Origin of the sequence: Nonomuraea sp. NPDC049655, from assembly GCF_044465465.1 — a bacterium.
Lineage (GTDB): Bacteria > Actinomycetota > Actinomycetes > Streptosporangiales > Streptosporangiaceae > Nonomuraea.
Genome location: NZ_JBITLS010000001.1, coordinates 1,044,722 through 1,145,071, shown reverse-complemented (window position 1 = coordinate 1,145,071; position 100,350 = coordinate 1,044,722). Strand labels below are relative to the sequence as shown.

The 100,350-nt window shown below is 73.4% G+C and carries 96 protein-coding genes (1 of these 96 running past the window's edge); 48 read left to right on the top strand and 48 right to left on the bottom strand.

The genetic code is table 11. The features are described from left to right. Both ACIBQ6_RS05285 and ACIBQ6_RS05280 read left to right on the top strand, forming a co-directional pair. Nucleotides 1-2,858: response regulator (locus ACIBQ6_RS05285; RefSeq protein ID WP_397210354.1), on the top strand; the 2,858-nt coding region annotated here is incomplete at its 5' end. A gap of 19 nt (nt 2,859-2,877) precedes the next feature. After that, nucleotides 2,878-5,139, top strand: coding sequence for a SpoIIE family protein phosphatase (locus tag ACIBQ6_RS05280; protein ID WP_397210353.1), 2,262 nt, complete (start codon nt 2,878-2,880; stop codon nt 5,137-5,139). 42 nt (nt 5,140-5,181) lie between these two features. On the opposite strand, the gene ACIBQ6_RS05275 is transcribed toward ACIBQ6_RS05280, so the two are convergent. Further along, entirely contained in the window at nt 5,182-5,775 is a 594-nt protein-coding gene (locus ACIBQ6_RS05275) for a TetR/AcrR family transcriptional regulator (protein WP_397210352.1), read from the bottom strand. Nucleotides 5,776-5,853: 78 nt separating this feature from the next. Here ACIBQ6_RS05275 and ACIBQ6_RS05270 point away from each other — a divergent pair, with 78 nt between their 5' ends. Then, on the top strand, nt 5,854-6,807 hold the full coding sequence (locus ACIBQ6_RS05270; RefSeq protein ID WP_397210351.1) for a zinc-binding alcohol dehydrogenase family protein: 954 nt from the start codon (nt 5,854-5,856) through the stop codon (nt 6,805-6,807). Between the two features lie 6 nt (nt 6,808-6,813). On the opposite strand, the gene ACIBQ6_RS05265 is transcribed toward ACIBQ6_RS05270, so the two are convergent. Together ACIBQ6_RS05265 and ACIBQ6_RS05260 are read right to left on the bottom strand one after the other, a co-directional pair. Next, nucleotides 6,814-7,989 (bottom strand): acyltransferase, encoded by a 1,176-nt coding sequence (locus ACIBQ6_RS05265; protein WP_358301352.1) that lies wholly within the window; start codon nt 7,987-7,989, stop codon nt 6,814-6,816. Continuing rightward, entirely contained in the window at nt 7,986-8,858 is an 873-nt protein-coding gene (locus tag ACIBQ6_RS05260) for a class I SAM-dependent methyltransferase (protein ID WP_397210349.1), read from the bottom strand. Before ACIBQ6_RS05260 ends, ACIBQ6_RS05265 begins: the two co-directional genes overlap by 4 nt. A gap of 47 nt (nt 8,859-8,905) precedes the next feature. Here ACIBQ6_RS05260 and ACIBQ6_RS05255 point away from each other — a divergent pair, with 47 nt between their 5' ends. From ACIBQ6_RS05255 to ACIBQ6_RS05245, 3 genes are all read left to right on the top strand, one after another. Beyond that, nucleotides 8,906-9,475, top strand: a complete 570-nt coding sequence (locus ACIBQ6_RS05255; RefSeq protein WP_387669628.1) for a cupin domain-containing protein — start codon at nt 8,906-8,908, stop codon at nt 9,473-9,475. 141 nt (nt 9,476-9,616) lie between these two features. Beyond that, nucleotides 9,617-10,048: a hypothetical protein gene (locus ACIBQ6_RS05250; protein ID WP_397210348.1), complete on the top strand. Its 432-nt coding sequence runs from the start codon at nt 9,617-9,619 to the stop codon at nt 10,046-10,048. Beyond that, a complete protein-coding gene (locus ACIBQ6_RS05245) occupies nt 10,038-10,355 on the top strand; it encodes a transcriptional regulator (RefSeq protein ID WP_358301360.1) in 318 nt (105 codons plus the stop codon). Before ACIBQ6_RS05250 ends, ACIBQ6_RS05245 begins: the two co-directional genes overlap by 11 nt. Nucleotides 10,356-10,423: 68 nt before the next feature. On the opposite strand, the gene ACIBQ6_RS05240 is transcribed toward ACIBQ6_RS05245, so the two are convergent. Beyond that, nucleotides 10,424-10,765, bottom strand: coding sequence for a hypothetical protein (locus ACIBQ6_RS05240; RefSeq protein ID WP_397210347.1), 342 nt, complete (start codon nt 10,763-10,765; stop codon nt 10,424-10,426). A 188-nt stretch (nt 10,766-10,953) separates the two neighbouring features. Here ACIBQ6_RS05240 and ACIBQ6_RS05235 point away from each other — a divergent pair, with 188 nt between their 5' ends. From ACIBQ6_RS05235 to ACIBQ6_RS05225, 3 genes are all read left to right on the top strand, one after another. Next, entirely contained in the window at nt 10,954-11,382 is a 429-nt protein-coding gene (locus ACIBQ6_RS05235) for an ATP-binding protein (RefSeq protein ID WP_397210346.1), read from the top strand. A 99-nt stretch (nt 11,383-11,481) separates the two neighbouring features. After that, nucleotides 11,482-11,817, top strand: coding sequence for a YciI family protein (locus tag ACIBQ6_RS05230; RefSeq protein WP_358301365.1), 336 nt, complete (start codon nt 11,482-11,484; stop codon nt 11,815-11,817). Beyond that, nucleotides 11,814-13,028 carry an RNA polymerase sigma factor gene (locus ACIBQ6_RS05225; protein ID WP_397210345.1) on the top strand — a complete coding sequence of 405 codons (1,215 nt, stop codon included), beginning with the start codon at nt 11,814-11,816 and terminating at the stop codon, nt 13,026-13,028. Before ACIBQ6_RS05230 ends, ACIBQ6_RS05225 begins: the two co-directional genes overlap by 4 nt. Before the next feature lie 42 nt (nt 13,029-13,070). Here the strand turns inward: ACIBQ6_RS05225 and ACIBQ6_RS05220 are convergent, their stop codons facing one another. Continuing rightward, nucleotides 13,071-13,802 (bottom strand): ankyrin repeat domain-containing protein, encoded by a 732-nt coding sequence (locus ACIBQ6_RS05220; protein WP_397210344.1) that lies wholly within the window; start codon nt 13,800-13,802, stop codon nt 13,071-13,073. Nucleotides 13,803-13,886: 84 nt separating this feature from the next. On the opposite strand from ACIBQ6_RS05220, the gene ACIBQ6_RS05215 reads away from it, so the two are divergent. Both ACIBQ6_RS05215 and ACIBQ6_RS05210 read left to right on the top strand, forming a co-directional pair. Next, nucleotides 13,887-14,747 carry a hypothetical protein gene (locus ACIBQ6_RS05215; RefSeq protein ID WP_397210343.1) on the top strand — a complete coding sequence of 287 codons (861 nt, stop codon included), beginning with the start codon at nt 13,887-13,889 and terminating at the stop codon, nt 14,745-14,747. Nucleotides 14,748-15,278: 531 nt separating this feature from the next. Next, nucleotides 15,279-15,620 carry an Lsr2 family protein gene (locus ACIBQ6_RS05210; RefSeq protein ID WP_352330153.1) on the top strand — a complete coding sequence of 114 codons (342 nt, stop codon included), beginning with the start codon at nt 15,279-15,281 and terminating at the stop codon, nt 15,618-15,620. Nucleotides 15,621-15,639: 19 nt separating this feature from the next. Here ACIBQ6_RS05210 and ACIBQ6_RS05205 read toward each other — a convergent pair whose 3' ends face one another. Together ACIBQ6_RS05205 and ACIBQ6_RS05200 are read right to left on the bottom strand one after the other, a co-directional pair. After that, nucleotides 15,640-15,918 (bottom strand): hypothetical protein, encoded by a 279-nt coding sequence (locus ACIBQ6_RS05205; RefSeq protein WP_397210342.1) that lies wholly within the window; start codon nt 15,916-15,918, stop codon nt 15,640-15,642. Between the two features lie 172 nt (nt 15,919-16,090). Further along, nucleotides 16,091-19,384 (bottom strand): S8 family serine peptidase, encoded by a 3,294-nt coding sequence (locus ACIBQ6_RS05200; protein WP_397210341.1) that lies wholly within the window; start codon nt 19,382-19,384, stop codon nt 16,091-16,093. Nucleotides 19,385-19,807: 423 nt separating this feature from the next. Between ACIBQ6_RS05200 and ACIBQ6_RS05195 the strand changes: the two genes are divergently transcribed. Next, entirely contained in the window at nt 19,808-21,931 is a 2,124-nt protein-coding gene (locus ACIBQ6_RS05195; protein WP_397210340.1) for a SpoIIE family protein phosphatase, read from the top strand. 7 nt (nt 21,932-21,938) lie between these two features. Here the strand turns inward: ACIBQ6_RS05195 and ACIBQ6_RS05190 are convergent, their stop codons facing one another. After that, nucleotides 21,939-22,088 (bottom strand): hypothetical protein, encoded by a 150-nt coding sequence (locus ACIBQ6_RS05190; RefSeq protein ID WP_358301381.1) that lies wholly within the window; start codon nt 22,086-22,088, stop codon nt 21,939-21,941. 76 nt (nt 22,089-22,164) lie between these two features. On the opposite strand from ACIBQ6_RS05190, the gene ACIBQ6_RS05185 reads away from it, so the two are divergent. The 3 genes from ACIBQ6_RS05185 (at nt 22,165) to ACIBQ6_RS05175 (ending at nt 24,505) form a co-directional block, all read left to right on the top strand. Further along, complete coding sequence (locus ACIBQ6_RS05185; protein ID WP_397210339.1) at nt 22,165-23,034, top strand: LysR family transcriptional regulator; 870 nt, start codon at nt 22,165-22,167, stop codon at nt 23,032-23,034. An 89-nt stretch (nt 23,035-23,123) separates the two neighbouring features. Next, nucleotides 23,124-23,873 (top strand): methyltransferase domain-containing protein, encoded by a 750-nt coding sequence (locus ACIBQ6_RS05180; RefSeq protein ID WP_358301387.1) that lies wholly within the window; start codon nt 23,124-23,126, stop codon nt 23,871-23,873. A 131-nt stretch (nt 23,874-24,004) separates the two neighbouring features. After that, nucleotides 24,005-24,505 carry an anthrone oxygenase family protein gene (locus ACIBQ6_RS05175; RefSeq protein ID WP_358301390.1) on the top strand — a complete coding sequence of 167 codons (501 nt, stop codon included), beginning with the start codon at nt 24,005-24,007 and terminating at the stop codon, nt 24,503-24,505. Here the strand turns inward: ACIBQ6_RS05175 and ACIBQ6_RS05170 are convergent. Beyond that, the gene (locus tag ACIBQ6_RS05170) at nt 24,483-25,034 is read right to left on the bottom strand and encodes an AAA family ATPase (RefSeq protein ID WP_397210338.1); all 552 of its coding nucleotides are present in this window, start codon (nt 25,032-25,034) and stop codon (nt 24,483-24,485) included. The genes ACIBQ6_RS05175 and ACIBQ6_RS05170 overlap by 23 nt on opposite strands. Nucleotides 25,035-25,206: 172 nt before the next feature. Here ACIBQ6_RS05170 and ACIBQ6_RS05165 point away from each other — a divergent pair, with 172 nt between their 5' ends. From ACIBQ6_RS05165 to ACIBQ6_RS05135, 7 genes are all read left to right on the top strand, one after another. Further along, entirely contained in the window at nt 25,207-26,004 is a 798-nt protein-coding gene (locus ACIBQ6_RS05165) for a hypothetical protein (protein ID WP_397210337.1), read from the top strand. Continuing rightward, the gene (locus ACIBQ6_RS05160) at nt 26,004-27,767 is read left to right on the top strand and encodes a peptidoglycan-binding protein (protein WP_397210336.1); all 1,764 of its coding nucleotides are present in this window, start codon (nt 26,004-26,006) and stop codon (nt 27,765-27,767) included. The genes ACIBQ6_RS05165 and ACIBQ6_RS05160 overlap by 1 nt, the downstream gene beginning before the upstream one ends. Beyond that, the gene (locus ACIBQ6_RS05155) at nt 27,760-28,434 is read left to right on the top strand and encodes an ABC transporter ATP-binding protein (RefSeq protein ID WP_358301402.1); all 675 of its coding nucleotides are present in this window, start codon (nt 27,760-27,762) and stop codon (nt 28,432-28,434) included. Before ACIBQ6_RS05160 ends, ACIBQ6_RS05155 begins: the two co-directional genes overlap by 8 nt. A 2-nt stretch (nt 28,435-28,436) precedes the next feature. After that, nucleotides 28,437-29,612 carry an ABC transporter permease gene (locus tag ACIBQ6_RS05150; protein ID WP_358301406.1) on the top strand — a complete coding sequence of 392 codons (1,176 nt, stop codon included), beginning with the start codon at nt 28,437-28,439 and terminating at the stop codon, nt 29,610-29,612. A 15-nt stretch (nt 29,613-29,627) separates the two neighbouring features. Beyond that, entirely contained in the window at nt 29,628-30,314 is a 687-nt protein-coding gene (cseB, locus tag ACIBQ6_RS05145; RefSeq protein ID WP_358301409.1) for a two-component system response regulator CseB, read from the top strand. Beyond that, the gene (locus ACIBQ6_RS05140; RefSeq protein ID WP_358301412.1) at nt 30,311-31,504 is read left to right on the top strand and encodes a HAMP domain-containing sensor histidine kinase; all 1,194 of its coding nucleotides are present in this window, start codon (nt 30,311-30,313) and stop codon (nt 31,502-31,504) included. The genes cseB and ACIBQ6_RS05140 overlap by 4 nt, the downstream gene beginning before the upstream one ends. Nucleotides 31,505-31,585: 81 nt before the next feature. Next, nucleotides 31,586-32,449, top strand: coding sequence for a serine hydrolase (locus ACIBQ6_RS05135; protein ID WP_364342611.1), 864 nt, complete (start codon nt 31,586-31,588; stop codon nt 32,447-32,449). 16 nt (nt 32,450-32,465) lie between these two features. Here ACIBQ6_RS05135 and ACIBQ6_RS05130 read toward each other — a convergent pair whose 3' ends face one another. From ACIBQ6_RS05130 to ACIBQ6_RS05120, 3 genes are all read right to left on the bottom strand, one after another. Beyond that, a complete protein-coding gene (locus tag ACIBQ6_RS05130; RefSeq protein ID WP_358301418.1) occupies nt 32,466-32,741 on the bottom strand; it encodes a hypothetical protein in 276 nt (91 codons plus the stop codon). 102 nt (nt 32,742-32,843) lie between these two features. After that, the gene (locus ACIBQ6_RS05125) at nt 32,844-34,256 is read right to left on the bottom strand and encodes an MFS transporter (protein ID WP_397210335.1); all 1,413 of its coding nucleotides are present in this window, start codon (nt 34,254-34,256) and stop codon (nt 32,844-32,846) included. A 32-nt stretch (nt 34,257-34,288) separates the two neighbouring features. Continuing rightward, the gene (locus tag ACIBQ6_RS05120; protein WP_358301424.1) at nt 34,289-34,678 is read right to left on the bottom strand and encodes a RidA family protein; all 390 of its coding nucleotides are present in this window, start codon (nt 34,676-34,678) and stop codon (nt 34,289-34,291) included. A 67-nt stretch (nt 34,679-34,745) separates the two neighbouring features. Here ACIBQ6_RS05120 and ACIBQ6_RS05115 point away from each other — a divergent pair, with 67 nt between their 5' ends. Then, on the top strand, nt 34,746-35,348 hold the full coding sequence (locus ACIBQ6_RS05115) for a CGNR zinc finger domain-containing protein (RefSeq protein WP_397210334.1): 603 nt from the start codon (nt 34,746-34,748) through the stop codon (nt 35,346-35,348). 4 nt (nt 35,349-35,352) lie between these two features. Here ACIBQ6_RS05115 and ACIBQ6_RS05110 read toward each other — a convergent pair whose 3' ends face one another. Beyond that, entirely contained in the window at nt 35,353-35,961 is a 609-nt protein-coding gene (locus tag ACIBQ6_RS05110; protein ID WP_358301429.1) for a TetR/AcrR family transcriptional regulator, read from the bottom strand. 73 nt (nt 35,962-36,034) lie between these two features. Between ACIBQ6_RS05110 and ACIBQ6_RS05105 the strand changes: the two genes are divergently transcribed. Together ACIBQ6_RS05105 and ACIBQ6_RS05100 are read left to right on the top strand one after the other, a co-directional pair. Beyond that, a complete protein-coding gene (locus ACIBQ6_RS05105) occupies nt 36,035-37,222 on the top strand; it encodes a cytochrome P450 (protein WP_358301432.1) in 1,188 nt (395 codons plus the stop codon). A gap of 73 nt (nt 37,223-37,295) precedes the next feature. Continuing rightward, nucleotides 37,296-37,733, top strand: coding sequence for a VOC family protein (locus ACIBQ6_RS05100; RefSeq protein WP_397210333.1), 438 nt, complete (start codon nt 37,296-37,298; stop codon nt 37,731-37,733). Nucleotides 37,734-37,750: 17 nt separating this feature from the next. Here ACIBQ6_RS05100 and ACIBQ6_RS05095 read toward each other — a convergent pair whose 3' ends face one another. The 5 genes from ACIBQ6_RS05095 to ACIBQ6_RS05075 all read right to left on the bottom strand — a co-directional run bounded on the left by ACIBQ6_RS05095 (nt 37,751) and on the right by ACIBQ6_RS05075 (nt 43,512). Further along, complete coding sequence (locus tag ACIBQ6_RS05095; RefSeq protein WP_358301437.1) at nt 37,751-38,974, bottom strand: beta-ketoacyl-[acyl-carrier-protein] synthase family protein; 1,224 nt, start codon at nt 38,972-38,974, stop codon at nt 37,751-37,753. Then, nucleotides 38,974-39,225, bottom strand: a complete 252-nt coding sequence (locus tag ACIBQ6_RS05090) for an acyl carrier protein (protein ID WP_352351457.1) — start codon at nt 39,223-39,225, stop codon at nt 38,974-38,976. The genes ACIBQ6_RS05095 and ACIBQ6_RS05090 overlap by 1 nt, the downstream gene beginning before the upstream one ends. A 90-nt stretch (nt 39,226-39,315) precedes the next feature. Next, a complete protein-coding gene (locus ACIBQ6_RS05085) occupies nt 39,316-40,173 on the bottom strand; it encodes a lysophospholipid acyltransferase family protein (RefSeq protein ID WP_397210332.1) in 858 nt (285 codons plus the stop codon). Continuing rightward, nucleotides 40,170-42,404 (bottom strand): MMPL family transporter, encoded by a 2,235-nt coding sequence (locus ACIBQ6_RS05080; protein ID WP_397210331.1) that lies wholly within the window; start codon nt 42,402-42,404, stop codon nt 40,170-40,172. Before ACIBQ6_RS05080 ends, ACIBQ6_RS05085 begins: the two co-directional genes overlap by 4 nt. Nucleotides 42,405-42,561: 157 nt before the next feature. Then, nucleotides 42,562-43,512, bottom strand: coding sequence for a lysophospholipid acyltransferase family protein (locus ACIBQ6_RS05075; protein WP_397210330.1), 951 nt, complete (start codon nt 43,510-43,512; stop codon nt 42,562-42,564). A gap of 508 nt (nt 43,513-44,020) precedes the next feature. Between ACIBQ6_RS05075 and ACIBQ6_RS05070 the strand changes: the two genes are divergently transcribed. After that, complete coding sequence (locus tag ACIBQ6_RS05070) at nt 44,021-44,905, top strand: phosphotransferase (protein WP_358301449.1); 885 nt, start codon at nt 44,021-44,023, stop codon at nt 44,903-44,905. 15 nt (nt 44,906-44,920) lie between these two features. Here the strand turns inward: ACIBQ6_RS05070 and ACIBQ6_RS05065 are convergent, their stop codons facing one another. Beyond that, the gene (locus ACIBQ6_RS05065) at nt 44,921-46,204 is read right to left on the bottom strand and encodes an SLC13 family permease (protein WP_397210329.1); all 1,284 of its coding nucleotides are present in this window, start codon (nt 46,202-46,204) and stop codon (nt 44,921-44,923) included. Between the two features lie 5 nt (nt 46,205-46,209). Beyond that, nucleotides 46,210-46,668: a CBS domain-containing protein gene (locus tag ACIBQ6_RS05060; protein WP_358301452.1), complete on the bottom strand. Its 459-nt coding sequence runs from the start codon at nt 46,666-46,668 to the stop codon at nt 46,210-46,212. Between the two features lie 446 nt (nt 46,669-47,114). On the opposite strand from ACIBQ6_RS05060, the gene ACIBQ6_RS05055 reads away from it, so the two are divergent. From ACIBQ6_RS05055 to ACIBQ6_RS05045, 3 genes are all read left to right on the top strand, one after another. Next, nucleotides 47,115-48,119 carry a histidine kinase gene (locus ACIBQ6_RS05055; RefSeq protein WP_397210328.1) on the top strand — a complete coding sequence of 335 codons (1,005 nt, stop codon included), beginning with the start codon at nt 47,115-47,117 and terminating at the stop codon, nt 48,117-48,119. Continuing rightward, nucleotides 48,116-48,760: a response regulator transcription factor gene (locus ACIBQ6_RS05050; protein ID WP_352351471.1), complete on the top strand. Its 645-nt coding sequence runs from the start codon at nt 48,116-48,118 to the stop codon at nt 48,758-48,760. Before ACIBQ6_RS05055 ends, ACIBQ6_RS05050 begins: the two co-directional genes overlap by 4 nt. 217 nt (nt 48,761-48,977) lie before the next feature. After that, the gene (locus ACIBQ6_RS05045; protein WP_358301459.1) at nt 48,978-49,889 is read left to right on the top strand and encodes a hypothetical protein; all 912 of its coding nucleotides are present in this window, start codon (nt 48,978-48,980) and stop codon (nt 49,887-49,889) included. Nucleotides 49,890-49,949: 60 nt separating this feature from the next. Here ACIBQ6_RS05045 and ACIBQ6_RS05040 read toward each other — a convergent pair whose 3' ends face one another. From ACIBQ6_RS05040 to ACIBQ6_RS05015, 6 genes are all read right to left on the bottom strand, one after another. Then, nucleotides 49,950-51,485: a family 20 glycosylhydrolase gene (locus tag ACIBQ6_RS05040; protein WP_397210327.1), complete on the bottom strand. Its 1,536-nt coding sequence runs from the start codon at nt 51,483-51,485 to the stop codon at nt 49,950-49,952. Nucleotides 51,486-51,543: 58 nt separating this feature from the next. Continuing rightward, nucleotides 51,544-52,749, bottom strand: a complete 1,206-nt coding sequence (locus ACIBQ6_RS05035) for a glycoside hydrolase family 1 protein (RefSeq protein WP_397210326.1) — start codon at nt 52,747-52,749, stop codon at nt 51,544-51,546. A 32-nt stretch (nt 52,750-52,781) separates the two neighbouring features. Beyond that, complete coding sequence (locus ACIBQ6_RS05030) at nt 52,782-53,612, bottom strand: carbohydrate ABC transporter permease (protein WP_352351481.1); 831 nt, start codon at nt 53,610-53,612, stop codon at nt 52,782-52,784. Further along, nucleotides 53,609-54,571, bottom strand: coding sequence for a carbohydrate ABC transporter permease (locus tag ACIBQ6_RS05025; protein ID WP_397210325.1), 963 nt, complete (start codon nt 54,569-54,571; stop codon nt 53,609-53,611). Before ACIBQ6_RS05025 ends, ACIBQ6_RS05030 begins: the two co-directional genes overlap by 4 nt. A gap of 3 nt (nt 54,572-54,574) precedes the next feature. After that, nucleotides 54,575-55,837 carry an extracellular solute-binding protein gene (locus ACIBQ6_RS05020; protein ID WP_397210324.1) on the bottom strand — a complete coding sequence of 421 codons (1,263 nt, stop codon included), beginning with the start codon at nt 55,835-55,837 and terminating at the stop codon, nt 54,575-54,577. A 107-nt stretch (nt 55,838-55,944) separates the two neighbouring features. After that, nucleotides 55,945-57,012, bottom strand: coding sequence for a LacI family DNA-binding transcriptional regulator (locus tag ACIBQ6_RS05015; protein WP_397210323.1), 1,068 nt, complete (start codon nt 57,010-57,012; stop codon nt 55,945-55,947). 267 nt (nt 57,013-57,279) lie between these two features. Between ACIBQ6_RS05015 and ACIBQ6_RS05010 the strand changes: the two genes are divergently transcribed. Next, nucleotides 57,280-58,155 (top strand): SGNH/GDSL hydrolase family protein, encoded by an 876-nt coding sequence (locus tag ACIBQ6_RS05010; protein ID WP_358301475.1) that lies wholly within the window; start codon nt 57,280-57,282, stop codon nt 58,153-58,155. Between the two features lie 30 nt (nt 58,156-58,185). Here ACIBQ6_RS05010 and cydB read toward each other — a convergent pair whose 3' ends face one another. Both cydB and ACIBQ6_RS05000 read right to left on the bottom strand, forming a co-directional pair. Further along, on the bottom strand, nt 58,186-59,154 hold the full coding sequence (gene cydB, locus ACIBQ6_RS05005) for a cytochrome d ubiquinol oxidase subunit II (protein ID WP_358301477.1): 969 nt from the start codon (nt 59,152-59,154) through the stop codon (nt 58,186-58,188). A 7-nt stretch (nt 59,155-59,161) separates the two neighbouring features. Next, nucleotides 59,162-60,535, bottom strand: a complete 1,374-nt coding sequence (locus ACIBQ6_RS05000; RefSeq protein ID WP_397210322.1) for a cytochrome ubiquinol oxidase subunit I — start codon at nt 60,533-60,535, stop codon at nt 59,162-59,164. A 156-nt stretch (nt 60,536-60,691) separates the two neighbouring features. Here ACIBQ6_RS05000 and ACIBQ6_RS04995 point away from each other — a divergent pair, with 156 nt between their 5' ends. Then, nucleotides 60,692-61,339 (top strand): pyridoxamine 5'-phosphate oxidase family protein, encoded by a 648-nt coding sequence (locus tag ACIBQ6_RS04995; RefSeq protein WP_397210321.1) that lies wholly within the window; start codon nt 60,692-60,694, stop codon nt 61,337-61,339. A 95-nt stretch (nt 61,340-61,434) separates the two neighbouring features. Here ACIBQ6_RS04995 and narI read toward each other — a convergent pair whose 3' ends face one another. The 4 genes from narI to ACIBQ6_RS04975 are packed head-to-tail and all read right to left on the bottom strand — an operon-like array spanning nt 61,435 to nt 67,968. Further along, entirely contained in the window at nt 61,435-62,121 is a 687-nt protein-coding gene (gene narI, locus ACIBQ6_RS04990; RefSeq protein WP_397210320.1) for a respiratory nitrate reductase subunit gamma, read from the bottom strand. Next, nucleotides 62,118-62,780, bottom strand: coding sequence for a nitrate reductase molybdenum cofactor assembly chaperone (gene narJ / locus ACIBQ6_RS04985; RefSeq protein WP_397210319.1), 663 nt, complete (start codon nt 62,778-62,780; stop codon nt 62,118-62,120). The genes narI and narJ overlap by 4 nt, the downstream gene beginning before the upstream one ends. Continuing rightward, the gene (gene narH / locus ACIBQ6_RS04980) at nt 62,777-64,327 is read right to left on the bottom strand and encodes a nitrate reductase subunit beta (protein WP_397210318.1); all 1,551 of its coding nucleotides are present in this window, start codon (nt 64,325-64,327) and stop codon (nt 62,777-62,779) included. Before narH ends, narJ begins: the two co-directional genes overlap by 4 nt. After that, nucleotides 64,327-67,968 carry a nitrate reductase subunit alpha gene (locus ACIBQ6_RS04975; protein WP_397210363.1) on the bottom strand — a complete coding sequence of 1,214 codons (3,642 nt, stop codon included), beginning with the start codon at nt 67,966-67,968 and terminating at the stop codon, nt 64,327-64,329. The genes narH and ACIBQ6_RS04975 overlap by 1 nt, the downstream gene beginning before the upstream one ends. A 187-nt stretch (nt 67,969-68,155) precedes the next feature. Between ACIBQ6_RS04975 and ACIBQ6_RS04970 the strand changes: the two genes are divergently transcribed. Together ACIBQ6_RS04970 and ACIBQ6_RS04965 are read left to right on the top strand one after the other, a co-directional pair. Beyond that, nucleotides 68,156-68,797, top strand: coding sequence for a response regulator transcription factor (locus ACIBQ6_RS04970; RefSeq protein WP_352351499.1), 642 nt, complete (start codon nt 68,156-68,158; stop codon nt 68,795-68,797). Between the two features lie 76 nt (nt 68,798-68,873). Then, entirely contained in the window at nt 68,874-69,281 is a 408-nt protein-coding gene (locus ACIBQ6_RS04965) for a pyridoxamine 5'-phosphate oxidase family protein (RefSeq protein ID WP_387669698.1), read from the top strand. Between the two features lie 109 nt (nt 69,282-69,390). On the opposite strand, the gene ACIBQ6_RS04960 is transcribed toward ACIBQ6_RS04965, so the two are convergent. The 5 genes from ACIBQ6_RS04960 to ACIBQ6_RS04940 all read right to left on the bottom strand — a co-directional run bounded on the left by ACIBQ6_RS04960 (nt 69,391) and on the right by ACIBQ6_RS04940 (nt 74,314). After that, the gene (locus tag ACIBQ6_RS04960; protein ID WP_397210317.1) at nt 69,391-70,614 is read right to left on the bottom strand and encodes an MFS transporter; all 1,224 of its coding nucleotides are present in this window, start codon (nt 70,612-70,614) and stop codon (nt 69,391-69,393) included. Between the two features lie 155 nt (nt 70,615-70,769). After that, nucleotides 70,770-72,440 (bottom strand): GAF domain-containing protein, encoded by a 1,671-nt coding sequence (locus ACIBQ6_RS04955; protein WP_397210316.1) that lies wholly within the window; start codon nt 72,438-72,440, stop codon nt 70,770-70,772. A gap of 89 nt (nt 72,441-72,529) precedes the next feature. Then, nucleotides 72,530-73,186: a CBS domain-containing protein gene (locus tag ACIBQ6_RS04950; protein WP_358301493.1), complete on the bottom strand. Its 657-nt coding sequence runs from the start codon at nt 73,184-73,186 to the stop codon at nt 72,530-72,532. Nucleotides 73,187-73,295: 109 nt separating this feature from the next. Then, nucleotides 73,296-73,700 carry a nuclear transport factor 2 family protein gene (locus ACIBQ6_RS04945; RefSeq protein ID WP_387669705.1) on the bottom strand — a complete coding sequence of 135 codons (405 nt, stop codon included), beginning with the start codon at nt 73,698-73,700 and terminating at the stop codon, nt 73,296-73,298. Nucleotides 73,701-73,792: 92 nt separating this feature from the next. Next, nucleotides 73,793-74,314, bottom strand: a complete 522-nt coding sequence (locus ACIBQ6_RS04940; protein WP_397210315.1) for a carboxymuconolactone decarboxylase family protein — start codon at nt 74,312-74,314, stop codon at nt 73,793-73,795. A gap of 88 nt (nt 74,315-74,402) precedes the next feature. Between ACIBQ6_RS04940 and ACIBQ6_RS04935 the strand changes: the two genes are divergently transcribed. The 4 genes from ACIBQ6_RS04935 to ACIBQ6_RS04920 all read left to right on the top strand — a co-directional run bounded on the left by ACIBQ6_RS04935 (nt 74,403) and on the right by ACIBQ6_RS04920 (nt 77,214). Further along, nucleotides 74,403-75,020 carry a DUF4142 domain-containing protein gene (locus ACIBQ6_RS04935; RefSeq protein ID WP_358301501.1) on the top strand — a complete coding sequence of 206 codons (618 nt, stop codon included), beginning with the start codon at nt 74,403-74,405 and terminating at the stop codon, nt 75,018-75,020. A gap of 73 nt (nt 75,021-75,093) precedes the next feature. Beyond that, the gene (locus tag ACIBQ6_RS04930) at nt 75,094-75,561 is read left to right on the top strand and encodes a hypothetical protein (RefSeq protein ID WP_397210314.1); all 468 of its coding nucleotides are present in this window, start codon (nt 75,094-75,096) and stop codon (nt 75,559-75,561) included. Nucleotides 75,562-75,738: 177 nt separating this feature from the next. Further along, entirely contained in the window at nt 75,739-76,410 is a 672-nt protein-coding gene (locus tag ACIBQ6_RS04925) for a hypothetical protein (protein WP_397210313.1), read from the top strand. 150 nt (nt 76,411-76,560) lie between these two features. Beyond that, nucleotides 76,561-77,214 (top strand): copper resistance protein CopC, encoded by a 654-nt coding sequence (locus ACIBQ6_RS04920; RefSeq protein WP_397210312.1) that lies wholly within the window; start codon nt 76,561-76,563, stop codon nt 77,212-77,214. A 16-nt stretch (nt 77,215-77,230) separates the two neighbouring features. Here ACIBQ6_RS04920 and ACIBQ6_RS04915 read toward each other — a convergent pair whose 3' ends face one another. From ACIBQ6_RS04915 to ACIBQ6_RS04905, 3 genes are all read right to left on the bottom strand, one after another. Then, complete coding sequence (locus tag ACIBQ6_RS04915; protein WP_397210311.1) at nt 77,231-78,478, bottom strand: MFS transporter; 1,248 nt, start codon at nt 78,476-78,478, stop codon at nt 77,231-77,233. Further along, complete coding sequence (locus ACIBQ6_RS04910) at nt 78,475-79,566, bottom strand: PLP-dependent cysteine synthase family protein (RefSeq protein WP_397210309.1); 1,092 nt, start codon at nt 79,564-79,566, stop codon at nt 78,475-78,477. Before ACIBQ6_RS04910 ends, ACIBQ6_RS04915 begins: the two co-directional genes overlap by 4 nt. Before the next feature lie 91 nt (nt 79,567-79,657). Continuing rightward, the gene (locus tag ACIBQ6_RS04905; protein WP_397210307.1) at nt 79,658-80,116 is read right to left on the bottom strand and encodes a hypothetical protein; all 459 of its coding nucleotides are present in this window, start codon (nt 80,114-80,116) and stop codon (nt 79,658-79,660) included. A 260-nt stretch (nt 80,117-80,376) separates the two neighbouring features. Between ACIBQ6_RS04905 and ACIBQ6_RS04900 the strand changes: the two genes are divergently transcribed. From ACIBQ6_RS04900 to atpE, 5 genes are all read left to right on the top strand, one after another. Next, nucleotides 80,377-81,675, top strand: coding sequence for an aminotransferase class V-fold PLP-dependent enzyme (locus ACIBQ6_RS04900; protein ID WP_397210305.1), 1,299 nt, complete (start codon nt 80,377-80,379; stop codon nt 81,673-81,675). Between the two features lie 67 nt (nt 81,676-81,742). Continuing rightward, nucleotides 81,743-82,132: an ArsR/SmtB family transcription factor gene (locus ACIBQ6_RS04895; protein ID WP_387669719.1), complete on the top strand. Its 390-nt coding sequence runs from the start codon at nt 81,743-81,745 to the stop codon at nt 82,130-82,132. Next, nucleotides 82,129-83,049 (top strand): cation diffusion facilitator family transporter, encoded by a 921-nt coding sequence (locus tag ACIBQ6_RS04890; protein WP_397210304.1) that lies wholly within the window; start codon nt 82,129-82,131, stop codon nt 83,047-83,049. Before ACIBQ6_RS04895 ends, ACIBQ6_RS04890 begins: the two co-directional genes overlap by 4 nt. A gap of 153 nt (nt 83,050-83,202) precedes the next feature. Further along, the gene (locus tag ACIBQ6_RS04885) at nt 83,203-84,774 is read left to right on the top strand and encodes a M28 family metallopeptidase (RefSeq protein ID WP_397210302.1); all 1,572 of its coding nucleotides are present in this window, start codon (nt 83,203-83,205) and stop codon (nt 84,772-84,774) included. 206 nt (nt 84,775-84,980) lie between these two features. Beyond that, the gene (atpE, locus tag ACIBQ6_RS04880; RefSeq protein ID WP_352329951.1) at nt 84,981-85,214 is read left to right on the top strand and encodes an ATP synthase F0 subunit C; all 234 of its coding nucleotides are present in this window, start codon (nt 84,981-84,983) and stop codon (nt 85,212-85,214) included. Nucleotides 85,215-85,346: 132 nt separating this feature from the next. Here atpE and ACIBQ6_RS04875 read toward each other — a convergent pair whose 3' ends face one another. Next, the gene (locus tag ACIBQ6_RS04875) at nt 85,347-86,555 is read right to left on the bottom strand and encodes an acyl-CoA dehydrogenase family protein (RefSeq protein WP_358292788.1); all 1,209 of its coding nucleotides are present in this window, start codon (nt 86,553-86,555) and stop codon (nt 85,347-85,349) included. Nucleotides 86,556-86,695: 140 nt separating this feature from the next. Here ACIBQ6_RS04875 and ACIBQ6_RS04870 point away from each other — a divergent pair, with 140 nt between their 5' ends. Then, nucleotides 86,696-87,982, top strand: coding sequence for an MlaD family protein (locus ACIBQ6_RS04870; protein WP_397210301.1), 1,287 nt, complete (start codon nt 86,696-86,698; stop codon nt 87,980-87,982). A gap of 75 nt (nt 87,983-88,057) precedes the next feature. Here ACIBQ6_RS04870 and ACIBQ6_RS04865 read toward each other — a convergent pair whose 3' ends face one another. Beyond that, nucleotides 88,058-89,260 carry an MFS transporter gene (locus ACIBQ6_RS04865; protein WP_397210299.1) on the bottom strand — a complete coding sequence of 401 codons (1,203 nt, stop codon included), beginning with the start codon at nt 89,258-89,260 and terminating at the stop codon, nt 88,058-88,060. 87 nt (nt 89,261-89,347) lie between these two features. Here ACIBQ6_RS04865 and ACIBQ6_RS04860 point away from each other — a divergent pair, with 87 nt between their 5' ends. Continuing rightward, nucleotides 89,348-89,920, top strand: a complete 573-nt coding sequence (locus ACIBQ6_RS04860) for a TetR/AcrR family transcriptional regulator (RefSeq protein ID WP_397210297.1) — start codon at nt 89,348-89,350, stop codon at nt 89,918-89,920. A 203-nt stretch (nt 89,921-90,123) separates the two neighbouring features. Here the strand turns inward: ACIBQ6_RS04860 and ACIBQ6_RS04855 are convergent, their stop codons facing one another. Continuing rightward, nucleotides 90,124-91,068, bottom strand: a complete 945-nt coding sequence (locus ACIBQ6_RS04855; RefSeq protein WP_397210296.1) for a glucosyl-3-phosphoglycerate synthase — start codon at nt 91,066-91,068, stop codon at nt 90,124-90,126. 34 nt (nt 91,069-91,102) lie between these two features. Beyond that, the gene (locus ACIBQ6_RS04850) at nt 91,103-92,575 is read right to left on the bottom strand and encodes a helix-turn-helix domain-containing protein (protein WP_352351541.1); all 1,473 of its coding nucleotides are present in this window, start codon (nt 92,573-92,575) and stop codon (nt 91,103-91,105) included. Between the two features lie 267 nt (nt 92,576-92,842). Between ACIBQ6_RS04850 and aceA the strand changes: the two genes are divergently transcribed. Next, nucleotides 92,843-94,129, top strand: a complete 1,287-nt coding sequence (gene aceA / locus ACIBQ6_RS04845; RefSeq protein ID WP_352351543.1) for an isocitrate lyase — start codon at nt 92,843-92,845, stop codon at nt 94,127-94,129. 122 nt (nt 94,130-94,251) lie between these two features. Here aceA and ACIBQ6_RS04840 read toward each other — a convergent pair whose 3' ends face one another. The 4 genes from ACIBQ6_RS04840 to ACIBQ6_RS04825 all read right to left on the bottom strand — a co-directional run bounded on the left by ACIBQ6_RS04840 (nt 94,252) and on the right by ACIBQ6_RS04825 (nt 98,414). Then, nucleotides 94,252-94,605, bottom strand: a complete 354-nt coding sequence (locus ACIBQ6_RS04840) for a hypothetical protein (protein ID WP_352351545.1) — start codon at nt 94,603-94,605, stop codon at nt 94,252-94,254. 73 nt (nt 94,606-94,678) lie between these two features. Beyond that, entirely contained in the window at nt 94,679-96,247 is a 1,569-nt protein-coding gene (locus ACIBQ6_RS04835) for a serine/threonine-protein kinase (RefSeq protein WP_397210295.1), read from the bottom strand. Between the two features lie 213 nt (nt 96,248-96,460). Further along, complete coding sequence (locus ACIBQ6_RS04830) at nt 96,461-97,297, bottom strand: siderophore-interacting protein (protein ID WP_358292808.1); 837 nt, start codon at nt 97,295-97,297, stop codon at nt 96,461-96,463. Between the two features lie 148 nt (nt 97,298-97,445). Continuing rightward, nucleotides 97,446-98,414 carry an alpha/beta hydrolase gene (locus tag ACIBQ6_RS04825; protein ID WP_358292811.1) on the bottom strand — a complete coding sequence of 323 codons (969 nt, stop codon included), beginning with the start codon at nt 98,412-98,414 and terminating at the stop codon, nt 97,446-97,448. Between the two features lie 103 nt (nt 98,415-98,517). On the opposite strand from ACIBQ6_RS04825, the gene ACIBQ6_RS04820 reads away from it, so the two are divergent. The 3 genes from ACIBQ6_RS04820 to ACIBQ6_RS04810 all read left to right on the top strand — a co-directional run. Beyond that, a complete protein-coding gene (locus ACIBQ6_RS04820) occupies nt 98,518-98,928 on the top strand; it encodes a hypothetical protein (protein WP_397210293.1) in 411 nt (136 codons plus the stop codon). A gap of 189 nt (nt 98,929-99,117) precedes the next feature. Further along, the gene (locus tag ACIBQ6_RS04815) at nt 99,118-99,813 is read left to right on the top strand and encodes an ABC transporter permease (protein WP_397210291.1); all 696 of its coding nucleotides are present in this window, start codon (nt 99,118-99,120) and stop codon (nt 99,811-99,813) included. Further along, a protein-coding gene (locus ACIBQ6_RS04810; protein ID WP_397210290.1) for an ABC transporter permease crosses the window boundary here: on the top strand, nt 99,806-100,350 show its 5' portion. The gene runs 244 nt beyond the window's last position; only the first 545 of its 789 coding nucleotides appear in the window; the start codon lies at nt 99,806-99,808; its stop codon lies off the right edge, out of view. Before ACIBQ6_RS04815 ends, ACIBQ6_RS04810 begins: the two co-directional genes overlap by 8 nt.

Below are 100,350 nucleotides of genomic sequence, written 5' to 3'. Positions count from 1 at the left end.
TGGCGCGTGAGGTGGGCACCGAGGGCAATCTGGGCGGCCAGGCCACGGTCCGGGGCGTGTCGGGCACCTGGAAGGACCTCACCGACAACGTCAACTCGATGGCCGACAACCTGACCAACCAGGTGCGCAGCATCGCCCAGGTCACCACGGCGGTGGCCAAGGGCGACCTGACCAGGAAGATCGACGTGGATGCCCGCGGCGAGATCCTGGAGCTGAAGACCACCATCAACACGATGGTGGACCAGCTGTCCTCGTTCGCCGCCGAGGTCACCCGCGTGGCCCGCGAGGTCGGCCGGGAGGGCAGGCTGGGCGGCCAGGCCGAGGTCGAGGGCGTCTCCGGCACCTGGAAGCGGCTGACGGAGAACGTCAACGAGCTGGCCGCCAACCTGACCCGGCAGGTGCGCGCCATCGCCGAGGTCACCAGCGCGGTCACCTCCGGCGACCTGACCCGGTCGATCACGGTCGACGCCGAGGGCGAGCTGGCCGACCTGAAGGACAACATCAACTCGATGGTCAAGTCGCTGCGCGAGACGACCAGCGCCAACGAGGAGAAGGACTGGCTCAAGTCCAACCTGGCCCGCATGTCGGGGCTGATGCAGGGCCACCGTGACCTGGCGGCCGTCGCCGAGCTGGTGATGAACGAGCTGGCCCCGCTCGTCGGCGCCCAGTACGGCGCGTTCTTCTCGGCCGAGGAGAACGAGCTCCAGCTCATCAGCGCCTACGGCTACCCGGCCGACCCGGGCAGGCCCACGAGGTTCCGGCTCGGCGAGGCGCTGGTCGGCCAGGCCGCCCGCAGCCGCAGGACGATCACGATGGCCGACGTCCCGCCCGGCTACATCACGATCTCCTCGGGGCTCGGCAGGACCGATCCGAGCTCGGTGATCGTGCTGCCGATCGTGGTCGAGGAGCAGGTTCTCGGCGTGATCGAGCTGGCCTCGGTGCAGGCGTTCACGCCGGTCCACCGGGCCTTCCTCGACCAGCTCATGGAGACCATCGGGGTCAACCTCAACACGATCGTGGCCAACGCCCGCACCGACGAGCTGCTCAAGGAGTCCCAGCGACTGGCCGTCGAGCTGCAGGCCCGGTCGGAGGAGCTGCAGCAGCAGCAGGAGGAGCTCCAGCGCTCCAACGCCGAGCTGGAGGAGAAGGCCACGCTGCTGGCCCGCCAGAACCAGGACATCGAGACCAAGAACCTGGAGATCGAGCAGGCCAGGCAGGAGCTGGAGGACCGCGCCCACCAGCTGACGCTGGCCTCGACGTACAAGAGCGAGTTCCTGGCGAACATGAGCCACGAGCTGCGCACCCCGCTCAACTCGCTGCTCATCCTGGCCCAGCTGCTGGCTCAGAACCACACGCGCAACCTGACGCCCAAGCAGGTCGAGTACGCCGGGATCATCCATTCCGCCGGCTCGGACCTGCTCCAGCTGATCAACGACATCCTCGACCTGTCCAAGGTCGAGGCGGGCAAGATGGACATCAACCCCGAATGGGTGCCGTTGCGGCAGCTGCTGGACTATGTCGAGGCCACGTTCCGGCCGATGACGTCGCAGAAGAGCCTCGACTTCCGGATCACCACCGGGCCGGGCGTGCCCGCCGACCTGCTCACCGACGACTCGCGGCTGCGTCAGGTGCTGCGCAACCTGCTGTCGAACGCGGTCAAGTTCACCGAGACCGGCGGCGTCGAGCTGCGCATCGAACCGGCCGCGCACGGCGAGCTGCCCGCCGCGGTGCGCCCGCACGCCCCCGCCATCGCGCTGCGCGTCATGGACACCGGCATCGGCATCCCCGAGCAGCAGCTCGAAGCCATCTTCGGCGCGTTCCAGCAGGCCGACGGCACCACCAGCCGCAAGTACGGCGGCACCGGCCTCGGCCTGTCCATCAGCCGCGAGATCGCCTACCTGCTCGGCGGTGCGATCACCGTCCGCAGCACGCCGGGCCAGGGCAGCGTGTTCACCCTGTACCTGCCGGTCGCCCAGCCCGGCGCCGAAGGGCACGCGCTGCCGGCGGCCGGTCAGCCGCGGCGGCTGCTGGTGATCGAGGAACGCCCGCACGGGCTGCTGTCGCTGGTGACCGAGAGCGTGGTGAGCGGCCTGGCCGGGGCGCCCGACCCGCTCGGCGGGACCGTCCAGGTGGTCGAGGCGAGGGGCGCGGAGGAGGCGGCGAACCTGCTGGCCGCCGAGCCGTGCCACTGCGTCGTGCTCGACCTCGACCTGCCCGACCGGACCGCCCACGGCCTGCTGGAGGCCATGGACGGCGACCCGCGGCTGCGCGGCGTGCCGGTGCTGGCCTACGACAACTGGCGCTCCGGCCCGTCGCGGGACGCGCGCGTCGGCGACCGGCCGCTGGAGCTGCTGTCCAGCCTCGACGAGCTGCGCGAGCGCATCGCCCTGCACCTGACCGCCGACCAGCCCGGCGACGTGCTGCCGCTGGTCAGGTCCCGGACGGTGGGGGCGGCGTCGGGCCGGGAGATCGACGACACGCTGTCCGGGCGCACGGTCCTGGTCGTGGACGACGACGCGCGCAACCTGTTCGCGCTGACCAGCATGCTGGAGATCCACGGCATCGACGTGCTGCACGCCGAGAACGGCCGCAAGGGCATCGACACCCTCACGGCCCACCCCGAGACGGACCTGATCCTGATGGACGTGATGATGCCCGAGATGGATGGCTACACGGCGATCGAGACGATCCGCGGCATGCCCGGCTACGCCGACCTGCCGATCATCGCGGTCACGGCCAAGGCCATGCCGGGCGACCAGGAGAAGTCGCTGGCGGCCGGGGCCAGCGACCACGTGACCAAACCGGTCGACGCCGACCAGCTGATCGAACGCATCCAGCACTGGATGGATCCGGCCTGACCCGGTGAGGAGTCGCGCCATGGGGAGTTCAGCCGAGGAGACGGGCCTGGCCAAGCTGGCCGCGACCGTCGAACGCCTGCGCGCCGAGCTGCACGAGGTCCGCCGCGCCGCCGACGACCGCGCGCTGGTCGAGCTGGCGAAGGGCATCCTTGTCGAACGCCTGCGCTGCGCCCCTGCGCAGGCCGCCGACCAGCTCGCCACGCTCGCGGCCAGGACCGGGCGGCCGCTGGCCGAGCTGGCGGCCGACGTCGTCAACCGGGCCGCCGACGACCCCATCGCCGACGCGTCCCTGACCGGCGCCGCCGGGCTCGACGGCGGTCCGGAGCCGTCCGCCGGGCACGCGGCGGCCGCGGTGCGGCTGCGCACGGCCGAGAGCGCCGCGCTCGGCGCCACGGACGTGCAGGCGGCGGCCCACGCCGTGCTGGAGACGGCCCTGCTGCCGATCGGCGCGACGGCGGTCGCGGTGTGGGCGGCCGGCCCGGACACGTCGCTGACGCTGGCCGGGTACGCGGGCTTCAGCGCCGAGGAGGCCGGGCTCTGGCGGCAGGTCCCGCCGGGCCTGGTCACGCCGGCCACCAGCACGCTGATCGAACGCCGCACCCTGTGGCACACCACGCAGGGGCCGCCCTCGATCGGCCGCCACCAGCTGACCGGCGGCCGCGTCACCGCGCTGGCCCGGCTGGGCGGACGGGTGCTCGGCGTCCTGGAGATCTGCTGGCCGGGCGACTGTCCCGAGCCCACGCCCAGGATGGAACGGCAGATCGAGGCGCTGGCCGACCTGTGCGCCCTGACCCTGAACTCCCCCGGGCCGCCCGCGCGCGCCGGCGCCGCCCTGGCCGAGCTGGCCGCCCTGGCCGACTCCATGTCCGACCCGGCGCTCGTCCTGGTGCCGCACCTCGACTCGCAGGGGCACATCGCCGACTTCCGCGTCCACCACGCCAACGGGTCGTCGGCGGTGCGGGCGGGCGGGCTGCTGCTGGAGGCGTACCCGTTCGCGGCCGGGGAGCTGCTGGCCAGGATCGAGCACGTGCACGCCACCGGCGAGCCGTTCCGCGCCGCCGACATGCCCTTCACCGCCGCCTCCACGGCCGAGGTGAGCATCACCCGCCACGGCGGGAGCGTGCTGCTCGTCCGGCGCGACCACGACGACCAGGCCCGCCTGCTTGAGCACGCCCAGCGTCTGGGCCGGATCGGCGGCTTCGAGGAGAACGCGCTCACCGGCGAGATCATGTGGAACGCCCAGATGTTCTCCCTGTACGGCCTGCCGCCGGACGCCCGGCCGGTCCCGCTGGAGCGCCTGCGCGACCACGTGCACCGCGACGACGAGGTGGCCGTGGGCCTCTTCCTGCGCACGGTGCTGCATCACCGGCGGCCGGCCGCGACGGCGTTCCGGCTCGAACGTCCCGACGGGGTGGCCCGCCATCTGCGCGTGGTGGCCGAGCCGGTGTTCGCCCCCGACGGCCGGCTGGCCGGGCTGCGGGGGGCCTACCAGGACGTCTCGCCCCAGCACTGGACGGAGGTCGCGCTGGCCGTGACCCGCGACCGGCTGGCCCACACCGAACGGCAGTCCGCCGCCCGTAACCGCCTGGCCCTCCAGCTCCAGCACGCCATCATGCCGCCCGCGCACGGCCGCATGGACTCCTTCGGGCTGCGCATCTCGGTCCGCTATCGTCCGGCGCAGAAGGAGGACCTGGTCGGCGGCGACTGGTACGACGCGGTCGTGCTGCCGTCGGAGTGCATCCTGCTGTCGGTGGGCGACGTGGCCGGGCACGGCGTCGAGGCCGCCACGGGCATGGTGGTGCTGCGCAACGCGCTGCGCGGCCTGGCCGCCACCGGGGCGGGCCCGGCCCGGCTGCTGAGCTGGCTCAACCTGGTCGCCCGGCACCTGGCCGACCGCATGACGGCGACCGCGATCTGCGGCCTGTACGACCCCGCCACCCGCGTCCTGCGCTGGGCCAGGGCCGGGCACCTGCCGCCGATCCTGCTGCGCGGCGCCCAGGGCACGGAGCTGCCGATGGTCAAGGGGCCGCTGCTCGGCGCGTTCGCCGACGCCGTCTACGAGGAAGGGCGCCTGCAGCTGGAGGCCGACGACACGCTGCTGCTCTACACCGACGGCCTGATCGAGCGGCGCGACCACAACCTGCGCCACGCCCAGGACCGGCTGCTGGCCGTCGCCTCGCGGACCGCCGCGACCCTCGACCACCGGCTCGACGACCTGCTCACCCACTGCAACTCCGACACCGACGACGACACCTGCCTGATCGGCGTGCACGTGCGCTGAGCCGGGCGTGCGAAGGGGCCGGGCGCCGGGTCAGGCGGCGGGTCAGGCGGCGGGCGGGAGGAGGCCGAGCCGGTCGAAGGCCGCGGCCACGCTCGGGGCCAGCGCCGCCGGGTCGTCGCCGGCGACGGCGCGGCCGGCGGTGTAGCAGGCCAGCGCGAGCTGCGGGGCCAGGGCCGCCGTCTCGGGGGTGGCGCCGTGCTCGCGCAGGACCTCGGTCATCGTCTCGGCGAAGCGGCGCTGCTTGCGCGCCGTGCGGTCGCCGAGCTCGGGATGATCGGCGATCAGCCGTTCGCGCAGGACGTAGCGGCCGGGGTCGAGGGTGGCCCTGGCGCACAGGGCGAGGGTGAGCTCGCGCACCTGGGCGAGCGCCTCGGGCAGGCCGGGCGGACGGTCGCCGCGCAGCTCGCGGTGGTGGGCGGCCAGGCCGTCGAGCCAGTCGTGCTCCCCCGCGAAGACGACCTCCTGCTTGTCGCCGAAGTAGCGGAAGAACGTGGTGCGGCCCACCTCGGCGCGCTCGGCGATGTCGGCGACCGTCACCTCGTCGTAGCCGCGCTCGGCGAAGAGCCGGTAGGCGGCCTCGATGATCTCGTCGCGGGCTCGCTGTCGCTTGCGGGCGCGCAGGGAGGGCTCGGTCACGGGCCCAGTCTAGCGGTCATGGACGGCGTCCCTTATGGTACTCAGTACCATTTGAAACTGGATTTCATTGGAGTTGTCATGCGAGCCGTGCAGATCACCGAGTTCGGCGGTCCCGAGGTCGTGCGGGTGCGGGAGGTGGACGAGCCGCGGCCCGGCCCCGGCCAGGTCGTCGTGGACGTCTCGCGCTGCGGCGTGAACTTCGCCGACACGCTGATGCGCGAGAACGCCTACCTGGCCGCGACCACGCTGCCGGTCGTCCCGGGCGGCGAGGTGGTCGGCAGGACCGCCGACGGCCGCCGCCTGGCCGCCATGCTGGAGCGCGGCGGGTACGCCGAGAAGGCCGCGATCCCGGAGGCGTCCGCCTTCCCGGTGCCCGAGGAGCTCGACGACGTCGCGGCGGTGGCCCTGCTGGCCCAGGGGCTGACCGCGTGGTGGCTGGTCCGCCACACCGGCCGGGTCCAGGCCGGGGAGAGCGTGGTCGTGCACGCGGCGGCGGGCGGCGTCGGCTCGCTGGCGGTGCAGCTCGCCAAGGCGGCGGGCGCGGGCCGGGTGATCGCCTCGGCGAGCACGCCCGCCAAGCGGGAGCTCGCCCTGTCGCTGGGCGCGGACGCCGCCGTCGACCCGGCCGCCGACGACCTCACCGCGGCGCTGCGCGCGGCCAACGGCGGCGAGCCCGTGGACGTGGTCCTGGAGATGACCGGCGGCCGGGTCACCGACCAGAGCCTGGCCGCGCTGGCGCCGTTCGGCCGGCTGGCCTTCTACGGGATGGCGGGCGGGGTGGAGCCGCAGCCGGTCTCGCCGCGCGCGCTCCAGCCCCGCTCGGCCACCGTCAGCGGCTTCTGGCTGCTCAACGCCTTCCAGCGGCCCGCCGTCCTGGCCGGGGCGTACGCGGAGATGGCGGCGCAGGTGATCGCGGGCGAGCTGCGGGTGGTCGTGGGCGGGGACCGTCCGATGTCGGAGGTGCGGCAGGTGCACGCGGAGCTCAGGGAACGGCGTACGACCGGCAAGCTCGTGCTCGACCCGCGCCGGTAGGAGCTCCTAGGAGGCGGTCAGGCGGCGGCCGAGCCGCTGCATCGGACGTTCGAGGAAACGGTAGGTCAGCCGGCTGCCCGGCAGCACGAGAGCCAGGAAGAGCACGCTGACGCCGATCTGCAGAGGCAGCGGCGACCAGCGCATCTCCCCCGCCACCTCCATCACCACGAGGAGCACCGGCAGGTGCACCAGGTAGAGGGAGTAGCTCATCAGCCCGAGCCAGGTGAGCACGGCGGGCACCCGGCGGGCCCGCCAGGCCAGACCGGCCGCGAACGTGAGCCCGGCCAGGACGACGGTCGTGCCCCACACGTCCGGCTGCACCCACCACCACCCGGCGCTGAGCGCCCAGACGGGGGCGACCGTCACCAGCGAGGCGGCCAGGGCCACCGGCCACAGGGAGCCCTGGCCGCTCTCCCACCGGCGGATCGCCGTGCCGGTGAACATGACCGCGAGGATCGCCGCGCCGAACCACGGGACGCGGCTGCTCAGCAGCAGCAGGGCCAGGGCCATGACGCCGAGCGCGCACGCCGCCACGGTGCGCAGCCGGCCGGAGACGACGCCGGCCAACCCGGCGGCGAACACCGCGAACGACATCCACGACAACCAGCCGCCGGTCAGCGGCGCCGCGCTCAGCGCGAGGCCCGCCACGACCGCGGTCACCCCGAACGCGACGGCGACCAGGCCGCGCCGGTCCCGGACGCCGGTCACGAACAGGGCGGTGACCATCAGGTAGAAGACCATCTCGTAGGAGAGCGTCCACATCGTGTTCATCACCCCGGCGACGCCGACGACGTCCAGCAGCATCGTGGCGTGCGCCGCGGCCGAGGAGGCGTCCCTGGGCACCTCGGCGCGTACCGGGATCCACCAGGACAGGGCCAGGACCACGGCGATGACGGCCAGGTAGAGCGGGTAGAGGCGGAAGGCGCGGCCGATCCAGAAGGCCCGCACGTCGCCGTGCCGTTCCAGTGACGACGGGATGATGTAGCCGCTGACCAGGAAGAACACCAGGACGCCGTACACGCCCAGGTTGAAGAAGGTCGGGCGCAGCCAGGGCATGGCCCAGGTGGTCAGGTGCTCGCCGACGACGGCGAGCGCGCCGATGCCGCGCAGGGCGTCCAGCCAGGCGAGCCTGGACGCCTCCGGACGAACGACCTGGGGGGTGCCAAAGGGAGCAGTCGTCACGCATCCCAACGTATCGGTCCCGCCGGCAACACCCGGGCTCCCCCAGGGGCAGGACGGCGGGCCGCCCAGGCGGTCCGGGTGCCGCGCACGACGAGCTCGCGGTGGCGGAGGGACTCCGGCGAGTCGGCGGAGAGCAGCCGGTCGAGGGCGGCCAGGTCGGCGGCGGCCAGGTGCCCGGCGAGCCGCGACCGGTAGCCGCTCAGCACCGCCCGCGCGTAGCGGACGGCCCCCGGCGGCGCCGGACGCACCTCGACCGGGAAGTCGCGCCGCGCGGCCACCTCGAACCCGGCCGCCGCCAGGACCGGCCCCCAGTCCGGGTACGGGTCAGGACCGCTGCCCGCCAGCGCCTCCCGGCAGCGCGCCTCCAGCGCCGCCCCGGCCTCGTCGGACAGCAGGCGCGGCATGCCGTCCATCTCGACGACCGCCAGCAGCCCGCCGGGGGGCAGCGCGGCGTGCACCTCGCGGAGCAGGCGCGCCGGGTCCTCGACGTGGTGCAGCGACGCCGCCGCCCACACCAGGTCCGGCGCGCCGAGCGGCGGCAGGGCCGCGTCCAGGTCGGTCTGGAGCAGGCGCACCCGCTCCCCCAGCCCCTGGCCGCGCGCCGCCGCGCGCAGGCGGTCGAGCATGAGCGGCGAGCGGTCGACCGCGACGATGTCGGCGGCGGGGAACCGCCGGGCCAGGGCCAGCGTGCCGGTTCCGGTGCCGGCGCCCAGGTCGGCGACCGTGCGCGGGGTGCGGTCGGCCTGCTCGCCGACCCAGGCGGTCAGCTCGTCCAGGAACGGCCCGAGCACTTCGGCGTCCAGGTCGAGCAGGTCCGCCAGGGCCGATTCGTCGCCATGGTGATGTTCGTGGTGGTGATGTCCTTCCATGGCTTCACCGTAGGGGGCTCCTGCGCGTGCGGCATACACTCTTGCCTATGACGCAAGAAGTCGACCTGGACGCCGTGGTCCGGCGGCGCATCCGCGGCCTGCGGCTGGCCCGAGGGTGGTCGCTCGACGCCCTGGCCGCGCGATGCCGGCTGAGCCCGTCCAACCTGAGCCGCATCGAGACCGGCCACCGCCGGATCGCCCTCGACCAGCTCGTCCCCATCGCGCGGGCCCTCGGCACGACGCTCGACCAGCTCGTCGAGTCCACCGAGGACGACGACGTGGTGATCCGGCCGCTGCCCTGCGACCACCCGGGGATGACCGTGTGGCTGCTGTCCCGGGAACGTTCGCTGCACGGCGTCACGGTGGCCAAGATGCGCATCACCCCCGACCGGCCGCTCGAACCGCAGGCGCATCCCGGGCGCGAGTGGTTCACCGTCCTGTCCGGGACGGCCCGCCTGGTGCTGGGCGAGCGGACCGTCCTGGTGCCGGCGGGCGACGCCGCCGAGTTCTCGACCATGACCCCGCACGCCGTCGGCGCCCACGACGGGCCCGTGGAGCTGCTCACCATCTTCGACCACGACGGCGAGCGCTCCCACCTGCACGCGGGCCAGGCGTAGGCGCGGCGGCCGTCAGGCGCAGACGCACTCACCGTGCGAACGTCGCACATACCGGCGTCCGACCGTCGGGGAACCGGCTGATTTACTTTTGCGAGGCAAAAGTAGATGCTACGGTGAAAGTACTTCTGCCGAGGAGGTCCCATGCGCGATCACGGTGACGCCCACGCCGCCCGTCAGGCGTTGCAGGCGGCCGAGGCGGCGCGGGCGGCGGCCCGTTCGCGGCCGGCCGCCCCCGGCTGGTTCGCCCCGGCGCGCGGGCTGCTGTTCGCGGTCGGTGTCGGGCTGGTGAGCGGGCCCTGGCCGGAGCACGGCGCGGTGCTGGTGGCGGGCATGGCGGTTCTGCTGGCCTTCCTGGCCGTGCACGCGGCGGTGATCAGCCGCGGCGGGGTCATCACCATGCCGGGCGGCCCGCTCCCCCGTCGGTTGATGAACCAGCTCGGCCCCGCCACCGTCTACGCTCTGGGCTGGCTCGCCGCCATCCCGTTCGGGCAGGGCGTGGGCGCGCTGTGCGCCGCCGTGCTCGGCGGGGCGGCGCTGTGGACCGTCACGGCACTGGACGGCCATGCCCGCTGACCCCCGGCTGGACGAGGTCATCCAGCATCCCACCCGGCTGACCGTCATGGCGTTCCTGTCGGGCGCGCTGGAGGCGGAGTTCGCCGCGGTCCGCGACTACGCCGAGATCTCCGACGCCAGCGTCAGCCGGATCGTCTCCGCCCTGCAGGAGGCCGGCTACGTGCACGTGCGCAAGGGTTACGTCGGCAAGCGCCCCCGCACGTGGCTCTCGCTGACCCAGGAGGGCCGCCGCGCACTGGCCGGGCACCTCGACGCGCTCCAGGCGATCGCCGAGACGGCCCGCCGGAGCGCCGCCGACCCCACCTGACCCAGGCTCGCGCAGACCTACGGGGCCCGGCTGTTCTGGGCGCCCGCAGATTCTTGACGGGAGCCCGGTCAGCCGCCGCCGGTCCCGGCCGGGCCCATGCGGCCGGTGGGCCACGGGGTCTCCGGGTGGGCCTGGCGCCAGGTCAGCAACTGGCGGTCCAGCCGCTCCCGGTCGGTGAGGCGCGGCCTGGCCGGCCGCACACCCGTACGTTCGAGCAGCTCGCTCGCGGCCTCCGCCAGCCGCAGCCGGGCTGGCGCGAGCCGGCGCCGCAGCAGGTCGGCGGTCACCGCCGCGGTCAGCACCGAGGCCGGCCACAGCGCGGCCCTGCCCAGCCCGCCGCTTCCCGCGATCTGGCCGCTCCCCTTGCGATGGTCGATGCCCGTGCTCTGGTCGCCGTCGCCATGCCGCATTCGTCAGCCTCCGGGTTCGTCTGGGGACCGTGGGCGTGCCGGAAGTTTCTGCACTCATGGCGCTACCCGGTCCTGCGTCCCTCATGCCGCCGACTTGCGAACGGCGGCGGTACACGTTTGAGTGGCCGCCGGCGGGAAAGCTGGAGACTGGCCCGCCACCCCATCCGACCCCGCCACGCGAGACGATCATGACCCTTCAGTTCGAGCTCCAGTGCCCCATCAGCACTGACCTTGCCCTCATCAGGGACCTGATCCGCGTCCACGGCCGCCACTGCGGGCTGCCCGCCGACCGGCTGGAGGACCTGGTGGTGGCGGTCAACGAGGCGGTCACCAACGTGCTGGACCACGGCGGCCGGACGGGCATGGTGACCTCCCGCGGCGGCGCCGACGGCGTGGTCGTCGAGATCCTCGACGTCGCCGGCCGGCTCACCCACGAGCACCTGGCCTCGGCCCGCCTCGACCCGACCGCCTCCCACGGGTACGGCCTGTGGGTCATCCAGCAGCTCTGCGACGAGGTCGTCCTGGAGCAGACCGGGCTCGGCTCGCTGCTGACCCTCGACCTGCGGGCCCGTCGCGGGGCCGGCCGCCTGGACGCGCGCCGCGCCGTGCCGGCCTGACCCTTCTCTCTCCGCGAAAGAAATCTCGGCGGACGACGTCCGGTTCCGTCGGTCCCGTTCGTCACCATGGTGAGACGCCGTCCGACCGAGGAGCACGAGATGAAGTACATGATGTTCGTCTGCACCGACACCGAGCCCGACACCGACCAGGAGAACCTGCCCGACGTCGAGGCGTGGGTGGCCGAGAACGACGCCCGCGGGCGGCGGGTGCGCGGCGCGGTGCTGGCGCCGGAGTCGGCCGCGACCACCGTGCGGGTGCGCCGCGGCGAGCTGGTCCTGTCCGACGGGCCGTTCGCCGAGACCAAAGAGGTGATCGTGGGCTTCGACCTGCTCGAATGCGCCGACCTCGACGAGGCGGTCGAGGTCGCCCGCAGCCACCCGATGGCCAGGCACGGACGGCTGGAGCTGCGGCCGTTCGCCGACTTCGAGCAGTGAGACGGCACCTGGAGGAGGCGGCGGCGGAGGCGTACCCGCGGATCGTCGCCGCCCTCATCCGGGTCACCGGCGACTGGACCCTCGCCGAGGACTGCGCCCAGGAGGCGCTGGCGCTGGCCGTGCGGCGGTGGCCGGAGGAGGGCGTGCCGTCCAACCCGGGCGGCTGGCTCATGACGGTGGCGCGCAACCGCGCGATCGACGCGCTGCGCCGCGTCTCGATCGAGCGCCGCAAGCTGGCCGAGGTGGCGGCGCTGGCCCTGACCGTCCAGGACGGGCCCGGGGACGGGCGGGAGGAGGAGGTCGTGGACGACCGGCTGCGGCTCGTCTTCACGTGCTGCCATCCGGCGCTGGCCCTGGAGTCGCGGGTGGCGCTGACGTTGCGGACGATCTGCGGCGTGCCCACGGCCGACCTCGCCCGCGCCTTCCTCGTCACCGAGTCGGCGATGACCCGGCGGCTGACCAGGGCGAAGCGGAAGATCGCCGAGGCGGGCATCCCGTACCGGGTGCCGCAGGGGACGGCGCTGGCCGAGCGGCTGCCCGGGGTGCTGGCCGTCCTCTATCTGCTGTTCACGCAGGGGTACGACGCCGGCGGCGAGCCCGCGTTCGCCGAGGAGGCGATCCGGCTGGCGCGGCTGCTGCGGCGGCTCATGCCGGAGCAGGAGGAGGTGACGGCGCTGCTGGCGCTGTTCCTCCTGCAGCACTCCCGCCGGGACGCCCGCCGCGACGCCGCCGGCGACCTGGTGCCCCTCGACCGGCAGGACCGCTCCCGCTGGGACCGGGCCGCGATCGGCGAGGCGCTCGCCCTGCTGGCCGCGGTCGAGGGCGGCGGCCCGTACGGGCTCCAGGCCCGCATCGCCGCCTGCCACGCCACGGCGTCCTCGCTGCCCGGCACCGACTGGTCGCGGATCGCCCGCTGCTACGACGAGCTGGCCCTGCTCCACCCCACGCCCGTGGTGGAGCTGAACCGGGCCGTCGCGCACGGGTACGCCCACGGGCCGCGGGCCGGGCTCGCGCTGCTGGAGCGCTCCCGCGCCGAGCTCGACGGCCATCCGCTGGCCATCGCCGCCGAGGCCGACCTCACCGCCCGCGACGGCGACCCGGCCCGCGCGGCGGCGCTGTTCCGGCGGGCCGCCGCCGTCGCCCACAGCGACCAGGAGCGCCGTGCCCTCCTCACCCGCGCCACCGAGACCGCGCGCGGCACGGGAGCCTGAGCGGGGACCCGCCGGCGGGGTGCCGGGGCGTGCCGGCGGGGGTCAGTCGGCGGAGTGCCGGGGGCCGGGGCGGGCGCCGCGTGCCGTGAGCCAGGTCGCCAGGTCGTCGGCGCCGGCGCGGCGGGCGGCGTCCAGCGGGGTCAGCTCGTCGTAGCCCACCCAGCCGAGGTCGCCGCCGCGCTCCAGGAGGAACGCCGCCGCCTGCGACTGCCCGCCGTGGCAGGCCGCCCACAACCCCTGCGTCACCTCCGCCCGCGACGGCGTCCCGGCCTCGAACGCCGCCGCGATCCGGTCCATGAGCCCGAGGGCCGCGGCCTCCCACAACCGGGCGGACGCGCCGCGCTCGACGAGGCGGCGGGCGGCGTCCCACTGGGCGAAGGCGCACGCGTCCGACAGCGCCGTGCCGCCGCCGATCACCGCGCCGGTGGCCTCGACGTCGGCCCCGGCGTCCAGCAGTGCGTCGAGCACGGGGACGTCGTCGCAGCTCGCAGCCCACATCAGCGGCGTCTCGGCGTGCGGGCCGGCGAAGCGGGCGTCCACCTCGGCCCCGGCCGCCACCAGCTCCCGTACCAGGGCGGGGCCGCCCGGCACGTGGCCCGGCCAGTCGGTGAGGACGTGCAGGAGGGTCCGGGACACCCCGCCCGCCTCGCCCAGCCGGACGCGGGCCAGCCCGGCATGTCCGGACAGCAGACGCCGTACGCCGTCGAGGTCGCCGAGCCGCACGGCCGCCGCCGCCGACACCGCCAGCGGGTCCGCCGCATCCAGGTAGCGCATGCACCCATTGTCACGAGCCCCGGCCCGTCCCGCCACGGATCAGCCGGAGACCGTCCCGGCCGGGCGCGGGCTAGGTTGGGCGGCATGGGCACCGAGCACGCGCACTACGTGATCGTCGACGCGGGCGGCCATCGGGTCTGGTCACGCCGGGGCGGCGCGGGCACCTTCTACGGCGACCTGCTGCGCGGCCCCGACCGGCTGGCCGCCTTCGTGCGGGAGCAGGAGCACGGCCACGCCCTCGGCTGGGGCGACGCGGTGCGCTGGCAGGCCGTGGCCGTGCTGGACGTGTCCCGCCGCCTGCTGCTGGTCCACTGCTCCCTGGAGATCCGCGGGCCCGTGTGGCGCACGTCCGTGCCGGAGATCCGGGCGTGGCTGGGCCTGCTCGCCGCGCGGTGGCCCGGCTGGACGGTGAAGTGGGCGGCCCGCGGCCTCCACGAGGTCATGGAGCACCTCGGGCTCGGCTACGACACCGTCGCCGGCCTCGACGACCCACCGGCGCCGCTGCCGCCGCAATGGGGTCAGGGCCCGGCGGAGGACGACGACCTGTCGGTGGTCGCCGACACCCTCGTGGCCGTACGGGACACCACCGGGAGGCTGTCGTTCGCCGGCTGGTGGGGCACCGGCCTGGCCCGCGTGCTGCTCGCCGGCCCCGCCGCCCTGCTGAGCCCCCAGGAGCTGGCGACGCCCTTCGCGGCGCTGGAGGCCGTCCCCTGGAACGGCGTGCACCTCGACGCCGCCGCCCGCACGCTCGACTGGTGGTCGCTGGACTGCTCGCTGCCCCCGTCGCGGCCGGCCGAGCGCTGGCCCGGCTGGCGGCTGACCTGTCATCAGGACGCCTTCGAGGAGGTGGCCGCGCTCGCCGCCCCCGAGCTCCTGCTCGACCTCGACGGCCCGGACGCCGCCCTCCGCCGCGTCACGGAGTGGTTCGGCCGCCCCGCCCGATAAATCGGTCAGAAACAAAAGGGCGGAAGACGGCCGGGCCCGTCGCATTCGCACTTGCACTTCTACGCCTTGCCCGGAGTTGACGCCATAGGGCCCCGCCGGCGCACAGCTCGCGGGGCGCCGGAAAACCGTGTGCCGAAGCCGGGAAGCGACGGCGGCGCGCACGCGGGAGCGGCGCGGACACATTGAAGCACACCTTTGAATTCATCTTCGATAAGATGCGCGCCGCCGTGGCCGCCGCCTTCCCGCGGCTGCGCCGTCCGCGTGCGCGCGCCGGGCGGCCCCGCGTCCGCCGCGACCGCCCGCCCGCCCCGCGACCTGGAACATGACCCGGGCATTCCCAGGTGAGATACGCGAGGCGGCCGCCGTGACACCCCGGGCACGCGCGGTTCCGGCCGCGTTTGAAATGCGTTTGACAGGCGGTGTGCCCGGCGAGTTCTCCGCGTTCACCGGCGCCGGGCCGAGCTAAGTTGCCCGCACGCTACTGAAGGGCGCTACAGTACGCAACAACCGTATCGAGCATGGAGTGCCACCATGGCTAAGCAGATTCAAGAGATTCTCATCGACGATGTAGACGGTGGGGAGGCTCATGAGACCGTCGTCTTTGCACTCGATGGCAGCAGCTACGAGATTGACCTTCATGAGGAGAAGGCGGACGCGCTGCGGAAAGCACTGGCGCCCTTCATCGTGAAGGCCCGTCCTGTTCGCGTGGATCGCGGTGGGCGCGGGCGCCGGGCGGCCGTCACCGGCAGCCGCGCGTTGAGCCGGGAGAAGTCTTCGGAGATCCGGCAGTGGGCCAAGGCCAACGGCCTGCCCGTCAGCGAGCGCGGCCGCATCGCCGCCTCGGTGGTCGAGAAGTACGAGGCCGCCCACTAGGACGCCCACCAGGACGACGTCAGGAGCGCGCGGGCCGGCGGAGCAGTCCGGCCAGCCTGAGCGCCGCCACGACGGCCACCGCGAGGTGCGCCGAGACCAGGGCGATCTGGTAGACCCGCTGCCCGGCTGTGAGCTCGGCGGCGTAACCGCCGTCGTAGAACCCCGACACGAAGGCCAGCACCCCGGCGACCGCCATGAGGGCGCCGATCACGTCCATGGCGAGCAGGACGCCGACCCCGCCGAGCAGTACCGGGCCGAGCGCCCGTCCGGCGGGGACAGCGGTGGTGGAAGTCGGCATGTCCGTCTCCTGTCAGAGCGGTCCGGGTGACGGCTTCCATGCTCGGCGAACGCCCTCGGCGGAGAGACCTGGGAACGACCTGTGACGGACTTGGCGCCGGCCTGTACTGCCCCGGCCGGAAGCCGTGCCGCGGTGACCGCGGGCGGGTGCGCCGCCCGCGGCCACCGGCGGGTCACTGGACGGTGATCTTGTCCACCTCGACGGTGATGCCCTTGACCTGCGGGGTCGAGGTGGCGGTCGTGATCTTGCCGACCCCCGCGCTGACCCCCTTGACCTTCATCGAGTACGTCAGGCTGCCGCCGGGCGCCCCCGGCGTGCTGGTGACGACCAGATCCTGGGTGGGCGGCCCGGAGATCTGGGCGCCGGCGGTGCCCTCGGCGTTCTCGGCGCCGACCGTCAGGCCGTAACCGGCGGGCGGCGAGCCGGGCAGGTTGCCCGGGTCGTAGGCGTAGCTGACGTCCTCCACGCCGTTGAGCCCGATCCACTGCTGGAAGACCTTCAGGTCGGTGGTGCCGTAGAGGTTCAGCCGCCACTCCACCACCAGCCAGTCGTTGACCCCGTCGGTCAGGATCGTGGCCAGGACGCCCGGCGCGGCGGTGCCGTCCAGGTCGGTCCAGTAGGGAGCGAGCACGCCGTTGGGCCGCGCCGGGTCGGGCAGCGTCTGCGGCGTCGGTGAGACGTCGTCGCCGGTGGCCCCGCCCGCGACGCTGTAGCCGTCGGAGGTGACGCCGAGCCGGGTGTAGCTGCGTCCGGCGAACTGGAAGGCGGGCACGGTGAAGTTGAGCGCCTGCTCGTCGCCGATCGGGGTGGGCGTGACGCCGAAGGCGTCCAGCGGGATGTAGCCGGCCGGTCCGGCGCCGGGCGCGATCGCCGGCCGGGCGGGCTGGGTGGCGGCCAGCGTCGCCTTGGTGGTGGCGACCTGGGTGCCGACCTTGGTCGCGCCCGTGACGCCGTTGAGGCGCAGGCGGGCGTCCAGGGTGCTGAGCGCGGTCACCTCGGCGTCCTCGTACGTGGTGTTGCGCACGGTGACGGTGCAGGTGGACTCGCCGGTGTTCCTGGCGATGGTGTCCGGGGCGCAGGTCTGCTCGACCGGCACCGCGCCCTGCTTGCGGTAGAACGCCACCGGCAGGTGCAGCGCGCGCGAGCCGCCGACCTGCTTGAGGTTGACCTGGCCGAAGTACTGGCCGTCGGGCAGTTCCGGCGCGGTGACGACGATGCTCAGCTTGGCGCTCTTGCCGGGCGCGACGGTGAACAGCGGCGGCAGCACGGCGACGGCGGCTCCGCTCACGGTGGTGCCGGAGGCGGTGAAGGTGAGCGACGAGCCGGTGGTGTTGGTGACGGTGCGCTTGGCGGTGATGACGCCGGGCATGGTGGGCGCGTTCACCGAGGGCAGGTTGAGGTCGATCCGGTTGAGCGGGTCGGTGGCCGAGGCGACGAAGCCGGCGGCGTCCTGGTCCAGGGTCAGTCCGGGGTCACCGGCCTTGGTCAGGTCGATGCGCCCGCCGCCCATGTCGAACGGGTCGGCCTGGGTGGTCCTGTCCTGCTTGGTGACCGCGGTCTTCGCCGTGGTCTCCAGGGCCGACTTGACCTGGCCGGGCGTCCAGGTGGGGTGCAGGGCGAAGACCAGCGCCGCCGAGCCGGTGACGTGCGGCGCGGACATCGAGGTGCCGGAGATGACCTGGTAGAGGTTGCCGGGCGGGCCTTCCAGCGGCGACTCGGGGGTCGGCGTCATGCCCGCCATGATGTGCTGGCCGGGCGCGGTGACGTCCGGCTTGAGGAAGTCGCCGCCGGGGCCGCGCGAGGAGAAGTGCGCCATCGCATCGCCCTGCCAGGTGGACTTGGCGCCCTGCGTGAAGGAGGCGGTGGCGCCGGGGTGGGCGGCCAGGAAGGCCAGCAGGGTGTCGGCCTCGGGCTTGTCCACGTGCACCGACGGCAGCCAGTGGGCGTCGGTGAAGACGTCGAACGGGAAGGCGTTGTAGAGGATCATCCCGGCCGCGCCGCCCTGCCTGACGTTGAAGCTCTTCAGCACGCGGTTGGGGGTGCGCTCACAGGCGACGATCTTCCCGGTGAACAGCCCGGGAGGGGCCGGGACGTCGCACGCGGCGCGCGAGTACGGCGGCGCCGAGGCCAGCACGACGGGCAGCGGCGAGGCCAGGCCCGCGGTGATGGACGCGCCCTTGATCGTCGCCGTGGCGCCGCCGCCGGACAGCGTGACCGTGGACTGGAACGTCCTGGACTGCGAGGAGGCGGCCACCGTGGTCACCCAGGGGCCGCGGTGGTCGGTGGTGCCGGCGCCGGGCCCGGAGTTGCCGGCCGAGGCCGAGACCAGCACGCCGGCCGCGTAGGCGTCGAGGAAGGCCAGCTCGACCGGGTCGCTGTAGGGGTCGCTGCCGCCGGAGACCGAGAAGTTGATCACGCGGACGCCGTCCAGGACGGCCCGCGCCACGGCCTGCGCCGAGTCGGAGGGGAAGCAGCCCTGCGCGCCGCACACCTTGTAGACCGACACCTCGGCGGCTGGGGCGATGCCGTGGATCGGGCCGCGGCTGATGCCCAGCGGGTTGGCGTCGGCGACCGGGCCGCCCGCGGAGGTGCTGGCGGTGTGCGTGCCGTGCCCGTTGGAGTCGCGGGCGCTGTCGCCGTAGACCTCGCCGCCGTAGACGGCGTTGTAGGTCTCCATGAACGGCTGGCCGCCGATCAGCTTGTTGTTGCAGGTGAACGGGTCGCTGGCGGGGGTCAGCGGGTTGTCGCCGAAGTTGCACACGCGCGGCGTGCCGTCCTTGGTGGGTCCGGGGGCGGGCAGGCCGGGGGCGGCGGCGAAGGACGGGTGCTCGGGCCAGGCGCCGGTGTCGAGCACGCCGACGATCACGCCCTTGCCCGCGGAGGAGCTGCCGCCGAGCTTGCCGTAGATGGTGTCGGCGCCGATGAACTCGGGGCTGGAGTCGGTCAGCAGCTGCTGCGGCTTGTCCTCCTGGACGGCGACCGCGCCGGGCAGCCGCAGCACGTCGGCCACCTTGTTGCCCGGGACGCGCAGGGCGATGCCGCCGTAGACGGTCCTGACGCGCTGGCCGACGACGGCTCCGGGGACCTTCTTGGCCAGCTCGCCGAGGAAGGCGTTCTCGACGTCCTGGATGTGGGTGCCGTACTTCCTGGCCTCGGCGCTTCTGGTGTCGAGGGCCTTGCCGGTGACGGCGGGGCTGGTGGCCGGCAGCCCGGCCAGCCCGCCCTGGTAGGCGGCCAGCGAGTCGTAGTCCAGCTTGACCATGACGTTGACCGGCGCGGGCGAGGTGACCTTCAGCAGCGCGGCGTCGCTCTTGGCGAGCTTGCCGGTGGGGGACTTGGCGCCCTCGACCACCTCGGCGCCGGTGAGCGGCACCGACCGCCATTTGCCGGGCGGGGCCGGCGTGGCCCGCGCCACGGCCGGGCTCATGGTCAGCACGACGCCGAGCCCGACGGCTAACGATGTCAACCGGCGTAAACGGGATGAGAACGAACGGGACAACACAAAGACCTCCTGGCCGTGGAGCTGCACGAACCCGCGGGCCCGGCCGAGGACGTCATGTCACCCCCACGCGCGCATGCCGGAGAGATCGATGACCCTCCCCGGTGGGTGACGAGCTGGACCGCCGCCCCTCCCCGTGGGCGGGGCGGGTTGGCGTCCGAACCGGAGTGTAGACAGCGATCAACTGGCCGAGAACCCCGCCGCTTTGTCACGTTCCGGCCAATTGGCCCCACCAGACGACCGTCCGCCGCAAAGCTCATATTCGTCCCTCCTCTTCGCCAGAATCCGGCAACGGTGAGCATCACCCCCAATACGGATATCTACAGTTGTCCTATGGGCGATCAACGGGACGCGGCGCCGACGTCAGCGCAGGACGGAACGAGGTAGCCCGTGGGCGGCCACGCCGACGAGGGGACCCGGCCGTACACCTCGGCGCTGGACGAGCAGCTCGCCCAGGCCGCCCGTGACACCGGCGCGCACATCGGCGCGGTGTACCTCCTGACGGGCTCCCCGCAGGTCCTGGTGATGGAGGCGGAGATCGGGCTGCCCGCGCAGCTCGTCAAGCCGTGGACCACCGTCAGGCTGGACGGCGGCGCGCCCGTGGCCGCCGCCGTGCGTCAGGGGCGGCTGGTGTGGGTGCCGACCGCGCAGGAGCTGGCCCGCCGCTTCCCGGGCACGGCCCTGGCCTTCCCGTACGCCTTCGCCTCGGCCGCCGCGCCCCTGCACAGCGACTCCCGCATGTGGGGCTCGTGGATCCTGCTCTGGCCGGAGGGGCGGCCGGCCGAGCTGAGCGGGCGGGAGCAGGAGGTCATCGCCGCCACGAGCGAGCGCCTGGCGGCCGTCCTGGAGCAGGCCGCCGACAGCGGATGTCCGCTGCGTCCGGGCGGCGAGCCGCGGGTGCTGACCCCGGTGCCGCCGCCGATGCCCGACCCGTACGAGGCCGTGGCCGCGGCCGGCTACCTGGACCGGCTGCGGGACGGCTCCGTCGCGCTCGACCTGGACGGCGTCGTCACCTTCGCCAGCCCCGCCGCCGCCGGCCTGCTCGGCACCACCGTCTCGGAGTTGCTGGGCACGCCGCTGTGGGAGACGGCGACGTGGCTGAAGGACCCGGCCTTCCAGGACCGCTGCCGGGCGGCGGTGGTCGGCCAGCAGGTCGCCTCCTGCACGGCCCGCCGGCCGGACGGCCACGAGCTGGAGTTCGTCCTGCACCCGGACCCGACGGGGGTGAGCCTGCGCATCACCCCCTCGGGGGCCGACCTGTCCGCGCAGCGGCCCGCGCGCGCCTTCATGCCGGACAACTCGGGGCTGCCGCGGGCCGACGTCTTCTACAACTTCCTGCACATGGCCTCGGCGATGACCCGGGCGCTGAACGTCAGGGAGGTCGTCGATCTCATCGCCGAGCACGTGATGCCGGTGTTCAAGGCGCAGGCCATGGCGATCATGAGGGCCGAGAGCGGCCGGATGCGGATCGTCGGCTCCCACGGCTACGTCCCCGAGGTGCTGGAGCGGTTCGACGGCCAGACGCTGGCCGCGCCCAGCCCCGCCGAGCAGGTCGTCCGGACGGGCGAGCCCGCCTTCTACGCCGACCGGGCCGAGCTGGTCCGGGCCTTCCCCGACACCGCCCAGGACGACGGGATGGCCGCCTGGGCCTTCCTGCCGCTGACCGTCTCCGACGACACCTTCGGCGTCTGCCTGCTGGCCTTCGACCACGCGCGGCCGTTCACCGCCGAGCAGTGCGCGACGCTGACCACGCTGGCCGGGCTGATGGGCCAGGCCCTGGACCGCGCGCTGCTCTACGACACCAAGGACCGGCTGGCCCACAGCCTGCAGACCTCGCTGCTGCCCGGCAGCCTGCCCGACATGCCGGGCCTGGAGGTGGCCGCCCGGTACGTGCCCGCGACCCGCGGCGTCGGCATCGGCGGCGACTTCTACGACCTGATCCGGCTCAACGAGACCACCGCCGCCGCCGTCATCGGGGACGTCCAGGGGCACAACATGACGGCCGCGGCGCTCATGGGCCAGGTGCGCACCGCCATCCACGCCCACGCCGCCGTCGGGGCCAGCCCCGGGGACGTGCTCCAGCACACCAACCGGCTGCTCATGGACCTGGACACCGACCTGTTCACCAGCTGCCTGCTCATCTACTTCGACCTGCGCCTGCGCACGCTGCGGGCGGCCAACGCCGGTCATCCCCTGCCGCTGCTGCGCCCGCCCAACATGCCGGCCGAGATCATCGACATCCCGGCGGGCCTGCTGCTCGGCATCGACGCCGACGCCGAGTACGCCACGGTGGAGGTGCCGTTCCCACCGGGCGCCGTCCTGGCCCTCTACACCGACGGGCTGGTCGAGGCGCCGGGCGTGGACCTGGACGAGGCCATCGGGACGCTGGCGGCGTATCTGACCAGCGCCCCGCGCGAGCAGCTCCAGCAGGTCGCCGGGACGCTGCTGGACCACGCCCCGCACACCGACGACATCGCGCTGCTGCTCCTGCGGCACCGGGAGAACGCCGGCTGAGACCCGCTCAGTGCGAGACGAACGTGCGGTGGTCGGCCAGGGCGAGCGCCCGGACGAAGTCGAGGAGCTTCAGCAGCCCCCGCCCGGCGAGCCGGACCGGGGCGGGACGGCGGGAGCAGTAGGCGGCCGACCACAGGGCGGGTACGTGTCGTTCCATGCGGACCAGGATGTCCTGGCGCGCACTGATCGATCCAACACATCGTCTCGCTGACGGCCATCGCTATCGTAGATGGATGGAACTGCGCCAGCTCCGCCACTTCGTCGCCGTCACCACCCACGGCAGCTTCACCGCCGCCGCGCGGGCCGAGCTGATCGTGCAGTCGGCGCTCAGCACGTCCATCCGCAAGCTCGAACGCGAGCTCGGCGCCGACCTGTTCGAGCGCACCGGACGGCGGCCGGTCCTCACCCCGGCCGGGCACGCCTTCCTGCCGGCCGCGCGGGCGCTGCTGGCCGACGCCGCGGCGGCCGCCGACGCCGTGTCCGCGGTGTCCGGGCTGGCCACCGGCCGGGTGGCGATCGGCACCATCCAGACCCTCACCAGCGTCGACCTGCCGGCCGAGCTGGCCGCCTTCCACCGTCTGCGGCCGGGCATCCAGATCTCGGTCCGCGACGCCCCGGTTGCGGGGCTGCTCGACGCGCTGCTCGCCCGCGAGCTCGACCTGGCCTACCTGGCGCTCGACGGCGCCGAGCTGCCGGCGGGGCTGGCCGTGTTCGACTCCTGGGAGGAGGAGCTGGTGCTGATGACCTCGCCCGACCACCGGCTGGCCGGCGCGGAACGGGCCCTGCTGTCGGAGCTGACGGAGGAGCCGTTCGTGGACTTCAAGGCCGGCACCGGGCTGGAGACCGCGGTGCGCCGGCTGGCCGCCGGGTGCGGGCTGCACCGGCAGATCACCTGCGAGGTCACCCAGATCCGGCTGCTGGTCGACCTGGTGCGCGCCGGGATCGGGGTGGCGATCGTCCCCCGGCGGGTGGCCGAGCAGGAGGGGCTGCCGACCGTGCGCATCCGCCAGCCCGATCCGGCCAGGACGGTCGTCCTGGCCGGCCGGGCGCCCGTTCCCACGAACCCGGCCGCCGCCGCCCTGCTGGCGCACCTCACCCGGTGACCCGGACCGGACTTGCGAGGCCCGGCCCCGGCCCCCGGCGGCGCATAACCGGTTGAACAGGCGGGGTCTTCGTGGTGGGATGGCCCGCTGTGTCAGCGATCCAGGACCTCGTGCGCCCCGACGTCTATCCGCTCTCCTCCAAATACGACCCGGAATGGGTGCTCGGGCTGGACATGGGCCCCCATCCGCTGTGGCTGCTGGAGGACCTGGCCCGCGACCTCGACCTGCGGCCCGGCATGCGGGTGCTCGACCTGGGCTCGGGCCTGGGCGCGACCTCGGTCTTCCTGGCCCGCGAGTTCGGGGTGGAGGTGGTGGCCGCCGACCTGTGGGTCGCGCCCGAGAAGGCCGCGGCCGTCTTCGCCGCGGCGGGCGTCGCGGACCGCGTCCGGGCCGTACGGGCCGAGGCGCACGCGCTGCCGTTCGAGCAGGAGTCCTTCGACGCCATCGTCAGCGTGGACGCCTTCGAGTACTTCGGCACGGCCGACTCCTACCTGCCCTACCTGGTCCGCTTCCTGCGGCCCGGCGGGCAGCTCGGCGTCGCCACGCCCGGCATGACCCGCGAGGTCCGCGACCTCGGGCACATCCCCGCCCACGTCAAGGCGCTGGTCGGCTGGGAGGCCATCGCCTGGCACACCGCCGGGTGGTGGCGCTTCCAGTGGGAGATCACCGAGCTGGTCACGGTGACGTCCGCGCGCCTGCAGGACGGCGGATGGCACGACTGGCTGCTGTGGGCCCGCGCCCGCCAGGAGACGGCGACGATCGCCATGCTCGAAGCCGACCAGGGGCAATACCTGTCCTTCGCGCTGGTCACCGCGCGCCGGAACCCGCCCGCGCCCTGACCCCGGCGCCCCCTGGAGTCTGACGTATGGGCGGGAGAGTCTCGGCCATGGCCGCGCTCCCCCGGTGTCGCGTTGACTTGTCCTCGCGCGTCCGGGACGTCGGGCGCGGGAACGAACAAGGGGACACACTGATGTCGGTTCTGCGCACCGTCGTGCTGATCGCGGCGACCATGGCGACCGGGCTCGCGGCGGGCGTCTTCGGGCTCTACTCGCACACCATCATGCGCGGTCTGGGCGCGACCGACGACCGCACGTTCGTCGGGGCGTTCCAGGCCGTCGACCGGGCGATCCTCAACCCCTGGTTCATGCTCAGCTTCGTCGGCGCGCTGGCCTTCACGGGCCTGGCGGCGGCGCTGCACCTCGGCCAGAACGTGCGCGCGGTGCTGCCCTGGATCATCGTCGCGCTGGTGCTCTACCTGGTCGCCTTCGTGCTCACGGTGGCCGTGAACGTGCCGCTCAACGACGCCATCAAGGCGGCCGGCGACCCGGACCGGATCGCCGACCTGGCCGCGGTGCGCCGCGCGTTCGACGAGGCCAAGTGGGCCGGTTACAACCTCGTCCGGACGATCACCACCACCGGCGCGTTCGCCTCGCTGTGCTGGGCCCTCGTCAAGAGCGGCCGGGTGGGCTGACCGCGCGCTCGACCAGCGCGACGCGGTCGGCCAGCGGCCCGGCGGGCACCTCGACGAGCTCGAACCCGAGGTCGCGGTAGGTCCGCTCGTGCAGGCGCTCGAAGTCCAGCGCCTCCTCGTAGCCGATCCGCCGGGCGGAGGTGGCGCGGACGAACCCCTGGTTGCGCACGAAGAACACCTTCCCGTCGTACGTCCCCCGGTCCACCACCCGCTCGACCTCGCAGGCGAGCAGGCGCGAGGCGGGAAGCCCGAGGAAGCGGCTCAGCGCCAGCGTGCAGACCGGCGAGCGGTCGAAGAAGACGGCGGCCTCGCCGCCCGCGGGGGCGGCCTCCTGGCGCCGCCGCTGGAGCCTGACCACCTCCTCGACGAAGGCGGGCTCGCGCCAGGGCTCCGCGCGGCCGAGCGCCTGGCCGAGGGCGATGACGTCCGTCGCCGCCTCCTCGACGACGCTGAACCCGTGAACCTCCAGCAGCCGCAGGACGGCCGTCTTCCCGGCGCCCGGGGTGCCGGTGAGAACGTGATTCGGCACGGCTCTTCTCCGTTTCCTCGGGGGTTGATGGCGAGCTGCGGGCGCTGATACACGGCCGATACACGGCCGAGCGCCCGGTGATACCCGGCCAAGGCCGGGCGGAGGGAAAAGGGCTCAAGAGTGGCCGAGGCGTCGCGGAGGGCGGCGCGTCCCCACGGTGAAGGAGCCCTTGATGCGTGTGCTGGTGTGCGGTCTGCTCGGTCTGGCGGTGCTGACCGGCTGCGGAGGGGCTCCGGCGGGACAGGCCGCCCCGGCGTCCGGCGGGGGCGACGCCAGGGCGGACAAGCTCCGCGAGCGGGAGACCGTCATCGCCACCTGCATGAAGCAGAAGGGCTTCGCCTACACGCCCTCGGTCAGCCGCCCGGCGACGCCCGACGCCGACCCGGCCGACTACGAGGCGATGAAGGCCGAGCGGAGCAGGAACGGCTTCGGCGTCTTCGCCGCGATCGTCTACCCCAAGCCTACCGAGACCCGGGCCCCCGACCCCAACCAGGCCACGCTCGACGGGCTCTCCGGCCCCCGGCGGGACGCCTACCAGAAGACGATGAACGAGTGCCGGGTCAGCGCCCTGCGGCAGGTCAACGGCCTGAAGGTCACCTCGCTCGCCGACTACCAGGACCAGATGAGCACCGAGATCGAGAACATCGACAAGGCGCTCGACGGCGATCCGAAGCTGGTGGAGCTGGCCGGGCCGTTCGCGGAGTGCCTGAAGTCCAAGGGCGAGCGGGTGACCTCCGCCCGGCCGCTGGCGCTGAGCGCGCGGGGGTCGGTGCTGTGGGGGGAGCAGGCCGACCGGCTCGGCAAGGCGGGCGAGGTCACGGCCGCCGCGGCCCGGCCGTACCTGGCCAAGGAGATCAGGTCGGCGCTGGCCGACCTGGAGTGCGGCAAGGACTTCTACGCGGCCTTCGTCCCGCTGCAACGGCGGCTCACCAACGAGGCGCGGGTGAAGTACGGGTTCCAAGAGCAGTGATGCGCACCCCTCGCGGCAAGTTGCTGCTCGTGCTGGTCGTGGTCTTGGCGGTCGCCGGGACCGGCTGGGGGGTGGGCGCCCGGCTGCGCTCCCCGGCCGACGAGGCGGCGGCGCGCAGGCCGCCCGTGCCGTCGCTGGTCACCGTCGAGGTCGAGCGGCGCAGGCTGGTCGCCACCGTCGTCGTCAGCGGCACGCTGGAGTACGGCTCCCCGCGTGCGGTGTCGCTGGCCGGGGTGGTGGGCGGGATGGCGGGCGGCGGCGAGGCCGTCCAGCGGGCCACCCGTGCCCCCCGGCGGGGGAAGCTCGTGGAGGGCGCGGTGCTCATGGAGGTGAACGGGCGACCGGTGTTCGTCTTCGCGGGCAGGGTGCCGATGCACCGCGGCATTGTCCCCGGCGCCGAGGGGGACGACGTCCGGCAGTTGCAGAAGGCGCTGCGCCGGCTCGGGCACCGCGTGCCGGTGACCGGCGTGTTCGACCAGGCGACCGTCGCGGCGGTGTCGCGCTTCTACGCCCGGCGCGGCTACGAGGCCCAGCAGCCCGCCCTGGAGCTGCGGCAGCGGCGCGACGAGCTGGCCCGGTCCGTGCGGACCGCGCGGGAGGTGCTGGCGACCGAGAGCAAGGCCCTCGACCAGGGCATGGACGTGCTCCCGCTGAAGCTCAGGGTGACCGGCGCCCGCCGCGACCTGAAGGAGGCCGAACAGGCGCTGAAGAGCGCGCGGGCCCAGGACCGCACGGCCGAGGACGCGGCTGGCGTCGAGGCCGCCGAGAGCGCCGTGCGGGCGGCCGAGGAGCGGCTGCTCGCGGCCGAGCAGGAGCTCGCCCAGGCCAGGGCGACGCCGACCACAGCGCCCACCACAGCGCCCACTAACGGGCCCACCACCGCGCCCACCACCGGGCCGACCGCGGCGCCCGGCTCCGCCCCCACGGCGGGGTCGCCCGCCGACACCCGCCTGCTCGAACTGCGGGTCGCCAACGCCCGCGCGGACCTGGCCGCCGCCCGGTCGGCGCTGGAACGCGCACGGACGGCGGCCGGAGCGGCGCGGGCGAAGCGGCTGGCCGGACTGGAGAAGGCCGTACGGGCGGCGCGGGAGTCCGTGGCCGTCGCCGAGCAGGCGCTGCGGCAGGCCAGGCAGCTCTCCCCCGCCAGGCTGAAGGTGGCCAACGCGCGCAGCGACCTGGCCGCGGCGCGGGCGTTGCTGGCCGAGTTCTCCCGCACCTACGGCACCACCGTGCCGCCCGGCGAGATCGTCTTCCTGCCCAGGCTGCCCGTCCGCCTGCACAAGCCGGCCGTCAAGGCGGGCGAGCCGGTGGACAAGGCGGTCGCCACGGTCACCGGCGCCGGCTTCGTGGTGTCCGGCTCGGTGGACGCGGCCGAGGCCGAACGGGTGAAGGCGGGGCTGGCCGCGAGCATCGAGACCGACTCCGGCACGACCGTCCCCGGCACGGTGACCGCCGTCGCGGGACGTGACGCGAAGGGCGCCGTCCCGGTGACGGTCACGCCCGCCTCCGCGAAGGGACTGCGCGCGCTCGCCGGGCAGCCTGTCACAGTCCGCGTGACCATCGGCGCCACCGGCGGGGAGGTGCTCGTGGTCCCCGTGGCGGCGGTCGTCACCGCGGCGGACGGCCGGGCCAGGGTGCGGGTGGAGACCGCGCCCGGCCGGACCGAGGAGGTGCAGGTGCGCACCGGCCTGTCCGCCGACGGGGCCGTGGAGGTGACCGGCGACCTCCAGCCGGGCGAGCGGGTGGTGGTCAACAGTGGCTGAGCCGGTCATCCACCTCCGCGAGCTGACCAAGGAGTTCCCCGGCGATCCGCCCGTCCGCGCGCTGTCGTCGGTCGACCTGCGGGTCGAGCGGGCGGACTACGTGGCGGTCGTCGGCCCGTCGGGGTCGGGGAAGTCCACCCTGCTCAACACCCTGGGCCTGCTCGACCGGCCGACCCGCGGCAGCTACCGGCTCGACGGCATCGAGACCACCACGCTGAGGGAGGGGGCGCGCACCGCCGTCCGCGGCGGCCGGATCGGCTTCGTCTTCCAGTCCTTCCACCTGCTGCCGCACCGCAGCGTCCTGGAGAACGTCATGCTGGCCGAGGTCTACGGCACCGCCCCGCGCGCCGGACGGCGGGACCGCGCCGTGCGCGCCCTCGATCGCGTACGCCTGTCGCACCGGGTGGACTTCCTGCCCGGCAGGCTGTCCGGCGGCGAGCGGCAGCGCGCCGCCATCGCCCGCGCCCTGCTGGGCGAGCCGTCGCTGCTGCTGTGCGACGAGCCCACCGGCAACCTCGACAGCAGGAACACCGGCGCGGTGCTCGACCTGTTCGACGAACTGCGCGCCCAAGGGATGACCATCGTCGTCATCACCCACGAGACCGAGGTGAGCGACCGGGCCGGACGCCGGGTCCGCATCACCGACGGCGTCCTCACGGAGGAGTAGACGTGCACCCGCGCGACCTGCTGACCGAGGCCGTGGCGGGCCTGCTGGCCCGCCCGGTGCGCTCGGCCCTGACCACGCTGGGCACCGTGCTCGGCATCACCACGCTCGTGGTGACCCTGGGCGTCGCCGCGACGGCCGGCAACCAGATCGTCGGCCGCTTCGACGAGCTGACCGCCACCTCCGTCACGGTCGAGGTCCCGGCGCACCCGTTCCCGCTGGTCGGATGGGCCGACGTGAGCCGGGTGACCCGGCTGCGCGGGGTGGTCGCGGCCGCCGCGCTCGCCGAGTCCGACCGCAGCGCCAACCTCGTCGTCCGCTCCAACGACGTCGTGGACCCGGCCCGCGTCACCGACCAGACGCTGACCGTGGTCTCCAGCAGCCCCGGCCTGCCCGCGGCGGTCAAGGGCAGGATGATCGAGGGCCGCTACTTCGACGCCGGGCACGTCGCCCGGGGTGACCGGGTCGTCGTGCTGGGCCAGCAGGCGGCCCGGCTGCTCGGCATCACCGGGCTGGACCGGGCTCCGGCCGTGTTCATCGGCACCCGGGCGTACACCGTGATCGGGGTGCTCGGGGATCTCCGGCGGGAGAGGAGCCTGGCGAGCGCGGTCATCCTGCCGCCGACGGCCGGTCGGCCCTACGGCCTGGGCACCGTGACCCGCGTCCTGGTCGACACCGCGCTCGGGGCCGCCGAGCTGATCGCCCGGCAGGCGCCGGCGGCGCTCAGCCCCGGCAACGAGGCCCTGCTCCAGGTCATCTCGCCGCCCAGCCCCACCAGGGCCCGCGACGCGGTGGAGGGCGACGTCAACGCCCTGTTCCTGATCCTCGGGCTGGTCTCGCTGGTCGTCGGCGCGGTCGGCATCGCCAACGTCACACTGGTGACCGTCATGGAACGCGTCGCCGAGATCGGGCTGCGCCGGGCGCTGGGCGCGGCGCGCCGCCACATCGCGGCGCAGTTCCTGCTGGAGTCCACGCTGACCGGGTTGATCGGCGGCGTGCTGGGCGCGTCCGCAGGGATCCTGGTGATCGTCGGGGTCTGCGCGGTCAAGCAGTGGACGCCCGTCCTCGACGTCGGGCAGGCCGTCCTGGCGCCAGTGGCCGGGGCCGTCGTCGGGCTGCTGGCGGGCCTGTATCCGGCCCTGCGCGCCGCCCGGATGGAACCGGTCAATGCACTTCGCTAGGTATGGTGCGATTTCATGACATCCCTGCTGCTCGTCGAGGACGACACCGTGATCCGCACGTCGCTGGGCATGGCCCTGGAACGGTACGGCTACCAGGTGACCACGGCGGCCGACGGGCTCGACGGGCTGGAGGCCGCCCGTACGGGCGATCACGACCTGCTGCTGCTGGACGTGATGCTGCCCGGCCTCGACGGCATCAGCGTGTGCCGCAGCATCAGGGAGACCAGCCAGGTGCCGATCCTGATGATGTCGGCCCGCGGCGACGGGCTGGACATCGTGGCCGGGCTGGAGGGCGGCGCCGACGACTACGTGGTCAAGCCGGTGGACCTGCCGGTGCTGGTGGCCAGGATCCGGTCGCTGCTGCGCCGGGCCACCTTCGCGCGTACGCCGGCCGCCGGGCCCGAGGCCGGGGCGGCCGTGCTGGAGTTCGGGGACCTGAGCGTGGACACCGGCGCGCTGGAGGTGCGCCGGGCCGGCCGGCGCGTCGAGCTGTCGCCGACCGAGCTGCGGCTGCTGCTGGAGTTCGCCGCCCATCCCGGCATCGTGCTGGAACGGGCGACGCTGCTGCGCAACGTGTGGGACTACGGATGGGACGGCGACAGCCGCGTGGTCGACCTGTGCGTGCAGCGGCTGCGCAGGAAGATCGGCGCCGAGCGCGTCGAGACCGTGCGCGGGTTCGGCTACAAGCTGGCCGTCACGTGAATCCGGCCTCGCTGCGCTGGAAGATCGCCGCACTCGTCACGCTCGCCGCGACCGTCGTCGCCGCCGTGGTGGGGCTGCTGGTGCACCGGGCGACCTGGCAGCGGGCGCTCGACCTCGGCCAGGCTCAGGCCGAGGTGGCCCTGGAGGAGTCGCTGGCCGCCGGGACCGCCGAGGACGTGGTGTCCGTCGCCGAGCTCCCCGACGCCCTGGCCGACCGGCTGCGGCCCGGCCGGCGGGTGGTCTGGTACGGGCTCGACCACCGGGACGAGCCGTGGATGTGGGCGGTCCAGCCGTACGGCGACGGCGAGGTGATGAGCGCGCAGATCGCGATGGGCTCCGAAGTGCTCGGCCTCCAGGCGCTCGACCGGAACATGGCCAAGGCGGGGCTGCTCGCCCTGGCCGGGGTGGTGCCGCTGTCGGTGCTGGCGGCCGAGCTGCCCAACCGGCGGCTGCGGCGGGTCGCGCGCACCGCCCGCAGGATCGCCGGGGGCGACCTGGCGGCCCGGACGGACGCCCGCGGCCGGGACGAGATCGCCCGCATCTCCGCCGCCGTGGACTCGATGGCGGCGAGCCTGCAGCACCGGCTGCTGGCCGAGCAGCGGTTCACCGCCGACGTCGCGCACGACCTGCGCACCCCGCTGATGGGCCTGGTCGCCGTGGTCGAGCTGCTGGACGAGGGCGAGGTCACCGATCTGGTGCGGGACCGGGTCCGGGTGCTGCGGACGCTGGTGGAGGACCTGCTGGAGGTGTCCCGGCTGGACGCCGGGGCCGAGGTCGCCGAGCGGGTGCGCGTGCCGCTGGCCGGGCTGGCCGCGGAGTCGGCGTCCCGGGTGGGGGTCGAGGCGCGGGTGCTGGCCGACGGGGACCCGGTGGCCGAGACCGATCCGCGGCGGCTCGACCGGATCCTGGCCAACCTCGTGCTCAACGCCCATCGGCACGGCGCGGCGCCGGTGGAGATCGCGGTCGGCGACCACGTGATCGAGGTGCGCGACCGGGGGCCGGGGTTCCCGCCGGAGCTGCTGGCCGACGGGCCGCGCCGGTTCCGCACGGGCGCCGCCGAGCGGGGCCGCGGGCACGGCCTGGGACTGACGATCGCGCTGGGCCAGGCCCGGGTCATCGGCGCCGAGCTGACCCTGGCCAACGCCCCGGACGGCGGCGCGGTCGCCGTCCTCCGCCTCCCGGCGGGTTGATGCCGGGCTGATACACGGCTGAGCGCGGACGGATGCGCGGCCACGGCCGTACGGACACGGCGGTCGCGCAACCTGGCCGGTATGCGACGTTCCTTGATGTTTCTGCTGCTGGCGGGTGTTCTGTCGGGCTGTGCCGGGGCTCCCCCGGTCACCGGGGACGCGTCCCTGCCGTGGCCGCGGGAGGGGCAGGCGGCGGTCGAGGTGGCCGACGTGGGCAGCCTGGGCGTCAGCGGCGACCCGCGGCCGGTGCCGATCGCCAGCGTGACGAAGGTGATGACCGCCTACGTGATCCTGCGCCGCCACCCGCTGCGGCCCGGCGACGACGGCCCGCCGATCACCGTGGACCGCACGGCGGCCGAGGAGTCGTTGTCGCGGCTGGAGTCGACCGTCCCGCTCGTCCAGGGCCGGACGGTACGGCTGCGGCGGCTGCTGGAGCTGATGATGGTGCCCTCGGGCAACAACGTGGCCCGGCTCCTGGCCCGCTGGGACGCCGGCTCCCAGGAGCGTTTCGTGGCCCGGATGAACGCCGCCGCACGACGTCTGGGCATGGCGGACACCACGTACACGGGGGCCAGCGGCAACGAGGACACCACCGTCAGCACCGCCGCCGACCAGCTCAGGCTGGCCAGGGCGGCGATGGGCGACCCGGTGCTGCGGGCGGTGGTGGCGCAGACCGACACGTCCGTCCCGGGGGACGCCCGGCGGCTGCACAACACCAACACGCTGCTGAACAGGCACGGCGTCATCGGCATCAAGACCGGCTCGGGCACGGCCGCGGGCGGCAACCTGATGTGGGCCTCGCGCGTACGGGGCCATCTGGTGCTCGGCGTCATCCTCGGCCAGGCCGCGCACACCGACCCGGCCGCCGCCAAGGCGGCGGCGCTGGAGGCGGGCGGGCGGATGAGCGCGGCGGTCGAGCGGTGGCTGCTCGACCGGTCGCGATGACGTGACCAGGCCGGGATCAGCAGTTCAGGCCGCTGACGATGCCCAGCTGGGGGGTCGGGTTGACGACCGCGCAGCCGTAGGTGCCGGACGGGATGGTGATCGACCCGGCTCCCGACCCCTCCCCGGTGCAGCCGGAACCCAGGATGTGGTAGCCCACGACGCTGCCCAGGTAGGTGCGGGAGCCGCCGGAGCAGACCCACGAGCCCATCGCGTGCGCGGACGACGCGGGCAGGGACGCCCCGGCGAGGGCGAGGGCCGAGATGACGGCGAGCCGTCGCGCCAGCGTGATCATGAGATTCCCTCTCCTCCGAAGGGACGGCGGCATCTCTTCCCTGCCCCGCGACCCGCCGCGCGCCACCCGGGAACGCTGTCCACTATCGGACGCGAGCCCCCGTCAGGGACGGTCCTTCGAGGCCCTGGGCAGAGCGAGCACGGCCACCGCCCCGGCGGTCACGAGGCCGGCGCACGCCCAGAACGCCAGGGCGTGCCCGGAGGCCGGCGCCCCGGTGGGGGCCGCGGCCAGGGTGGTCAGCGCGGCCAGCCCGAGGGAGCCGCCGACCTGGCGGGCGGAGTTGAGGATGCCGGAGACCAGCCCCGCCTCGCCAGGGGCGGCGCCGGCCGTGGCGGTCATCGCGATCGGGGCCGAGGTGAGCCCCAGCCCGCCGGTGACGAGCACGCCCGGCAGCACGATCCCGGCGAGCAGGCCGCTCTCCGGCGTGACGACGGCCTGCCAGGCGAACCCCGCCGCCGAGACCAGCGCGCCCGTGGCCAGCAGCGGACGCAGCCCGACGCGGCCGGCCAGCCACGGCGTGGCCTTGGCGGCGACGACGACGGCGAGGGTGTGCGGCAGGAACGCCAGGCCCGCCTGGAGCGCGCTGTAGCGCAGCACCTGCTGCATGTGGAGCGACAAGAAGTACCAGAGCGCGAAGCCCGCGGCCCCCAGCAGGAACTGCACGAGGAGCGCGCCGGACACCGAGCGGGCCCGGAAGATCCGCAGCGGCATCAGCGGCGCCCGCGCGAACCGGGCCTGCACCAGGACGAACACGCCCAGCGCCAGCACGCCCGCGCCCATCGGGACCAGCGCGCGCGCCGAACCCCAGCCGTGCGCGGGGGTCTGCAGCACGCCCAGCTCCAGCGCCGACAGCCCGGCCGTCACCGTGATCGCGCCGGTCAGGTCGAGCCCGCGGGCGCCGGTGTCGCGGCTCTCGGCGAGCAGGCGCAGCGCGGCGATGACCGCGACGGCCCCGATCGGCGCGTTGATCAGCAGGATCCAGCGCCAGGACAGGTGGTCGGTGAGCAGCCCGCCGGCCAGCGATCCCGCCGCCCCGCCGACCGCCCCGACCGCGCCCCAGGTGGCGATGGCCCTGGCCCGCGCCGGCCCGGCGGGGATCGTGGTGGTGAGGATGGTCAGCGTGGCCGGGGCGACCACGGCCGCGCCGAGCCCCTGGCACGCCCGCGCGGCGATCAGCAGCTCGGGCGTGGTGGCGAGCCCGCCGGCCAGGCCGGCGACCGCGAACACGGCCAGGCCCGCGACGAAGGCGCGCCTGCGGCCGTAGAGGTCGGCCGCCCGGCCGCCCAGCAGCAGGAACCCGGCGAAGGTGAGGAGGTAGCCGTTGACCACCCATTGCAGCCCCTCGGCGCCCAGGCGGAGGTCGGACTCCATGGCGGGCAGCGCGACGTTCACGATCGACACGTCGAGGACCATCATGAACTGCGCCAGGCAGACCAGGGCGACGATCGGCCAGAGGGGGCCGGGCGGCCGGGCGGCGCTCCGCCCGGCCGGTGGCGCGTCCGCGGTGTTCGTCATGATCGGAGATCTCGTGGAGGGGGCCCGCGGGGTCACACGACGGCGACGGCGTCGACCTCGACGAGGCATCCCGGGTTCAGGCCGGCCACGACGTGCACCGTGATGGCGGGCGGCGGGTCGGCCCGGTTCCACACCTCCTGGAAGGCGGCCACTCCCTCGTCGAACGTGTGACCGTCCAGCACGGCGATGCGCCAGTGCACGACGTTCGCCAGGCTCGCCCCCTCGCTCTCCAGGATCGTCCTGAGGTTGCGGAACACCTGCCTGGCCTGCTCCCCCACCGTGGGGCCGACGACCTTGCCGTCGGGGCCGACGCCGTTCTGGCCGCCGATGTAGATGGTCTTGGCCGGCTGCTCGACCACGACGGCCTGGCTGAAGGCCGGGCTGCGGTGCAGCCCCTCGGGGTTGATGTGCCGTACGCCCATGTTCTCTCTCCTCGCGTTCTGAAACCGGTTAAAGAGGTTTCGTTGCGACACCAGTTATAGTGGTGTCATGCGAGTGAACGCAACCGGACGGGTGCTGCACGATCCCAAGGGCGGGTCGTTCCGGTTCGACGCCGGCGCCCTCTGCCTCGACTTCGCCCACACCGGCGGCGAGGGGCAATATGCGATCTTCGAGACCCTGCACGAGCCCGCCGACCTGGCCGAATGGCTGGCCCAGCCCCCGCTGACGGCGGTCATGACGGCCCCCGTGACCGTCGGCGAGCTCGCCGACGCCAAGGCCCTGCGCCAGGCGATCTGGGACGCGGCCCACGCCCAGGCGGCGCGCCGCCCCCTGCCCGCCGGGGCGATCACGGTCATCAACCGGGCCGCGACGGCCCCGCCCCTGGTCCCCGAACTCGCCGCCGACGGCGTCACCGCCGGATGGGCGTCACCGGTGCGGGCCGCCCAGGCGCTGTCCGCCATGGCGCGGGAGATGATCGAACTGCTGTCCGGGCCGCTCGCCGAACGTATCCGCGAGTGCGCGAGCGACAACTGCCCGCTGGTGTTCGTCGACACCTCGCGTCCCGGCGCCCGCCGCTGGTGCGCGATGGAACGCTGCGGCAACCGCCACAAACTCCGCGCCCTGCGCGCCCGCCAGGCCCTGGAGCCGTGACGGACTAAGGCCGGTCGAGGCTCGACAGGCCGTCGACCGCGACCTCGATCCCGCGCCGCCCGGCGGCCAGGACGTCGTCCTCCGAGCCGCCCTGCTCCTGGGCGACCATGCCGGCCACGGCCAGCGCGCCCATGAAGCTGCCGACCGCCGCCCCCGCCGACACCGGGTCGAGCCCCGGATAGACCTCGCACAGCGCCCTGGCCAGCCGGGGCTGGGTCTCCATCATGAGCGTCAGGCCGCGGGCGCGCAGCGCGGGCTCGGCGACCATCAGCCGCGCCCGCAGCGGCGACAGCGCGAAGCCGAGCTCGTCGTCCTCGGCCAGGCTGCGCACCATGGCCTCGAACATCCGGCTCAGCAGCTCCCCCAGCGGCTCTCCCGGCCGCCGCCCGGCGATCGCCTCCAGCATCACCCGCTCGCGCTCGCCCGCCTGGAGGAAGAGCACGTCCTCCTTGCTCGCGAAGTACGCGAAGAAGGTGCGAGGCGCGACGTCGGCCGCCGCGGCGATGTCGGCGACCGTGGTCTGCTCGTACCCCCGCTCGGCGAACAGCCGGACGGCCGCCTCCAGCAGCGCGCGGCGGGTGCGGGCCTTCTTGCGTTCGCGATGACCTTCCACGGCGCCACCTTACTGCACGCCCTGCTTTTATGCATAGGTTGCAAATTCGCAGTCTCTGCGGTTTTCTGAATGCATGGACATCCTTCAGAGCCTGCCGCTCGACCGCGAGGACCCGTTCGAGCCGCCCGCCGAGCTCGCCCGGCTGCACGGCCCGCTGCACCGCATGATCTACGCCGACGGCCGCCCCGGCTGGCTGGTCACCGGCCACGCCGAGGCCCGCGCGGTGCTCGACGACCCGCGCTTCAGCAACACCTCCCAGGGCGCCGCGCCGCCGATCAAGGAGCTGGCGCCGCCCGAGGGCCTGGCCGACCTGGTGGTCCCGCCGGGCTTCTTCATCGCCATGGACGACCCCGAGCACTCCCGCTACCGGCGGCTGCTCACCGGCCGCTTCAGCATGCGCAGGATGCGGCTCCTGGAGCCCAGGATCCAGGAGATCGTCGACGGCCGGCTCGACGAGATGGCCGCGGCCGGAGCGCCCGCCGACCTGGTCGGCGCGTTCGCGCTGCCGATCCCGTCGCTGGTGATCTGCGAGCTGCTCGGCGTGCCGTACGACGAGCGCGCGCGCTTCCAGGACACCACCGCGCGCGCGGTGAACCTGGACAACTCCGCCGAGGAACGCGGCGCGGCGGGCGCCGAGCTGATGGGCTACCTGTCCGAGCTGGTCACCCGCAAGCGGGCCGAGCCTGCCCAGGACCTGCTCGGCGAGCTGGTCTCCGGCGGCGAGCTGAACCACGAGGAGCTGACCGGGGTGGCCACCCTGCTGCTGACCGCCGGCCACGAGACCACCGCGAACATGCTGGCCCTCGGCGCGTTCCTGCTGCTGAGCCGTCCGGAGCAGGCGGAGCTGGTGCGCACCGACCCAGGCGTGGCGGCGACCGCCGTCGAGGAGCTGATGCGCTACCTCAGCATCGTGCACATCGGCCCGATCCGGGTCGCGCGGGCCGACGTGCCGCTCGCCGGGCGGACGATCAGCGCCGGGGAGACCGTGACGCTCTCCCTGCCGGCCGTCAACCGCGACCCGGCCCGCTTCCCCGACCCCCACCGCTTCGACGTCACCCGCGAGGCCGGGCCGCAGCTCGGCTTCGGCCACGGCATCCACCAGTGCCTGGGCCAGCAGCTCGCCCGCCTGGAGATGCGGCTGGCCTTCCCCGCGCTGCTGCGCCGCTTCCCCGGGCTGCGGCTGGCCGTGCCCGCCGAGGAGGTGCCGCTGCGCCCGCGCGCCACGATCTACGGCCTGGCGTCCCTGCCGGTCACCTGGTGAGGCCGCCGCGTTTGACGTGCCCTCCCGCCGTGCAGAGAGCATGACGGACGAAAGACGATCACGGGAGGCGCGCATGGCCGGCACGGACGGCGGGATCAGGCTGTGTCAGGTGGTGCTCGACTGCACCGACGCCAGGGCGCTGGCGGAGTTCTACCGGTCCCTGCTGGACCTGGTCTACCGGCCCGGCGACGAGCCGCCGCAGGCGGGCGCCGACGACGAGCGCGGCCGCGACTGGCTCGTGCTGCGAACCGGGGACGGCGCGCCGCAGCTCGCCTTCCAGCAGGTCGAGACGCTTCCGGAGGCGACCTGGCCGGAGCCCGGGGTGCCCCAGCAGCTTCACCTCGACCTGACCGTGCCGTCGGTCGAGAGCCTGCTGGAGCAGCACGAACGCGTTCTGCGCCTGGGCGGCCGGCTGCTGCTGGACCGGATCGACGACGACGAGGAACCCCTTCGGGTCTACGCCGACCCGGCCGGGCACCCGTTCTGCGTGTTCGTCTCCCGGCGGGGCTGACCGCCCGGCGGGAGCGGTCAGCGCGCCGGCGAGAAGACCAGCGTGGCGTTGTGGCCGCCGAAGCCGAACGAGTTCGACATCACCGGCCCCCTCGCGATCGGGCGCGGCACGGGCGCCGCGTCGATGTCGCAGCGCGGGTCGAGCCGGTCCAGGTTGGCGGTCGGCGGGGCGGTGCACTCGGCCATCGCCAGCACGCACGCCACGGCCTCGATCGCCCCGGACGCGCCGAGGGCGTGCCCGGTCACCCCCTTGGTCGAGCTCACCGGCACGGCGGCGGGCCCGAAGACGCGGCCGATCGCCTGCGCCTCGGCCAGGTCGTTCAGCTCGGTCCCGGTGCCGTGGGCGTTGACGTGCACGATGTCCTCGGGCGCCAGGCCCGCGTCGGCGAGCGCGGCGTCCATGCACCGCCGGGCGCCCTCGCCGCCGGGCGCGGGAGCCGTCAGGTCGTGGGCGTCGCTGGTGCGGCCGTAGCCGGACACCTCGGCGTGGACGCGCGCCCCGCGGCGCACGGCGTCGTCGAGGCGTTCCAGGACGAGGAACGCGGCCCCCTCGGCCAGCACGAACCCGTCGCGATCGGCCTCGAAGGGGCGGCAGGCGGCCTCGGGGTCGTCGTTGCGGACCGACAGGGCCCGGCACCGGCTGAAGCCGTGCAGCATGCCGGGGGTGACGTTGGCGTCCCCGGCCCCGGCCACGACCAGGTCGGCCGAGCCGTCGCGGATCAGCCGGACGCCCTCGCCGATGGCGTGCGCGCCGGAGGCGCAGGCGGTGACCACGGACATGCTCGGCCCGCGGATCTCGTACCGCATGCCGATGGCGGCGGCGCCGGCGTTGGGCATGATCTTCGGGATGAAGATCGGCGACAGCCGCAGCGCGGCCGGACCGGGCGTGTCGAGCAGCGCCGACTCGTAGGTCTCGGTGCCGCAGAACGAGCTGCCCGCCACCACGGCCCGCCGCTCGGGCGGCACCCGCGGATGACCGGCGTCGGCCAGCGCGTCGCCCGCCGCGCACACCGCCAGCAGCGACGCCCGGTCCAGCCGCCGGGCCTGCCGGTCGGTCAGGTACGCCGAGACGTCCAGCTCCGGCACCTGGCAGGCGAAGCGCACCGCGAGCGCGGAGGTGTCGAAGGACGTGATGGCCCGTGCCGTCGAGCGCCCGCCGAGCAGCGCGTTCCACAGCTCCTTGGGACCGGAGCCGGCGGGTGTGCGCAGGCCGAGCCCGGTCACCGCGACCCGGGGTCGCATCAGCCGCCCACCGCCGTCAGGTGGCGGCGGATGACGGCGGCCATGTCGGCGACGGTCCGCACCCGCTGGAGCCGGTCGTCGGCGAAGGTGCCCCATTCGTCCTCGACCACGGCGTGCAGCTCGGCGAAGTCGAGGCTGTCGGCGTCCAGTTCCTCGCGCAGGTCGGTGTGCGGGCCGATCTGGGCCGGGCTGACGCCCAGGACCCGCGCGCAGTGGCCGCGGAGCACGTCTGTTATCTGGTCGTCGGTCATGGTGCCGTCCGTTCTCTCGGCGGATGGGGGGCGTGTCCGAGTGTGCTCCAGGAGTGCGGGCGGGTCCGGGTATGACACATCAAATGTCCATCAAGCCGGGCCCAGAGCGTCCCTGACCCGCGACTCGGTCAGCGCGGCCAGCGCCGCCCGGTCCGCGCGCGGCCGTCCGGTGAGCTCGGGGCGTACGGGGGGCAGGAACGTCACCTCGGCCACCAGGTTCCGGGTCGCGACCACGCGCAGCAGCGAGACCGGCAGGGAGTCCGCGCCGATCCAGGCGGCGCGGGTGGAGGGCGCGCCGGCTTCGCGGTAGCGCAGCGCCACCGGCCGGACGGTCGCGCCCGCCTCGACGGCGGCCTGGAACAGGGCCGGGTGGAAGGCTCCCATGGCCTGCCCGCACCAGGTGGTGCCCTCGGGGTAGGCCAGCACCGCGTCCCCCTCGCGCAGCGCGGCGGCGACGGCCGTGATCGCGGCGGGCAGCCCGGCCGGCCGGTCCTTGTCGATGAACAGCGTGCGGTGGGCCGCGGCCAGCGACCGGACCAGCGGCCACCGTCCGATGTCCCGTTTGGCGAGCTGGCGGGCCGGCGTGAGGGCCGCCATGATCAGCGGGTCGGCCCACGAGATGTGGTTGCTCACCAGCAGGGTGCCGTGGCCGTCGAGGGCGGGGACGCCACCGGGGATCCGCACCGCGATGCCGAGCGCGCGCACGATCAGGCTCATGGCCCTGCGCGCGAGGCGTGCGCGCAGGGCACCGGCGCGGCGGGCGGGCATCGCCGACAGCGTCAGGGCGGCTCCCAGGGCCAGCGCGCAGCCCAGGAGGCGGGCGGCCCGGCGCACCGGCCCGGCGGCGGCGACCGGCGGGCGCACGCACGCGTCCGGCGTGCACGGCGACAGCCCCGGCCCGGACGGCGGCCGCTCGTGGCGGTGGTCCTGATCGCGGATGGTCGTCACGGTGTGCTCGCGGGTGTGCCCGCCGGCGCCGCGGGATCCGTCCCGTCCGGGCCGCCCGCGGCGGCGCCGACGGGGACGCGCGGCGGGTCGCCGGGAGAGCCGCCGCCGCTCCCCCGCCTGCCGCGCAACAACCGGGGCGACCACCAGTTGACGGGCCCGGCCAGGCGCATCACGGCGGGCACGAGGAGCGTGCGGATCAGCGTGCAGTCGACCAGGACGGCCACCGCGATGCCCACCCCGATCATCTTGAGCACGGCCAGGCCGGAGGTCGCCACGGCGGCCATGACGACGGCGAAGATGACGGCGGCCGAGGTGAACAGCCGCCCGGTGTGCTGCAGCCCGGTGGCGACCGCGGTGGCGGTGTCGCCGCGGCTGCGGTACTCCTCGGTGATCCGGGACAGCAGGAAGATCTCGTAGTCCATGGACAGGCCGAAGGCGACGCAGAAGATCAGCGTGGGCATGAGGGCGTCGATGCTGCCGGTGGCGGTGAAGTCCCCGACCAGCGCGCGCAGGTGGCCGTCCTGGAAGACGTGGACCAGGGCGCCGAAGGTGGCGGTGAGACTGAGCACGTTCATCACCAGGGCCTTGACGGCCAGCACGACGCTGCGGGTCAGCAGCGTCACCATGGCCAGGGTGGCCAGCGCGATCAGCGCCAGGGCCGTGGGCAGCGTGCCGGCGATGCTCTGCCTGATGTCGTCCAGCTCGGCGCCCGGCCCGGCGAACAGCGCCTGGCCCGGGGCCGGGATCGCGCGCAGGCGCCGGACGAGCTCGCTGTTGGCCACCGAGTACGGCTCGTGCGCGGTGGTGACGAGCAGCCAGGTGCCCGCCTCGCCGGTGAACCGGCGGCCCGGCCCCGGCACGGTGGCGGCCCTGCTGTAGGAGCCGCCGGCCGTGTCCACCCGGAGCACGCCGTCGGTGGCGGCCAGGCGCCTGGCGTAGCCGTCCAGCGGGCCGGCGGAGCTCTGCCCGGTCATCCGCAGGTCCGGCAGCACGATCATGGTGCCGCCGACGACCTGCTGACCGCCGAACTCCGCGCGCAGCGCCTGCGCCGCGCGGGCGGCGGGCGCGTCGGGCGGCAGGATGCGGTCGTCCAGGGTGCCGAAGCGGGCGCCCAGGAACGGCGCGCCCATCGCCAGCAGCAGCGCGGTGGTGGGCACGGCCACCGCCAGCGGGCGGCGCATGACGGCGACCGCCAGGCGGTACCAGGGCCCCTCCTCCACCGGCGGCGCGGACCGGCGCGCGGCGTTCCACGGGCCGGGCACGGGAAGCCGGTTGACCCGGTCGCCGAGCAGGGTGAGCACGGCCGGGAGCACCACGAGGCTGGCCACGGCCGCCGTCAGGCTGATCGTCATCCCGCCGACGGCCAGCGAGCGCAGGATGGTGAACGGGAACAGCAGCAGCGCCGACATGGACAGCGCCACGGTGGCCGCCGAGCAGGCCATGGCCCGGCCGGTGGTGCGCATGGTGACGGAGACGGCCTGGACGGCGTCCTGGCCCTGGGCGAGCTGCTCGCGGAAGCGGGTGACGATGAACAGGCTGAAGTCGACGGCCAGGGCGAAGCCGAGCGCGCTGGAGATGCTCAGCGCGAACACCGAGATCTCCATGACCTCGGTGAGCAGGCGCAGCACGGCCATGGTGGCGATCACCGCCAGCGCGCCGATCAGCACCGGCAGCAGGGCGGCGACCAGGCTGCCGAACACCACGCACAGGATGGCCAGGGTCAGCGGCGCGGCGATCAGCTCGGCGGTGCGCAGGTCGGTCTCGCTGCGGTCCTGCGCCTCGACGCGCACCTGGGCCTCGCCCGTGGCGGTCAGCGACAGGGGGCCGTAGCGGCCGTGCAGGGAGTCCATGATCCGGCGGGCGGCGGCGTTGCGGGCGGCGTTGTCGCCGCTCAGGTGGGCCAGGACGACCGCCGCGCGCCCGTCGCCGCTGCGCAGCCTGGGCTCGTGGCCGCGCCAGTACGAGGTGACCCGCCACACGCCGGGATCGGCCGAGACGCGTTCGGTGAGCCGCGTCCCGGCGGCGTCGATTTCGGGGTCGTCGACCGGGCGCGCGGCGCGGGCGATCAGGACCAGGTCGGCGTTGCCCGCGTGGAAGGCGTCCTGGAGGATGTCGTCCGCGCGCAGGGACTGCGATCCGAGCGGCACGATGTCGCCCAGCACGAGCCGGTCGTGCACGTCCAGGCCGGCCACGAGCGAGACGGCGAACGTGACGGCCGCGCCCCAGAGCACGACCCGTCGCGGCCACCTCCGCCCACGGCCGGACGGCGGCGAATTGCCCCACATCGGTGAATCCTTACGTCGAGTAACGGTCGGTCGAGGCCACCGCGCACGCGCTCCCCCGCGGCGCGGGCCCGTGTGGTCAGTTGTGTGCGGTCGGCTTCTGCGGTCAGTCGAGGCCGGCGCGTACGCGTTCCTCGGCGGCGCGGGCCAGGGCGGCCCGTCCGCGCGGCCCGCGGTCGGGCGCGGGCGGCGGCAGGAGCGGGGTGAGCCGCACCTCGGCCCGCAGCCGCCGCGTCCCGGCCACCCGGACGACGGACCCGGTCACCGAGTCCTCGCCCACCCAGCTCCCCCGGCTCGACGGGCTCGGTCCCTCGTAGTAGCGCAGGACGGCCGGGCACACCGCCGCCCCCGCGTCGATCGCCGCCTGGAAGACCGCGGGCCGGAACGTGCCGACCTCGCGCCCGCAGGACGTGGTGCCCTCGGGGAAGACGGCGACCGTCTCCCCGGCCAGCAGGGCGTCGCGGATCAGGCCCACCGCGGCGGGCAGCGTGGACAGGCGTTCCCTGTCGATGAACAGCGCCCCGCAGGCCGCGCCGAGCGTCCCGATGAGCGGCCACCGGCGCACCTCCCGCTTGGCCAGCAGGCGGCAGGGCAGCGCGGCCAGCATGACCAGCGGGTCGAGCAGCGAGACGTGGTTGGCCACGACGAGCACCCCGGCCGCCGCCCCCGCGAGGTCCGCCGGACCGGTGACCTCGACCCGGACGCCGAACGCGCGCAGCAGCAGCCGGGCCGCCGCCTGCGCGGTCCTGGTCCGCCAGAGCCTCGGCGCGGCCCCCATGGCGAGGAAGGCGGGCAGCGCGGCCAGCAGCACCAGCAGGGCGGCGCACAGCCGGGCCGCGCGGCGCGTCCGCCCGGCGGCGACGGCCTCCTCAGGCAGGCACGCGCGTACCGAGCACGGCGCCCGCGCCAGCCACGGGTTGATCTCCACGCGCCGGCCGGGGCCGGCGACGTGCCGCCACGTCGCACGCCCCCGCCCCGCCCCGGCGGGCGGCACGGCGGACTGCACGACGGACTGCACGACGGACGGCATCACGGACGGCATCGCAGACGGCGTCACGGACGGCATCGCAGACGGCGCCGCAGTCGGCACTGCGGGTGGAGTCGGATGGGACACGCGGGACTCCCAGACGGTGATCGGCGGGCCGGCCCGAGCGGCGCTGACGGCGGCGCGAGACGACGGCGGGCGGCAGGCCGCACCGGACCGGACCCGAAGCTTGGACCGTTCCAAGACATGCGCGCACCTGGCGCGGAAAGGCCCGGCACGCGGACGCGGGCCGACTGGTGTGCTCACCCTGACAGGGCACGACGCCGGGACGGGCGGGTATGGGGCGGATGTGAGCTTTGGGCGATTTCTTGCGACTGCACGATCATGAGCGTCCCGAATTCGGAGCGGGCTCGGCACCGGCGGCCCTGACCGCGGGGTGACAAGCGGATGATGATCCTGTTAGTGCAGGTTAAGCGCCATCCGGCGGAGAGCGTCGAATTTGCGCCACGTGTCGCCCGACCTTGGCAGAACACTCCACAAGCCGTCCCAGCTCATGACCTGAGCCCCATAACCTGACAAGGTGATCTACGCAAAGACGCCCCTCACCCCCGAGATCCGTGCCGCCGTCTCCCGGGCCTGGGGCGCCGAAGGAGAGGGCGAGCGGCTGCACGGCGGGGAGGAGTCGGCCGCCTACCGTCTCGGGGACCACGTCGTCCGGGTGGGCCCGGCCGCGCGCGGGGTGGCCGAGTCGGAGTGGTGCCACGCCGTCGCCCGGCACGCCGCCACCACGCTCCCCGAGGCCGTCGCCCCGCTGGCCACCGCGGGCGGCGCGACGGTGGTCGTCGTGGCGGGGCGGCCGATCTCCTGCTGGCCCTATGTCGAGGGCGAGTGGCCCGACTCCGACGTGCCGGCGCAGCGGGAGGCGGGCGCGCGGCTACTGGCCAGGCTGCACCGCGCGCTGGCCGGTCTGCGTCCCGGCCCGCGTCCCGTGCCCGCCTTCCAGGAGTCCGGCCTGTACGGCGACCCGCCCCCGGACGCCGCCGACCTGCCCGACCCCGTCCTCGACCGCTGGCTGGCGGCCTTCCACGCCGGGCATCCCGTACGCCACCCGCTGCACGGCGACTACTACACCGGCAACACCCTGGCCAGGGACGGCCGCATCGTCGCCGTCCTCGACTGGGACGAGACCTTCGTCGGCGCCCCGGAGCTGGAGCTGGCCGCCGCCGCGCTGGAGTGGGGCGACGACCTGACCGGCCCCAGCAAGGAGTTCGTGGCCGCCTACCACGAGGAGGGCGGCACGGCGGCCCCCCTCGACGACGAGTCGCTCGCCCAGCTCGTCCGGCACAAGCTGCGCAGGGAGCACGCCTACTTCCGCAAGGCCGCCGCGGCGGGCGTGCCGCACGACGAGGAGGACCTCGACTACCACCGGGCCCGGGTCGAGCTGTTCCACCGGCTGCGTCCCTGACCCGGGCGGCCCGGGTCAGAAGTAACGCAGCCAGACGTACACCCAGGCCAGGGCCGTGCTGCCCAGGGTGACGACGATGCCGTACCGGGTGAACTGCCAGAAGGAGATCGGGTTCCCGGTGCGGGCGGCGATCCCGAGGGCCACGACGTTGGCGCTGGCGGCGACCGCGGTGCCGTTGCCGCCGAAGTCGGCGCCGAAGGCGAAGGCCCACCACAGCGCCTGCCCGGTGGACGCGTCCGGTGCGGTGGCGGCCAGCTCCTCCACCACCGGCGCCATCGTCGCCACGTACGGGATGTTGTCGAAGAACGCCCCCAGCACGCTGGAGCCGAACAGCAGCGAGGTGGCCGCGGCGAAGTAGTTGTCGCCGAACAGGTCGATGGTGGCGCGGCCGATGGTCTCCATCATGCCGGTGTGCACCAGGCCGGCGACCATGACGAACAGCCCGGCGAAGAACACCAGCGTGGGCCATTCGACCTCGCGCAGCACGTCCCCGAGCTCGACCCGGCAGACCAGCAGCATGACCCCCGCGCCGACCAGGGCGATGATCGAGGGCGCCAGGTGCAGGACGGAGTGCAGCGCGAACGCCGTCACCACCCCGGCCAGCACCGTCATCGACCGCGCCAGCAACGCGGGGTCGGTGATGGCCCGCCGCTCCTGCAGCGCCATCACCTTGGCGACGTGCTCGGCGTTGTAGTGGAACGACCGGCGGAACAGCGGGTAGGTGAGCAGCACGAACACGCCGAAGATCACCACGACCGCGGGCGCCATGTGGACGAGGAAGTCGTTGAACGTCAGCCCCGCCCGGCTGCCGATGATGATGTTCGGCGGGTCGCCGATCAGCGTCGCCGCCCCGCCGATGTTGGAGGCCAGCACCTCGGCGATCAGGTACGGCTGCGCCGGGATGCGCAGCCGCCCGCACACCATCACCGTCACCGGCGCGACCAGCATGATCGTCGTGACGTTGTCCAGGAACGGCGAGGCCACGGCGGTGATGGCCATCAGCATCGCCATCAGCCGGTACGGCCGCCCCCGCGAGCGTTTGGCCGCCCAGATCGCCAGGTAGTCGAACAACCCGGTCTGCTTGATCACCCCCACGATGATCATCATGCCGAGCAGCAGGAAGATGACGTTCCAGTCGATGCCCGCGTGCCCTGAGGAGAACACCTCCTCCCCCGGCGTCAGCCCCAGCACGGTCATCAGGCCGGCCGCCACCAGGACGACCTTGACCTTGTCGGCCTTCTCGGTGGCGATGAAGAAGAACGCCACCACGAAGATGGCTAGGGCCAGGATCGCGCTCATGCGGATCAGTCCGGAAGGCTCGTGATGGCCAGGCTGGTCAGCAGGCGTTCCAGCGTGATCGCCCCCGTGAGGGTGGCGTCCGGGCCGAGGACGGCGACCAGCGGGCTGCGCGTGCGGGCCATCAGCGCCGCCACCTCCAGCAGGGTCGCGTCCGGCGGCACGGTGACGGGCCGCGCGGGCGGCCTGGGCAGGCAGTCGCCGACGGTCAGGTGGGCGAGCTCCTGCCAGAACAGCTCGGCGTCGCTCTCGTCGAGGGTGCGGGCCAGGGCCTGGTCCTCCTGGTACGTGCCGGGAATGGCCAGCCGCAGCACCTGCGTGCCCGGCAGCACGGTCGCCGGCCTGCCCCGCTCGTCCACCACGATGAGTCCGGGCAGCCGGTTGACCACCATCAGGCGCACGGCGCGTCCCACGGAGTCGCGGGCCGTCACGGTCGGCAGGGTGACGGCGATGTCCTGTGCTCGCATGGCACCGTCCACGGTGGTCGAAGTGGTGGGAGGACGACGGTTCGCGCCGGTTCGGGGCACGGTCGTATGACGGATCTTGATGGGGAGCCTCCAGCGGGGGCATGGGCGAAGGTCACGAAGGCGGCCGGGACGGCTCAGGCGCTCTGCCCCGGCCACGGGACGGCGGCCGGCCCCCGGCGCGGCCCGCGCGTCAGATGGCCCCGGGGGACGGACCGCGACCCGCGGGCGGGCAGGAGGAGAAGCGGTCCTGCCGCCGCGGCTCGGAGAAGGTCCGTGCCACGCATCGCCCACCTCCTTACGGTCCGTCCCTGTTTTCCGGGGAGACCATGCCATCACCGCGCGGGGGCCCGCGCCCATCGGGTCCGGCCCCCATATCGGGTGGGGGCGCGACCGTATTCGGGCCGGGTCAGTGGACAGCGCGGGCGGCGAACGCCCAGGCTGAAGGCATGAAAGACGCCGTCGCCACCGCGCCGGAGCCGCCTGGCCGCACCCCGGCCCAGGCGTTGTTCCGCCGCCTGTTCGTCATCAACGCGCTGGTCTTCGCCGCGGGCACGTTCGTGCTGGCGCTGTCCCCCGCGACGGTCTCCTCACCGGTGCTGCTGACCGAGGTCCCGGTGCTGCTCATCGGCCTGGCGCTGATCCTGGCGGCGAACGCGTTCCTGGTGCGGGCCAGCCTGGCCCCGCTGACCTCCCTGACCGCCCTCATGCGGCGGGTGGACCTGCTGCACACCCACGACCGGCTGCCCGCCGGCAACCGCGACCTGCGCAGCGTCACCGACACCTTCAACCAGATGCTCGACCGGCTGGAGGAGGAGCGCAGCGTGGCCAGCGCCCAGGCCCTGGCCGCCCAGGAGGCCGAACGCGGCCGCATCGCCCGCGAGCTGCACGACGAGATCGGCCAGAGCCTCACCGTCGCGCTCCTGGCGCTCAAGCGGGTGCGCGACCGGGCGCCCGCGGAGCTGGCCGACGAGCTCGGCCACGCCCAGGAGGCGATCAGGACCAGCCTGGACGAGGTGCGCCAGGTCGCCCACCGGCTGCGCCCCGGCGTCCTGGAGGACCTCGGGCTGACCAGCGCCCTCACCGCGCTGGCCACCGACCTGTCGCAGACCGGCACGGTCGAGGTCACGCGTAGACTGGCCGCGGGGCTGCCGCCGCTCAGCTCCGAGGTCGAGCTGGTGCTCTACCGCATCGCCCAGGAGAGCCTGACCAACGTCGCCCGCCACGCCCAGGCCACCAGGGCGACGCTCACGCTGACGCCCGACGACGGCGACCTGGTCCTGCGCGTCACCGACGACGGCCGGGGCGGCATCGGCGAGCCGGGCGCCGGCATCCGCGGCATGCACGAGCGCGCCCTGCTCATCGGGGCCCGCCTGAGCGTGCACTCGCCGCCCGGCGGCGGCACCGAGATCGTCCTCACCGTCCCCGGCGCGGCCAAGGAGAACGCCCGATGACCCGCATCCTGCTCGCCGACGACCACGCGCTCGTCCGCCAGGGCGTCCGCCTGATCCTCGACGCCGAGCCCGACCTGACCGTGGTCGCCGAGGCGGCCGACGGGGCCGAGGCGGTGGAGGCCGTCCGCACCCACGACATCGACCTGGTCGTCCTGGACATCGCCATGCCGCGCATGACCGGCCTGCAGGCCGCGCGGGAGATCTCCCGCCGCCGGCCCGGCATCCGCCTGCTGATGTTGTCGATGTACGACAACGAGCAGTACTTCTTCGCCGCGCTCAAGGCCGGGGCCTGCGGCTACGTGCTGAAGTCGGTGGCCGACCGCGACCTCATCGAGGCGTGCCGGGCGGCGATGCGCGGCGAGCCGTTCCTCTACCCCGGGGCGGTCACCGCGCTGATCCGCGACTACCTCCACCGCCACCGGCACGGCGACCCGCTGCCCGACAGCCTGCTGACCGCCCGCGAGGAGGAGATCGTCAAGCTCATCGCCGAGGGCCACTCCACCAAGGCCATCGCCGACACCCTGGTCATCAGCCCGAAGACCGTCGACCGCCACCGCAGCAACATCCTGGCCAAACTCGGCCTCAACGACCGGCTCGACCTGACCCGCTACGCCATCCGCGCCGGCCTGATCGAACCCTGACCTCGGCGGACGGCCGCGCCCCTGGGTCCCGTGGCCCCGGCGGCCCGGCGGGATGGAGCCCGCGGGCGCAGTTCCATGAGACGATCGAGATCATGATGGGTCCGTTGGGCGCGAGCAGTGACGTCCTCCACGCCTCCCTTTCGTCCTGTTGTGCTCCGGCACGGGCCGCCGCCGACCCTGCCGCCGATCCCGTCGTCGTGCCGGTCGTGTGCTGAGCATGGCCGAGGACACCGTCGCGTCCTGGGGCGCGCTCACCGGTCAGGAGGCCCGCGGCCTCGTCTCCCGCATCGAGGGGCTGCGTCCGCGGCGCGGTCCCGGCGACGGGGGCGAGGTCCCCGCGGCCGACGTCGACGTCGTCGAGGGGCTGGCTCCGGCGGCGGCCGGCGTGGCGGCGGCCTGGCTGCGCGAGCGGCCCTCCCCGGCCCTGCGGCGGACGCGGCTGCGGGTGCTGGCCTCCTACCTGCGGTGGCTGCGCGGGCAGGATCCCGGCGGCGACGTGCTGGGGGCCGGGTCGCAGGTCGACGCCTACTGCCTGGCCGCGCTCACCGCCGGTCTGGCGCCGTCCGGCCGGCCGCTGGCGCGCGCGACGGTGATCCGCCGGCGGGCCGTGCTGGCCTCGTTCTACGCCTTCGCCGGACGGCACGGGCCGGCTCTTCCGGCGCCGGCCGCTCACCCGCCCACCCCGGCCGAGCGGCGGCTGCTGCGCGGCGGGGTCGCCCTGCTGGCCGAGGAAGGCCGCTTAGCCGAGGCCGTGGCCGTCGGCCTGCTGGAGTCCACCGGCGCGTCCGTCGACGCGCTGGCCCGGCTGACCCCGTGCGACGTGCACCTGGTGGGCGCCGGCGACCCCGTGCTGATCACTCTGCACGACGGGCGGGGCGACATCGTCGCCTTCCCGCTCGCCCCCTACCTGCGCCGCCCGCTGCGCCGCCTGTGCGGCGACCGGCCCGCCGACCACCCGCTGCTCACCGGCGAGGCGGGCCGGCGGGTCGACCTGGCCTGGACGCGGGCCGCGCTCACCGAGGCCGCGATCGCCGCCGGCCTGCCCCGGCCGCGGGCCGAGGGCCTGCACCCGTACCTGCTGCGCGCCCTGACGGTGACCGAGCTCGGCGGGTCGCCCGTGCGAGCCTGACGACGGCCTCCGGGGCCGCGGCGAGCCCGGGACCGCGACGAGCCCCGGGGCCTGCGCGGGTCACGGCTCCGCCGCGGGCCGGTACGCCGCTCCCCATCCCGTCGCCTGCCATGTGGCGGCGTGCGGTTCCAGGCGTGCCCGGTGGTCCTCCCAGGTCGCCGGCTCGCGCGTCCAGGATCGTTCGGCCGCGGCCGGGAGACGGGGCAGCAGCAGGAACGCCAGGTCGTCGAAGGACGTGATCGTCTCCGACCAGATCGCCGCCTCCACCCCGGCGACGCGGACGTCGAGCCCCGACACCAAGGACCCCGGGGTCCAGTCGAACATCTGCCGGAGGGTCTTGGCCGGATAGTCGCAGAACCCGAGCCGGGCCCGGCGCGCCTCCCCCTCGGCGTCCGCGGCGGGCTCGGCGTACGGGCGGTCGTAGTACAGCACGTCGCTGGAGGACAGCAGCACCGGCAGCCCGGCCGCCGCAGCGGCGGGCCCGTCGGACGGCGCGAGGGCGAACAACGCCACCATCTGGTCGACGAACGGGTGCGCGGACTCCGGCAGCTCCGCCTTCTTGGCGTCGGCGTCGATGCTCGTCTCCGCGCCGATCCACAGCTGCACGAGGTCGCCGTCGCCCAGCGCCCCGGCGCGTACCGTCTCCTGCCAGGCCACGACCCGGCTGCCGGCGTCGTGCGCCGCGCGGACGGCCACGCCGACCGCGCGCGTGTACGCCGTGACGGGCATCCCGAACGGCTCGTCACCCCCGACGTGCACGAACCGGGCACGGGACGCCTGCGCGAACTCGGCGACGGTCTCCGCGAGGAAGGACTCGGCCCCGGGCACGGCCGGATCCACGTAGCCCAGACGGGCGGCGGCCCGGTCGCCGACGAGCTCCGGGTAGGCGCGGATCGCGGCGTGGGCGTGCCCGGGGAGGTCGATCTCGGGCACGATCGTCACCCCGCGCGCCGCGGCGTACGCCGTCAGCTCCGCCAGCTCGCGCCGCGTGATCAGCTCGCCGGGCGAGGTCGCGTCCAGCGCGGGACGGGCCGCCGACTGCAGCCGCCAGCCGCCGGAGTCGGTGAGGTGCAGGTGCAGCACGTTCAGCTTGTACCGCGTCAGCAGGTCGATGACGCGGCGGATCTCGTCCGGGCGGAAGGGATGCCGGACGACGTCGAGCATCAGGCCCCGCCACGCCAGGGCGGGCCCGTCGGCGATGCGCCCGACCGGCAGCCGGCCCGCCCCCGACTCCGCCAGCTGCATCAAGGTCGCGGCGCCCCGCAGGACCGCGTGCGGGGTCGGGCCGGTGATCGTGATCTCCGCCGGGGCGATCGTCACGGTGTGCCGCTCGTCCGGAGGGAGCTGTTCCGGCGCGATCCCGCCGGCCGGCGGCACGTCGCCGGGCGCCTCGCCGATCAGCAGGACGACGCGCGACGGGGACGGGTGACCCGCCGAGGGGGTGACGGGGAGGCGAGCGAACTCGCCTTCGAGCCACGTGCGGGCGTCGCGCAGACGATCGTCCGCCCGGATCTCGACGTGGCCGGGGTGCAGGACGGTCGTCGTCGCGTGGTCGAGCGCGACCGCGTGCGGCCACGGCACCAGCGCGGCCCTCATCGCCGGCCGCCGAGCAGCCCCGCCAGGCCGTGCGTCCGGGGTCGCCTCCAGGGTCTCGTCACGACGCCGCCTTTCCGCCCAGAGCGGCCGCCGGGTTCTGGGCGAGCCGCCCGAACCAGCGGGCGCTGGGTTTGACCGTGCGCCGGAACGTGGTCCGGTCGACCGCGACGAGGCCGAAGGTGGGCGTCCACGATCCCCACTCGTAGTTGTCCAGAAGTGACCAGTGCAGGTATCCGCGCACGTCGATGCCGTCGGCCATGGCGCGGGCCAGGCCCGTCACGGCCTCGGTCGTGTACGCGACGCGTTCGTCGTCGTCGGCGGTCGCGATGCCGTTCTCGGTCACCAGCAGCGGTGTCGATCCGCCGAGCCGGGCGGCGGTGTGCCGGACCGCGTCCTCCAGCGCGAGGGGGTAGTACTCCCAGCCCATCATCGTGCGCCTGTCGTCCGGGCCGGGGGCGATGACGCCGTCCGCGCCCGCGCGCAGGCGGCTGTAGGCCTGCACGCCGAGGAAGTCGTCGTCCTTCGCCAGGTCGATGTACTGGTCGTCGACCAGGTACGACAGCTCGGCGGTGCGGTCGGGGCCGGCGCCGTGGTCCTGCACGTTCTGGTTGGCCACCGTCCACCCCGAGCGCAGTCCGGGCACGGAGGCGAGCAGGTCGCGGGCCTCCTCGTGCGCGCGGGCCAGCGCACGCGTCACGTCGGGGTCCGGCGGGACGAAGGAGGGGACGGGTTCGCCGGCGCCGTGCCTGCGGCGCGCGGCCACCAGGGCGACCATGTTGGGCTCGTTGATCGTGCAGACCCAGGGCACGCCGTCGAGGATCGGCAGCACCGCGCGGACGTAGTCGGCGAAGTGCGCGACCGCCTCCCCGGAGGTCCAGCCGCCTCCGGCGCTCAGCCACGCGGGGCTGGTGAAGTGGTGGAGCGTGACGACCGGGGTCAGCCCGCGCTGCCCGCAGCCTTCGATGATCCGGCGGTAGTGGGCCAGCATGGCCGGCGACGGGTGACCGGGCGCGGGGACCACGCGGGCCCATTCGACGCTGAACCGGTAGGCGTTGAGACCGAGGTCGCGGGCGATGTCCAGGTCCTCGGGCCACCGGTGGAAGCTGTCGCAGGCGTCCCCCGACCGTTCGGGCAGGCCCCGGCTCCCGTCGTGCTCCGCCTGCCAGAAGTCGCTTCCGACGTTGTTCCCCTCCACCTGGTGGGCCGCCGTCGACGCGCCCCACAGGAATCCGTCCGGGAAGGTCGGCGGCTGCGAAGTCGTCATGTTCGATCCTGTCTTGGGTGTCGGAGGTGTGGTCATTTGAGGCCCATGGTGGCGATGCCCTGCACGAAGTAGCGCTGCAGGGACACGAAGAGCGCGAGTATCGGCGTGATGATCAGCACGGCCCCGGCGAGCAGCGTGCCGTAGTCGGTCGCGTACTGGCCGGTGGAGTAGAGCGAGAGCGCGACCGGCAGCGTGTACATCGACTCGGTCTGGCTCGCCACGAGCGGCCACAGGAAGTTGTTCCAGGAGCCGAGGAAGGTGAGGATGCCGAGGGTGGCCAGCGCGGGGCCGCACAGCGGCAGCACGACCCGGGTGAAGATCCTCGTCTCGGAGGCGCCGTCGATGCGGGCGGCCTCCAGCAGCGAGTCGGGGATGTCCAGCATGAACTGGCGCATCAGGAAAACGCCCACGGGCTGCGTGAGGAACGGCAGCACCAGGGCCCCGTACGTGTCGAGGATGCCCATCTTCGCGACGATCACGAAAAGCGGGACGAAGGTCACCACGCCGGGCACCATGATGGTCACCAGCACGACGCCGAGCAGGACGCGCTTCCCGGCGAAGTCCATCTTGGCCAGCGCGTAGCCGACCATCGAGCAGAACAGCAGGTTGCCGAGCACGGTGAGCACGGCGACGACGAGGCTGTTGCCGAAGAAGGTGCCGAAGTGCAGCTCGGTGAGCCAGCGGGCGAAGTTCCCGCCGGTGGGCGAGTGCGGCCACCACGTCGGGGGGTCGGCGAAGATCTCGTCCTGCGTCTTGAACGCGCCCAGCACCATCCAGGCGAACGGCGCGAGCCACACCACCACGCCGGCGGTCAGCACCACGTAGCTGAGCGAGCGCGCCGTCAGGCGTCCCTGCTGGGTCATGTGGCCCTCCTGAGCAGGCGGAACTGCAGGACGCCGACCGCCGCGATGACGACGAACATGATGTAGCTCGCCGCGGACGCCTTGGCGAAGTCGCCGAAGCCGAAGGCGTTGAACGTGTAGTACGTCATGGACAGCGTGGAGCCGAGCGGCCCGCCCTGCGTCATCACGAACGCCTCCTCGAAGAACTGCAGGTAGCCGACCGAGATGAGCACGCAGCCCAGCAGGATCGTGGGGCGCAGCAGCGGGAGCGTGATGCTGCGCAGGCGGCGCCAGGGCCCGGCGCCGTCCATCGACGCCGCCTCCGCGACGTCGGCCGGGACGGCCTGCAGCCCGGCCAGGAAGATCACCATGAGGGTCCCGGTGTTGCGCCAGACGGCCATCAGGATCAACGAGGGCAGGGCCCAGGTGGTGCTGTTCAGCCAGTCCGGCCCCTCGACCCCGACCAGGGCGAGGACCATGTTGAGCAGCCCGTCGCGGGCGAGGATGTGACGCCAGATGACCGAGACCGCGACGACGCTCGTGACCACCGGCGCGTAGAAGGCGACGCGGTAGACCGGCCTGAGCCGGCGGACGCCCGAGTTGAGCGCCAGCGCCAGCCCCAGCCCGAGCGCCACCGTGGCGGGGATGCCGACGAGGACGAACAGCGCCGTCACCCCGGCGGCGTTCTGGAACTCCGGATCGGTGAGGACGTCCGCGTACTGCCGGAGGCCCACGAAGTCCACGTTGAAGGGCGACTGGATGTCCCGCGCGGTCAGGTCCGTGAAGGAGAAGCCGATCGAACCGGCGATCGGCAGGACCATGAACACCGCGAAGACGACGACGAACGGCGCGGCGAACAGCCAGGCGACCGTCGTCTGCCGGCGCCGGCGTTCAGAGTTGGCTCCCCCGGCCCGGCGGGCGCGCACGTCACGGGAGGCGCGCGCCCGGCCGGGGGCGGTGGGCGACATGGGGTTCGACACCGCTCAGGACACCCCGATGCCGTCGGCCTGCTGCTGGAGCTTGCGCAGCGTGTCCGCCACGGGCCGGCCGCCCTTGATGATCTGCTCGATCGCGGAGTCGCCCGCCGCGCCGACCTTGTCGAAGGCGACGAGCTGCGGCGGCGCCTTGGCCGTCTTGAGCTGCTCGGCGAACGCGGCGAGCGTCGGGTCGGCGAGCAGCGCCGGATCCTGCCACGCGCTCTGGGTCGCCGGCAGGTCGCCGCTGACCTTGTACCAGGCCGCCTGGGTCTGCGGCTCGCTGAGCCACTGGACGAGCTTCCAGGCGGAGTCGGGGTTCCTGGCGGCCTTGAAGACCACGAGGTTCGCGCCGCCGACGAACGAGGTCGAGCTCTTCCCCGCCGGAAGCGGCGCGGTCGCGTACTTGCCCGCGAACGCGTCCCCGCCGGCCTGGGAGATGGCGCCGCGCAGGAAGGGACCGGCGACGAGCATCGGCGTCGTGCCCGTCAGGAAGTCCTTCACCGCGGCGGCGGGCGCCGTGTCGGCGTTCGGATCGGCGATGCGCTGCTTGAAGTACGACGCCAGGTACTCGTACGCCGAGGCGAACTCCGGCGTGTCGAGCGTCCACGAGGACTGGTCGGCGTTCATCAGCTCCGCGCCGTTGGACCACGGCATCCAGAGCGAGGACAGGAACGATCCGGTCGTGCCCGCGGGCAGCCGGATGCCCCATTTCGCACCGGCCTTGCGCTGCAGGTCGGCCGCCATCCGCCGCAGCTCGTCCCAGGTGGCCGGGGGCTTGTCCCAGCCGGCCTTGCGGGCGAGGTCCGTCCGGTAGTAGAGCGCTCGGACGTCGACGTACCACGGCACCTCCAGGAGCCGGCCGCCGATCGTTCCCGTCGAGACGGCTCCCGGGTACATGCCCGCCGTGTCGATGGCGTCGGGCACGGGCGCGAAGGCGTCCTTGAACACCGGCAACCCGGGCATCATGGCCAGGTCTGGAACGTTCCCGGCGGCGATGGCGGTCTGGAACTTCTGGTAGGCCGAGTCCCAGGGGATGGCGGTCACGTCGACCTTGACCCCCGGGTTGGCGGCCTCGAACTTCTTCACGAACTCGGGCAGGAGCTCGCCCTCGTTGCCCATAGCCCACATCGTGATCGCGCCGGCGGCCTTGGCCGCGACACTGGAGGACGGCTGGGCCCGTCCGGCGCCCTCGTCGGCCCGGCCGCACGCGGTGAGCGCCGCCGCAACGGCGATCGCGGCCAGGGCCGCCACTGTTGATCTGTGTCGCACGGCCAGTTCCTTCCTGTCGGCCTGTGTTGCCTCCCCCGAACGGCTGTGAATTTATGCGCTTAACTCGCCAGAAATCCAGCCCCAATGCGCAATTGAGACAAACTCCGTCAGGAGCAGCCGCAGCTGCGGCCGAGCACCATGCGCGTCGGCAGCACGTACGACCTGGGGTGGGACACCCCCGCCGCGGTGTCGGTCAGGATGCGCACCGCGAGCCGCCCCATCGAGGCGAACGGCTGGCGGACCGTGGTCAGCGTCGGGTTCGAGAGCCGGCCGGCGACGATCCCGTCGAAGCCGGTGACCGCGACGTCGTCCGGCACCCGGAGGCCGTGCCGGGCCAGGAGGTCCAGCACGGTGAGCGCGAGCTGGTCGGTGGCGCAGACCAGGGCGTCCGGCACGTCGCCGGCCGCGATGGCGGCGCGCAACGAGCGCAGGCTGTCCTGGGCCAGCGCGGTGGTGTCGAACGGTTCCTCGGGGACCGGCAGCCCGTGCGCGGCCAGCGCCGCCTGGAACCCGGCGAACCGGGCGGCGATGTCGGGCGCGGCCGGCTCGCCGAGGAACGCGGGAGACCGGCGGCCGTGCCGCTCGACCAGGTGATCGACGAGCTCGCGCACGGCGCTCTCGTTGGCCACCGTGATGTGGTGCAGCGGGTCGTGCATGGGCGGGCTGCTGAAGATCACCACGGGCACGCCGCGTCCCACGTGCTCCAGCAGGTCGCGCGCCGCGCCGCCCGGGAAGATCGCCAGGCCGTCGACGCTGCCGGCCAGATCGAAGCTGCCCAGCGAGTCGCGGCTGGCCCCCGACCCGAGCATCACCGGGCGGCCCAGCCGCTGCGCCTCCAGCTCGAACCCGCGCTGGATCTCGTCGACGTAGAGCGGGAATCGCCGCACGTCACCGAGGCCGTCGAGCTCCCGGGCCACCATGGCGTCGAGATCCTGGGCGCCGAGGTCGGCGGGCAGGAACATGTCGAAGGCGTACAGGCCGAGCGCCTGGGAGCGGCCCTTCGCGAGCCCGCGCGCGCTGCCGCTCGGCACGTAGCCGAGGGCCCGCGCGGCCTGCAGGACCAGCTCGCGCGTCTCCGGGCGAACCCGCTCCGGCTGCCGGAAGGTGTGCGAGACCGTCGCGATGGAGACGCCTGCCCGCTCAGCGACGTCGTAGACGGTCGCCCTCTGCGCCACCGGACCATCACCCGCCCTTCCCGGCGTCGCCTGCGAACGGATCGTATCCGCTTCGGGTCACCACCCTACGCGCCGCGCCCGGCCGGTGATCACCACGCTCGTACGCGTACCGGAGGCGACCGGGATCTTGACGGGACGCCCGCGCCCAGTAAAACTAACCACCTGGTAGGAAATGGCTGCGCGCCGCGGGTTCGCCCTGCGTGCGCGGTGTTCACCTCCGCCGCCGCGCCGGCCCCTGCCCTCACCCCCCTCCAGAGAAGGTGGCCCATGTTCGGGAAGAAGTCCCTCACACTCTCAGCGGCGGTCGTCACGGCGGCCGTCTCTTCGCTCCTGGCGACGCCGGCCGCGCACGCCTCCGCCCGTGACACCGCCGTCGGCCACTACGTGGCCCTCGGCGACTCCTACACCGCGGGCCCGGGAATCCCGAACCAGACGGACGCCGACTGCGGCCGTTCCGACCGCAACTACCCGACCCTGACCGCGGCCGCGCGGACCGTCGCCGCCTTCACGGACGTCAGCTGCGCCGGCGCGACCACGGCGAACATGACCGGCGCACAGGGCGCGGCCCCGCCGCAGCTGGACGCGCTCCGCCCGGAGACGGACCTGGTCACGCTGGGGATCGGCGGCAACGACATCAACGTCAGCGGCATCATCGGCCGCTGCGTCATCCTCGGCAGGCTCAACCCCGGCGGCTCGCCGTGCAAGGCCGGCTACACCCTGGCCGGCATCGACCAGCTCGCCGGGCGCATCGCCGCCACCGGCGACAAGATCGACGCCGTGCTCCAGGAGATCAGGCGGCGCTCCCCCGGCGCGGACGTCCTCGTCGTCGGCTATCCGGTCATCATGCCGGACGACGGGAGCAACTGCTATGCGACCGTCCCCATCGCCAAGGGTGACGCGCCCTGGCTGCGGGACGTGGAGAAGCGCCTCAACACCATGCTCGCCGCCCGCGCCGCGGCGGGCGGCGCCCGATTCGTCGACACCTACACCGGCTCGGTGGGCCACGACCTGTGCAAGCCCCTCGGCGTCCGGTGGACGGAGCCGATGGAGGGCGTGGACTCGGTGGGACTCCACCCCAACGCCTCGGGCCACCAGGCCATGTCCACCGCCGTGCTGACCGCGGTGGACGCCGCCCGGCGCTGACGGCGCCGCCGCCGCGGATCCTGATGGCCGTCAGGTTCGGACGGCGCCGGTGATGCGGCGGCGGAACACCCAGTACGTCCACGCCTGGTAGGCCAGCACCAGGGGCGTGAAGACGGCCGCGACCCAGGTCATCACCGTCAGCGTGTACGGGCTGGAGGCCGCGTTGGTCACGGTGAGGCTGTTGGCCGGGTCCAGGGCGGGCATGACGTTCGGGAACAGGCCGGTGAAGATCGCGGCCACCAGGGCGACCACGGCGACCGCGCTGGCGGTGAAGGCCCACCCGTCACGGCCGCGCACGGTCGCGGCCACCGCGCCGGCCAGGCCGAGGGCGACCAGCGCCACGGCGGTCCACCGCAGCGCGCCGCCGCCGTCCGAGAGCAGCAGGAACGCCATCACGACCAGGAACGCCGCCGGGGAGATGCTCTTGGCCATCCGGCCGGCGGCCAGGCGCAGGTCGCCGGTGGTGCGCAGGGCCAGGAAGACCGCGCCGTGCAGGGTGAACAGCAGCAGCGTGGCCAGCCCGCCGAGCAGCGCGAACGGGTTGAGCAGGGTCAGCAGGGTGCCGGTGTACTCGTGCTCGGCGTTCAGCGGCACACCGCGCACGATGTTGGCGAACGCCACCCCCCACAGGAAGGCCGGGACGAGCGAGCCCCAGAACAGCGCCCGGTCCCAGCCGCGCGTGCTGTCGCTCTTGCTGCGGTACTCCAGGGCCACGCCGCGGGCGATGAGCGCCAGCAGGATGAGGAACAGCGGCAGGTAGAAGCCGCTGAACAGGGTGGCGTACCACTCGGGGAAGGCGGCGAAGGTCGCGCCGCCGGCCACCAGCAGCCACACCTCGTTGCCGTCCCACACCGGGCCGATGGTCTTCAGGACGGCCCGCCGGTCGGCCTCCTCGCGACTCAGGACGGGCATCAGGATGCCGACGCCGAAGTCGAAGCCCTCCAGCAGGAAGTAGCCGGTCCACAGCACGGCGATCAGGACGAACCAGACGTTTTCCATGATTTCCTCAGTAGCTCAGCGCGGGGACGGCGGTCTCGGGCTCTTCCTGCTCGTTCGGCCCGATCCGGATGAACTTGACCAGCAGCCGGATCTCGATGATGGCGAGCACGGCGTAGGCCAGGGTGAAGCCGACCAGCGTGATGGCCACCGAGGGGACGTCCGCCGTCGGCGAGACGGCGTAGGCGGTGCGCATCAGCCCGAAGACGGTCCACGGCTGGCGGCCCATCTCGGTGAAGATCCAGCCCATGCTGTTGGCCAGGAACGGCAGGCCGATCCCGGCGATGGCCAGCCGGTAGGCCCAGCGGCCCGCGGGCAGCCGGCCGCGCCTGGTCAGCCAGAGCCCGGCGAGGGCGAGCAGCGCCGACAGCATGCCGAACCCGATCATCAGCCGGAAGGACCAGTAGGCCAGGCCGACGATCGGCCGGTAGTCGCCGGGGCCGTACAGGGCCTGGTAGCGGGCCTGGATGTCGTTGATGCCCTCGACCTCGCCGTCCAGGGTGTTGGTGGACAGCAGGCTCAGGCCGTAGGGGATCTGCAGGTTGACGTGGTTGCGGCCGTTCTCGACGTCGCCGATGGCGAACAGCGAGAAGCCGGCGGAGGTCTCGTCCTCCCACAGGGCCTCGGCGGCGGCCATCTTCATCGGCTGCTGCTCGGTCATGATCTGGGCCTGCCAGTGGCCGGAGAACGACACCCCGACCGCCGAGACCAGGCTGACGGCCAGCGCCAGCCGGGCCGAGGTGCGGAAGAGGGAGACGTCCCGCTTGCGCAGCAGGAACCAGGCGCTGACGCCCAGCACGAACGCGGCCGCGGTCAGGAACGCCCCGAACAGGACGTGCGGGAAGGTGACCAGCGTGGTCGAGTTGGTCAGCACGGCCCAGATGTCGGTCAGCTCGGCGCGGCCGTTGTTGATCCGGTAGCCGACGGGGTGCTGCATCCAGGAGTTGGCCGCCAGGATGAAGTAGGCCGAGATGTTGGTGCCGATGGCGGCCAGCCAGATCGTGGCCAGGTGCAGCCGGGGCGAGAGCCGGTCCCAGCCGAAGATCCACAGGCCGAGGAAGGTGGACTCCAGGAAGAAGGCCATCAGCCCCTCCATGGCCAGCGGCGCCCCGAACACGTCGCCGACGAAGCGGGAGTAGTCACTCCAGTTCATCCCGAACTGGAACTCCTGCACGATGCCCGTCACCACGCCCATGGCGAAGTTGATCAGGAACAGCCGGCCCCAGAACCGGGTCAGCCGCAGGTACTCCGGCTTCTTCGTCCGGTGCCACGCCGTCTGCAGACCGGCCACGATGATCGACAGGCCGATCGTGAGCGGCACGAAGAGGAAGTGGTAGACGGTCGTGATGCCGAACTGCCACCGGGAGAGATCCAGGACATCCATGCAGGCCAGGCTCCTCTTCCCGGCCGCCGCGCCGTAGGGCCGTGCGTCCCGGGGCCGAGGGACGTTGGTCCCATGAAGGGGCGAAAGGCCCTGTCCGGGGTACGGGGTGCCTGGACAGCTTCAACCCGCGTGGGGACGCAGCGGCAGGAGGAGACAGTGACAGCGACCGGCGACTTCGGCCACCGCATCCAGTACCACCGGCAGCGGCTGGGGCTCACCGTCGAGCAGGTGGCGGAGCGGGCGGACATGTCCGCCGGCTACCTCCGGTACATGGAGGAGCACGTGGACATCCCGGACAGGGGAACCCTGAACCGGCTGGCCGACGCGCTCGGGACCACCGGCCAGGACCTGCTGGGCGGCGGGCGCGACCGTCCGCCGGGCGTCGGGCCCGCGATGGCCGAGCCCGTCCTGGAGGTCCTCGACCGCGAGGAGTGCCTGCGCCTGATCGCGCCCGGCGGCATCGGCCGGATCGCGTTCAACGGCTCGCACGGGCCGACGGTGCTACCCGTCAACTTCCGCGTGCACGACGACGCCATCGTCTTCCGCACCGCCGCGGGCGGCCCGCTCGACCAGGACCTGCGGACCGGCCTGGAGGGCGTCGAGGTCATGGTGGGCTTCGAGGTGGACCGGATCGACGAGGCCCGGCGGCAGGGGTGGAGCGTGCTCGTGCAGGGGCCCGCCCACCACGTGACCCCGGACGAGCAGGCCGAGTCGGACGTCACCCCGTGGGCGGGCGGCGACCGGCGGCTGCACATCCGGATCGTCCCCCACCACGTCACCGGCCGCCGCATCCACTCCATGTGAGGGGACCGGCCCCGGATCCGTCCACCGCCACCACGATCTGACCGCCCATCGCACCTCTCCTTCCCGGGCTCCTCGCGCTCTCGGCTCCGCGCCGGTCAGCGGGACCGGACGGGCACGCGTCGGCGGTAGACGACGTAGGGCCGCCACAGGTACGCCACCGGCGCCGACCACACGTGCACCAGCCGGGTGAACGGCCAGATCGCGGCGAGCAGCCAGGCCGACATCGCGTGCAGCTGGAACAGCAGCGGCACGTCGGCCATCAGCCGCGGGTCGGGACGGAAGGTCAGCACGCCCCGGAACCAGACGGCGATCGTGGCCCGGTAGTCGTAGCCGCCGCCGAGCAGGTTGCTGCCCACGGTCGCGGCCATGCCGAGCACGATCACCACGGCCAGCACGGTGAACAGCACCTTGTCGGCGCGAGTGGTGGTGCGCCGCACCCGCGGGCTGGTCAGGCGCCGGGCCAGCAGCAGCGTCAGGCCCGCGACGACCATGACCCCGGCCACGGTCCCGGCGCTGACCGACACCAGGTGGTAGAGGTGCTCGTCCACGCCGACGGCCTCGGTCCAGCTCTTGGGGACGAGCAGGCCGAGCACGTGACCGCCGATGGCCGCGAACGCGCCCAGGTGGAACAGCGGCGAGCCGAGCCGCAGCAGCCTGCTCTCCAGCACCTGCGTGGTACGGGTGGTCCAGCCGAACTGGTCCACCCGCCAGCGCCAGACGTGCCCGGCGACGAAGATCGTCAAGGCGACATAGGGGACGATCGCCCAGAGCACGACGCTCACGGCCGTACCTCACTCTCGTTCAGCGGCGGCCCGTACGGGGCCAGGCCGACCTCCTCGGCGGGCGGGCCGGCCAGGGCGAGGTCGGCCACCGCGACCCGCTCGGCCTCCGACATGCCGGGCAGCACCGCGCACAGGGCGTCCAGCACGAGCGCATACGGCGAGCCGGCCTCGTGCAGGGCGGTGCGGATGAGCTCCAGCCCCTTGCGGTGCTGGCGCAGCGGCGCCTCCCCCACGTCCGGCCCGGCCAGCGCGGCGAACTCGCACACCACCGGCAGGAAGTCGGGCAGCTCGCCCTCGGGCGGGGTGAGCCCGGCCACGCGGTAGCGCTGCTTGAGCGTCAGCAGGGCCATGCCCCGGCGGCGGGTGTCGCCGTGCAGGTAGTAGGTGAGGTAGAGGCTGGACCTGCGGCGCAGGTCGAAGGTCTCGACGTAGTGGCGGGCCAGCGGCATCGGCTGCCGGTCGCCGAACCACCACAGGAACTGCTCCAGCGCCTGGCGCGGATGCCCGTCGGGCAGCGCGGCGACGGCCGTGCGCAGCTCGGGGCGGGCGGCCAGCAGCCCGGCGTCCGGGTACTGCAGCAGCAGCGAGACCAGCCGGAGCAGCGCGGCGCGGTCCTGCGGCCGTTCGACGACGGTGCCGGGGGCGGGCAGCAGTCTCATGACGCCGGCCCCTTGCCGGTGAACAGCTTCAGGCCCAGGCGTCCGTCGCTGCGGCGGCCGGTCACGCCGGTCGGGTGGAACCCGCTCATCCCGGGGCCGCCGTCGCCGTCCAGGCTGCACCCGGCGGCCTGGGCCGACAACGCGGCGGCGTCCTCGCGGTGGGCGGCGGGCACGACGTAGCGCTCCTCGTACTTGGCGACGGCCAGCAGGCGGTACATCTCCTCCATGTCCCGCGCCGTCATCCCGGCCGACTCCAGCAGGTCCCCGGCCACGGTGCCGTCGAGGGTGCGGGCCCGCATGTAGCCGCGCATCGCCGACAGCTTCATCAGCACCCCGGCCACCACCTCGGTGTCCCCGGCGCTGAACAGCCCGGCCAGGTACTCCAGCGGGATGCGCAGGTCGGTGATGGCGTGGAAGACGTTGTCGGGGTCGTCGGCGTCCGCGCCGGCCCCGGTCACGGCGTCGAGCACCGGCGACAGCGGCGGGATGTACCAGACCATCGGCAGCGTGCGGTACTCCGGGTGCAGCGGCAGCGCCACCCGGTAGCGCATGGCCAGCCGGTAGATCGGCGAGCGCCGCGCGGCCTCGATCCAGTCCTCGCTGATCCCGCCGGCCCGCGCGGCGGCGGCCACCTGCGGGTCGTCGGGGTCGAGGAAGACCTTGCGCTGGGCCTCCAGCAGGTCGCGCGGGTCGGGCACGCGGGCGGCGGCGAGCACGGCGTCGGCGTCGTACAGGACGAGGCCGATGTAGCGCAGCCGGCCCACGCAGGTCTCGGCGCACACGGTCGGCTGTCCCGCCTCGATGCGGGGGAAGCAGAACGTGCACTTCTCGGCCTTGCCGGTCTTGTGGTTGACGTACACCTTCTTGTACGGGCACGACGAGACGCACATGCGCCAGCCGCGGCAGCGGTCCTGGTCCACCAGGACGATGCCGTCCTCCTCCCGCTTGTACATCGCGCCGGAGGGGCAGGCGGCCACGCACGCCGGGTTGAGGCAGTGCTCGCAGATGCGCGGCAGGTGGAACATGAAGGTCTGGTCGAACTCCATGCGCACCTTCTCGGCCATGGCCGCCAGGTTGGGGTCGCCGTGGGCGTGCTCGGGGGCGCCGCCGAGGTCGTCCTCCCAGTTGGCGCCCCACGTGATGTTCATGTCCTTGCCGGTGATGGCCGACTTGGGACGGATGACCGGCACGTGCGGCCCGGCGGGGGCGTTGAGCAGGGTGTCGTAGTCGTAGGTGGCCGGCTCGTAGTAGTCGTCCAGGTCCGGCAGGTCGGGGTTGGAGAACAGGCTGAGCAGCCGCTTGACCCGGCCGCCCGCGCGCAGCTTGAGCCGGCCGCGCCCGTCGAGCTGCCAGCCGCCGTGCCAGCGTTCCTGGTCCTCGTACCGCTTGGGGTAGCCGACGCCGGGCTTGGTCTCGACGTTGTTGAACCAGACGTACTCGACGCCGTCCCGGTTCGTCCAGGTCTGCTTGCAGGTGACGGAACAGGTGTGGCAGCCGATGCACTTGTCCAGGTTCATCACCATGGCGACCTGTGCCATGACGCGCATCAGTAGGTCACCTCCTGGCCGCGGCGGCGGATCACCGTGATCTCGTCACGCTGGTTGCCGGTCGGCCCGTAGTAGTTGAAGGCGTAGGTGAACTGCGCGTACCCGCCGATGAGGTGGCTGGGCTTGAGCAGCAGCCGGGTGAGGGAGTTGTGCACGCCGCCGCGCCGGCCCGAGCGCTCGGTGAGCGGGACGTTCACGTTGCGGTCCTTGGCGTGGTACATGTACACCGTCCCGGCCGGCATCCGGTGGGAGACGACCGCCCTGGCCACGACCACGCCGTTGCGGTTGTACGCCTCGATCCAGTCGTTGTCGGCGGCCCCGATCGAGGCGGCGTCCTCGACGCTCATCCAGATCGTCGGCCCGCCCCGCGACAGGGCCAGCATGTACGCGTTGTCCTGGTACTCCGAGTGGATCGACCACTTCGAGTGCGGCGTCAGGTACCGCACGGTGACCTCGGCGCCCTGCCCGTCAGCCTGCCCGTCGCGCTGGTCGCCGTGGTGGCGGCGCAGGTCGAGCGGCGGCCGGTAGGCGGGAAGCTGCTCGCCCAGCTCGATGATCCAGTCATGGTCGAGGAAGAACTGCTGCCGGCCGGTCAGGGTGTGCCATGGTTTGTCGCGTTCGACGTTGATGACGAACGCGGAGTAGCGGCGCCCGCCGGTCTCCGAGCCCGACCACTCGGGCGAGGTGATCACCGGCTGCGGTCTCGACCGCGTGTCGGCGAACGTGATGCGTTTGCCCTCGTGCTCGGCGGCCAGGTCGGCGAGCCTGGTCCCGGTGCGCTTCTCCATGGTCTCGAAGCCCTGGGTGGCCAGGCGGCCGTTGGTGGTGCCGGACAGCGCGAGGATGGCCTCGCACATCCGGTCGGCGGTGCCCAGGGAGATGTGGCCCTCGGGGGTCTCGCCGTTCTGCTCACGCAGGCGGTCCAGCTCGGGGCCCACCCGGTAGGTGATGCCCTTGGTGGTCAGGCCCAGGTCGGCGAAGAGCGGCCCGATCCCGCGGACGCGCTCGGCGACGGCGCCGTAGTCGCGCTCGACCGTGACGATCTTGGGCATCGTCCGGCCCGGGACGGGCTCGCACTCGCCGTGCTTCCAGTCGCGCACCCGGCCGCCCGGCTGGGCCAGCTCGTCCGGGGTGTCGTGGGTGAGCGGGACGGCCAGCACGTCGGTGCGCCGGCCCAGGTGGCGGGCGGCCAGCTTGGAGAAGGCGTCGGCCAGCCCGAGGAAGGCGTCGTGGTCGGACCTGGTCTGCCAGGGCGGGGCGATGGCCGGGTTGAAGGCGTGCACGAACGGGTGCATGTCGGTGCTGGACAGGTCGTGCTTCTCGTACCAGGTGGCGGCGGGCAGGACGACGTCGGAGAACAGCGCCGTGGACGTCATCCGGAAGTCGATCGTCGTCAGCAGGTCGAGCTTGCCCTCCGCGGCGTTCTCCCGCCAGGTCACCTCGGCCGGGCGCAGCCCCTCGGGCGTCTCCTCGTTGCGCGCCTCGGCGTCGGCGCCGAGCAGGTGGCGCAGGAAGTACTCGTTGCCCTTGCCGGACGAGCCGAGCAGGTTGGCCCGCCACACGGTCAGCACCCGCGGGAAGTTGGCCGGGTCGCCCGGGTCCTCGGCGGCGAAGCGCAGCCGCCCGGCCTTCAGCTCGTCCACCACGTGCTCGGCCACCGGGACGCCGCGCGCGGCGGCCTCGTCGGCGAGCTTGAGCGGGTTGCGGTCGAACGTCGGGTGCGAGGGCAGCCAGCCCAGCCGGGCCGCCTGGGCGTTGCAGTCGGCGAACGAGCGGCCCGCGAACCTGCCCTCGCCCAGCGGGCTGGCCAGCTCGCCGGCCCCGAAGCTCTCGTAACGCCACTGGTCGGTGGCCAGGTACCAGAACGCGGTGCCGGCCATGTGCCGGGTCGGGCGCTGCCAGTCGAAGCCGAAGGCCAGGTGCTGGAAGCCGGTGACCGGGCGGACCTTCTCCTGGCCCACGTAGTGCGCCCAGCCGCCGCCGTTGACGCCCTGGCAGCCGGTCAGCAGCACCAGCGTCAGGAACGAGCGGTAGATCTGGTCGGAGTGGAACCAGTGGTTGGTGCCGGCGCCCATCGCGATCATCGACCGGCCCTGCGTGCGCTCGGCGTTGCGGGCGAACTCGCGGGCGATCCTGGCGATCGTGGCGGCCGGGACCGAGGTGATCTCCTCCGCCCAGGCCGGGGTGTAGGGCTGCGTGGCGTCCTCGTAGCTCGCCGGCCATTCGCCGGGCAGGTCGCGGGCCACGCCGTACTGGGCCATGAGCAGGTCGAACACCGTCGTGACGAGCTTGCCGGCCAGCTCGGTGACCGGGACGCCGCGGCGCATGACCGTGCCGCCCTCGGTGGGCCCCTCGTCGAAGCGCGGCAGGTCCACCTCGACCGCGCGCCCGGACCGGCCGAGCAGGGTCAGCGCGGGGACGGCGCCGTCCAGGTCGAGGTTCCAGCGGCCCTCGCCCTCCTGGCCCCAGCGGTGGCCGAGCGAGCCGTTCGGCACCTGCGCGGCGCCGGTCGTCTCGTCCAGGAAGACGGTCTTGAACTCGGCGTTCTCGCTGTCCTGGCCCAGGTCGGCGGCGGTCAGGAAGCGGCGCGGCACGTACGCGTCGCCGCGCGGCTCCAGCGTCACCAGGAACGGCAGGTCGGTGTACTTGCGCACGTAGTCGGTGAAGTAGGGCACCTGGCGGTCGCGGAAGAACTCGGTCAGCGTCACGTGGCCCATCGCCATGGCCAGGGCGCCGTCGGTGCCGGGGTGCGGCGCGAGCCAGTCGTCGGCGAACTTGACGTTGTCGGCGTAGTCCGGGCTGACCGCGACGACCTTGGTGCCCTGGTAGCGGGCCTCGGTCATGAAATGGGCGTCCGGGGTGCGGGTGACCGGGATGTTGGAGCCCCACATGATCAGGTAGCGGGAGTTCCACCAGTCGGCCGCCTCGGGCACGTCGGTCTGGTCGCCCCACACCTGCGGCGAGGCGATCGGCAGGTCGGCGTACCAGTCGTAGAACGACAGCAGCGTGCCGCCGATCATCGACAGGAAGCGGGTGCCGGCCGCGAACGAGGCCATCGACATCGCCGGGATCGGCGAGAAGCCCACCACCCGGTCGGGGCCGTGGTCCTTGATGGTGTGCACGTGGGCGGCGGCCATGAGCTCCAGGACCTCGTCCCAGCTCGACCGGACGAACCCGCCCTTGCCGCGGGCCCGCTTGTAGGCCCGCGCGCGCTCGGGGTCGCCGGTCAGCTCCGCCCACGCCAGCACGGGGTCGCCCAGCCTGGCCTTGGCCTCGCGCCACATCTCCAGCAGCACCCCGCGCACGTACGGGTAGCGCACCCGCGAGGGAGAGTAGGTGTACCAGGAGAAGGACGCGCCACGGGGACAGCCGCGCGGCTCGTACTCGGGCGACTCCGGGCCGACCGACGGGTAGTCGGTGGCCTGGTGCTCCCACGTGATCAGGCCGTCCTTGACGAACACCTGCCAGGAGCACGAGCCCGTGCAGTTCACACCGTGCGTCGAGCGCACCACCTTGTCGTGCGCCCACCGGTCCCGGTAGAAGCGGTCCCAGGCGCCGGGATCGACCTGGTGCAGGGTGCGGCCGTCGGCCGACACCTCCGCCCTGGTGAAGAACTTCCTGGCCGCCAGCAACGGCCCCATGCCCGGGATCGCGTCTATGTCGCTCACAACTCTTCCCCTGCCACAACGGTCATGGATCCAGGCTGGTGGGCGGGCAGGCGCTCCCGGCAGGGACCAAAGTCCCTTCGTACCGGCCGATGGGCCCACGACCGGCGCCCGGGACCTTGGTCCCTACTTCCGGGTGACGGGAGGCGGTAGCGTCGGAGGCATGATTCGTGTGTTCCTTCTCGACGATCACGAGGTCGTGCGGCGTGGCGTGGCCGCCCTGCTGGGCTCCGAGGACGACATCGAGGTGATCGGCGAGGCCGGGACCGCCGAGTCGGCGATCGCCCGCATCCCGGCGCTGAAGCCCGACGTCGCGGTGCTCGACGTGCGCCTGCCCGACGGCAACGGCGTCGACGTGTGCCGGGAGGTGCGCTCGAAGCTGCCGGGGCTGGCCTGCCTCATGCTGACCTCGTTCGCCGACGACGACGCCCTGTTCGACGCGGTGATGGCCGGCGCATCGGGCTACGTGCTCAAGCAGATCCACGGCTCCGACCTGGTCGGCGCGGTGCGCACGGTGGCCTCCGGGCAGTCGCTGCTCGACCCGCAGACCACCGCCGCCATGTTGCAGCGGCTGCGCGACCAGGCCGCCCGGCAGGACCCGCTGGCGGCGCTGTCGGAGCAGGAGCGGAACATCCTCGACCTGATCGGCGAGGGGCTGACCAACCGGCAGATCGGCGAGCGCATGTTCCTGGCCGAGAAGACGGTCAAGAACTACGTGTCCAACCTGCTGGCCAAGCTCAACATGCAGCGCCGCACGCAGGCCGCCGCGCTGTCGGCGCGGTTGCGGGCCGACCGTCGCGACTGAGCGCCCCCGCGTCGGGACTCGCGTCGGGACTTTCGCCTCTGACACCGGGAACGTGCCTGGTGGGAGGCTGAGAAGCATGCAACTCGACTCGTCCGGGCTCCAGGTGCTCTCCCGTGAGGAGTGCCTGCGCCTGCTGTCGTCCACGCCGATCGGGCGGATCGTCTTCACCGATCGCGCTCTGCCGGCCGTGCAGCCGGTCAACTTCTGCCTCGACGGAGAGCGCGTGGTCATCCGCACCTCGATCGGGTCGAAGCTGGCCGCGGCCACCCGGCAGGCCGTGGTGGCGTTCGAGGCCGACGAGTTCGATCCCGCGATGCGCACCGGCTGGTCGGTGACGGCGGTCGGGCACGCGCGGGCGGTGACCGATCCGGCCGAGACGGCCCGGCTGGCCGCGCTGCCCCTGTCCCCGTGGGCTCCGGGCAGCCGCGATCACTACATCGTGGTCGACGCCGAGCAGCTGTCCGGCCGCCGGATCGCCGGCTGACCTGTCGTCAAGGCGCGGGGCCCGGCCGGACGGCCGGGCCCCGCCTTTGCGTGGGGTGCGGTCAGCGCCTTTGCGTGGGGTGCGGTCAGCGCCTTTGCGTGGAGTGCGGTCAGCGCGAGCCGGCCGGGCCGGCCACGCGGCGGGCGGCCAGCGCGCGGACCGCGGTCACCGTCAGGGCCAGCGTCACCACGGCGGTGACCGCCAGCAGGGCCAGGCCGAGGCCGTACGAGCCGAGCCGGCCGTACAGGAAGCCCATCACCAGCGGCGGGACGAACCCGCCGAGCCCGCCGGCGGCGCCGACCAGGCCGGTGACCGTGCCGACCTTGTCGGCCGGGGCGACCTGCGCGACCAGCGCGAAGGTGGCGCCGCTGCCGGCGCCGAGCGCGGCGGCCATGGTCAGGAACGCGATCGTGCCGACCGGCATGAGGCCGGGGGTGAGCGCCTGCACGGCCGCCGTGCCGGCGGTGAGGACGAACACGCCGGTCAGCACGGGCACCGGGCCGACGCGGTCCGACAGCCAGCCGCCGATCGGCCGGGCCAGCACGGCCAGCACGACGAACCCGGCCATCCTGTTGGCGGCGTCGGCCTGCTCCAGCCCGTAGCCGGTCTGCAGGTAGGCGGGCAGGTAGACCGAGAAGGCGACGTAACCGCCGAAGGCGACCGCGTACAACACGCACGCCTGCCAGGTGATCGGCAGCCTGAGCGCGGCGGCCATGCGGGCACCGAGCGGCTGGGTGACGACGGCACGGCCGGGCGCGTCGCGCAGCACCAGCCACGCCACGACCGCGTACGCGGCCAGCACGACGGCGGTGATGAGGAACGGCACGGCGGCGCCGCCGGCGCGGACCAGCGGGACGGTGGTCAGCGCGCTGATCGCGGTGCCGCCCATCCCCGCGCCGAAGATCCCGACCGCCAGGCCGCGCCGGTTCGGCGGGAACCAGGCGTTGACGAACGGCACCCCGACGGCGAACACGGTGCCGCCGACGCCGAGGAAGAACCCGCCGATCAGCAGCGAGACCATCGACGTCTGCCCGAACAGGCCGATGAACAGGACGGGGACGATGGTGGCCGCCGAGACCAGCGGGAACATCACCCGCCCGCCGAACCTGTCGGTGAGCGCGCCGACCGGGATGCGGCCCAGCGACCCCACGATCACCGGGACGGCCACCAGCAGCGCCTGCTGCCCGGCCGACAGCCCGAGCAGCTCCTTGAAACGCGGCCCGAGCGGACTGAGCAGGGCCCAGGCCCAGAAGTTCACCGCGAAGCCCAGGGTCGCCAGGGTGAGCATCAACGCCGGGCTGCGGCCGGGGGTGGTGGCCGGTGCGTTCGTCATGTCTTCCTCACGTGGTTCATGCGGAGGTGGGGGCGGCCTGGATGGCCGCGATCACCTGGCTTTGCCGTCCCATCACAGCTCAGCGGGCATGACGCGGGGTATGGACGAAGGTCCCGACCTCCCGGGACTTAGGACGCGCGAGGGCTACGCGGCCGTCACAGCGGGACGTGCCAGCGCAGGCGGGTGCCGCCCTCCTCCGGCGTCTCCAGCTCGGCGGCCCCGCCGAGGTCGGCGGCCCGTTCCTCGATGTTGCGCAGGCCGCTGCGCCGCCCGCCGTCGCCCACGCCGACGCCGTTGTCGCCGACGAGGAGGGTGAGCCGGCCGCCGGCGACCTCGATGGAGACCTCGGCCCGGGTGGCGTGGGAGTGGCGCACCACGTTGGACAGCGCCTCGCGCAGGACGGCGAGCAGGTGACCGGCCACCTGGTCGGGCACCAGGGTGTCGATCTGGCCCTCCATCCGCAGGCCGGGCATGAACCCCAGGTGCGCGCCCGCCCCCTCCACCAGGTCGACGATCTTCGTGCGCAGGCTCGGCGCGGCGTCCTCGCGCGGGGTCTGGAGGGCGAAGATGGACGAGCGGATCTGCCGGATGGTCTCGTCCAGCTCGTCGATGGCGTGCTGGAGCCGTTTGCCCGCCTCCGGCCGCTCGACCAGCCGGACGGTGCTCATCAGCGTCATGGCCGTGGCGAACAGCCGCTGGATGACGACGTCGTGCAGGTCCTTGGCGATGCGGTCGCGGTCCTCCAGCAGGCCGAGCCGTTCGGCGTCGCGGCGGGCCTCGGCCAGCTCCAGCGCGATCGCCGCCTGCCCCGCGAACGACTCCAGCATCTGCTGGTCGGCCCCGCTGAACGGCAGCCGCCCGCCGCGCTTGGCCAGCATGAGCACGCCGCGCACGCGGGGGGCGGCGCCCAGCGGCACCATCAGGCCGGGGCCGTAGCCCAGCCGCCGCAGCGGCGAGTCGGGGTAGGGCGCGCCCGGCAGGTCGCGTTCGGACCTGGGCTCGCCGTGCGTGAACGCCTCCCCCGCCAGGGTGGCCGAGACGTCGAAGGCCATCCCCAGCAGCTCGTCGGCGCCCTCGCCCTCGGCCACGTCGACGGTCAGCGTGCCGCCCGACGGGTCGGGCAGCAGCACCTGGACCAGGTCGGCGTCGGTCATCTGGCGGGCCCGCGCCGCCATGGTGGTGAGCACCTCGCGGGAGCCGGCGCCGGACAGCAGACTGGTGATGATCTCCGAGGACGCCTGCAGCCAGGTCTCACGCCGGCGCGACTCCTCGTACAGCCGGGCGTTCTCCACGGCGACGCCGGCGGCGGTGGCCAACGCGATCACGATGGCCTCGTCCTCCTCGTCGAAGTCGCCGCCGCCGCGTTTCTCGGTCAGGTAGAGGTTGCCGAACACCTCGTCGCGCACCCGCACCGGGACGCCGAGGAAGGTGCCCATCGGCGGGTGGCCGGGCGGGAAGCCGTAGGACTCGGGGTGGTCGGAGATGCGGCCCAGCCGCAGCGGGCGGGCGTCCTTGATCAGCAGGCCGAGCAGGCCCAGCCCGTGCGGCCAGTGCTCGATCCGGGCGATCTCCTCCTCGCTCAGCCCCACCGGGATGAACTGGACGAGCGTCTGCTCCTCGCCGACCACGCCGAGCGCCCCGTAGCTGGCGTCCACCAGCTTGGTGGCCGTCTCGACGATCCGCCGCAGCACGGTCTCCAGGTCGAGGTCGCTGCCCACCGAGACGACGGCCTCCAGCAGCGCGTGCACCCGGTCGCGGGTGGCGAGGACGGCGTTGAGCCTCGTCTGCAGCTCGGCCAGCAGCTCGTCGAGCCGCATCTGGGGCATCAGGCTACGCTGCTCACTTTCCGACATACCGTTCAGTGTCCCAGCAAGTGCCCTCGCCGCCGGAATCAGCCCGCCGGGCCCGTCCGCCTCTACAGCAGCGGCGGGACGGTGAACAGGTCGTCCCGGTCGCGTTCCAGCTCGGTCACGACGTCGACGACGCCCTCCACCGCCCGGACCGCCTCCGTCAGCGCGGCGGCCCGCGCGCGGGTCGCCACCCTGCCGGTGATCGTGACCACGCCGGCGTCGACCGTGACCGCGAACGTGCCGTCCGGCGGGAGCACGGCCCTGACGTCCGCCTCCAGCTCGGCGGCCGGGCGGGTGAAGACGCGCAGCACGTCGCGCTGGTGCAGGGTGCCGACGACGCGTCCGGTGACCGGGTCGATCACCGGGAGCTGCCTGATCCGCCGGGCGTGCATGATCCTGGCCGCCTCGCGCACCGGCATGCCCGGGGTGACCGTGACCGCCGGCGACGTCATCAGCTCCGCGGCGGTGACGGCGGCGGCCTTGCGCTGCTCCTGCCGCCGCGCCCGCGAGTCGAGGACGGAGACGGCGTGCCGGGCCCGGCCGGTCTCCTTGAGCAGCAGGTCGTCCTCCGACACCACGCCCACCGGCCGCCGGTCGGCGTCGATCACGGTGACCGCGCCCACCGCGTACCGCTTCATCGCCGCCACGATGTCGGCGAACGACGCGTGCTCCAGCACCGCGATCGCCACGCGTCCCATGACGTCCTTGACCTCGATCGACATGATCGCCACCTCGCTTTCCGCCTCCACGGTCCCGCGCGCGGGGGCGGTGGCGGCAGCGGCGAACGTCCCGCGGGCGAGGGGCTAAGGTCCTGGACGGCCGGAGCGGGTGTCAGTGCAGCGGGCCGGCGAAGACCACGATCTCGTCGATGTCGCCGGCGGCGGTGAGGTGCACCATGTCGGTGCCCGACAGGACGGTGGCGCCGTCGGGCCCCTCGAAGCGCCAGCCGAACCGGGCCCACTCGTGCGGCGCGTCGACGGACGTCGTCCGGACCATGCGGCAGCCGCCGGCCCGGTAGCCCTGGACCACCTCGGTGACGAAGTCGGCCACCGCGCCCCGGCCGGATCCGCGGCCGAGCGGCCCCCAGAACACCACGTCGGCGGCGAGGGCACGGCTGAGCAGCGCGGAGCGGTGGTCGGGGTCGTCGGCGTTGGCGGCGGCGATGAAGGCGTCGATCGCGTCGGCGTGGGCCCGGTGGTGCCGCTGCGGGGATGCCGCCGGTTCGTGCGCGGTCATGTCGTCCTCCATCCGTCGCCGGGGCGTGCGGGAACCGGGGCCGGTCGCACGCCGATCGCCATGAGCCAGTACATCACGAGCGCGCTCCTGGCCTACTCCTCTTCCGGCTGGTTCCCCACGAGCAGGTTGAACGCCCCGGTCAGCAGGTTGAGCGAGACCAGGCCGACGACCTCGGCGATCACCCGGTCGCTCCAGCCGAGGGAGCGCAGCCCCGCCACCTCCTCGTCGGTGATGGACGACGGCTCGACCAGCACCCGCACCGCCACCGCGATCAGGGCGGCCTCCCGCGCGTCGGCCGAGGTGCCCTGGCGGGCCAGGGCGACGTCGGCCTCGCTCAGCCCGGCGGCCAGCGCCCCCTCGGTGTGCGCGGCCAGGCACGTGGCGCAGCCGATCCACTCCTGCACGGCCAGGGAGATCTTCTCGCTGAGCGCGCGCGGGATCTTCACCCGCTTCATCGCCCGGGAGAAGTCCAGATATCCCTGGAGCAAGGCGGGCGAGTGGGCCATCGTGGACACCATGTCACCCGCCCCGCCGTGCCTGGCGACGATGTCGTCCAGGATCTGACGGGACTTCTCGGGGGCCTTCTCAGGAACGAGCGGTTCAAGACGTCTCATACGGCGCACTCTATACCCGTAGGGGGTATCCGGGAAACCGGTCGCGGATCCGTTGAACCGGATCCGGCGGGCCCGCGTACCTTCGAGCATGCACAGGCTCTTGCGCGGTGAGATGTTCATGCTGGGCGGCTTCGTCGCGGCGGCGGCGGCGACGATCCTGCTGATCCTGCCTCCGTCGATCGACCCCGCGGACGCGCAACGGACCCTCACGCCCTCGGGCCCCCTCTCGGCCGCCGACGTCGACCTGCTGATCAAGGTGCGGCAGGCGGGACTGTGGGAGATGCCCGCGGGCGAGTACGCCGCCACCCGCGCCCAGTCGCAGCGCGTCAAGCAGGTCGGCAAGCAGATCATGGGCGAGCACCAGAAGCTGGACCAGATGACCCGCGACACGGCGGCCAGACTCGGCGTCGCCCTGCCCGACGAGCCCAACCCCGACCAGCAGCGCTGGCTGGCCCAGCTCGCGGCCGAGAGCGGCCCGGCCTTCGACCAGGACTACGCGAACCTGCTGCGCGCCGCGCACGGCAAGGTCTTCGGCACCCTGGCGCTCGTCCGGGCCGGGACCAGGAACGCCGAGATCCGCAAGTTCGCCCAGGAAGGCATCAACTTCGTCATGCGCCACATGACGTACCTCGAATCGACCGGCCTGGTGAACCACAACCAGCTCCCCGAGCCCCCGCCCCCGTCCCCCGCCCCGCCCACCTCCTGACCTGCCGGCCCCTGGAAGCGCGTCTTCCCATGGGGGACCGGTCCCATCGACACTCCGGCGGAACACCGACCTCATGCCCGAACCCCTCGAAGCACCCGTCCGCGCGTCGCGGCAGGCGATCGCCGCCCTGGGCATCGCCCTGCTGGCGGGGTGCGCGGCCGCCCCCGTCCCCCAGGGGCGGCCGGCGCACCACCACGGCGCCGCTCCCTCCGCCCCCGCCCCCGCCCCCGCCGTCGCCGTCGCGCCGAAGGTGCCGGCCGGCGACATGAAGCAGCTCACCACCCTGCTCGGCTGCCCCGCCGGCAAGCTGCAGACCGACGCCGCCGAGCTGCGGCAGGCGGCCTGCGACACCCCCCAGGGTCGCCTGACGATCGTGACGTTCAGCACCGACAAGGGCAAACGAGACTGGCTCGACATCGCCCAGGCGTACGGCGGCGCGTACCTGGTCGGCGACCGCTGGGTCGTCGTCGCCACGGCCGACCTGCTGGACCGGTTACGCGGCCGCCTGGGCGGCGAGCTTGAGACCCCCCGACACCATTGACCCCTCCCAGCCGGACCGGCTCCCCGCCGAGCCTGCCCGTCGCGCCCGCGTGTCGCGCCGCCCGTCGCGCCAGCCTGTCGCGCGCCCGGTAGTCCGCCCCCCGCGCCCGCCCCCCGCGCCCGCCCGGTGCGCAAGGACGCGGATGACGACCCGGCCGGGCTCTGGCACGATGGCCGGATGCAGGTCGCCCGTCCCGTGGTCCGCGCGCTTCGCGCCGCGGTGTTCACGGCCGTGTGCGTCCTGGCCTCGGCGGCCCTGCACACGCTGGTCGGCGGCACGGCGATCGCGCCCGGCCCGCTGGCCCTGGCCGTCGCGGCGACCTTCGCGGCCGCCTACGCCGCCGGGTCCCGTCCCCGCGGACGGGCGCCCCTGCTGGCCATGTGCGTGGCCGCCCAGTACGGCCTCCACGAGCTCTTCGACGCCTCCGAGTCCGCCCGGTACGGCCTGAGCCCCCTGCTCGACGCCTCCTCGCCGTCCTTCGGCGGGCCGCTCGCCGGTCCGTTCGGCGGGCCGTCCGCCGGGTCGCCCGCCGGGGCCGTCGCCCATGGGCACGGCTCCTCCGGGATGGTGGTGATCCACCTGGCGGTGGCCGTCTCGTCGAGCTGGTGGCTGGCCCGCGGTGACGCGGCGCTGGCGGCGTTGCTGCGGTTGAGCACGGTCCGGCTGGCCCGGCTGTGGGCCGTCCTGTGCGCCTGGCTGTCCGTCCTGGCTCCGCCGCCCGCCGGGCCAGCCCGCGCGTGCCCGCTGTGGCCTCCCGTGGCGGGTCACCGGGCGCTGCTGCTGGCTCCGGTCCTCTCCCGGCGCGGGCCGCCCCGCCCGGCTGCGCACGCCCGGCCGTCCGGCCGCTGACGTTCCCCGTCATGCGGCGGGTCCGGCGTGCCTCCCGGCAGGCAGACGACCCAGCCGGCGCCGCCGCGGTACGCCCCTCGCGTCCCGTCGCGCGCCGGACCGCATGTCCATCCGGCGATCGAGCCGGATCCAGGAACCTCGGAGTTCGCAGTGACCCCTTCCCTTCGTCCCGCGCGTCGCCCGTTCCGGGCGGCCGTTCGTGCCGGTGTCGCCGTCGGCGGCGCCGTCCTGCTGCTGCTGGCCGCCGCGCCCGCCGCGCTGGCCCATGACCGGCTGAAGAGCAGCTCACCCGCCGACGGCGCCAAGCTCGCGCAGGTGGAGAGCATCGAGCTGGAGTTCACCTCCCGCATGACCCTGCCGACCCTCGTGCTCGACGGCCCGGCGGGCGAGAACCTGCCGCTGGGCAAGCCGCGGGCCCAGGGCGTCACGGTGAAGGCCGAGCCGGCCGCGCCGCTGGAGCCCGGCAAGTACCGGCTGGCCTGGCGGGTGGTCTCCTCCGACGGCCACCCGATCGCCGGCGAACTGCGTTTCACCGTCACCGCCCCGGCCACCCCGGCCGCGAGCGAGCCCGAAGCCACCCCGACCGAGACCACGTCTGAGACCCCGAGCTCGACCGGGACCTCGGCCGAGGTCGCCCCGGCGGCCTCCTCGTCACCGGTCGCCCAGGCCGAGGCGGACACGGGCTCGGGCGGCGTGCCCGGCTGGTTGTGGGTGGCCGCGGCGGCGCTGGTCGCGGGCGGAGCCGCGACCGTCGTGGCCGGCCGCCGCAGGCGCACCACCGGGGACGCCGACCCCAGACCCTGACCGGGTCGCGGGCGGTCTAGGTGGCCATGGCCGCCGGCAGGCGCGGCCGGAGGGCCCTGCGGTGTTCCAGACGGGCCACCGCCAGGGCCGAGACCAGCCCCGCGAAGGTCAGTGACAACCAGGGCAGGCCCGCCCAGCCCGCGTCGGCGGCGACGTCCAGCAGCGCGCCCGACAGCAGGTTCCCGGCCAGGATCCCCGCGCCGGAGGCCAGGTTGTACAGGCCGTAGTAGGTGCCGACCAGCTCCTCGCCCGCCATGTCGGCGATGGTGGCCATCTCGAACGGGAAGGCCACCAGCGTCCCGGCGCCGAGCAGCAGCGCGCACAGCAGCGCGGCCGTCAGCGTCGCCGCCCGCGGCAGGTGGAGCTGCGCGGCGGCGACCATGGGCAGGAAGGCCGCCCCCATGAGGGCCAGCCCGCGGGTGATCGCCTGGCCGCGGCTCCACCGTTCGCCGCACCAGGCGGTCAGGCGCACCTGCCCGGCGATGCCGAGCAGCGCCGACACCGCGTACAGGGCGGTCACCGCCCACTGGCCGCCGCCGGCCCGCTGCACCTCCAGCGGCAGGGCGAGGTACATCTGGTACGACAGCGCGTACGAAGCGATCATCGACGCCGCGAACGAGACGAACGCGCGGTCACCGAACGCCTGCCGCCACGCCCGCAGCACCGGCTGCCGCGCCCGCCCCGGCTCCCGGGGCCGCGCGGGCAGGTAGAACCCCTGCATCACGGTCAGGACGGCGAAGATCCCCGCCGCCCCCAGGCACACCGCGGTGAACCCGCCCGCCAGCAGCAGCACCCCGAGCAGCGGCCCGAGCAGGATGCCGCCCTGGTAGAACACGTTGAACACGGCGAAGGCCGCCACCTTGCGCGGCCCGGCCGCGGCGGCCAGGTACGCGCGGGCGGCCGGGTTGAACAGCGCACCAGCCAGCCCCGTGATCACCGCGGCCGCCACCAGCAGCGGCAGCGACGTGGTGAGCCCGAACAGCGCGAACCCCACGGTACGCAGGGCGCACCCCGCCATGATCATGGGTTTGTGCCCGAACCGGTCGGCCAGCGTGCCACCGATCAGGAACATGCCCTGCTGGCTGGCGTTGCGCAGGCCGAGGATGAGCCCGATCGTCCAGGCGGCGAGCCCCGCGCCGGCCGACAGGTGCTGGGCGAGGTAGGGCATCAGCATGTAGAAGCCGATGTTGATGCCCGCCTGGTTGATCTGCAGCAGCCGGATCGGCCGGTCGAAGGAGCGGAACTGCGCCAGCGTGGCCTTCATCGCCGGCCCGCCAGCGGGTCGCGGACGGCGGCGCAGCGGGTCCAGCGGCGCACCTCGCGCTCGGCGGGGTCGTCCAGCTCGTCGGGCGCGTCGGCCGGGGTGACGCCGAGCAGGCCGTGGGCGCGGCAGTAGCCGTCGTCGAACACGGTGTTCCAGTAGCGCCAGGGCCCGTCGGGGAAGACGGCGACGACGCAGCCGCCCGGCCCGGCCCGTCCGGCCAGCCAGCGCGCCACCAGGCTGACGGCTCCGGTGCTCCAGCCGCCGGAGACGTAGTGCTGGGCCGCCAGGGTGCGGCAGGCCCACACCGCCTCGGCGGCGCTCACCCAGTGGACCTCGTCGAAGGCGTCGTAGGCGACGTTGGCGGGGTGGATGCTGGAGCCCAGGCCGCGCATCAGGCGGTGGCGGTCGGGCTGCCCGAAGATGGTCGAGCCGACGGTGTCGACGCCGACCAGCCGCAGCCGGGGCAGGTGGCGGCGCAGCTCGCGGCTGATGCCCGCGCTGTGCCCGCCGGTGCCGACCGAGCAGACCAGCGTGTCGATGTGCGGCAGCTGGGACAGCAGCTCGCGGGCCAGCCCGGCGTAGGCGGCCACGTTGTCCGGGTTGCCGTACTGGTCGGGGCAGTAGGAGCCGGGCAGCTCGGCCAGCAGCTCCTCGACCCGGTCGCGGCGGGCCCGCTGCCAGCCGCCGGTGGGATGCGGCTCCGGCACGATCTCCAGCCGTACGCCGTGGCAGACCAGCAGCCGCTGCATGAGCGGTTCCATGCCGGGGTCGGCGACCAGCACGACCGGATGGCCGAAGGTGATGCCGGCCAGGGCCAGCCCGAGGCCGAGGGTGCCGCTGGTGGACTCGACGATCGTCGCCCCGGGGGCCAGCTCGCCCCGGGCGCGGGCCTGCCGGACCATGTGCAGGGCGGGCCGGTCCTTGATGCCGCCCGGGTTGAAGCCCTCCAGCTTGGCCCAGAAGCCGCCGCCGTCCGCGACGAACGGCGCGGCGACGAACGCCAGCGGCGTGTTTCCGACGGTGACGCAAATACCCGAATTTCCGATGGCGGGTAGAATGTCAGGGCGCGGCAAAGTGTCGTACGACATTGGTTGTTTATCCCCGAGATGAACGGCGCCCGCGCGGCACGGAAGACGCCGCAGGCGTGGTGGAAAAGGACGACGACGAAAGACGCGCGTCCTATATGCGCATCACGCGGAGATTCTCGCGGCCGGAAACGGCCTGTCGCGAGGCGGCCCGCGGCGCGGGTCGTACGGGCCCGGACACGACGGCCGCGGGCCCGGCGGCGAGCACGGGGACGGCGGCCACGGGCGGCGCGGCGGCGGCGGTGGCCGCCCACTCCTGCTCGGTGCCGTGCAGGTGGCCCGGCGGCAGCTCGCCGTGCAGGCACCCGGCGTCGCGCACCGGCATCCGCCCGGACAACCAGCTGACGTGCCGATGCACGTCGAGGTGGGCGCTCTGGACGGACGGCGCGGGGCCGCCCGAGGCCCGCTCGGACAGCTCGACGGCCGCGCACGCGCCGCCGTGCGCGAACACGACGGTGATCAGCATGGCGAGGGCCAGCATCGCGCGCGGCCACCACCGGCCGGCCCCCGAGGCGGGCGGGCGGAACGCGCGGGCTGACCTGGACGTGAGCATCACCGCAGATCATGCCCGGCACGCGGCGCGGCGCGCCGGGAAAAGCCCAAGGCCGAGGTAAAGAAATTCACGGCGCACGGGAATCGCGCACGGGAATCGCCGCCGCCAACCGCTTCCAGACCTCCGGTTCGACGCCCTCGATTTCCCGCCGGATGGCGGGAACGACGGCGAGCCGTTTTCGCCGCGCGGCGGCATCTCCGCGACACTGGCATTCGCCGGCGCGGCCCCGACTCCGCGCCGCCCGACCTTGGGGGTGTCTCATGGCCCTGTCCAGACGCGCGGTCATCGCCGGGGCCGGCGCGCTGGCCGCGCTCCCCCAGGCGCTCCCCCAGGCGCTCCCCCTGGCGCTCCCGCAGGCCGCCGCCGACGCCACGGGCCTGGCCCGGGACGAACGCTTCTGGGCGGGTGTGGCCGCGCAGTTCCGGGTCAGCGGCGACTTCGTCAACCTGGAGAACGGCTACTACGGGATCATGCCGGAGCCGGTCCGGCGCGCCTACCACCGCAACGTCGACGTCCTCAACGCCCGCAACTCCCACCTGCTGCGCACGGCGTACAAGGCCAGGGCCGACGAGGTGCGCGACCGGATCGCCGCGCTGCTGGGCGTCACCCGTGCGGAGATCGCGCTCACCCGGGGCGGCACCGAGGCGCTGCAGAACCTCATCTCCGGCTACCGGCGGCTGCGGCCCGGCGACGCCGTGCTCTACGCCGACCTGGACTACCCCTCCGCCCAGCACACCATGAACTGGCTGGCCGGGCGGCGCGAGGCCACGGTCGCCCGGTTCGTCCTCCCCGAGCCCGCCACCCGGCAGGCGGCGCTGGACGCCTACGAGCGGGCGCTGCGGACCACCCCGAGGGCCCGGCTGCTCCTGCTGTCGCACATGAACAACCGCACCGGCCTGGTGCTGCCGGTCCGGGAGATCGTCGCGATGGCCCGCGAGCGCGGCGTGGACGTCGTCGTGGACGCCGCCCACTCCTGGGGGCAGCTCGACTTCACCCTGCCCGCCCTCGACGCCGACTTCGCCGCGTTCTCGCTGCACAAGTGGATCGGCGCGCCCCTCGGCACCGGATTCCTCTACATCCGCCGGGACCGGCTGGCCGACATCGAGCCCGTCTTCGGCGACGAGAGCTTCCCGGCCGGCGACATCCGCTCCCGGGTCCACTCGGGCACCATGGACGTCGCCGCGCCCCTCACGGTCCCCGACGCGCTCGACTTCCACCTGCGGCTCGGCGCGGCCGTCAAGCAGGCCAGGCTACGCCACCTGCGCGACCGCTGGGTGAGTCAGGTCCGCGACCTGCCGGGCCTGCAGATCCTCACCCCGGACGAGCCCGGCATGTACGGCGCGATCACCGCCTTCCGCATCGCCGGCCGCACCTCCACGGCCGACAACGAGGCCGTCGCCGCCACCTTGCTGGACACCTACGGCCTCTACACGGTCGCCCGCACGGGCATGGCCGGGGGCGACGCCGTCCGGGTCACCCCGGCGCTGTTCACCTCGGCGGCGCAGGTGGACCGGCTGGCGGCGGCGTTGCAGCGGCTGACCCCGCGACTGCGGGCCTGAGACAGGTTGACAGATCACCGACATGTCCCGCTAAGTTAGACATGTGAACAGTTCTTCAGATGAGCATATGTTGGCCGTGGACGGCTGCGCGGTCAAGGTGGTCGACGCCGACCGCGTCGCGGCCGTGCACGAGCGCATGCCCGCCGCCGCGGACCTGGCCGACACGGCGGACGTCTTCGGCCTGCTGTCCGACCCCAACCGGCTGAAGCTGCTGGTCGCCCTGCTGGACGGCGAGCTGTGCGTGTGCGACCTGGCGGCGGTGACCGGGCAGAGCGAGTCGGCGGTCTCCCACGCGCTGCGCCTGCTGCGTGCCCATCGCATCGTGGCCGCCCGCCGCTCGGGCCGGATGGCGTACTACCGGCTGGAGGATCCGCACGTCCGGATGCTGCTGGACCTGGCACTGGCCCACACCGAGCACACCGAGGCCATCCACCCTGAACGCGAAGGGACGTCATGATGGGCGCCGGACACGGACACGGACACGGACAGGCCCAGGGGCACGCCGGGGCCCGGCACCGCTGGCGGCTGGCGGTCTCGTTCGTCCTGATCGGCGCGTTCTTCCTGGTCGAGCTGGGCTACGGCCTCTTGTCGGGGTCGCTGGCCCTGATGTCGGACGCCGGGCACATGGCCGCCGACGTCGTCACCCTCGGCGCGGCGCTGGTCGCCACCAGGATCGCCGCTCGCCCCGACACCACCGGCCGGCGCAGCTACGGCTCCTACCGGGCCGAGGTGTTCGCCTCGCTGCTGGCCGTCGTGCTGATGCTCGGCGTCGCCCTGTACGTCGTGATCGAGGCGATCGGCCGCATCGGCGGGAACGCCGAGGTCTCCTCCGGCCCGATGCTCGTCGTCGGCGCCATCGGCCTCGTGGTGAACCTCGTGGCCCTGCTCCTGCTGCGCTCGGGCGCGAGCGAGAGCCTCAACGTCAAGGGCGCCTACCTGGAGGTCGTGGCCGACACCGCCGGCTCGGTCGGCGTCATCGTGGCCGGCTGGCTGGTGGCCGCCACCGGGCAGGCGTTCTGGGACACCGTCGTCGCGCTGGCCATCGGGGTGTTCGTGGCCGTCCGCGCGATCTCGCTCGGCCGGCAGGTGTTCGCGGTGCTCGGCCAGCACGTGCCCGAGGGCATCGACGCCGCCGCCGTGGCGGCCGACCTGGCCGCCATCGACGGCGTGCACAACGTGCACGACCTGCACCTGTGGACGCTCACCTCCGGCATGAACGTGGCCACCGCGCACCTGGTCACCGCCGAGCCGGGCGACAACCACGCCGTCCTGGACCGGGCCCGCGACGTGCTGCGGCAGCGCCACCACATCGCGCACGCCACGTTGCAGGTGGAGCCGGTCGACCACCAGGGCTGCGACGAACTGGGCTGGTAGCGGGCGGCGCGCCGGCCCTGCCGTCCCCACGCTGCACTTGTCCAACATTGGACGACTCAAATTCTTCCCACGGGTGGATTTGTCGGCTTATGTATTCTCCTGGGCCGCTGAATCGGGAAAGACACCTGTTTCATCACAGTTCGAGGAGCTCGTATGCGCATCACCCTGCGCAGAGGCACCTTCCGCGTCCTTGCGACGGCCGCGGCACTGTCCCTGCCTCTGGCTCTCCTTCCGACCGCGGCGCAGGCGGACCCCACGCCTGCCCCGGCCGAGAAGAAGCTGATCGACTCGGTCACCGCGCCGGCGGTGAAGAAACACCTGCAGGCATTACAGAACATCGCCGACGCCAACAACGGCAACCGCGCCGCCGGCACCAGCGGCCACCTGGCCTCGCGCGACTACGTCGCGGCCAAGCTCAAGAAGGCCGGTTACAACGTCACCCTCCAGCCGTTCGACATCGCCTACTTCGAGGAGAAGTCCACGGCGCTGATGGAGCGCGTCTCCCCCAGCCCGCGCGTCTTCACCCCGACCCCGCCCGACGGCTCCTCCGTCGGCGAGTTCGCCACCATGACGTACTCCGGGTCCGGCGAGGTCACCGCTTCGCTGCAGAACGTGGACCTCGTCCTGCCGCCCGGCCCGACGCCCAGCACGTCCAACTCCGGGTGCGAGGCGGCCGACTTCGCCGGGTTCACGCCGGGCAACATCGCGCTGCTGCAGCGCGGGACCTGCGACTTCGTGGTCAAGGCGAACAACGCCAAGGCCGCGGGGGCCGTGGCGGTGATCGTCTTCAACGAGGGCCAGCCGGGCCGCACCGCGACCCTGCGCGGGAACCTCGGCACGCCCGTCACCATCCCCGTGCTGGGCACCAGCTTCGACGTCGGCCAGGAACTGGCCACGACCGGCGGCGTGATCCACATCAAGACCGACACCGTCAGCGAGATGCGCACCACCTACAACGTCATCGCCGACTCCAAGTGGGGCGACCCGAACAAGGTGGTCATGTCCGGCGCCCACCTCGACTCCGTCCCGGCCGGGCCCGGCATCAACGACGACGGCTCCGGCACCGCCGCCACGCTCGCCGTCGCCGAGGCCCTGGGCAAGATCCCGACCCGCAACCGGCTGCGCTTCGCCTGGTGGAGCGCCGAGGAGCTGGGCCTGCTCGGCTCGATCCACTACGTCGAGACCCTGCCCGCGGCCGAGCTGTCCAAGATCAAGCTCTTCCTCGACTACGACATGCTCGGCTCCACCAACTACGCCTTCAAGATCTACGACGGCGACGACTCCGACGGCGTCGGCGCCCCCGCGGGCCCGCCCGGCTCCGACGAGATCGAGAAGCTCTACGAGAAGTACTTCGACCTGCTGCACCAGGGACACAACGGCACCGACTTCGACGGCCGCTCCGACTACGGCCCGTTCATCGAGGCCGGCATCCCCTCCGGCGGCGTGTTCACCGGCGCCGAGGGCATCAAGACGCCCGAGGAGGCCGCGATCTTCGGCGGCACCGCCGGACAGCCCTACGACCCCTGCTATCACCAGGCCTGCGACACCATCGCCAACATCAACGACAAGGCGCTCGCGCTGAACACCGGCGCGGTCGCCACGGCGGCCGTCGTCTACGCCTACAGCCGCGACCTGCCCGGCCCCGACGCCGCCCGGCCGGACGCCAAGGCCCGGACCGCCACAAGCACCCTCAAGGCGACCATCGAAGGCAGGGAGACCCGCTGACCCCGGCCCTTCCGTGCGCCCGCGCCGGGCGCACGGAAGGATCCGCTCACGCGTTCTACATGTAGATCGATTTGTCCAGTACGCTGATCAACGAGCATTTTGCGGAGAAATTGGAGAAACGCCATATTTTCTTTCTCGCGTCCCCGGGTTGGAATGCAAGCAGACCAGCGATTCACTGCTTCACCGGACGCCAGAAAGGCGGCGCAATGCACGTACTCGCTCAAGTCTCCGGCAACATCACCGCCATCGGTTACGGCCTGGCCGCGATCGGCCCCGGCGTGGGCGTCGGCATCATCTTCGGCCAGGGCGTGCAGGCCATCGCCCGCCAGCCCGAGGCGTATCCGCTGATCCGCCAGAACATCCTGCTCGGCTTCGTCCTCACCGAGGCGCTGGCCCTGATCGGGCTGGTGGCGCCGTTCATCTTCCAGTTCCTCAAGTAATCGCCGCGTTCCGCGACGCGAATGGCGAATTCGAGCTGAAGATGGGTGGCGATGACCGCCCCGGAGTCACGCCACCCCCACGACCATTCCTCAGCGGACGTTCCTCAGCGGACGTTCCTCAACGCACGTTCCTCAGCGCACGGGCAGGCCGGTTACCGCGCGGCCGATGATGAGCCGTTGAATCTCGCTCGTGCCCTCGAAAATCGTGTAAATCTTGGCGTCGCGGTGGAAACGTTCCACCGGGTGTTCCCGGGTGTAGCCGGCGCCGCCGAGGATCTGGATCGCCTGTTCGGTCACCCACACCGCCGTCTCGCCCGCCACCAGCTTCGACATCGAGCCCTCGGCCTGCTCGAACGGCCTGCCGTTGCGGGCCATCCAGGCGGCGCGCCAGGTCAGCAGGCGGGCCACGTCGACGCGGGTCGCCATGTCGGCGAGCAGGAACGCGATCGCCTGGTTGTCGCCGATCCTGCGGCCGAACTGCTCGCGTTCGCGGGCGTAGTCCCTGGCGTACTCGAAGCCCGCGCGGGCGATGCCGACGGCCATCGCGGCGACCGACGGGCGGGTGGTCTCGAACGTGCGCATCGCGGCCTGCTCGCCGGCGCGTTCGCCGTTGCGGACCCTGGCCAGGCGGGCGTCCAGCTTCTCCTTGCCGCCCAGCAGGCAGGAGCCCGGCACGCGCACGTCCTCAAGGATCACCTCGGCGGTGTGCGAGGCGCGGATGCCGTGCTTGCGGAACTTCTGCCCCATCGACAGGCCCGGCGTGCCGGGCGGGACGACGAAACTGGCCTGCCCGCGGGTGCCCAGGGACGGGTCCACCGAGGCGACGACCACGTGCACATCGGCGATGCCGCCGTTCGTGGCCCAGGTCTTGACGCCGTTCAGTACCCAGTCGCCGTTGTCGTGCACGGCGCGGGTGCGGATGGCGCCGATGTCGGAGCCGGCGTCGGGCTCGGAGGCGCAGAAGGCGCCCAGCTTGACGTCGTTCTCCGTGCCGAACATCTGCGGCAGCCACTCCCCCAGCTGCTCCGGGGTGCCGTTCGCGGACAGCGCGGCGGCGGCCAGGCCGGTGCCGACGATGGACAGGCCGATGCCGGCGTCCCCCCAGAAGATCTCCTCGAACGCCACCGGCAGGGCCAGGCCGCTCTGCTCGAACCATTGGGTGGCGAAGAAGTCCAGCGAGTACAGGCCGATCTTGGCCGCCTCCTGGATCACGGGCCAGGGGGTCTGCTCGCGTTCGTCCCATTCGGCGCCCGCGGGGCGGATCACGTCGCGGGCGAACGCGTGGACCCAGTCACGCACCTCGATCACGTCGTCACTGAGCTCCGGACAGAACCCGGTCATCGCGTCCACTCCCTGGCCGTTCCATTGTTACCGTCGGTAACACCCTACCGGCGAGTAGGGCTCGGCCGGAAGGTGCGGCGGTCCGGCGACTCACGGTAATGTTCTGGTCACCGTACGCCCATGTCGATCGAGGAAGGCCGATGGACCGCCGGCTCGCCGCACTTCTCGCCATCCTCGCGCTGGGGGCGGCGTACCTGCTGCTCAGGCCGGTCGCGGGCGTCCGTGCCGTCGCCTACTTCGACGCCGCCGTGGGGCTGTATCCGGGGTCCGACGTGCGGGTCCTCGGGGTGCGGGTCGGGCGGGTCACCGCGGTCAGCCCGGCGGGCGCGCAGGTCCGGGTGGAGCTGGCGCTCGACGCCGGGCGCAAGGTCCCGGCCGCCGCGCAGGCGGTCATCATGGCGCGATCGCTGATCGCCGACCGGTTCGTGCAGCTCACGCCGCCGTACCGGGGCGGGCCCGTGCTCCAGGACGGCGGCACGCTGGGCCGGACCCGCTCGCCGGTCGAGATCGACGAGGCGTTACGCGGCTACGACCAGCTCGCCGCGGCCCTCGCCCCACCGGTCTCGCCGGAGCCCGATTCGCCTCTAGCCGGTTCCCCACGGTCCGGCTCCCCACGGTCCGGCTCCCCACGGTCCGACTCACCGCGGTCCGGTTCCCCTCAGTCCAGTTCCCCTCAGTCCGGTTCCCCGCGGCTCGGTTCGCCTCCGCCGGGGGCGGATGGTGTGGCGGTGGAGGAGCGTGGGGCGCTGGCGCGGTTGTTGCGGGTCTCGGCGGGCACGTTCGGCGGGCAGGGCGAGACGGTGGGGGCCACCGTGCGGGGCCTGTCCGACGCGGCCTCCGTGCTGGCCGGAGACGGCGACGACCTGGCTCAGACCGTCCGCGACCTGGCCACGATCACCGGGGCGATGGCCCGCGACGACGCGCGGATCCGGGCGTTCATGAAGGACCTGGCGGGCGTGTCGGCGCAGCTGGACGGCGAGCGCCAGGAACTGCGCGCGGTGCTGGGCCAGCTGTCCTCCACGCTCACGCAGGTCGCCGACTTCGTCGAGGACAACAGGGGTGAGATCGCCGCCAACACCCGCGATCTCGCCCACCTCACCACCCTGCTGGTACGTCAGCGCGCGTCCATCGGCACGTTCCTCGACACCGCGCCACTCGCCCTGAACAACGCGAACAACGCCTACGACCCCGTGAGCGCGACGTTCCGGGCCCGGTTCAACCTCAACGGCCAGACCGACGACGTCGCGATGTGGTTGTGCTCGCTGGCCCATTCCATGGACGGCGGCTGCGAGTCGCTGCTCGGCGCGCTCAACCCCCTGGCACGGGCGCTCAACGACACGGTGGCGATCGACACGTCGTGGCTGCTGCCCGATGTGCGGGTCGACCGCCCCGACCTGTCGCTCGGCGGGCTCGTCACGATCCGCTGACCGCCTCACGCGGACCGGCCCCCATCAGGCGCCGGGTCGGCGTCCAGTGGGGGCCTGGGGGACGGGTCGGGTCGGTCAGCGGGCGGTAGGGGTGGAGCGGTGGGCGGAGGCGAGGACGGCCAGGGCGGCCACGCCCATGCCGATCGCCAGGCCGTACACCAGCGGGGTGAACCCGCCGAAGGCGGCCGCGAGCTGCGGGCCGACGCTGCCGCCGACGGCGAGGGCGAAGGAGAACAGCGCGAGCGCCGTGCCGCGGGCCGGTCCGGCCTGTGCGGAGATGGCCTCGTTCATGCTGGGCAGGCCGCCGGTGATGGCGGCGACGTAGACGGCCAGCAGGAGCACCAGGCCGAGGGCGCCGGCCCCGCTGAACGCGACGGCCGCCAGGGCGAGCGCGCCCACGGCCAGGAACGCGGCGGCCCTGGCCGTGGCGGGGATCCGGGCCAGCCACGGCATGAGCACCGGCATCAGCACGATCGAGGGCAGCCCGGAGGCGCGCAACGTGAGCAGGTCGGCGGCGGACGTGCCGCCGTAGATCTGCAACCCGGTGTAGACGGCGACGAACCCGGCCATCAGCATGACCGTCGCCAGGTAGCGCAGCGCGAGCACCCGGTCGAACAGCAGGCCGGGCACCGCGCGGTAGGCCGACAGCAGCGACCCGGCCGCCTCGCGCGGCAGGTCGGGCAGCATGACGGCGCGCAGGCCGAGCCCGGCGAGGGCGAAACCGGCGGCCGACAGCAGGAACAGCCCCCGCCAGCCGATCGTCTCGACCAGCACCTGTGCGGCGACCTGCAACAACACGGCCGAGGCCAGGAATGCGCCGGTCACCGCGGCGATGGCGATCACACGGCGCCGCGGCTCCAGCCGTTCGACCAGGTAGGCCATGCCGGCGGGCGGGAACATCGCCACGGCCACCCCCTGCAGGACACGCAACACCAGGGCCACCTCGACGTTCGGGCTCAACGACACCAACGCGCTGGTCAACGCGGCAAGCGGCAGACCGGCCATCAGCAGGCGGCGGCGGCCGTACCGGTCGGAAAGGGGGCCGAACACCAGGAACCCGATGCCGTAGCCGGCGCCGAACGCGGTGACCAGCCAGGTCAGGCCGCCGGGTGAGGCGTGCCAGCCGGTCGCCATGTCGTGCAGCAGGGGGATCACGATGTACAACTGGCCGCTGCACAGGACCGCGGTGAGGGTGAACGCCAACAGGGTGCGGCCAAAGCGGGCGTAATCGGTACGGACTGCCGGAGCGGCCGCCGTACGAGGAAGCGTGAGTGCCATGGGAGAGGACGGTAGCCAACCAACCAGTTGGACGTCAACTAGTTAGTTGGTTTTCAACCAACTAGTTGTTGATGGCAGAATGGTGGCATGTCACCCAAGGTCTCGACCGCCGCCACCCGGGCCGCCCTGCTCGAAGCCGCCCGCGAGGAGTTCGCCGCGTACGGCGTGGCGGGGGCGCGCGTGGATCGCATCGCGGAGCGTGCCGGCGTCAACAAAGAGCGCATCTACGGGCATTTCGGCAACAAGGAGAAGTTGTTCGACGCCGTCATCAACGAGGCGCTCGACGACCTGACGTCGCAGATCGCCCTGCCCGGCGCCGACCCCGTCGACTACGTGGCCCGGCTGACCGACTACTACCGGCGCCATCCCGACCTGGTCCGGCTGCTCATGTGGGAGGCGCTCAACTACCGCGGCCAGGAGCTGCTGCCCGGCCAGGAGGCCAGGGTCGAGCGGTGTGCGCGCAAGGCGGCCTCGCTGGCCGAGGGGCGCGGCGAGGAGCCGTCGAAGGCGACGGCGCGCATGCTGTTCATGCTGACCGGGCTCGCGCTGTTCCCGTCGATGATGCCGCAGCTCGGGCGGATCATGCTGGGCGACGACGCCGACGACCACGACGCCATCCGCGACCAGATCAGCGCCTTCGTGACAGCGGCCCTCAAGTAGCGCCTCCCGGGTCGCCCGCCCGCTGACGCCGCAGGCCGGTCAAGGAGCAGGCAAGGACAGGGCGCCGTGCCGAAGAGGGCCGACCGCTGTGGCGCATCCTCCCGAAGGCAGGCCAAGGGCGGCTGAGCCGGCCGCGTCGGCAGGCCGAGGCGGCGGGAGGCGTCACGGAGGCACGCCGTGCGCGGCGTGAGCCTCACGGAGCCTCACGGAGGTGGTGGGGTGGGGCGGGGCAGGGTGAGCATCGGGGGGCGTTCGCCGATGGCGACCTGGCGGGTCAGGACGTCGTGGCCGCCCTCGCACCGCCGGAACTGGGCCAGCTCCACCCCCGGCGCCTGACGGGCCTCGATCTTCCCCTGGCGCCGCAGCCGCGACCACGCGGCCAGCATGATCTGGGCCGCCATCCCCCCGAGCGCCTCCGTCGACTGCGGGGCGTGCTCGCGCGAGCCCAGGTCCACCTGGGCCAGGCCGTCCAGCCCGGCCAGGTCCAGCAGGTCGATGAGCAGGCCGAGCTCCACCCCGTACCCGGTCAGGAACGGCACGCGTTCCAGGGCCGAGCGGCGGCCGGCGTACTCCCCGGCGAGGGGTTGCACGAAACCGGCCAGTTCGGGCCAGTGCAGGTTGAGCAGCGGGCGGGCGACCAGCTCGGTGACGCGGCCGCCGCCGTTGGGCGCGCCGTTCAGCGGACGGTCGTAACAGCCCTTGGCGTAGGCGACGGTGGGATCGGTGAGCAGCGGCCCGAGCACCCCGGCGACCAGCGAGGCGCGGAAGTGCCTGATGTCGGCGTCGGCGAAGGCCACCACGTCGCCGGAGGTGACCGCCAGCGACTTCCACAGGGCCTCGCCCTTGCCCTCCAGCGGTGCGAGCTCGGGCAGGATGTCGCGCTGGGCGTGCACGGCGGCCCCGGCCCGCGCCGCCACGCGGGCGGTGTCGTCGGCCGAGCACGAGTCGATGACGACGAGCTCGTCCACCAGGCCGTCCAGCTCCCGCCGGATCACCTGGACGATCTCCCCCACGGTCTCCCGTTCGTCGCGGGCCGGCAGGACCACGCTCACCGTGGTGCCCCCCTTGGCCGCCACGAGGTCGCGCAGCGGCCAGTCCGCGGCGCACGACGTTCGGCGATGCCACCATTTCCGCACATCAGGCAGCATGTGCGACACCTCCCCCGTTCCCCCGCTTGTCAGCTTATGCGAGGGTCGCGTGACGCTCCAGGAAGGTATAGACGTCTGCCTCGTCCACACCCGGGAACGACCCGGGCGGCAGGGCGGCCAGGATGTGCGAATTGGCCCGCGCGGACGGCCAGGCGTAGCCCTCCCAGCGTTCGGCCAGCTCAGCGGGCGGACGGCGGCAGCAGTCGCCGTTGGGGCAGCTGGATTTGGTGCGGTTGGTGGTCTCCCGGCCCCGGAACCACCGCGACTCCCGGTACGGCACCCCCAGCGTGATCGCGAAGTCCCGTTCCCGCGAGGGATCGACGTGCGCGACGCAGAAATAGGTGCCGGTGGGCGAGTCGGAATACTGGTAGAACACCGAGAACCGGTCGGGCGAGGCGAACACCTGCCGCCCCGACCACTGCAGGCACATCCGTTGCCCCTCGATGGCCCCCTGCTCGTCGGCGGGGAAGACGATGCCGTCGTTCTCGTACGCCTTGTAGATGGTGCCACCGGCGTCGTTGCGCACGAAGTGACAGACGAGGCCCAGGTGGTGGGTGGCCAGGTTGGTGAAGCGGTGGGCGGCCATCTCGTAGGAGACGGCGAACACGTCCCGCAGGTCCTCCACCGACAGCGCCCGCGCCGCCTTGGCCTCCTGGAGGTAGGGGGCGGCGGCCCGTTCGGGCACGAGCACGGCGGCGGCGAAGTAGTTGGCCTCGGTGCGCTGGCGCAGGAAGTCGGCGAAGTCGCGCGGCTTGCCGTGGCCGAGCGCGAGGTGCCCGAGCGTCTGGAGCAGGATCGTGCGCGGGGTGTGCATGCCGAGCTGCTCGTGTTTGACGTAGATGCGCCGGTTACGCAGGTCGGTGATGGAACGCACCGAGCGCGGCAGGTCCTGGGCGGTGTGGACGGTGTAGCCGAAGTGCGTGACCAGGCCCTGGATCGTGCTCTGGGACAGGGCTCCGGTGCGGTAGCCGACGGCGTCGAGGGCCTCGGCCGCGGCCTTCTCGATGTCGGGGAAGTAGTTGCCCACCTCGCGCTGCCTGCGCCGCAGCTCGGCGTTGGCGGCCCTGGCCTCCTCGGGGGTGGCGGTGCCGCGGGCCTGCCGGGCGCGCAGCTCGCCGTACAGGCCGAGCAGGTGTTCCAGGACGTCGTTGGGCACGCGTGCGGACACCTTGAGCCGGGGCAGGCCGAGACCGGCGTAGATGGGGTCGCGCTGCGCCTCCTCCAGCGCGATCTCCAGCTGGGCGCGCCGGTTGGGCGGCTGACGGCGCAGCAGCTCCTCGACGGGGACGCCCAGCGCGGTCGCCAGGGACTTGAGCAGCGAGAGCTTGGGCTCGCGCTTGCCGTTCTCGAGCAGCGACAGCTGGCTGGGCGCCCTGCTGACGCGCGAGCCCAGGTCCGACAGGGTGAGGCCGCGCTGTTTGCGCAGGTGGCGCAGACGCTGGCCGAACGCGATCAGATCGAGCTCCTGCGTCAAAGACAGCGGTTCTTCGCCTAGCAGGGACGCCATACAGGCATCTTAGACAGAAATTCGGCCCATTTTCTAGCCTTTGGACACCCAGGGCGCGTCGCAGCGGGACGCGCGAGCCGCGTGCGGTTCGGGATGAGGATTGGTCTAGGCCAACAGGAAAACTTGCGATTTCTTCTCATCTGAATACCCACGAGTAATGCACGTCCTGGAAACTTTGACGCTTCTTCTCAGCTCTGGAGCCTATTGACCCGCGGCCTCCGGGCAGATCATCGACGTGAGCCCCAGGGGACGACAAAGGAGCGAACGATGAACGATCGCCTCAAGGGAGCTGCGGAGCAGCTGCAGGACAAGTGGGAGAACGACCCTCGCTGGGCGGGCGTCGAGCGCACGTACAGCGCGCAGGACGTGATCCGGTTGAGGGGAAGCGTCCAGGAGGAGCACACGCTGGCCCGGCTCGGCGCCGAGCGTCTGTGGGACCTGCTGCACACCGAGGACTACGTCAACGCCCTCGGCGCGCTGACCGGCAACCAGGCCGTCCAGCAGGTGAAGGCCGGGCTGAAGGCGATCTACCTGTCCGGCTGGCAGGTGGCCGCGGACGCCAACCTCGGCGGCCAGACCTACCCGGACCAGAGCCTCTACCCGGCCAACTCCGTGCCCGCCGTCGTGCGCCGCATCAACAACGCGCTGCTGCGCGCCGACCAGATCACCTGGTCGGAGGGCGTGCCGGACGCGCCGCACTGGCTGGCGCCGATCGTGGCCGACGCCGAGGCCGGGTTCGGCGGCGTGCTGAACGCGTTCGAGCTGATGAAGGGCATGATCGCGGCCGGCGCCGCGGGCGTGCACTGGGAGGACCAGCTCGCCTCCGAGAAGAAGTGCGGCCACCTGGGCGGCAAGGTGCTGATCCCGACCGGCCAGCACATCAAGACGCTCAACGCCGCGCGGCTGGCCGCCGACGTGTGCGGCGTCCCCTCACTGATCGTCGCGCGGACCGACGCACAGGCCGCGACGCTCCTGACCAGTGACGTGGACCCGCGCGACCAGGCCTTCACCACCGGCGAGCGCACCGCCGAGGGCTTCTACCGGGTGCGCAACGGCGTGGACTCCTGCATCGCCCGCGGCCTGGCCTACGCCCCCTACTCCGACCTGCTGTGGATGGAGACCGGCACGCCGGACCTGGACGTGGCCCGCGAGTTCGCCGAGGCGATCAAGGCCCGCTACCCGGACCAGATGCTCGCCTACAACTGCTCGCCGTCGTTCAACTGGAAGGCGCACCTGGACGACTCCACGATCGCCAAGTTCCAGCGCGAACTCGGGCACATGGGATACAAGTTCCAGTTCATCACGCTGGCCGGGTTCCACTCGCTGAACTACTCGATGTTCGACCTCGCCCAGGGCTACGCCACCGACGGCATGACGGCCTACGTCGAGCTCCAGGAGGCCGAGTTCGCCGCCGAGTCGCGCGGATACACCGCGACCAGGCACCAGCGCGAGGTCGGCACCGGCTACTTCGACCTGGTCAGCACGGCCGTCGCGCCCGACTCCTCGACGACCGCGCTCAAGGGCTCCACCGAGGAGGAGCAGTTCCACCACTGATCTTCTGATCTCGCCGGCCACCTCCAGGGCATGGGACGGTTCCCCCGGCGAAGGGCCGCGCCGGCTCCCCCAGCCCGGCGCGGCCCCCCTTTTTTCCTGTCCCTTCGATGCCCGTCATGTGATCAGCCGCCCTCCCGGGCCCACGACGGCAGGTCCTGCCGCTCGGTGATGTCGCGGACGAGCTGGGCGTGCGCGTCCTCGGCCTGCTGCCTGGTGGACCAGTGCAGGCTGAGCACCTCCTCGCCGCCCGTCCCCGGATCGGCGCCGGGCGGCGACAGGCGCACGGTCGACTCGAACAGCAGCGGCACCGTCCCGCCGTCGGCCTGGTCGAGCACCAGGTGCAGGGTGCGGATGCGGAACGTTCCCGCGGCGGTGCCGACGCGGTCGTCCCCGATCGTGCGCCGGGCGCGGTCGGCCAGCAGCTCCTGCGCCCGCGCCGGGCTGATGGGGTTGCCCTCAATGTCGTAGTAGCTCATGTACGGCCTCGCTCTCGGGTGCGGGAGGGGGACCACGCTTCCCCCGCTCACCTCGATCATGAGGCATGCGCGGTCAGGACGCTCCGGTGGCCGTCGGGGTGGCCGGGCCCGAGACGGTGGGGCCGGACGACTCGCCGGGGCCGTCCTGGGGGATCGTGCTGATCGAGCCCGACGGCCGCGGGCAGTCGCGGCGGCCCCCGTCCCCACGGTGGCGACCTGCCGGGCCGGCGCACGGACCGGGCTCCGCCCCGCCCGGATCACCCAGATCGCCCGGCCCGGACGTGCCGGACGGGCGGGCGGCACGAGACGGGCGGGACCGGCGGAAGTCGTCGGACCACCGGTCGGGTTCGGAGGTGAGGCTCGCGACGTGCCCGCCCGGCGTGCGGAAACGCGTGCCGGACACCGCGGGCGTGGCCGCGCTCGCCGCGCTCGCCGTGGGCGCCGCGCTCGCCGGGGGCGCCGCGTGGACGGACGGCCGGACGCCGTCGGGGGTCGCCGCAGGCCGCTCGCTCGGCCGGGCGCTGTCCTGGGGCTGCACGACCGCGGGCTCGGGCAGCAGCGAGCCGCCGCCGAGGCTCAGGGCGTCCCCGCCGGAGGCCGCGATCACGGTGATCGCCGCGATCGAGACCGTGGCCAGCGCGGCGAAGCTGGCGTGCGACAGGTGCGCCCCGGCCTTCGCCCTGCTCCTGCGCCTGCTCCCGCGCTCGGACCCGGCCGGTTCCGCCGCCGATGTGACCGGGTGGCCCGCCCCGCCGCCCGCCGGACAGGGCACCTCGGCCCAGCTCCCGTCCAGCACGTCGGAGACCGCCCGGCGCAGGTCCCACGGATCGCCCACGCCCCCGGAGGCCAGCAGCGCCCGCAGCAGGCCGGCCGATCCGGGACGGGAAGCCGGGTCCTTGGCCAGCGCCGCCTCCACGGCCGGGCGCAGCAGGACGGGCACGCCGTCCAGACGCGGCGGGTCGAACAGGATGCGCCGGGTCAGCACGTCCGCCTCGCCGCCGCCGAACGGGTGGTGCCCGCTCGCGGCGTAGGCCACCAGGCAGCCCCACGCGAACACGTCCGAGGCGGGCAGGGCGGGGCCGCCGGTCAGCCGCTCGGGCGCCACCCAGCCGGGACTGCCCATGACCTGGCCGGCCTGGGTGTGGGCGGCGAGGGTGTCCACGTCGCAGGCGATGCCGAAGTCGATGACCCGCGGCCCTCCGGGCGACAGCAGCACGTTGCCGGGCTTGAGGTCGCGGTGCACCAGACCGGCCTCGTGCACGGCGACGAGCGCGGCGGCCACGCCGAGTGCCACGCCATAGGCGAGGTCGGGCGTGAGCGCTCCCCCGGCCTTGACCACCTGGGACAGCGCGGGCCCAGGGATGTACTCGGTGACCAGGTACGGACGGCCGTCCTCGACGCCGTCCTCGATGACGGCGGCGGTGCAGAAAGGCACCAATCTCCGCGAGAAAGCCACTTCCTCGGCGAAACGCGCCCGCAACGTGGCATCGTGGAGATGTACCGCGTGCGGCGTCTTGAGCGCGACCAGGCCGCCTTGCGGGTGTTCGGCCAGGTACACCACTCCCATCCCGCCCGTCCCCAGGCGGCCGAGGAGAAGGTACCGGCCGATGACGACCGGGTCGCCCACCGTAAGCGGTCGCACGCCAGGAGGCATGTCGCTCGCACCACGCGCCATCCGGGTCTCGCCTCTCCTGTGGGGGACACGGCAAGGCACACTGTGGCGGCATCCGGGGGCCCTTTCCGCATGTCTTGCGCAAGGGGTATCGAAGGTAAGGCGTTCGTGCCCGGAAGGTTAGTAAGTACTGGGTTGGAACGTTCTGAAGTGGTTTTTGGTGATTGGCGGACTTTCAGGCGATCAGGAGGCCAGGGCGCGGGCCTCGTCGGCCTCGACCTCGCGGTTCCAGTCGTTCTTGACCGCCCGCCAGCCCTCGTCGTCGACGCCGATGCGCCAGTAGCCGGAGATGGACAGCCGCTCCATCGGCACGCCCCGCTCCAGCCGCAGGTGGCGGCGGAGCTCCTTGACGAAACCGGCCTCGCCGTGGACGAACGCGTGCACGTCCCCCTCGGGGAACTCCAGCGCGCGCACCGCCTCCACCAGCGCCTGGCCGACGGGCCGCGCGCCCCGGTACAGCCAGGTGATCCGCGCGTCGGCGGCCGTGCCGAGCTTCAGCTCGTCCCCGGGGCCGTCCACCTCCAGCAGGACGTGGGCCAGGGCGCCGTCGGGCAGCGCCTCCAGGGAGGCGGCGATGGCCGGCAGCGCGCTCTCGTCGCCCACCAGCAGGTGCCAGGCGGCCTCGGGGTCGGGCGCGTATCCGCCGCCGGGGCCCAGCATCAGCACGACGTCGCCGGGCCGGGCCGCGGCGGCCCACGGCCCGGCCAGGCCCTTGTGGCCGTGGTGGACGAAGTCGAGGGTCAGCTCAAGGGCGTCGGGGTCCCAGGCGCGCACGGTGTAGGTGCGCAGACGCGGCCAGAGCTCGCGCGGCATGGTCTCGCGCACGTGCTTGACGCTGAAGGGCTCGGGGTAGTCCACGCCCTCGTGCGGGAAGACGAGTTTCACGTAATGGTCGGTGAGGCCGCGGCAGGCGAAGTCACGCAGGCCGTCGCCGCCGACCACGATGCGGATCATGTGCGGGGAGAGCCGCTCGGTCCGCAGGACGACGCCCCGATGGTGGTCCGTGGGCTTGTCAGCCATCACTTCAGCCCCCATATGTTAGTTAGGTATACCTAACCTTACAGTGGGATTGACGCGCATGGCCACCGCAACGCCTGGACGCCGTCCGCCGCGCGCAACCCCAAACTGTGAAATATCAGCTCAAGCTACCCTGACGCAGCAGGCCCAGTCAGGCCGCCGCCGAATCCCCCGCCGCACGGGCCGCGACCGCCTCCAGGAACGCCGACATGTGCCGGAAGGCCAGCCGCGCCTCCGGCAGCACGTCGGCCAGGATGGGGAACGCGTGCGGCATGCGCCGCCACTCCTCGTACCGCACCGGCACCCCCGCCTCCCGGGCCCGCTCGGCCACCCGGCGGGCCTCGTCCCGCAGCACCTCCGTGGAGCCGGTGACGATCATCAGCGGCGGCAGGCCGGTGAAGTCGCCGTGCACCGGCGAGACGAGCGGGTCCCACGGATCGAGCCCGCAGGTCCAGTGGCGGGCCAGCCAGCGCACCCGGCCCGCCGGCAACATGGGGTCGTGCCAGCGGTTGGCGCGGCGCGGGATGTCGGTCAGGTCCGCCCACGGCGACAGGCAGATCGCCGCGGCGGGCGTCGGCAGGCCGCGGTCGCGCAGCGCCAGCAGGGTGGCCAGCGTCAGGTGCCCGCCCGCCGAGTCCCCGGCGATGACGATGTCCTCGGGGGCGTGCCCGTTGCGCATCAGGCACTCGTAGGCGTCCAGCGCGTCGGCCAGGGAGTCGGCCAGCGGGTGCACCGGCCCCTGCCGGTAGTCCAGCGCGAGGACCGGCCGCCGGGCCACGGCCGACAGCCGCCAGGTGATGGGCCGGTGGGTACGCGGCGAGCACGAGAAGTAGCCGCCGCCATGGAAGTAGAGCAGCGCCTTGCGCTCGTCCACCCGGCCGGCGCGGACCCACTCGCCGCCGCAGTCCGGCCCCTCGGCGGGCGCGACGACGGCGTGCTCGGGAAGGCGCACCGGCATCAGCTGTGCCAGCTCGCCCAGGCGGGCCGCGCCGATCAGGGCCAGCGGATGACGCATCAGCACCGAGGAGGCGGGCTTCAGGGTGCCCCACATGACCGAGGTCAGGGCCCTGGCCTGCCAGCTCAAGGGGTAGTCGGGTGCCACGTCCTTGTTGATGCGCATGACGGTCCTCCACCCCTTTTCTTCCCGGAACGCCAGGGCTCTACCGGCCAGTAAGGATCTCGTCCCTGACGCGAATATTCCGGCCTTGTGCGACTCTGGGGATATGGCGGGATATTCGGGAACTCCGCTCCCCCGCAAGCTCGGCATCAAGCCGGGACACCAGGTCCTGGCCCTCGCCGCCCCCGCCGGCCTCGACCTCGGCGAACCCGCCGCCACCGTGCACCGCGAGCAGGACCAGCCCGCCGGCGCACGTCCCGCGTACGACGTCGTGCTGCTCTTCTGCCCCGACGCCGCCACCCTGTACCGCGCGTTCCCCCCGGCCAAGGCCGCGCCGGCCAGGAACGGCGGCCTGTGGATCTGCCGGATCAAACCCGCCTCCGGCATCCCCACCGCCCTGTCGGACCGCCTCGTCCGCGACTTCGGCCTGGCCGCCGGGCTGGTCGACAACAAGGTCGCGGCCATCGACGAGACCTGGTCGGGCCTGCGCTTCGTTTATCGCGTTGCGGACCGCTGACCCACCGGCGGATAATTCCAGGCTTCCGCCAAGGCGGACCCGTGCCCGATCCCCGGCACGGCGCGTGACCGTGTCCTCACTCTCGGGAGGTGAGCCACCATTCCCCTCTACGCCCGCCTCGTCCGGTACGGCTTCCGCAAACACGCCGTCTACGTCTGGGCCGCGCTCGCCGGCGCGTTCACCAACAGCGTGTTCGGCGTCCTGCGCGCCTACGTCCTCATCGCCCTGTGGCAGGCCCGCCCCGGCCTGGCCGGCTACGACATCACCGACGCCGTCACCTACTGCTTCGTCACCCAGGCCCTCATCGGCCCGATGATGCTGTTCGGCGGCGGCCTGGCCATCCCCGAGCGCATCCGCAGCGGCGACATCGCGCTCGACCTGGTCCGCCCCGCCTCGCTCCAGCTCTGGTCGCTGGCCGAGGACCTGGGCCGGGCCGCGTACCTGCTGCTGGTGCGCAGCCTCCCGCCGCTCCTGCTCGGCGCGGCCCTGTTCGGCATCACCACCCCCGCCTCCCCGGCCGCATGGGCGGCGGCCCTGACCGGCTGCCTCGTCGGCGTGCTCATCAGCTTCGGCTGGCGCTACCTCGTCGCGCTGTCGGTCTGCTGGCTCGCCGACGACCGCGGCGTGGCCGTCGTGTCCCTGGTCCTGACGACGTTCTTCAGCGGCATGATGCTCCCCCTCCACCTGTTCCCCGGCCCGCTGGGCGAGGTGGTCAGAGCCCTGCCGTGGGCCTCCATGGTCCAGGCGCCCGCCGACCTCTACCTGGGCAAGGCCCCCGTCGGGCAGACGCTCGCCCTCCAGGCGTTCTGGGCGGCGACGCTGTTCACCCTCGGCCTGCTGGCCACCCGCGCCGTCCGCCACAAGGTGGTGATCCAGGGTGGTTAGGACGTACTTCCTGCTGGCCTGGACCTGGACCCGCGCCGCGGCCGCCTACCGCCTCTCCTTCGCCCTGATGGTCGTGTTCGGCCTGGTCACGGGGGCGATCGACGTCGCGGCCATCCTCGTCGTCTTCGCCAACACCACCACCCTGGCCGGCTTCACCCGCGAGGAGGTGCTGTTCCTGTACGGCGCCTCCGCCGTCTCCTTCACCGTCTGCGACACCTTCGTCAGCAACCTCGACCGCATCAGCCAGCACATCAAGGCCGGCACGCTCGACACGATCCTCATCCGCCCGGCCGCCGCGTGGATCCAGATCGCCGCCGACCGCTTCGCGCCCACCAGGATCGGCCGCGTCGTCCAGGCCGTGGCCGTGCTCGCCTACGCCGTCGCCGCGCTCGGCCTCGACTGGCGGCGGGCCTGGATGATCCCCGTCATGATCGTCACCGGCCTCGTCATCTTCACCGCGCTCTGGACGCTCGCCGGCGCGCTGCAGTTCGCGCTGACCGACGCCCCGGAGGTGGTCAACACCTTCACCTACGGCAC

Bases quoted from the DNA above. Each gene is read 5' to 3' on its own strand.
- ACIBQ6_RS04975 (WP_397210363.1), bottom strand. From the start codon at position 67,968: ATGGGGCCGTTGCTGGCGGCCAGGAAGTTCTTCACCAGGGCGGAGGTG.
- ACIBQ6_RS04955 (WP_397210316.1), bottom strand. From the start codon at position 72,440: ATGCCCCAGATGCGGCTCGACGAGCTGCTGGCCGAGCTGCAGACGAGG.
- ACIBQ6_RS05210 (WP_352330153.1), top strand. From the start codon at position 15,279: ATGGCTAAGCAGATTCAAGAGATTCTCATCGACGATGTAGACGGTGGG.
- ACIBQ6_RS05125 (WP_397210335.1), bottom strand. From the start codon at position 34,256: ATGACGAACACCGCGGACGCGCCACCGGCCGGGCGGAGCGCCGCCCGG.
- ACIBQ6_RS05040 (WP_397210327.1), bottom strand. From the start codon at position 51,485: ATGAGGGCCGCGCTGGTGCCGTGGCCGCACGCGGTCGCGCTCGACCAC.
- ACIBQ6_RS05115 (WP_397210334.1), top strand. From the start codon at position 34,746: ATGCGAGTGAACGCAACCGGACGGGTGCTGCACGATCCCAAGGGCGGG.
- ACIBQ6_RS05100 (WP_397210333.1), top strand. From the start codon at position 37,296: ATGGCCGGCACGGACGGCGGGATCAGGCTGTGTCAGGTGGTGCTCGAC.
- ACIBQ6_RS05205 (WP_397210342.1), bottom strand. From the start codon at position 15,918: ATGCCGACTTCCACCACCGCTGTCCCCGCCGGACGGGCGCTCGGCCCG.
- ACIBQ6_RS05105 (WP_358301432.1), top strand. From the start codon at position 36,035: ATGGACATCCTTCAGAGCCTGCCGCTCGACCGCGAGGACCCGTTCGAG.
- ACIBQ6_RS05230 (WP_358301365.1), top strand. From the start codon at position 11,482: ATGAAGTACATGATGTTCGTCTGCACCGACACCGAGCCCGACACCGAC.
- ACIBQ6_RS05000 (WP_397210322.1), bottom strand. From the start codon at position 60,535: ATGGATGTCCTGGATCTCTCCCGGTGGCAGTTCGGCATCACGACCGTC.
- ACIBQ6_RS05215 (WP_397210343.1), top strand. From the start codon at position 13,887: ATGGGCACCGAGCACGCGCACTACGTGATCGTCGACGCGGGCGGCCAT.
- ACIBQ6_RS05095 (WP_358301437.1), bottom strand. From the start codon at position 38,974: ATGCGACCCCGGGTCGCGGTGACCGGGCTCGGCCTGCGCACACCCGCC.
- aceA (WP_352351543.1), top strand. From the start codon at position 92,843: ATGAACGATCGCCTCAAGGGAGCTGCGGAGCAGCTGCAGGACAAGTGG.
- cseB (WP_358301409.1), top strand. From the start codon at position 29,628: ATGACATCCCTGCTGCTCGTCGAGGACGACACCGTGATCCGCACGTCG.
- ACIBQ6_RS05160 (WP_397210336.1), top strand. From the start codon at position 26,004: ATGCGCACCCCTCGCGGCAAGTTGCTGCTCGTGCTGGTCGTGGTCTTG.
- ACIBQ6_RS04875 (WP_358292788.1), bottom strand. From the start codon at position 86,555: ATGACCGGGTTCTGTCCGGAGCTCAGTGACGACGTGATCGAGGTGCGT.
- ACIBQ6_RS05185 (WP_397210339.1), top strand. From the start codon at position 22,165: ATGGAACTGCGCCAGCTCCGCCACTTCGTCGCCGTCACCACCCACGGC.
- ACIBQ6_RS05130 (WP_358301418.1), bottom strand. From the start codon at position 32,741: ATGATCACGCTGGCGCGACGGCTCGCCGTCATCTCGGCCCTCGCCCTC.
- ACIBQ6_RS04900 (WP_397210305.1), top strand. From the start codon at position 80,377: ATGGCCCTGTCCAGACGCGCGGTCATCGCCGGGGCCGGCGCGCTGGCC.
- ACIBQ6_RS05255 (WP_387669628.1), top strand. From the start codon at position 8,906: ATGACGCAAGAAGTCGACCTGGACGCCGTGGTCCGGCGGCGCATCCGC.
- ACIBQ6_RS05235 (WP_397210346.1), top strand. From the start codon at position 10,954: ATGACCCTTCAGTTCGAGCTCCAGTGCCCCATCAGCACTGACCTTGCC.
- ACIBQ6_RS05090 (WP_352351457.1), bottom strand. From the start codon at position 39,225: ATGACCGACGACCAGATAACAGACGTGCTCCGCGGCCACTGCGCGCGG.
- ACIBQ6_RS05060 (WP_358301452.1), bottom strand. From the start codon at position 46,668: ATGCGAGCACAGGACATCGCCGTCACCCTGCCGACCGTGACGGCCCGC.
- ACIBQ6_RS04855 (WP_397210296.1), bottom strand. From the start codon at position 91,068: ATGCTGCCTGATGTGCGGAAATGGTGGCATCGCCGAACGTCGTGCGCC.
- ACIBQ6_RS04865 (WP_397210299.1), bottom strand. From the start codon at position 89,260: ATGGCACTCACGCTTCCTCGTACGGCGGCCGCTCCGGCAGTCCGTACC.
- ACIBQ6_RS05045 (WP_358301459.1), top strand. From the start codon at position 48,978: ATGGCCGAGGACACCGTCGCGTCCTGGGGCGCGCTCACCGGTCAGGAG.
- ACIBQ6_RS04825 (WP_358292811.1), bottom strand. From the start codon at position 98,414: ATGCGCATCAACAAGGACGTGGCACCCGACTACCCCTTGAGCTGGCAG.
- ACIBQ6_RS04830 (WP_358292808.1), bottom strand. From the start codon at position 97,297: ATGGCTGACAAGCCCACGGACCACCATCGGGGCGTCGTCCTGCGGACC.
- ACIBQ6_RS05030 (WP_352351481.1), bottom strand. From the start codon at position 53,612: ATGACCCAGCAGGGACGCCTGACGGCGCGCTCGCTCAGCTACGTGGTG.
- ACIBQ6_RS04945 (WP_387669705.1), bottom strand. From the start codon at position 73,700: ATGACCGCGCACGAACCGGCGGCATCCCCGCAGCGGCACCACCGGGCC.
- ACIBQ6_RS05055 (WP_397210328.1), top strand. From the start codon at position 47,115: ATGAAAGACGCCGTCGCCACCGCGCCGGAGCCGCCTGGCCGCACCCCG.
- ACIBQ6_RS05175 (WP_358301390.1), top strand. From the start codon at position 24,005: ATGTCGGTTCTGCGCACCGTCGTGCTGATCGCGGCGACCATGGCGACC.
- ACIBQ6_RS04930 (WP_397210314.1), top strand. From the start codon at position 75,094: ATGCCCGAACCCCTCGAAGCACCCGTCCGCGCGTCGCGGCAGGCGATC.
- ACIBQ6_RS05280 (WP_397210353.1), top strand. From the start codon at position 2,878: ATGGGGAGTTCAGCCGAGGAGACGGGCCTGGCCAAGCTGGCCGCGACC.
- ACIBQ6_RS04970 (WP_352351499.1), top strand. From the start codon at position 68,156: ATGATTCGTGTGTTCCTTCTCGACGATCACGAGGTCGTGCGGCGTGGC.
- ACIBQ6_RS05220 (WP_397210344.1), bottom strand. From the start codon at position 13,802: ATGCGCTACCTGGATGCGGCGGACCCGCTGGCGGTGTCGGCGGCGGCG.
- ACIBQ6_RS04925 (WP_397210313.1), top strand. From the start codon at position 75,739: ATGCAGGTCGCCCGTCCCGTGGTCCGCGCGCTTCGCGCCGCGGTGTTC.
- ACIBQ6_RS05240 (WP_397210347.1), bottom strand. From the start codon at position 10,765: ATGCGGCATGGCGACGGCGACCAGAGCACGGGCATCGACCATCGCAAG.
- ACIBQ6_RS04860 (WP_397210297.1), top strand. From the start codon at position 89,348: ATGTCACCCAAGGTCTCGACCGCCGCCACCCGGGCCGCCCTGCTCGAA.
- ACIBQ6_RS04935 (WP_358301501.1), top strand. From the start codon at position 74,403: ATGCACAGGCTCTTGCGCGGTGAGATGTTCATGCTGGGCGGCTTCGTC.
- ACIBQ6_RS04915 (WP_397210311.1), bottom strand. From the start codon at position 78,478: ATGAAGGCCACGCTGGCGCAGTTCCGCTCCTTCGACCGGCCGATCCGG.
- ACIBQ6_RS05190 (WP_358301381.1), bottom strand. From the start codon at position 22,088: ATGGAACGACACGTACCCGCCCTGTGGTCGGCCGCCTACTGCTCCCGC.
- ACIBQ6_RS05270 (WP_397210351.1), top strand. From the start codon at position 5,854: ATGCGAGCCGTGCAGATCACCGAGTTCGGCGGTCCCGAGGTCGTGCGG.
- ACIBQ6_RS05050 (WP_352351471.1), top strand. From the start codon at position 48,116: ATGACCCGCATCCTGCTCGCCGACGACCACGCGCTCGTCCGCCAGGGC.
- cydB (WP_358301477.1), bottom strand. From the start codon at position 59,154: ATGGAAAACGTCTGGTTCGTCCTGATCGCCGTGCTGTGGACCGGCTAC.
- ACIBQ6_RS04910 (WP_397210309.1), bottom strand. From the start codon at position 79,566: ATGTCGTACGACACTTTGCCGCGCCCTGACATTCTACCCGCCATCGGA.
- ACIBQ6_RS04870 (WP_397210301.1), top strand. From the start codon at position 86,696: ATGGACCGCCGGCTCGCCGCACTTCTCGCCATCCTCGCGCTGGGGGCG.
- ACIBQ6_RS04950 (WP_358301493.1), bottom strand. From the start codon at position 73,186: ATGTCGATCGAGGTCAAGGACGTCATGGGACGCGTGGCGATCGCGGTG.
- ACIBQ6_RS05260 (WP_397210349.1), bottom strand. From the start codon at position 8,858: ATGGAAGGACATCACCACCACGAACATCACCATGGCGACGAATCGGCC.
- ACIBQ6_RS04940 (WP_397210315.1), bottom strand. From the start codon at position 74,314: ATGAGACGTCTTGAACCGCTCGTTCCTGAGAAGGCCCCCGAGAAGTCC.
- ACIBQ6_RS04895 (WP_387669719.1), top strand. From the start codon at position 81,743: ATGTTGGCCGTGGACGGCTGCGCGGTCAAGGTGGTCGACGCCGACCGC.
- ACIBQ6_RS05010 (WP_358301475.1), top strand. From the start codon at position 57,280: ATGTTCGGGAAGAAGTCCCTCACACTCTCAGCGGCGGTCGTCACGGCG.
- ACIBQ6_RS05250 (WP_397210348.1), top strand. From the start codon at position 9,617: ATGCGCGATCACGGTGACGCCCACGCCGCCCGTCAGGCGTTGCAGGCG.
- ACIBQ6_RS04965 (WP_387669698.1), top strand. From the start codon at position 68,874: ATGCAACTCGACTCGTCCGGGCTCCAGGTGCTCTCCCGTGAGGAGTGC.
- ACIBQ6_RS04885 (WP_397210302.1), top strand. From the start codon at position 83,203: ATGCGCATCACCCTGCGCAGAGGCACCTTCCGCGTCCTTGCGACGGCC.
- atpE (WP_352329951.1), top strand. From the start codon at position 84,981: ATGCACGTACTCGCTCAAGTCTCCGGCAACATCACCGCCATCGGTTAC.
- ACIBQ6_RS04820 (WP_397210293.1), top strand. From the start codon at position 98,518: ATGGCGGGATATTCGGGAACTCCGCTCCCCCGCAAGCTCGGCATCAAG.
- ACIBQ6_RS04840 (WP_352351545.1), bottom strand. From the start codon at position 94,605: ATGAGCTACTACGACATTGAGGGCAACCCCATCAGCCCGGCGCGGGCG.
- ACIBQ6_RS05245 (WP_358301360.1), top strand. From the start codon at position 10,038: ATGCCCGCTGACCCCCGGCTGGACGAGGTCATCCAGCATCCCACCCGG.
- ACIBQ6_RS04850 (WP_352351541.1), bottom strand. From the start codon at position 92,575: ATGGCGTCCCTGCTAGGCGAAGAACCGCTGTCTTTGACGCAGGAGCTC.
- ACIBQ6_RS05135 (WP_364342611.1), top strand. From the start codon at position 31,586: ATGCGACGTTCCTTGATGTTTCTGCTGCTGGCGGGTGTTCTGTCGGGC.
- ACIBQ6_RS05065 (WP_397210329.1), bottom strand. From the start codon at position 46,204: ATGAGCGCGATCCTGGCCCTAGCCATCTTCGTGGTGGCGTTCTTCTTC.
- ACIBQ6_RS04905 (WP_397210307.1), bottom strand. From the start codon at position 80,116: ATGCTCACGTCCAGGTCAGCCCGCGCGTTCCGCCCGCCCGCCTCGGGG.
- ACIBQ6_RS04890 (WP_397210304.1), top strand. From the start codon at position 82,129: ATGATGGGCGCCGGACACGGACACGGACACGGACAGGCCCAGGGGCAC.
- ACIBQ6_RS05120 (WP_358301424.1), bottom strand. From the start codon at position 34,678: ATGGGCGTACGGCACATCAACCCCGAGGGGCTGCACCGCAGCCCGGCC.
- ACIBQ6_RS05165 (WP_397210337.1), top strand. From the start codon at position 25,207: ATGCGTGTGCTGGTGTGCGGTCTGCTCGGTCTGGCGGTGCTGACCGGC.
- narJ (WP_397210319.1), bottom strand. From the start codon at position 62,780: ATGAGACTGCTGCCCGCCCCCGGCACCGTCGTCGAACGGCCGCAGGAC.
- narH (WP_397210318.1), bottom strand. From the start codon at position 64,327: ATGCGCGTCATGGCACAGGTCGCCATGGTGATGAACCTGGACAAGTGC.
- ACIBQ6_RS04960 (WP_397210317.1), bottom strand. From the start codon at position 70,614: ATGACGAACGCACCGGCCACCACCCCCGGCCGCAGCCCGGCGTTGATG.
- ACIBQ6_RS05035 (WP_397210326.1), bottom strand. From the start codon at position 52,749: ATGACGACTTCGCAGCCGCCGACCTTCCCGGACGGATTCCTGTGGGGC.